The sequence below is a fragment of the Rhodanobacter sp. UC4437_H4 genome (genome assembly GCF_052978425.1).
The window spans coordinates 3,506,599-3,617,889 of the sequence record NZ_CM129673.1 but is presented as its reverse complement, the minus strand read 5'-3'; the positions used below and the strand labels follow the sequence as shown (position 1 = coordinate 3,617,889).

Annotated in this window: 116 protein-coding genes and 1 tRNA gene (2 of these 117 cut by a window edge); 80 read left to right on the top strand and 37 right to left on the bottom strand. The window is 67.5% G+C overall.

Translation table 11 applies throughout. The annotated features are described in order from the left end of the window. The 7 genes from panE to ACVCL3_RS16345 all read right to left on the bottom strand — a co-directional run. A protein-coding gene (gene panE / locus ACVCL3_RS16375) for a 2-dehydropantoate 2-reductase (protein ID WP_447099982.1) crosses the window boundary here: on the bottom strand, positions 1-881 show its 5' portion. It extends 55 nt beyond the left edge of the window; 881 of the gene's 936 nt are visible here — the first part of the coding sequence; its start codon is at positions 879-881; the stop codon falls past the left edge of the window. A 1-nt stretch (position 882) separates the two neighbouring features. Then, a complete protein-coding gene (locus ACVCL3_RS16370) occupies positions 883-1,797 on the bottom strand; it encodes an acyltransferase (RefSeq protein WP_447098405.1) in 915 nt (304 codons plus the stop codon). Positions 1,798-1,868: 71 nt separating this feature from the next. Continuing rightward, positions 1,869-3,113: an aminotransferase class V-fold PLP-dependent enzyme gene (locus tag ACVCL3_RS16365; RefSeq protein WP_447099981.1), complete on the bottom strand. Its 1,245-nt coding sequence runs from the start codon at positions 3,111-3,113 to the stop codon at positions 1,869-1,871. 131 nt (positions 3,114-3,244) lie between these two features. After that, on the bottom strand, positions 3,245-4,543 hold the full coding sequence (gene sufD, locus ACVCL3_RS16360) for a Fe-S cluster assembly protein SufD (protein ID WP_447099980.1): 1,299 nt from the start codon (positions 4,541-4,543) through the stop codon (positions 3,245-3,247). After that, entirely contained in the window at positions 4,540-5,319 is a 780-nt protein-coding gene (gene sufC / locus ACVCL3_RS16355; RefSeq protein ID WP_395119696.1) for a Fe-S cluster assembly ATPase SufC, read from the bottom strand. Before sufC ends, sufD begins: the two co-directional genes overlap by 4 nt. Before the next feature lie 139 nt (positions 5,320-5,458). Beyond that, positions 5,459-6,925, bottom strand: coding sequence for a Fe-S cluster assembly protein SufB (gene sufB / locus ACVCL3_RS16350; protein ID WP_447098403.1), 1,467 nt, complete (start codon positions 6,923-6,925; stop codon positions 5,459-5,461). Positions 6,926-6,930: 5 nt separating this feature from the next. Beyond that, the gene (locus ACVCL3_RS16345; protein ID WP_395119698.1) at positions 6,931-7,389 is read right to left on the bottom strand and encodes an SUF system Fe-S cluster assembly regulator; all 459 of its coding nucleotides are present in this window, start codon (positions 7,387-7,389) and stop codon (positions 6,931-6,933) included. A gap of 232 nt (positions 7,390-7,621) precedes the next feature. Here ACVCL3_RS16345 and ACVCL3_RS16340 point away from each other — a divergent pair, with 232 nt between their 5' ends. After that, complete coding sequence (locus ACVCL3_RS16340) at positions 7,622-8,629, top strand: aminoglycoside phosphotransferase family protein (protein WP_447099979.1); 1,008 nt, start codon at positions 7,622-7,624, stop codon at positions 8,627-8,629. Further along, positions 8,626-9,375, top strand: a complete 750-nt coding sequence (gene murU / locus ACVCL3_RS16335) for an N-acetylmuramate alpha-1-phosphate uridylyltransferase MurU (RefSeq protein WP_447101544.1) — start codon at positions 8,626-8,628, stop codon at positions 9,373-9,375. Before ACVCL3_RS16340 ends, murU begins: the two co-directional genes overlap by 4 nt. Here the strand turns inward: murU and motB are convergent. The 11 genes from motB to ACVCL3_RS16280 form a co-directional block, all read right to left on the bottom strand. Then, positions 9,345-10,412, bottom strand: coding sequence for a flagellar motor protein MotB (motB, locus tag ACVCL3_RS16330; protein ID WP_447107239.1), 1,068 nt, complete (start codon positions 10,410-10,412; stop codon positions 9,345-9,347). The genes murU and motB overlap by 31 nt on opposite strands. Then, on the bottom strand, positions 10,409-11,278 hold the full coding sequence (motA, locus tag ACVCL3_RS16325) for a flagellar motor stator protein MotA (protein WP_447099978.1): 870 nt from the start codon (positions 11,276-11,278) through the stop codon (positions 10,409-10,411). The genes motB and motA overlap by 4 nt, the downstream gene beginning before the upstream one ends. 163 nt (positions 11,279-11,441) lie before the next feature. Beyond that, positions 11,442-12,404 (bottom strand): protein translocase subunit SecF, encoded by a 963-nt coding sequence (gene secF / locus ACVCL3_RS16320; protein WP_395119703.1) that lies wholly within the window; start codon positions 12,402-12,404, stop codon positions 11,442-11,444. Positions 12,405-12,524: 120 nt separating this feature from the next. Then, entirely contained in the window at positions 12,525-14,408 is a 1,884-nt protein-coding gene (gene secD, locus ACVCL3_RS16315) for a protein translocase subunit SecD (protein WP_395119704.1), read from the bottom strand. A gap of 158 nt (positions 14,409-14,566) precedes the next feature. Beyond that, positions 14,567-14,893: a preprotein translocase subunit YajC gene (gene yajC / locus ACVCL3_RS16310; protein ID WP_395119705.1), complete on the bottom strand. Its 327-nt coding sequence runs from the start codon at positions 14,891-14,893 to the stop codon at positions 14,567-14,569. Positions 14,894-15,006: 113 nt separating this feature from the next. Next, the gene (gene tgt / locus ACVCL3_RS16305; RefSeq protein ID WP_447099977.1) at positions 15,007-16,170 is read right to left on the bottom strand and encodes a tRNA guanosine(34) transglycosylase Tgt; all 1,164 of its coding nucleotides are present in this window, start codon (positions 16,168-16,170) and stop codon (positions 15,007-15,009) included. A gap of 95 nt (positions 16,171-16,265) precedes the next feature. Then, positions 16,266-17,297, bottom strand: a complete 1,032-nt coding sequence (gene queA / locus ACVCL3_RS16300) for a tRNA preQ1(34) S-adenosylmethionine ribosyltransferase-isomerase QueA (RefSeq protein ID WP_395121219.1) — start codon at positions 17,295-17,297, stop codon at positions 16,266-16,268. A 69-nt stretch (positions 17,298-17,366) separates the two neighbouring features. Beyond that, a complete protein-coding gene (locus ACVCL3_RS16295) occupies positions 17,367-17,972 on the bottom strand; it encodes a response regulator transcription factor (RefSeq protein ID WP_395119709.1) in 606 nt (201 codons plus the stop codon). A 63-nt stretch (positions 17,973-18,035) separates the two neighbouring features. Continuing rightward, positions 18,036-19,268: a sensor histidine kinase gene (locus ACVCL3_RS16290; protein WP_447098395.1), complete on the bottom strand. Its 1,233-nt coding sequence runs from the start codon at positions 19,266-19,268 to the stop codon at positions 18,036-18,038. Between the two features lie 15 nt (positions 19,269-19,283). Beyond that, positions 19,284-20,063: an ABC transporter permease gene (locus ACVCL3_RS16285; protein ID WP_447099976.1), complete on the bottom strand. Its 780-nt coding sequence runs from the start codon at positions 20,061-20,063 to the stop codon at positions 19,284-19,286. A gap of 1 nt (position 20,064) precedes the next feature. Continuing rightward, positions 20,065-20,994 carry an ABC transporter ATP-binding protein gene (locus ACVCL3_RS16280; RefSeq protein ID WP_447099975.1) on the bottom strand — a complete coding sequence of 310 codons (930 nt, stop codon included), beginning with the start codon at positions 20,992-20,994 and terminating at the stop codon, positions 20,065-20,067. Between the two features lie 293 nt (positions 20,995-21,287). On the opposite strand from ACVCL3_RS16280, the gene ACVCL3_RS16275 reads away from it, so the two are divergent. The 4 genes from ACVCL3_RS16275 to ACVCL3_RS16260 all read left to right on the top strand — a co-directional run bounded on the left by ACVCL3_RS16275 (position 21,288) and on the right by ACVCL3_RS16260 (position 26,885). Continuing rightward, positions 21,288-22,784 carry an aminotransferase class III-fold pyridoxal phosphate-dependent enzyme gene (locus ACVCL3_RS16275; protein ID WP_447098392.1) on the top strand — a complete coding sequence of 499 codons (1,497 nt, stop codon included), beginning with the start codon at positions 21,288-21,290 and terminating at the stop codon, positions 22,782-22,784. Positions 22,785-22,938: 154 nt separating this feature from the next. After that, complete coding sequence (locus tag ACVCL3_RS16270; RefSeq protein ID WP_447099974.1) at positions 22,939-23,295, top strand: PsiF family protein; 357 nt, start codon at positions 22,939-22,941, stop codon at positions 23,293-23,295. 97 nt (positions 23,296-23,392) lie between these two features. Further along, a complete protein-coding gene (gene upp / locus ACVCL3_RS16265) occupies positions 23,393-24,034 on the top strand; it encodes a uracil phosphoribosyltransferase (protein ID WP_447098390.1) in 642 nt (213 codons plus the stop codon). Positions 24,035-24,140: 106 nt separating this feature from the next. Then, complete coding sequence (locus ACVCL3_RS16260) at positions 24,141-26,885, top strand: lamin tail domain-containing protein (protein ID WP_447099973.1); 2,745 nt, start codon at positions 24,141-24,143, stop codon at positions 26,883-26,885. A 49-nt stretch (positions 26,886-26,934) separates the two neighbouring features. On the opposite strand, the gene pip is transcribed toward ACVCL3_RS16260, so the two are convergent. Continuing rightward, on the bottom strand, positions 26,935-27,894 hold the full coding sequence (gene pip, locus ACVCL3_RS16255) for a prolyl aminopeptidase (protein ID WP_447099972.1): 960 nt from the start codon (positions 27,892-27,894) through the stop codon (positions 26,935-26,937). Positions 27,895-27,956: 62 nt separating this feature from the next. Next, entirely contained in the window at positions 27,957-29,348 is a 1,392-nt protein-coding gene (locus ACVCL3_RS16250; RefSeq protein ID WP_447099971.1) for an FAD-binding oxidoreductase, read from the bottom strand. Positions 29,349-29,467: 119 nt separating this feature from the next. On the opposite strand from ACVCL3_RS16250, the gene serA reads away from it, so the two are divergent. Next, positions 29,468-30,700 carry a phosphoglycerate dehydrogenase gene (serA, locus tag ACVCL3_RS16245; protein WP_447099970.1) on the top strand — a complete coding sequence of 411 codons (1,233 nt, stop codon included), beginning with the start codon at positions 29,468-29,470 and terminating at the stop codon, positions 30,698-30,700. A gap of 142 nt (positions 30,701-30,842) precedes the next feature. Here the strand turns inward: serA and ACVCL3_RS16240 are convergent. From ACVCL3_RS16240 to map, 12 genes are all read right to left on the bottom strand, one after another. Continuing rightward, positions 30,843-30,919 (bottom strand) — tRNA-Pro (locus tag ACVCL3_RS16240). 53 nt (positions 30,920-30,972) lie between these two features. Beyond that, positions 30,973-31,329 (bottom strand): MerR family transcriptional regulator, encoded by a 357-nt coding sequence (locus ACVCL3_RS16235; protein WP_077513841.1) that lies wholly within the window; start codon positions 31,327-31,329, stop codon positions 30,973-30,975. Next, positions 31,310-31,609 (bottom strand): integration host factor subunit alpha, encoded by a 300-nt coding sequence (ihfA, locus tag ACVCL3_RS16230; RefSeq protein ID WP_395119720.1) that lies wholly within the window; start codon positions 31,607-31,609, stop codon positions 31,310-31,312. The genes ACVCL3_RS16235 and ihfA overlap by 20 nt, the downstream gene beginning before the upstream one ends. A gap of 1 nt (position 31,610) precedes the next feature. Beyond that, positions 31,611-34,043 (bottom strand): phenylalanine--tRNA ligase subunit beta, encoded by a 2,433-nt coding sequence (pheT, locus tag ACVCL3_RS16225; protein WP_447099438.1) that lies wholly within the window; start codon positions 34,041-34,043, stop codon positions 31,611-31,613. A gap of 104 nt (positions 34,044-34,147) precedes the next feature. Next, entirely contained in the window at positions 34,148-35,143 is a 996-nt protein-coding gene (pheS, locus tag ACVCL3_RS16220) for a phenylalanine--tRNA ligase subunit alpha (protein WP_395119722.1), read from the bottom strand. A gap of 97 nt (positions 35,144-35,240) precedes the next feature. Beyond that, positions 35,241-35,600 (bottom strand): 50S ribosomal protein L20, encoded by a 360-nt coding sequence (rplT, locus tag ACVCL3_RS16215; RefSeq protein WP_447099969.1) that lies wholly within the window; start codon positions 35,598-35,600, stop codon positions 35,241-35,243. 11 nt (positions 35,601-35,611) lie between these two features. After that, complete coding sequence (gene rpmI / locus ACVCL3_RS16210) at positions 35,612-35,809, bottom strand: 50S ribosomal protein L35 (protein WP_395119723.1); 198 nt, start codon at positions 35,807-35,809, stop codon at positions 35,612-35,614. Between the two features lie 297 nt (positions 35,810-36,106). Next, positions 36,107-36,631, bottom strand: coding sequence for a translation initiation factor IF-3 (infC, locus tag ACVCL3_RS16205; protein ID WP_395121221.1), 525 nt, complete (start codon positions 36,629-36,631; stop codon positions 36,107-36,109). Positions 36,632-36,675: 44 nt separating this feature from the next. Beyond that, positions 36,676-38,577: a threonine--tRNA ligase gene (gene thrS / locus ACVCL3_RS16200; RefSeq protein WP_447099968.1), complete on the bottom strand. Its 1,902-nt coding sequence runs from the start codon at positions 38,575-38,577 to the stop codon at positions 36,676-36,678. Between the two features lie 194 nt (positions 38,578-38,771). Continuing rightward, entirely contained in the window at positions 38,772-39,221 is a 450-nt protein-coding gene (locus ACVCL3_RS16195; protein ID WP_395119725.1) for a CopD family protein, read from the bottom strand. Between the two features lie 61 nt (positions 39,222-39,282). After that, positions 39,283-41,916: a [protein-PII] uridylyltransferase gene (gene glnD / locus ACVCL3_RS16190; protein ID WP_447099967.1), complete on the bottom strand. Its 2,634-nt coding sequence runs from the start codon at positions 41,914-41,916 to the stop codon at positions 39,283-39,285. 126 nt (positions 41,917-42,042) lie between these two features. Further along, complete coding sequence (gene map, locus ACVCL3_RS16185) at positions 42,043-42,807, bottom strand: type I methionyl aminopeptidase (RefSeq protein WP_447098382.1); 765 nt, start codon at positions 42,805-42,807, stop codon at positions 42,043-42,045. 315 nt (positions 42,808-43,122) lie between these two features. Here map and rpsB point away from each other — a divergent pair, with 315 nt between their 5' ends. Together rpsB and tsf are read left to right on the top strand one after the other, a co-directional pair. Continuing rightward, complete coding sequence (gene rpsB / locus ACVCL3_RS16180) at positions 43,123-43,971, top strand: 30S ribosomal protein S2 (protein ID WP_447099966.1); 849 nt, start codon at positions 43,123-43,125, stop codon at positions 43,969-43,971. 99 nt (positions 43,972-44,070) lie between these two features. Continuing rightward, positions 44,071-44,952 carry a translation elongation factor Ts gene (gene tsf / locus ACVCL3_RS16175; RefSeq protein WP_395119729.1) on the top strand — a complete coding sequence of 294 codons (882 nt, stop codon included), beginning with the start codon at positions 44,071-44,073 and terminating at the stop codon, positions 44,950-44,952. 165 nt (positions 44,953-45,117) lie between these two features. Here tsf and ACVCL3_RS16170 read toward each other — a convergent pair whose 3' ends face one another. Beyond that, positions 45,118-45,711, bottom strand: coding sequence for a hypothetical protein (locus tag ACVCL3_RS16170; protein WP_447099965.1), 594 nt, complete (start codon positions 45,709-45,711; stop codon positions 45,118-45,120). A 116-nt stretch (positions 45,712-45,827) separates the two neighbouring features. On the opposite strand from ACVCL3_RS16170, the gene pyrH reads away from it, so the two are divergent. The 15 genes from pyrH (at position 45,828) to ACVCL3_RS16095 (ending at position 63,445) form a co-directional block, all read left to right on the top strand. Continuing rightward, a complete protein-coding gene (gene pyrH, locus ACVCL3_RS16165) occupies positions 45,828-46,544 on the top strand; it encodes a UMP kinase (RefSeq protein ID WP_395119731.1) in 717 nt (238 codons plus the stop codon). A gap of 69 nt (positions 46,545-46,613) precedes the next feature. Continuing rightward, a complete protein-coding gene (frr, locus tag ACVCL3_RS16160; protein WP_447098380.1) occupies positions 46,614-47,171 on the top strand; it encodes a ribosome recycling factor in 558 nt (185 codons plus the stop codon). A 17-nt stretch (positions 47,172-47,188) separates the two neighbouring features. After that, the gene (uppS, locus tag ACVCL3_RS16155) at positions 47,189-47,944 is read left to right on the top strand and encodes a polyprenyl diphosphate synthase (RefSeq protein ID WP_447098379.1); all 756 of its coding nucleotides are present in this window, start codon (positions 47,189-47,191) and stop codon (positions 47,942-47,944) included. A 156-nt stretch (positions 47,945-48,100) separates the two neighbouring features. After that, positions 48,101-48,916: a phosphatidate cytidylyltransferase gene (locus tag ACVCL3_RS16150; RefSeq protein WP_447099964.1), complete on the top strand. Its 816-nt coding sequence runs from the start codon at positions 48,101-48,103 to the stop codon at positions 48,914-48,916. Between the two features lie 2 nt (positions 48,917-48,918). Next, on the top strand, positions 48,919-50,094 hold the full coding sequence (locus ACVCL3_RS16145) for a 1-deoxy-D-xylulose-5-phosphate reductoisomerase (RefSeq protein WP_447099963.1): 1,176 nt from the start codon (positions 48,919-48,921) through the stop codon (positions 50,092-50,094). Between the two features lie 36 nt (positions 50,095-50,130). After that, on the top strand, positions 50,131-51,477 hold the full coding sequence (rseP, locus tag ACVCL3_RS16140; RefSeq protein WP_447099962.1) for an RIP metalloprotease RseP: 1,347 nt from the start codon (positions 50,131-50,133) through the stop codon (positions 51,475-51,477). 195 nt (positions 51,478-51,672) lie between these two features. Then, positions 51,673-54,093 (top strand): outer membrane protein assembly factor BamA, encoded by a 2,421-nt coding sequence (bamA, locus tag ACVCL3_RS16135; protein ID WP_395119737.1) that lies wholly within the window; start codon positions 51,673-51,675, stop codon positions 54,091-54,093. Positions 54,094-54,243: 150 nt separating this feature from the next. Beyond that, entirely contained in the window at positions 54,244-55,272 is a 1,029-nt protein-coding gene (gene lpxD, locus ACVCL3_RS16130; protein ID WP_447098374.1) for a UDP-3-O-(3-hydroxymyristoyl)glucosamine N-acyltransferase, read from the top strand. Next, a complete protein-coding gene (gene fabZ, locus ACVCL3_RS16125; RefSeq protein WP_395119739.1) occupies positions 55,265-55,732 on the top strand; it encodes a 3-hydroxyacyl-ACP dehydratase FabZ in 468 nt (155 codons plus the stop codon). The genes lpxD and fabZ overlap by 8 nt, the downstream gene beginning before the upstream one ends. 2 nt (positions 55,733-55,734) lie before the next feature. Next, on the top strand, positions 55,735-56,523 hold the full coding sequence (gene lpxA, locus ACVCL3_RS16120; protein ID WP_447098373.1) for an acyl-ACP--UDP-N-acetylglucosamine O-acyltransferase: 789 nt from the start codon (positions 55,735-55,737) through the stop codon (positions 56,521-56,523). 63 nt (positions 56,524-56,586) lie between these two features. After that, entirely contained in the window at positions 56,587-57,807 is a 1,221-nt protein-coding gene (gene lpxB / locus ACVCL3_RS16115) for a lipid-A-disaccharide synthase (protein WP_447098372.1), read from the top strand. Next, complete coding sequence (rnhB, locus tag ACVCL3_RS16110) at positions 57,800-58,453, top strand: ribonuclease HII (protein ID WP_447099961.1); 654 nt, start codon at positions 57,800-57,802, stop codon at positions 58,451-58,453. Before lpxB ends, rnhB begins: the two co-directional genes overlap by 8 nt. Before the next feature lie 98 nt (positions 58,454-58,551). Continuing rightward, entirely contained in the window at positions 58,552-59,079 is a 528-nt protein-coding gene (locus ACVCL3_RS16105; protein ID WP_395119743.1) for a TlpA family protein disulfide reductase, read from the top strand. A 105-nt stretch (positions 59,080-59,184) separates the two neighbouring features. Continuing rightward, positions 59,185-62,724 carry a DNA polymerase III subunit alpha gene (dnaE, locus tag ACVCL3_RS16100; RefSeq protein ID WP_447099960.1) on the top strand — a complete coding sequence of 1,180 codons (3,540 nt, stop codon included), beginning with the start codon at positions 59,185-59,187 and terminating at the stop codon, positions 62,722-62,724. Between the two features lie 52 nt (positions 62,725-62,776). Beyond that, on the top strand, positions 62,777-63,445 hold the full coding sequence (locus tag ACVCL3_RS16095; RefSeq protein ID WP_447099959.1) for a hypothetical protein: 669 nt from the start codon (positions 62,777-62,779) through the stop codon (positions 63,443-63,445). Between the two features lie 12 nt (positions 63,446-63,457). On the opposite strand, the gene ACVCL3_RS16090 is transcribed toward ACVCL3_RS16095, so the two are convergent. Further along, on the bottom strand, positions 63,458-63,832 hold the full coding sequence (locus tag ACVCL3_RS16090) for a YajD family HNH nuclease (RefSeq protein ID WP_447099958.1): 375 nt from the start codon (positions 63,830-63,832) through the stop codon (positions 63,458-63,460). Between the two features lie 160 nt (positions 63,833-63,992). On the opposite strand from ACVCL3_RS16090, the gene ACVCL3_RS16085 reads away from it, so the two are divergent. From ACVCL3_RS16085 to ACVCL3_RS16060, 6 genes are all read left to right on the top strand, one after another. Continuing rightward, positions 63,993-64,949 (top strand): acetyl-CoA carboxylase carboxyltransferase subunit alpha, encoded by a 957-nt coding sequence (locus ACVCL3_RS16085; protein ID WP_395119747.1) that lies wholly within the window; start codon positions 63,993-63,995, stop codon positions 64,947-64,949. Positions 64,950-65,024: 75 nt separating this feature from the next. Further along, the gene (locus tag ACVCL3_RS16080) at positions 65,025-66,239 is read left to right on the top strand and encodes a hypothetical protein (RefSeq protein WP_447099957.1); all 1,215 of its coding nucleotides are present in this window, start codon (positions 65,025-65,027) and stop codon (positions 66,237-66,239) included. A gap of 67 nt (positions 66,240-66,306) precedes the next feature. Further along, positions 66,307-67,041 (top strand): NYN domain-containing protein, encoded by a 735-nt coding sequence (locus tag ACVCL3_RS16075; RefSeq protein ID WP_395119749.1) that lies wholly within the window; start codon positions 66,307-66,309, stop codon positions 67,039-67,041. Continuing rightward, a complete protein-coding gene (tilS, locus tag ACVCL3_RS16070; RefSeq protein ID WP_447099956.1) occupies positions 67,038-68,339 on the top strand; it encodes a tRNA lysidine(34) synthetase TilS in 1,302 nt (433 codons plus the stop codon). Before ACVCL3_RS16075 ends, tilS begins: the two co-directional genes overlap by 4 nt. A gap of 76 nt (positions 68,340-68,415) precedes the next feature. After that, complete coding sequence (locus tag ACVCL3_RS16065) at positions 68,416-68,676, top strand: exodeoxyribonuclease VII small subunit (RefSeq protein ID WP_447099955.1); 261 nt, start codon at positions 68,416-68,418, stop codon at positions 68,674-68,676. Then, on the top strand, positions 68,660-69,568 hold the full coding sequence (locus ACVCL3_RS16060; protein WP_447099954.1) for a polyprenyl synthetase family protein: 909 nt from the start codon (positions 68,660-68,662) through the stop codon (positions 69,566-69,568). The genes ACVCL3_RS16065 and ACVCL3_RS16060 overlap by 17 nt, the downstream gene beginning before the upstream one ends. 54 nt (positions 69,569-69,622) lie before the next feature. On the opposite strand, the gene ACVCL3_RS16055 is transcribed toward ACVCL3_RS16060, so the two are convergent. Further along, complete coding sequence (locus ACVCL3_RS16055) at positions 69,623-70,057, bottom strand: DUF4870 domain-containing protein (RefSeq protein WP_395119753.1); 435 nt, start codon at positions 70,055-70,057, stop codon at positions 69,623-69,625. Between the two features lie 119 nt (positions 70,058-70,176). Then, on the bottom strand, positions 70,177-71,544 hold the full coding sequence (gene pmbA, locus ACVCL3_RS16050; protein WP_447098365.1) for a metalloprotease PmbA: 1,368 nt from the start codon (positions 71,542-71,544) through the stop codon (positions 70,177-70,179). A 93-nt stretch (positions 71,545-71,637) separates the two neighbouring features. Between pmbA and ACVCL3_RS16045 the strand changes: the two genes are divergently transcribed. The 3 genes from ACVCL3_RS16045 (at position 71,638) to ACVCL3_RS16035 (ending at position 73,203) form a co-directional block, all read left to right on the top strand. Then, positions 71,638-71,922, top strand: coding sequence for a DUF1653 domain-containing protein (locus ACVCL3_RS16045; RefSeq protein WP_395119755.1), 285 nt, complete (start codon positions 71,638-71,640; stop codon positions 71,920-71,922). Further along, positions 71,919-72,470: a ribosome biogenesis factor YjgA gene (gene yjgA / locus ACVCL3_RS16040; protein ID WP_395119756.1), complete on the top strand. Its 552-nt coding sequence runs from the start codon at positions 71,919-71,921 to the stop codon at positions 72,468-72,470. Before ACVCL3_RS16045 ends, yjgA begins: the two co-directional genes overlap by 4 nt. Before the next feature lie 160 nt (positions 72,471-72,630). Further along, on the top strand, positions 72,631-73,203 hold the full coding sequence (locus ACVCL3_RS16035) for a YkvA family protein (RefSeq protein WP_447098364.1): 573 nt from the start codon (positions 72,631-72,633) through the stop codon (positions 73,201-73,203). A 205-nt stretch (positions 73,204-73,408) separates the two neighbouring features. Here the strand turns inward: ACVCL3_RS16035 and ACVCL3_RS16030 are convergent, their stop codons facing one another. Further along, positions 73,409-74,224, bottom strand: coding sequence for a hypothetical protein (locus ACVCL3_RS16030; protein WP_447099953.1), 816 nt, complete (start codon positions 74,222-74,224; stop codon positions 73,409-73,411). Between the two features lie 43 nt (positions 74,225-74,267). Between ACVCL3_RS16030 and ACVCL3_RS16025 the strand changes: the two genes are divergently transcribed. From ACVCL3_RS16025 to ACVCL3_RS15795, 47 genes are all read left to right on the top strand, one after another. Continuing rightward, entirely contained in the window at positions 74,268-74,456 is a 189-nt protein-coding gene (locus ACVCL3_RS16025) for a hypothetical protein (RefSeq protein WP_447099952.1), read from the top strand. A gap of 300 nt (positions 74,457-74,756) precedes the next feature. Then, positions 74,757-75,239, top strand: a complete 483-nt coding sequence (locus ACVCL3_RS16020) for a phage regulatory CII family protein (protein WP_447099951.1) — start codon at positions 74,757-74,759, stop codon at positions 75,237-75,239. After that, a complete protein-coding gene (locus ACVCL3_RS16015; protein ID WP_447099950.1) occupies positions 75,226-75,435 on the top strand; it encodes a hypothetical protein in 210 nt (69 codons plus the stop codon). The genes ACVCL3_RS16020 and ACVCL3_RS16015 overlap by 14 nt, the downstream gene beginning before the upstream one ends. Continuing rightward, complete coding sequence (locus tag ACVCL3_RS16010; RefSeq protein WP_447099949.1) at positions 75,428-75,784, top strand: hypothetical protein; 357 nt, start codon at positions 75,428-75,430, stop codon at positions 75,782-75,784. Before ACVCL3_RS16015 ends, ACVCL3_RS16010 begins: the two co-directional genes overlap by 8 nt. Then, on the top strand, positions 75,781-76,068 hold the full coding sequence (locus tag ACVCL3_RS16005) for a hypothetical protein (protein WP_447099948.1): 288 nt from the start codon (positions 75,781-75,783) through the stop codon (positions 76,066-76,068). Before ACVCL3_RS16010 ends, ACVCL3_RS16005 begins: the two co-directional genes overlap by 4 nt. Next, positions 76,065-76,487: a hypothetical protein gene (locus ACVCL3_RS16000; RefSeq protein WP_447099947.1), complete on the top strand. Its 423-nt coding sequence runs from the start codon at positions 76,065-76,067 to the stop codon at positions 76,485-76,487. The genes ACVCL3_RS16005 and ACVCL3_RS16000 overlap by 4 nt, the downstream gene beginning before the upstream one ends. Next, positions 76,481-77,098 (top strand): tyrosine-type recombinase/integrase, encoded by a 618-nt coding sequence (locus ACVCL3_RS15995; protein ID WP_447099946.1) that lies wholly within the window; start codon positions 76,481-76,483, stop codon positions 77,096-77,098. The genes ACVCL3_RS16000 and ACVCL3_RS15995 overlap by 7 nt, the downstream gene beginning before the upstream one ends. Continuing rightward, the gene (locus ACVCL3_RS15990; RefSeq protein WP_447099945.1) at positions 77,095-77,487 is read left to right on the top strand and encodes a hypothetical protein; all 393 of its coding nucleotides are present in this window, start codon (positions 77,095-77,097) and stop codon (positions 77,485-77,487) included. Before ACVCL3_RS15995 ends, ACVCL3_RS15990 begins: the two co-directional genes overlap by 4 nt. Beyond that, entirely contained in the window at positions 77,484-77,669 is a 186-nt protein-coding gene (locus ACVCL3_RS15985; RefSeq protein ID WP_447099944.1) for a hypothetical protein, read from the top strand. The genes ACVCL3_RS15990 and ACVCL3_RS15985 overlap by 4 nt, the downstream gene beginning before the upstream one ends. After that, the gene (locus tag ACVCL3_RS15980; protein ID WP_447099943.1) at positions 77,666-77,941 is read left to right on the top strand and encodes a hypothetical protein; all 276 of its coding nucleotides are present in this window, start codon (positions 77,666-77,668) and stop codon (positions 77,939-77,941) included. Before ACVCL3_RS15985 ends, ACVCL3_RS15980 begins: the two co-directional genes overlap by 4 nt. Continuing rightward, positions 77,938-78,156: a hypothetical protein gene (locus ACVCL3_RS15975; RefSeq protein ID WP_447099942.1), complete on the top strand. Its 219-nt coding sequence runs from the start codon at positions 77,938-77,940 to the stop codon at positions 78,154-78,156. The genes ACVCL3_RS15980 and ACVCL3_RS15975 overlap by 4 nt, the downstream gene beginning before the upstream one ends. Continuing rightward, positions 78,153-78,617, top strand: a complete 465-nt coding sequence (locus ACVCL3_RS15970) for a hypothetical protein (protein WP_447099941.1) — start codon at positions 78,153-78,155, stop codon at positions 78,615-78,617. The genes ACVCL3_RS15975 and ACVCL3_RS15970 overlap by 4 nt, the downstream gene beginning before the upstream one ends. 4 nt (positions 78,618-78,621) lie before the next feature. Then, a complete protein-coding gene (locus ACVCL3_RS15965) occupies positions 78,622-79,251 on the top strand; it encodes a hypothetical protein (RefSeq protein ID WP_447099940.1) in 630 nt (209 codons plus the stop codon). A 4-nt stretch (positions 79,252-79,255) separates the two neighbouring features. Continuing rightward, positions 79,256-79,888, top strand: coding sequence for a hypothetical protein (locus ACVCL3_RS15960; RefSeq protein ID WP_447099939.1), 633 nt, complete (start codon positions 79,256-79,258; stop codon positions 79,886-79,888). A gap of 2 nt (positions 79,889-79,890) precedes the next feature. After that, positions 79,891-80,208 (top strand): hypothetical protein, encoded by a 318-nt coding sequence (locus ACVCL3_RS15955; protein ID WP_447099938.1) that lies wholly within the window; start codon positions 79,891-79,893, stop codon positions 80,206-80,208. A 247-nt stretch (positions 80,209-80,455) separates the two neighbouring features. Further along, a complete protein-coding gene (locus ACVCL3_RS15950) occupies positions 80,456-83,200 on the top strand; it encodes a toprim domain-containing protein (protein ID WP_447099937.1) in 2,745 nt (914 codons plus the stop codon). Positions 83,201-83,213: 13 nt separating this feature from the next. Beyond that, positions 83,214-83,522, top strand: a complete 309-nt coding sequence (locus tag ACVCL3_RS15945) for a hypothetical protein (RefSeq protein WP_447099936.1) — start codon at positions 83,214-83,216, stop codon at positions 83,520-83,522. Continuing rightward, positions 83,515-85,320: a DNA cytosine methyltransferase gene (locus tag ACVCL3_RS15940; protein ID WP_447099935.1), complete on the top strand. Its 1,806-nt coding sequence runs from the start codon at positions 83,515-83,517 to the stop codon at positions 85,318-85,320. Before ACVCL3_RS15945 ends, ACVCL3_RS15940 begins: the two co-directional genes overlap by 8 nt. After that, a complete protein-coding gene (locus ACVCL3_RS15935) occupies positions 85,317-85,634 on the top strand; it encodes a hypothetical protein (RefSeq protein WP_447099934.1) in 318 nt (105 codons plus the stop codon). The genes ACVCL3_RS15940 and ACVCL3_RS15935 overlap by 4 nt, the downstream gene beginning before the upstream one ends. A gap of 13 nt (positions 85,635-85,647) precedes the next feature. Beyond that, a complete protein-coding gene (locus tag ACVCL3_RS15930; protein ID WP_447099933.1) occupies positions 85,648-85,923 on the top strand; it encodes a hypothetical protein in 276 nt (91 codons plus the stop codon). Positions 85,924-85,932: 9 nt separating this feature from the next. Beyond that, a complete protein-coding gene (locus ACVCL3_RS15925; RefSeq protein WP_447099932.1) occupies positions 85,933-86,181 on the top strand; it encodes a hypothetical protein in 249 nt (82 codons plus the stop codon). Continuing rightward, positions 86,181-86,696, top strand: coding sequence for a hypothetical protein (locus ACVCL3_RS15920; protein ID WP_447099931.1), 516 nt, complete (start codon positions 86,181-86,183; stop codon positions 86,694-86,696). The genes ACVCL3_RS15925 and ACVCL3_RS15920 overlap by 1 nt, the downstream gene beginning before the upstream one ends. A 137-nt stretch (positions 86,697-86,833) precedes the next feature. Continuing rightward, on the top strand, positions 86,834-87,685 hold the full coding sequence (locus tag ACVCL3_RS15915; RefSeq protein ID WP_447099930.1) for a hypothetical protein: 852 nt from the start codon (positions 86,834-86,836) through the stop codon (positions 87,683-87,685). Then, complete coding sequence (locus ACVCL3_RS15910; RefSeq protein WP_447099929.1) at positions 87,678-89,252, top strand: hypothetical protein; 1,575 nt, start codon at positions 87,678-87,680, stop codon at positions 89,250-89,252. Before ACVCL3_RS15915 ends, ACVCL3_RS15910 begins: the two co-directional genes overlap by 8 nt. Positions 89,253-89,261: 9 nt before the next feature. Next, the gene (locus ACVCL3_RS15905) at positions 89,262-90,680 is read left to right on the top strand and encodes a hypothetical protein (RefSeq protein ID WP_447099928.1); all 1,419 of its coding nucleotides are present in this window, start codon (positions 89,262-89,264) and stop codon (positions 90,678-90,680) included. A 41-nt stretch (positions 90,681-90,721) separates the two neighbouring features. Continuing rightward, complete coding sequence (locus ACVCL3_RS15900) at positions 90,722-91,747, top strand: hypothetical protein (RefSeq protein ID WP_447099927.1); 1,026 nt, start codon at positions 90,722-90,724, stop codon at positions 91,745-91,747. Then, on the top strand, positions 91,744-91,920 hold the full coding sequence (locus ACVCL3_RS15895; RefSeq protein ID WP_447099926.1) for a hypothetical protein: 177 nt from the start codon (positions 91,744-91,746) through the stop codon (positions 91,918-91,920). Before ACVCL3_RS15900 ends, ACVCL3_RS15895 begins: the two co-directional genes overlap by 4 nt. 94 nt (positions 91,921-92,014) lie before the next feature. After that, on the top strand, positions 92,015-94,633 hold the full coding sequence (locus ACVCL3_RS15890; protein WP_447107238.1) for a phage protease: 2,619 nt from the start codon (positions 92,015-92,017) through the stop codon (positions 94,631-94,633). A gap of 66 nt (positions 94,634-94,699) precedes the next feature. After that, complete coding sequence (locus tag ACVCL3_RS15885; protein ID WP_447099924.1) at positions 94,700-95,122, top strand: hypothetical protein; 423 nt, start codon at positions 94,700-94,702, stop codon at positions 95,120-95,122. A gap of 3 nt (positions 95,123-95,125) precedes the next feature. Next, positions 95,126-95,773, top strand: coding sequence for a hypothetical protein (locus ACVCL3_RS15880; protein WP_447099923.1), 648 nt, complete (start codon positions 95,126-95,128; stop codon positions 95,771-95,773). Then, positions 95,773-96,276 carry a hypothetical protein gene (locus tag ACVCL3_RS15875; RefSeq protein ID WP_447099922.1) on the top strand — a complete coding sequence of 168 codons (504 nt, stop codon included), beginning with the start codon at positions 95,773-95,775 and terminating at the stop codon, positions 96,274-96,276. The genes ACVCL3_RS15880 and ACVCL3_RS15875 overlap by 1 nt, the downstream gene beginning before the upstream one ends. Next, positions 96,273-96,728, top strand: a complete 456-nt coding sequence (locus ACVCL3_RS15870; RefSeq protein ID WP_447099921.1) for a hypothetical protein — start codon at positions 96,273-96,275, stop codon at positions 96,726-96,728. The genes ACVCL3_RS15875 and ACVCL3_RS15870 overlap by 4 nt, the downstream gene beginning before the upstream one ends. Before the next feature lies 1 nt (position 96,729). Then, the gene (locus tag ACVCL3_RS15865) at positions 96,730-96,960 is read left to right on the top strand and encodes a hypothetical protein (RefSeq protein WP_447099920.1); all 231 of its coding nucleotides are present in this window, start codon (positions 96,730-96,732) and stop codon (positions 96,958-96,960) included. Between the two features lie 55 nt (positions 96,961-97,015). Then, on the top strand, positions 97,016-97,969 hold the full coding sequence (locus tag ACVCL3_RS15860; RefSeq protein ID WP_447099919.1) for a hypothetical protein: 954 nt from the start codon (positions 97,016-97,018) through the stop codon (positions 97,967-97,969). A gap of 98 nt (positions 97,970-98,067) precedes the next feature. Continuing rightward, on the top strand, positions 98,068-98,436 hold the full coding sequence (locus tag ACVCL3_RS15855) for a hypothetical protein (RefSeq protein ID WP_447099918.1): 369 nt from the start codon (positions 98,068-98,070) through the stop codon (positions 98,434-98,436). Then, positions 98,352-98,810 carry a hypothetical protein gene (locus ACVCL3_RS15850; RefSeq protein ID WP_447099917.1) on the top strand — a complete coding sequence of 153 codons (459 nt, stop codon included), beginning with the start codon at positions 98,352-98,354 and terminating at the stop codon, positions 98,808-98,810. Before ACVCL3_RS15855 ends, ACVCL3_RS15850 begins: the two co-directional genes overlap by 85 nt. Before the next feature lie 63 nt (positions 98,811-98,873). After that, a complete protein-coding gene (locus ACVCL3_RS15845) occupies positions 98,874-99,629 on the top strand; it encodes a hypothetical protein (RefSeq protein ID WP_447099916.1) in 756 nt (251 codons plus the stop codon). Between the two features lie 249 nt (positions 99,630-99,878). Next, positions 99,879-100,139, top strand: a complete 261-nt coding sequence (locus tag ACVCL3_RS15840; protein WP_447099915.1) for a hypothetical protein — start codon at positions 99,879-99,881, stop codon at positions 100,137-100,139. Positions 100,140-100,216: 77 nt separating this feature from the next. Further along, positions 100,217-104,629: a hypothetical protein gene (locus ACVCL3_RS15835; RefSeq protein ID WP_447099914.1), complete on the top strand. Its 4,413-nt coding sequence runs from the start codon at positions 100,217-100,219 to the stop codon at positions 104,627-104,629. Further along, a complete protein-coding gene (locus tag ACVCL3_RS15830; protein ID WP_447099913.1) occupies positions 104,626-106,077 on the top strand; it encodes a putative Ig domain-containing protein in 1,452 nt (483 codons plus the stop codon). The genes ACVCL3_RS15835 and ACVCL3_RS15830 overlap by 4 nt, the downstream gene beginning before the upstream one ends. Further along, positions 106,077-109,070 carry an SPRY domain-containing protein gene (locus tag ACVCL3_RS15825; RefSeq protein WP_447099912.1) on the top strand — a complete coding sequence of 998 codons (2,994 nt, stop codon included), beginning with the start codon at positions 106,077-106,079 and terminating at the stop codon, positions 109,068-109,070. The genes ACVCL3_RS15830 and ACVCL3_RS15825 overlap by 1 nt, the downstream gene beginning before the upstream one ends. A 4-nt stretch (positions 109,071-109,074) precedes the next feature. Continuing rightward, complete coding sequence (locus ACVCL3_RS15820; protein WP_447099911.1) at positions 109,075-109,920, top strand: hypothetical protein; 846 nt, start codon at positions 109,075-109,077, stop codon at positions 109,918-109,920. Positions 109,921-109,990: 70 nt separating this feature from the next. Continuing rightward, complete coding sequence (locus tag ACVCL3_RS15815) at positions 109,991-110,353, top strand: hypothetical protein (RefSeq protein ID WP_447099910.1); 363 nt, start codon at positions 109,991-109,993, stop codon at positions 110,351-110,353. Continuing rightward, complete coding sequence (locus tag ACVCL3_RS15810) at positions 110,350-110,568, top strand: DUF7940 domain-containing protein (RefSeq protein WP_447099909.1); 219 nt, start codon at positions 110,350-110,352, stop codon at positions 110,566-110,568. The genes ACVCL3_RS15815 and ACVCL3_RS15810 overlap by 4 nt, the downstream gene beginning before the upstream one ends. Beyond that, complete coding sequence (locus tag ACVCL3_RS15805; RefSeq protein WP_447099908.1) at positions 110,565-111,065, top strand: lysozyme; 501 nt, start codon at positions 110,565-110,567, stop codon at positions 111,063-111,065. Before ACVCL3_RS15810 ends, ACVCL3_RS15805 begins: the two co-directional genes overlap by 4 nt. Then, entirely contained in the window at positions 111,062-111,250 is a 189-nt protein-coding gene (locus tag ACVCL3_RS15800) for a hypothetical protein (protein ID WP_447099907.1), read from the top strand. The genes ACVCL3_RS15805 and ACVCL3_RS15800 overlap by 4 nt, the downstream gene beginning before the upstream one ends. Beyond that, positions 111,247-111,291, top strand: the start of a protein-coding gene (locus ACVCL3_RS15795; protein ID WP_447099906.1) for a hypothetical protein. It continues 255 nt past the right edge of the window; only the first 45 of its 300 coding nucleotides appear in the window; it begins with the start codon at positions 111,247-111,249; the stop codon falls past the right edge of the window. Before ACVCL3_RS15800 ends, ACVCL3_RS15795 begins: the two co-directional genes overlap by 4 nt.

Here is a 111,291-nt window from a genome sequence, read left to right as displayed (position 1 = left end):
ACGAGTTCCAGCATCGTGGCCGGCAACTGCGCCTGTCGCGCGCGCGCAAGCATGTCGCCCACCACGTGGTCGGCCTCGATCGGATGGCCCTGGCGCAGGTCGCGCAGCATGGAAGCTTCGAGGCGCGACCCCGGTTCCGTCAGCATGCCGCGCGCCCGTTCCAGCACGCGCTCGTGGGGAGCATGGCCGGCCGCTGCCGCCGTCGCGCGGCATTCCTCCAGCAGCGCGAGCGCCGCCGCGCGACCGCCGGGTGCGGCCTCGATCTCGCCGATCGCCCCGCGCATCAGGCAGGTGATGCCGGCCAGCGAGGTCAGGAAAAACCATTTGTCCCACATCTCCTGCACGATCGCGTCGCTGGGTCGCGCGTCGAAACCGGCCTGACCCAGCATTCCGGTGATCGCCTGCATGCGCGCGGACGCGCTGCCGTCGCGCTCGCCGAAGGTGAGGCTGTGAAGCCGGTTGAGATGCTGCACGGCTCCTTGCGCGTCGAGCGTGGCGGAAATGGCGCATTGGCCGCCGAAGATGCGCTCGGCACCGAAGCGGTGATCCAGCAGGTCGAGATGGCGCATGCCGTTGAGCAATGGCAGCACGGTGGTGCGCTCGCCCACGGCCGGAGCGATGTCGGCCATCGCCTGCTCCAGGCCGTAGGCCTTGCAGCTGAGCAGAATCAGGTCGAACGGCTCGCACAGTGCACTTGCCAGCACGGTCGGCGGTGCGGGCAGGTCGACGTCGCCGGCCGCGCTGCGGATGACCAGGCCGTGCTGCGCCAGCTGCCGCGCGCGGCCCTCACGCACCAGGAAGGTCACATCGCGCCCGTACTGCAGCAGGCGGCCGCCAAAATAGCCGCCGGTAGCCCCGGCGCCCACGACCAGCACACGCATTTCAGTCTCCTCTCGATCCGGCATCGGGCGACAGCTGCATGCGCGCCGCCTGGGCGTCCTTCTCGTGCCACAAGTCGTTCATCCATGCCTTGACCCGGCCGCGGAATGCCGCGTCCTCGTCGTAGCTGCCGATCAGCTCGCGACCGATCGGGCGCTCACGCACATGCACGCGAATTTCGCGCACGCGACCGGCGATCAGGTCGGCAATGGTGCATGGGCCATGCGGATAGACGATGGTGACGTCGAGGATCGCGTGCAGCGCCTCGCCCATCGCATCGAGCACGAAGGCCACGCCGCCGGCTTTCGGCCGCAGCAGGTAGCGAAACGGCGAATGCTGCGCGTCGTGCTTGGCCGGCGTGAAGCGCGTGCCTTCGGCGAAGTTCATCACCGACACCGGCATGTGGCGGAACTTCTCGCAGGCGCGGCGGGTCGCCTCGCGGTCCTTGCCCTGCAGCTCGGGGTGGCGCAGCAGGGCCTGCCGCGAATAGCGCTTCATGAAGGGGAAATCCAGCGCCCACCATGCCAGGCCGAGCAAGGGCACCCAGATCAGTTCCTGCTTGAGGAAAAAGCGCAGGAACGGGATGCGCCGGTTGAACACCTTCTGCAGCACCGGGATATCCACCCAGCTCTGGTGGTTGCACAGCACCAGGTAGTTGCCGTCGCGACGCAGCCCGGCCAGCCCCTCGACCTGCCAGCGCACGCGGGCGAACACGCCGAACAGGACATTGTTGACGCCGATCCAGCTTTCCGCGATGGCGACCAGGGCGCGTGAGCAGGCCTGCCGAATCGCGTGTACCGGCAGCAGCAGCTTGAGCAGGGTGAACGCGAAAATGAAAGCCACGTGCAACAGGATGTTGAGTGCAAGCGCAAGCAGCGCCAGCGGCACGCGGATGAACGATGGCAACGAGGCAAGCATGGGGATGATCGATGGGGACTCCGCCGCACATGATGCCCGACCGTGGCGGCGGCAGGAAAGCCGCCGCCGTTTCAGCGCAGCAGGCGGCGCACCTTGAGCAGGGCGACGACGAAACTGTCGATCTCCTCGCGCGTGTTGTAGAACGCCAGCGACGCACGCAGCGTGGCGGGCACGCCGAAGAACTGCATCAACGGATGCGCGCAGTGGTGGCCGGAGCGCACGGCGACGCCTTCGAGGTCGAGCAGGGTCGCCAGATCGGTGGCCTGCGCACCTTCCAGCAGGAACGAGACCACCGGCTCCTTCTCGGCCGCCTCGCCGATGATGCGCAGGCCGGGAATCTCGCGCAGGCGTTCCGTGGCGTAATGCAGCAGTTGCTGCTCCCATGCCTCGATCGCCGCGAAGCCGACCGACTCGTAGTAGTCGATCGCCGCCGCCAGGCCGACGAAGCCGGCGATGTTCGGCGTGCCGGCCTCGAACTTGTGCGGAGGCGCAGCGAAGGTGGTGCCGGAGAACTTCACCTCGCGGATCATCTCGCCGCCGCCAAAAAACGGCGGCATCGCCTCCAGGTGTTCGCGCCTCGCCCACAGCGCGCCGGTGCCGGTGGGGCCAAGCATCTTGTGCCCGGTCAGCGCGTAGAAATCGCAGCCCAGCGCCTGCACGTCCACCCGCCGGTGCGGCACCGCCTGCGAGCCGTCGACCAGCAGCGGGATGCCGCGCTTGCGGCATTCGCGCGCGATCTCGCGCACCGGGTTGACCGTGCCCAGCACATTGGAAACGTGGGTGACGCAGGCCAGCTTCACCTCCGGCGTCAGCATCTCGACGTACTTCTCCACGATCAGCTCGCCGCGCTCGTCGATCGGCGCGGCCTTCACCGTGGCGCCGCGGCGCGCGGCAACCAGCTGCCACGGCACGATGTTGGCGTGGTGCTCCATCGCCGTGGTGAGGATGCTGTCGCCCGCCTTCAGTTGCGGCAGCACATGGCTGTAGGCGACCAGGTTGGTGGCCTGGGTGGTGCCGGAGGTGAGGATGACCTCATCGCGCGAACCGGCATGGATGAACCGCGCGAGCTTGTCGCGCGCGCCTTCATACGCCGCCGTGGCCTCCTCGCCCAGCTGATGCACCGCGCGCGACACGTTGGCGTTGTGTTCGCGATAGTGGGTGTTCACCGCCTCGATCACCGACACCGGCTTCTGGCTGGTGTTGGCGCTGTCGAAGTACACCAGCGGCTTGCCGTGCACCGTGCGCGACAGCAACGGGAAGTCCGCGCGGATGCGCTGGACGTCGAAGACGGTCGGTGTGCTGGCTTGTGCGTTCATTCGGAGAATCCGGTTGGGGCTCCCTCCCCCGCTCGCAGGGGAGGGTTGGGCTGGGGTGCGCTCTTGATCTTCAGGCCAGGAGCCTCGCCCCTCCCGGCCTGCCCCTGCGGGCAGGCCCAGGAGCTGGAGCGTCAAGCGGGAAGCTGTGCGACCAGCAAGGTGGATAGATGCTCGCGCAGGGCCACGTTCGGCAGGTCGTCCAGCACCGCGCGGCAGAATGCGGCAGTCAGCAGTGCGCGTGCCTCGGCGAGCGGAATGCCGCGCGAGCGCAGGTAGAACAGCGAACGCTCGTCGAGCTGGCCTACCGTGGCGCCGTGCGCGGCCTGCACTTCGTCGGCATAGATTTCCAGCTCCGGTTTGGTGTCGATCTCGGCGCTCGGCGACAGCAGCAGGTTCTTGTTGGTGAGGTTGGCGTCGCTGCCGTCGGCACCGGGCGCCACCACGATCGCGCCGCGGAACACGCCGCGTGCGCGGTCGTTGGCGACGCCGCGCCAGTGCGAGGTGGAGGTGGTGTCCAGCGCCTGGTGGCGGATCGCCAGCTGGGTGTCGATGTGCTGGCGACCATGCGGCATGAACACGCCGCGGGTGTGCACCTGTGCGCCGTCGCCGATCAGCTCGGCACGCAGGTCGTGGCGTACCAACGCGCCACCCAGTTCCAGCACGTGCAGGGCAGCCTGCGCGCGCGCATGCAGGCGCAGGCTGCTGCGTCGAATCAGATTGGTGCCGGCCGCCGCATCCTGCAGCATGACGTGATGCAGCTGCGCACCGTCGCGCAGTTCGATGTCGCTGACCACGGTGGCCAACTGCGCGGCGTCGCCACGGTTTGCATGCTGTTCGACCAGGCTCAGCTCGGCGCCCTCGCCCAGTTCGATCACATTGCGCACATGCCAGGCCAGTTCGGCCTCGGCGCCTACGAACACCAGCTGCACCGGCTGGTCGATCCTGGCGTGGGCGGCTACGCGCAGTACCACGCCATCACCGGCACTGGCGGCATTGATCTGTGCGAACGCGTCGCCGATGTCGCGGTAGTGGCGCGACAGCGCGAAACGCAGCGGTTCGACGTCGCCCCGCAAGGCCTGCGACAGCGGTTGCAGCGAAAGTCCGGCGGGCAGCGAATCCACCGCCGACAGATCGGCGCGGAACGCCCCGTTGACGAAGACCAGGCGAACGCCCGAGACACCGGGCAATGCCAGAGTCGATGCCTCCACCGCGCGCGTCTGCGCCGCGGCGTCGCCCTGGGTAAAGCGGCGCTGGCCGAGCCCGCGCAGTGCGGTGTACTTCCATGCCTCCACCCGCGTGTCGGGCAGACCGCCGATGGCGAACGCCGCGCGGTTTTCCTGCCGCGCCGCATCCAGCCAGGCGATGCCGCTGGGCGGCAGCGGGGCATCCAGCAGCGAGGCGACCAACGGCAGCGATGCCGGCTGGTTCATGCCTGCGCTCCCGCCTGGTGCGGGACTGCCGGATGGCTGGCGCCGATCCCGGCGTAGCCATGCGCTTCCAGCTTCAAAGCCAGCGACCTGTCGCCGCTCTCGACGATGCGGCCACCGGCGAGCACGTGCACGAAGTCCGGCACCACGTAGTCGAGCAGGCGCTGGTAGTGGGTGATCATCAGGAACGCGCGCTCGGGCGAACGCAGCGTGTTGACGCCCTGCGCCACCTGCTTCAGCGCGTCGATGTCGAGGCCCGAGTCGGTCTCGTCGAGGATCGCCAGCTGCGGCTCCAGCACCGCCATCTGGAAGATCTCGTTGCGCTTCTTCTCGCCGCCGGAAAAGCCCTCGTTGACGGCGCGGTGCAGCAGCTCGTCGGAGATCTGCATCACCTTGAGTTTCTCGCGCACCAGCTTGAGGAACTGCATCGAGTCGAGCTCCTTCTCGCCACGCACCTTGCGCTGTGCATTCAGCGCCGCGCGCAGGAAATAGGTGTTGTTGACGCCGGGGATCTCCACCGGGTACTGGAACGCCAGGAACACCCCGGCCGCCGCGCGCGCCTCCGGCGCCAGCGCCAGCAGATCGATGCCGTTGTAGGTCACGCTGCCGGCGGTCACCTCGTAGCCGTCACGGCCGGACAACACGTTGCCCAGCGTCGACTTGCCGGCGCCGTTCGGCCCCATGATCGCGTGCACCTCGCCCGCGTTCACTTCGAGGCTGAGCCCCTTGAGGATTTCCTTGCCCTCGACGCGGGCATGCAGGTTTTCGATTTTGAGCATGAGGATTCCTGATCTTGAGCCCCTCTCCCACCGGGAGAGGGGTTGGGGTGAGGGTTCGGGGCTTGCGGAAAAATCCGTGCGGGCCCGTACCCTCATCCGCCCTTCGGGCACCTTCTCCCGGAAGGAGAAGGAAAAAGCATCAACCCACCGCACCTTCGAGGCTCACCTCAAGCAGCTTCTTCGCCTCCACCGCGAACTCCATCGGCAGTTCGCGGAACACCTGCTTGCAGAAGCCGTCGACGATCATCGACACGGCATCCTCTTCCGGGATGCCGCGCGCGCGGCAGTAGAACATCTGGTCGTCGGAGATCTTGGACGTGGTCGCCTCGTGCTCGACGATCGCGGTGGGGTTCTTCACTTCCATGTACGGGAAGGTGTGCGCGCCGCACTGCTTGCCGATCAGCAGGCTGTCGCACTGGGTGTAGTTGCGCGCGCCCTCGGCGCCCTTCTCCATCTTCACCAGGCCGCGGTAGCTGTTGGAGCTGCGCCCGGCGCTGATGCCCTTGGAGACGATCTTCGACTTGGTGTGCTTGCCGATGTGGATCATCTTGGTGCCGGTGTCGGCCTGCTGGAAATGGTGGGTCAGCGCCACCGAGTAGAACTCGCCCACCGAGCGGTCGCCGCGCAGCACCACGGACGGATACTTCCAGGTGATCGCCGAGCCGGTCTCGACCTGGGTCCAGCAGATCTTCGAGTCGTCGCCGCGGCAGTCGCCGCGCTTGGTCACGAAGTTGTAGATGCCGCCCACGCCGTTCTCGTCGCCGGGATACCAGTTCTGCACGGTGGAGTACTTGATCTGCGCGCCTTCCAGCGCCACCAGCTCGACCACCGCCGCATGCAGCTGGTTCTCGTCGCGCTTCGGCGCGGTGCAACCTTCGAGGTAGGAGACGTGGGCGCGCTCCTCGGCCACGATCAGGGTGCGCTCGAACTGGCCGGTGTTCTGCGCGTTGATGCGGAAGTACGTGCTCAGCTCCATCGGGCAGCGCACACCTTTCGGGATGAACACGAAGCTGCCGTCGGAGAACACCGCCGAGTTCAGCGCGGCGAAGAAATTGTCGCCAGTCGGCACCACGCTGCCCAGGTATTTCTGCACGATCTCGGGGTATTCGCGGATCGCCTCGCTCATCGAGCAGAACAGCACGCCGGCGTCGGCCAGCTGCTTGCGGAAGGTGGTGCCGACCGAGACCGAGTCGAATACCGCATCCACCGCCACGCCGGCCAGCGCAGCGCGCTCGTGCAGCGGTACACCGAGCTTCTCGTAGGTTTCCAGCAGGGCCGGATCGACTTCGTCCAGCGACTTGGGCTGCTTCTTCGGCGCGGCGTAATAGCTGATCGCCTGGTAGTCGATCGGGTCGATGTTGAGCTTGGCCCAGTCCGGTTTGGGCATGGTCAACCAGTGGCGATAGGCCTGCAGCCGCCACTCGGTCATCCATTCCGGCTCGTGCTTGACGGCGGAGATGGCGCGGATGGTGCCCTCGTCCAGGCCCGGCGGCAGGCCGGTCATCTCGATCTCGGTGATGAAACCGGCCGAGTAGCTGCGACCGAGCGCCTCGGCGACGTCGGCGTTGTCGCGCAGTGCGGTGGCGCTGCTGCTGTCGTTGATCATGCTGTTCATTCGGTGATGGCCTCGCCGGTTTTCACGGTGACGGCGATTTTTCGTTTCGCGGGCGGCGGCTTGAGCATGTCGGCCAGGCTGACCGCGCGCAGGGTCTGGTCCAGCACGCTGTTGATGCGTTGCCAGCTGCCGCGCACGCCGCACTGCGCCTCGCGTTCGCACTGGCCTTCGCCCACGCCGCACTCGGTCATGCCGATCGGCCCTTCCAGCGCCTCGACGATTTCCGCCAGCGATATCTCGCTGGCCGGGCGGGCCAGCCGGTAGCCGCCGTTGACGCCGCGGAAGGACTCGACCAGTTCGGCGTGGCCCAGCGCCTTGAGCAGCTTGCTGACCGTGGGCAGCTCGAGCCGCGTCTCGTCGGCGATCTGCGCGGTGCTCAGCACGTCAGCCGGGTGCGCGGCGATGCAGGTCATCACCACGGTGGCGTAATCGGTGAGGCGGCTGACGCGAAGCATGGCAGGCGGAATCGGCCGGGCTTGAATCGGGACCAAAATGGTACTGATTAAGCCGGCCGCGGTCAACGTGACCGCCGCCACCGGCGCAGGGTAGCCAGGCCCGCCTCTTTCACCTCGTCGTGTGCGCAGACCAGCCTGTGTCTGCCGCGCCCACGCACGCACGGGGTCCGGGCTGAAGCGATCCAGCGAGGCCGTGTCGCCATGCCGTGGCGGCCTCGCTAAGCTGGCGGCCATGACTTCGCACGATCGCGCCGCTGCCCGTCTCGCCTGGGCCCGCAAAGCCCTGAACGCCCCCACGCTGACGCTGGACAGCGCCTCGGCCGATGCCAGCTTTCGCAGCTACTGGCGCACCACGCAAGGCGGGCAAAGCTGGATCGTGATGGATTCGCCGCCCGATCGCGAAGATCCGCGCCCGTGGCTGGCCATTGGCGAGCGCCTGGCCGCCGCCGGCCTGCACGTGCCGCAAGTGCATGCACGCGACCTCGACCAGGGCTTCCTGCTGATCGAGGACCTGGGCTCGCGGCTGTACCTCGATGCATTGAACGACACCAGCGCCGACCGCCTGTACGGCGATGCGATGGACGCCCTGCTGAAGATACAGACGCGGGTGGCCGCCGCCGACCTGCCGCCGTTCGGCCATCAGGTGCTGGTGAGCGGACTGGAGGTGATGCCCGAATGGTTCCTGCAGCGCCACCTCGGCCACACGCCGGCCTGCGGGGAATGGGACGTGCTGGAGGCGGCGTTTGACCTGATCGTCCACAACGCGCTGGAGCAACCGCGCTGTTTCGTGCACCGCGACTTCCACAGCCGCAACCTGCTGCTGACGGAGGCGAACAACCCGGGCATCGTCGATTTCCAGGGCGCGCTGCACGGGCCGGTCACCTATGACCTCGCCTCGCTGCTGCGCGATGCCTACATCGCCTGGCCGGGCGATCGCGTGGAGGCGTGGGTGGAGTCGTACCGGCAGCGACTGCTGCGCGCAGGCGTGATCGACGCGGCAGTGGACGCCGCGCGTTTCCTGCGCTGGTTCGATCTCACCGGCCTGCATCGCCACGTGCGCGTGCTGGGCCAGTTCTATCGGCTGTGGTATCGCGACGGCAAGAGCGGCTATCTCAAGGACGTGCCGCAGGTGTACCGCTACGTGATCGAGGTGGCGCGCCGCTATCCCGAGCTGGCCGATTTCGCCGACCTGCTGGAGCGCCACGCGCAGGGCCGCGACCTGACCCGGGCGGCGGCATGAGGCACGCACTGATCTTCGCCGCCGGCCGCGGCGAGCGCATGCGCCCGCTGACCGACCGCACGCCCAAGCCACTGCTTTGCGTCGGCGGCAAGCCGCTGATCGTCTGGCACCTCGAACGTCTCGCCGCCGCCGGCGTGCACTACGTGGTGATCAACACCTCGCACCTGGCCGAGCAGTTTCCGGCGGTGCTGGGCGACGGTTCCCGCTGGGGCCTGCGCATCCGCTACGCCTACGAAGGCCCCGTGCCGCTGGAAACCGGCGGTGGCATGCTGAACGCGCTGCCGTTGCTGGGCACCGGGCCGTTCCTCGCCATCAGCGGGGATGTCTGGTGCGATGCCGATTTCGGCACGCTGCCCGCCGAGCCGGCGGGGCTGGCGCACCTGCTGCTGGTCGACAACCCGCCGCACCACCCCGAAGGCGATTTCGCGCTGGACGGGCAAGGCCTGGTGCAGGCGAGCGGCGAACCGCGGCTCACCTTCAGCGGCATTGGCGTGTTCCGCCGGGAGCTGCTGGACGGCTGGCGGGAACTTGCCGGCACGGCCACCGACGAAGCCGCGGCGCCCACCTTCAAGCTGCGCCAGTTGCTGCTGGGCGCGATGGCTCGGCAAGCCGTCAGCGGCACCCATCACCACGGCGTGTGGACGGACGTGGGCACGCCCGAGCGCCTCGCACAGCTCGACGCCGAACGCGGCGACGCAGCGATGTCGCACGGCGATCAGCGCGACGCAGGTTTCGCCGAGAACTGAGTCGCGCCCGTTCCCGGCGTCGCCGCGCTCTCGGGGTGGACGATCACCGGCGGCACCGGCAGACGCGCCAGCGCGGGCGTCGTGGCGACAATCGAAGCGGCCAGTGGTGCCGGTTTTGGCGTCGGCATCGGCGAAGGCTGCGTCGCACCGCCATCGGCCACTTCCATCGAACGCGCCGCCTTGGCGGCCTGGTCGGTCATCACGATGATGCTGATGCGGCGATTGACCGGATCGGCGGGGTTCTGCTTGTCGAACGGCACGGATGCGGCCAGGCCCACCACGCGCGAGATCTTGTCCGCCTCCAGCCCGCCGGCGATCAGCGCGCGACGGGCGGCGTTGCCGCGATCGGCCGACAACTCCCAGTTGCTGTAGTCGTGCCCGCTGTTGTACGGCGCATCGTCGGTGTGGCCGGAGATGCTGATCTGGTTCGGCACGTCGTCGATCGAGCGGCCCAGTTCGCGCAGGATCTGCACCGTGTACGGCTTGAGCCGCGCGCTGCCGGTGTCGAACATCGGCCGGTTGAGCTTGTCGACGATCTGGATGCGCAGGCCTTCGGAGGTGATGTCCAGCAGCAGCTGATCCTTGAATGGCGCCAGCGCCTGGCTGCTCTGGATCGAGGCATTCAGCCGCTTCATCAGCTCCTCCAGACGCGACTTGTCGGCCTGGCGCGCCAGTTTGATCGCGTCCTCGACGTTGTGCTTGACCTGCGGCGCACCGCGCTTTTCCGCGCCCGGGCCGCGCGGCAGGTCCATCGTCCCGCCAAGCTTGATCATGCTGTCGCTGGCGCCGCCGGGGCCGGCCTGGCCAGGCGGCGCGATCGTGGCGGCGCCCGGAGTCATGCTCGGGTTCTTGAAGTACTCGGAGATCGCGGCCTTCTGCTCGCGGGTGCCCACGCCGATCAGCCACATCACCAGGAAGAACGCCATCATCGCGGTGACGAAATCCGCATAGGCCACCTTCCACGCACCGCCGTGATGGCCGTGCTTCCGGCGCTGCACGCGCCGGATGATGATCGGCTGGTCGAACTCCTCGCTCACGCCCCGGCTCCGGCGCGCGCGCCCTTGAGATGCCCCTCCAGCTCCATGAAGCTGGGCCGCACCTGCGCGACCAGCGATTTGCGCGCGAACTCCACCGACACCATCGGGTTGTAGCCGCGCAGGTTGGCCATCAGCGCGACTTTCACGCATTCAAACGCCTTGCCGTCCTCCTGCGCGCGGTTCTCCATCGCCGAGGCCAGCGGCCCGGCGAAGCCATAGCACAGCAGGATGCCGAGAAAGGTGCCGACCAGCGCGCCGGCGATGTGCTCGCCGATGCGCGAGGTATCTCCGCTCAGCTGCGACATCGTGGTGACGATGCCGAGCACCGCCGCCACGATGCCGAAACCGGGCAGCGCGTCGGCGGATTTCATCAGGGCCATCGCCGGCGCCTCGGCTTCCTGGTGGTGGACTTCCAGCTCCATCTCCAGGAGCTGTTCCAGCTCGTGCGGGTTCATGCTGCCGCCCACGATCAGGCGCAGGCAGTCGGTGATGAACTCGATCAGGTGGTGCTCGGCGAGCAGGCGCGGATAGGCCGAGAACACGCTGCTGGTGGCCGGCTCCTCGATGTGCGATTCGAGGCTGAGCAGGCCGTTCTTGCGCATCAGGCTGAAGATGTCGTAGAGCAGCGAAAGCAGGTCGAGATAATCCTGCGTCCGGTACTTCGGGCCTTTCAGCAGCCCCATGATGTCGCGGAAGGTGGCCTTGACGATCTTGGTCGGATTGGCGGTCAGGTAGGCCCCCGCAGCGCCGCCGCCGATGATCAGCAGTTCGTAGGGCTGCCACAACGCCAGCAGCTGCCCGTGGGACAGCAGGTAGCCGCCCACGACGCTGACGAGCACAACCAGGGTTCCGACCAGGACAAGCATGCAGGTTCCAGCGCGCGGTTCGACAACGAGTTATCGGCCCGCCGCGGGAAAGATGTAGCCCGGATTTGCCGCAAGGCCGCCGGCGTCGCGAACGGCGGGTATCCCGAAAAGGAAAGGCCCGGGCATGGCCGGGCCTCTCGTCTGGCTCGTGCCGCGCGGTCGGTCAGGGGCGGCGCGCCAGCTCCGGGTTGTCGCGGGTGACCGGCATCAGGTCCTTCTTCGAGACGCCCAGCCACAGCAGGATCGGGCTGGCCACGAAGATCGAGGACAGCGTGCCGACCACGATGCCGATCAGCATGGTGATGGCGAAGCCGTGCACGGCCGGGCCGCCCAGCAGCCACATCGCGCCCATGGTGATGCCGGTGAACAGCGAGGTGATGATGGTTCGCGACAGGGTGTTGTTGATCGAGCGGTTGAGGATCTCCTCCGGCTCGGCCTTGCGCGCGAGGCGGAACAGCTCGCGGATGCGGTCGAACACCACGACCTTGTCGTTGATCGAGTAGCCGATCACCGCCAGCACTGAGGCCAGCACGGTCATGTCGAATTCGCGCTGCACCAGCGCGATGACGCCGAGCGTGACCAGCGTGTCGTGGATTTCGGTCGCCACCGCGGCGATCGCGAAGCGGCGCTCGAAGCGGATCCACAGGTAGGCCATGATGCCCAGGATCACCAGCAAGGCCGCCCAGGTACCGTCCGATTTCAGCTCCGCGCCGACCTGCGCGCTGACGAAGTCGCGGCTCTTCAGCTTGGCGTCCGGTCGCGCCGCGTGGAGCTTCGCCATCACGTCGGCGGAGACACGGTCGAGGTTGACCGTGCCGTTGGCCAGGATCGCCTCCGGATCATCCTTGGCCTGGAACCGGATCGACACCTCGCGGGTGCCGCCCAGGCTCTGCACCACAGCGTCCTCGAAGCCGCCCTTGGCCAGCGCGCCGCGCACGTCGGCGATCTCCACCGGCTGGTCGTAGTTGACCAGCATCGACACGCCGCCGGTGAAATCCAGCCCGTAGTTGAGCCCGCGGGTGGCGATCAGCACGATCGAGCCGATCATCAGCAGGATCGCCAGGCCGACCGTGTACTTGCGCATCCCCAGGAAGTGGATGTTGCTGTCGTGATTGAAGATTTCCATGGCAATTCTCTGTGTGGACGTTCCGTTCCGGTCAAGCGGCCCTCATGGCCGCACGATCAATTCAGGGAGTCCCTTTCCGGCGAAAGCGGCCGTCCGGGGCCGCACTGTTCGACGCGACGCCTAGACCGACAGGGTCTTGAGCTTGCGGTGGCCGTGGATCGCCGCAGTGAACGCATGGGTCAGCGTCACCGAGGTGAACAGCGAGGTCAGGATGCCGATCATCAGCGTGACGCCGAAGCCCTTGATCGCGCCGGTGCCCATCGTGGTCAGCGCCAGCGCCGCGATCAGGTGGGTGACGTTGGCGTCCAGAATGGTCGACCAGGCCTTCTCGTAGCCGGCGTAGATCGCCGCGTGCGGCGTGGAGCCGTTGCGCAGCTCCTCGCGCACGCGTTCGCAGATCAGCACGTTGGCGTCGATCGCCATGCCCAGGGTGAGCACGATGCCGGCGATGCCGGGCATGGTCAGGGTCACCCCGATCAGCGACATCACCGCCACCAGGATCACCAGGTTGAAGAACAGCGCGATGTCCGCGACCAGGCCGAACAGCTTGTAGTAGACCGCGGCGGCCAGCAGCACCAGGGCCAGGCCCAGCATCACCGACTTGAAGCCCTTGTCGATGTTGTCCGCACCCATGCTGGAACCGATCACGCCTTCCTCGATGATGTCCACCGGAGCAGCGAACGCGCCACCCTTGAGCAGCAGCGCCAGGTCGGATGCTTCCTTCGGGCTGCCCAGGCCGGTGGTCTGGAATTGCCGGCCGAACGGGCTGGCGATGTTGGCGTCGTTGATCACCGACTCGGTGACCTTCGGAACGCGCACTTCCTTGCCGTCGATCATCTTGGTCTCGGTCACGCGCTCGACGTAGACCACCGCCATCGGCTTGCCGACGTTCGCGTTGGTGAAATCGCTCATCTTGCGCGCGCCGGCGGCATTGAGCGTGACGTCGACCTTGGGCGTGCCGCTCTGCTGGTCGATGCCCGAGGAGGCGTCGACCAGCTCCTTGCCGGTCACGATCACCTTCTTGCTGACCAGCACCGGCAGGCCGGTGCCGCGCATGTGGTAGAGGTTGGCGTCCGGCGGGATGTTGCCGGTCTTCTCCGCCTCGCGGGCCTGCGGATCGCCGGGGTGGCCGATGCCGGGGCGGTATTCCAGGGTGGCCACGGTGCCGATCAGCTTCTTCGCCTCGGCCGGGTCCTGCACGCCGGCGAGGTCGACCACGATGTGGTTCTCGCCCTGCTGCTGGATCAGCGGCTCGGACACGCCCAGCGCGTTGATGCGGTTGCGCAGCGTCTGCAGGTTCTGGGTGATCGCGCCGCGGCCGATGTCGCGCAGCTTGTCGGGCTTGATCACCGCATTGAGCACGAAACGGTCGCCGGTGCTGGGACCGTTGGACACCAGCAAGTCGGTGTACTCGTTGGCGATCGCGTCTGCGGCCTTGGCGCGGTCGTCCTCCGAGCGCAACACCACGGCGACGCCCTTGCCGCGCACGGAATTGCGCGCCACCGATTCATAGCGGATCTTCTTGTCGCGCAGCAGGCTGCGGATGTCGTCGGCGTAGCTGCTCTCCTGCTTGTCGATGACGTCGTTCTGGTCGACCTGCATCAGGAAGTGCACGCCGCCCTGCAGGTCCAGGCCCAGCGGCATGGAACGGGCACCGATCATGCCCAGCCACTCCGGCACGGTGGACTGCAGCTTGAACGCCACCGTGTACTTGTCGCCGAGCAGCGCCTTGATCGCGTCCGAGCCGCTCTTCTGCACGTCGGTGTCGGCGAAGGTGGCAAGCAGGCTGTCGCCTTCCACCACGACCTCGCCGAAGGCGATGCGCTTCTGGGTCAGCGTGTCGATGACCTTCTGGCGTACGGCCTGGTCGATTGCCGGCGCACCGCGATTGGCGCTCACCTGAACGGCGGGCACGGGAACAAAGGCGTTCGGCAGCGCGTAGATCACGCCGAACACCATCACCAGCGCGACCAGCGCGTATTTCCAGCGGGGAAAATCAGTCATGATCCGGTCCTTTGCGATCATCCATGATCGCGAACGTCAAGAAGCGGCCATCCATGGCCGAAGCATGTTTTTGCGATCGTCCCTGATCGCGAACGTCAAGAAGCGGCCATCCATGGCCGCGCTATTCGAAAAGGCCCCGCCCCTGGACATCCCGTGGCTCAAGCTGACTTCAGCGAGCCCTTGGGCAGCACCTGCTGCACGGCACCCTTCTGCAGCTTCACCTTCACGTTCGGCGCGATCTCGACCGTGACGAAGGTGTCGCCCACTTCTTCCACGCGCCCGGCCAGGCCGCCGTTGGTGACCACTTCGTCGCCCTTGGCCAGCGCGGCGATCAGGGCGCGGTGCTCCTTCTGCCGCTTCATCTGCGGCCGGATCATCATGAAATACATCAGGCCGAACAGCACCACCATCATGATGATCATGGACATGCCGCCGCCCTGCTGCGGCGTGGCTTGGGCAATCACGGGGGAAAGCGGAAAACTCATCTTCGCGTCTCGCAAGTTGTGGCGCCAGCAGCGATTTCCGCCGAACGCCCGATAAAAGATTCTCGATTATGCCTTGCAGGAGGGGTCAGCGTCACCCTTGGAGGGGGTCAGGGTCACCTTTCGCTTGCCAAAGGTGACCCTGACCCCGGTTCCGGCCCCGGCTCCGCGCCGCGCCGGGCATGAAATTCGGCGACGAAGGCGTCCAGGCGGCGCGCGGCGATCGCCTCGCGCAAGCCTGCCATCAGCCGCTGGTAGTAGCGCAGGTTGTGCATGGTGGCCAGCTGGCTGCCGAGGATCTCGTTGCAGCGGTCGAGGTGGCGCAGGTAGGCGCGGCTGAACCCGTGGCTGCAGGCATAGCAGTCGCAGCCTTCCTCGATCACCGCGGTGTCGCTGGCGTACTTCGCATTGCGGATGCGCAGCGTGCCCGCGGCGGTGAACAGGAAGCCGTTGCGCGCGTTGCGGGTAGGCATCACGCAGTCGAACATGTCGATGCCGCGGCGCACTGCTTCCACGATGTCCTCCGGCCGGCCCACGCCCATCAGGTAGCGCGGCTTGTCCGCCGGCAGCAGGGGTACGGTGAAGTCCAGCGCGTGGTTGCGCTCGGCCTCCGGTTCGCCCACCGCCAGGCCGCCGATCGCGTAGCCGTCGAAGCCGAGCTTCACCAGGCCTTCCGCGGAGCGTCGGCGCAGGGTTTCGTAGACGCTGCCCTGCACGATGCCGAACAGCGAGTTCGGATTCTGCAAATCGTCGAACGCGCGGCGCGAGCGCTCGGCCCAGCGCAGGCTGAGCTCCATCGAATCGGCCGCCACCTTCTCCGTCGCCGGGTACGGCGTGCACTCGTCGAAGATCATCGCGATGTCCGAATCCAGCGTCTTCTGGATCCGCATCGACACTTCCGGCGACAGGAACACCTTCGAGCCGTCCACCGGCGAGGCGAAGGTCACGCCTTCCTCCGTGATCTTGCGCTTGTGCGCCAGCGAGAACACCTGGAAGCCGCCCGAATCGGTGAGGATGGGCTTGTCCCAGCCGATGAAGCGGTGCAGCCCGCCGAACTTCTCCACGATCTCCAGCCCGGGTCGCAGGAACAGGTGGAACGTGTTGCCCAGGATGATCTCGGCACCGGTATCGGCAACGTCGCGCGGCGTCATCGCCTTGACCGAGCCATAGGTGCCCACCGGCATGAACGCCGGCGTCTCCACCGTGCCACGGGCAAACGTGAGGCGGCCGCGGCGGGCGGCGCCGTCGGTGGCGTGAAGGTCGAACTGGAGGGAGGTCATCCGGCCATTATCGCGGGTTTGCCCCGTTCCGCCCATCGCCACACCGTGTGTGCAGGAGCCCGCTGGCGGGCTCCTGCAACCATGCAACGTATCGCTCAGGCGCCGTGCGGCAGGATCAGCATGGCGTCGCCGTAGGAGAAGAAGCGGTAGCGCTGCTCGACCGCGTGGCGATACGCGTCCAGCATGAACTCGCGCCCGGCCAGTGCCGACACCAGCATCAGCAGGGTCGACTGCGGCAGGTGGAAGTTGGTGAGCAGGCCGTCGATGCTGCTGAAGCGGTAGCCGGGGAAGATGAAGATCTGCGTCTCGCCGGCGAACGGATGCACCTGGCCATCCTTGCTGGCGCTTTCCAGCGCGCGCACCACTGTGGTGCCGACCGCGATCACCCGCCCTCCGCTGGCGCGCGTGCGTCGGATTTGCTCGACCAGGTGCGCGCCGACATTGAGCCACTCGGTGTGCATGTGGTGATCTTCGAGATTGACCGCGCGCACGGGCTGGAAGGTGCCGGCGCCCACATGCAGGGTGATGTAGCCGAACTCGACGCCGCGCTCGCGCAGCTGGTCCAGGATCGCCTCGTCGAAATGCAGGCCGGCGGTGGGCGCAGCGACCGCGCCGGGCTCGCGCGCGAACACGGTCTGGTAGCGCTCCATGTCGCTGGCGTCGGCGTGCCGCTCGATGTACGGCGGCAACGGCATCTCGCCCAGCTTCAGCAGCAGCTTCTCCAGCGGCTCCGGCGCCTCGAAGCGCAGCCGGAAGAAACCTTCGTCGCGGCCCAACACCACGGCATGGCTGCCGTCGGCCAGTTCGATCCGTGCGCCCTCCTTGGGCTTCTTGCTGACGCCCAATTGCACGGTGGCCTCATGCGCGCCGGTAACCCGCTCGATCAGGATCTCCACCGCACCGCCGGTGTCCTTGCGCCCGTACAGCCGCGCCGGCAGCACGCGGGTGTCGTTGAACACCAGCAGGTCGCCCGGACGCAGGAAGTCGGGCAGCTCGCGAAACATGCGGTCCTGCCGCGACTGCGCGGCCACGTCGAGCAGCAACAGGCGACTGGCCGAACGCTCGGGCAACGGGGCCTGCGCGATCAGCTCATGCGGCAGGTCAAAATCGAAATCGGACTTCTTCAAGGCTGCGGCCGGCATCGGAAAACGGGACATTATCCCGCAGCAGGCCGGTCTCCGTCGCCTGCGCGACCTTTACAACCAGCCTTTTTGCCGCGCCAGCCGATACGCCTCGATGCGGTTGCCGACGCCGAGTTTGCCGATCGCTTCGGACAGATAATTGCGCACGGTGCCGTGCGAGAGGTTGAGTTTTGCGGCGATGTCGCCGGCGGATTGGCCCTCGCCGGCGAGGCGCAGCACCTGGCGTTCGCGATCGTTCAGCGGGTCGGCTTCGGACCAGGCTTCCAGCGCCAGCTGCGGGTCGATCGCGCGACCACCGCGGTGTACGGTGCGCAACGCCTCGGCGAGGTTCTCGGCGGGAGCGTCCTTCAGCAGGTAGCCCGACACGCCGGCATCCAGCGCGCGACGAAGGAAGCCCGGGCGGGCGAAGGTGGTGACGATGATGACCTTCACCGGCAGCTCGTCGTGACGCTGGATGCGCTGGGCCAGTTCCAGCCCGGTGAGGCCGGGCATCTCGATATCGGTGACCAGCACATCGGGCTTCAGGCGCTGCATCTCCCGCCACGCCGCCTCGCCGTCGGGTGCGGAGCCGAGCACCTCCATGTCCGGCTCCAGGCTCAGCAGCGCCGACAGTGCGCCGCGCACCATCGCCTGGTCCTCGGCCAGCAGCACGCGGATCATGCGGCGCCTCGTGGCGATTGCTTCAGCGGCATTGGAAAAGCTCCATCGTGATGGCTTCGATCGTCAGGCGGCCGAATGCCCACCCTGCGCCGCGGGCGCCACGCCGCCGGCAGCGGTCGCTGGCATGGCGACCAGTCGCAGCACCGGCAGCGGCGCGCTGACCAGCATGGTCGTGCCGCCGCGCAACGGCGAGCTGATCTCCAGCGTGCCGCCCAGCGAGCGCACGCGCTCGCGCATGCCGCGCAGGCCGTTGCCGGCGCCGTCGATGCCGCCGCGGCCGTTGTCACGGATACTCATGCGCACGCTGGCAGGCTCGCGCACGAAATCGACGTTCGCGCAACTTGCCGCCGCGTGGCGCGCGATATTGGTCGCCGCCTCGCGCAGGATCAGCGAGAGGCTGCGTTCGGTGTCTTGCGGCAAGTCGGTCGGCGGTGCCGCGTATTCCATGCACACCCCGGAGGATTCCAGCAGCAGCCGCGCCGAGGCCAGCTCGGCCGCCAGGTCGGTGGCGTGGATGCCGCTGACCGCACTGCGCACTTCGGCAAGGGCGTGACGCGCCACCTTCTCCGCCTCTTCCACTTCGCGCCTGGCCGCCGCGTGATCCCGGTCGAACAGCTTGCGTGACAACTCCAGCTTCAGCGTGATCAGCGACAGGGTATGGCCCAGCAGATCGTGCAGGTCGCGGCCGATGCGCTCGCGCTCGGCAGTGGCCGCCAGCCGACGCACTTCTTCGTGCGAGAGCCGCAGCTGCGCGTCCTTCTCCTCGCTGCCATGCTCGGCCTTGATGATGATGCCGATGATGAACGAGGTCAGCGGGATGGAGAACACAGCCTGCCATGGGTAACCGAGCAGCGAGGTCTCGGCCAGCAACACCACGTTGAGCCCGGCCAGCCAGCCGAGATAGGCGCGGAAACGACCCACGCTGGTGCAGAGCATCACGCAGCCATAGATGAAATAGGTCAGCCCGCTGGGATACCAGGGCAGCAACGACATGCTCAGCAGCACCAACGCGAGGGCGCCGGCGCGGACCTGCGCACGCGGCCCCGCGATGCACCGGTAATACAGCAGCAGGAACAGCGGATAGCTAACCAGAGTGGTGACGACCCAGCGCGTGCTCCAGCCGTCGTTGTTCCACACCGGCACGACGAAGATCCACGCCGACCACAACAGGTGCACAGCATCTACCCACGGCGATTTGCCGCGATGCATGCTGCGCGCCGCCGCGGAGTCCGGCGCCGGGGTCAGAAACTGGACGATGCGCTGGTGCATGACGCCAGGCTCCCGCAGATTGGCCATGAGGGTGATCCTACTTCAACCGTTCCGGTGCAAACGCCGCGCCGCCAGCCACAGGAAAACCGCAGCGAAACCGGCCAGCGCCAGCACGTGGCCCAGCACAGGGCCATGGTTCAGACCCACCGCCGCCTGGGTCAGCTGGTTGAGGTGATAGCTGGGCCAGACGGGCGCGATCTGTTGCAGCATCCGCGGCAACATCGACAGCGGCAGCCACAGGCCGGACAGGAACGCCATCGGCAGATAGACCAGGTTGAGCAGCCCCGGCGCGCCCTGCCCCTTGAGCAAGGTGCCGACGAACATGCCCAGCGCGCAGAACGGCAGTACGCCGAAAGCACCGGTGGCGACCAGCGCCAGCATCTGGCCCCACGACAGACTGACGTGCGCCAGGAAGATGCCGATCAGCAGCAGCAGCGCGATCACCACGGTGGCCGCGATCATGGCCATCACCATCTTGCCCAGCAGGTAGGCGCCAGGCGGCATCGGCAAGGCACGCTTGAGCGTGAGCAGGCCGCCATCGCGCTCGATCGCCAGCGAGACGCCGAAGCCGAACAGGCCCGGTCCGATGATGCCGAACGCACCATAGCTGGCCAGCAGGTAGCGCGACGCCTCGCCGTGGTTCAGCAACACGCCGAACATCACGTAGAACACCGTCGAGAACAGCGTCATCGGCAGAATGAAACCCGGCGCGCGCAGGTAGCGCAGGCATTCGCTGCGCATCTCGGCCAGGTAGGCGCCCAGCACGCGCCGGCGCGACATCGGCATCGCGGTGGCAAGCGGAATCGACATGGCTTGATCCATCTCAGGCAACCTCGCGGCGTGTTTCGGGCAAGCCCTGTTCGGCCTCGCGGGTGAGTTCGGTGAATGCCTCGGCCAGGCCGGCGCGCTGCACTTCCAGCTCGCTCAGTTGCGGGTCGGCGTCGAGCAGGCGGCGTACCACCGCTTCGGCCGCGTCGGTGGTCACGTGCAGGCGGTCCTGGCGCCGTTCCGCCGCGGTGACCGCAGGCCAGCCGCCGACCACGCCGGCATCCACCGTGCTGACGCAGCGGATGCGCCGGGTCGCGATCCGTGCGCGCAGCGCCTCGACCGTCCCTTCGTGGATCACCCGCCCGCGCGCCATCACGCAGACCCGGTCGGCCAGCGCCTCGGCTTCCTCCAGGTAATGCGTGGTCAGCAGCACCGCGCAGCCCTCGGCCCGCAATTGGCTGATCGCCGCCCACAGCCTCTGCCGCGCCTCGATGTCCATGCCCACGGTCGGCTCGTCCAGGAACAGCAGCTCGGGCCGGCCGCACAGCGCCAGCGCGAACTGCACGCGCCGCTGCTGGCCGCCGGACAGCTTCGCGTAGGGGCGAGCCAGCAGGTCGTCGACACCGGCCATGCGGGCGCTCTCCGCCATGCTGCGGGGGGCCGGGTAATAGCTCGCAATCAGACGCAACAGTTCGCCCACCCGCAGCGTGCCGGGCAGTTCGGCGTGCTGCAGCATCACGCCGATGCGCCGGCGTGCGCGGACATCCCGGGGATCGCGCCCGAACAGCTCGACCGTGCCGGCATCGGCGCGCAGCAAGCCCAGCAGCAGGCTGATCGCGGTGGTCTTGCCGGCGCCGTTGGGGCCCAGCAGGGCCAGCAACTCGCCGCGGCGCAGTTGCAAACCGGCATTGTCCAGCGCGACCAGGCGGCCGTAGCGCTTCTCCACGCCCGCCAGCCGGGCCACCACCTGCTCGGAAACAGTCATCGACATGATCCTCCTCGATGCCCGCAGCTTGGGCATTTCGCGGCCGATTGCCCATGCGCCGGCGTCAGTCATCGGGGGTGACAGCCGTCATGCCGGGGGTACCGGAGACCTGCCCGGGCGCGTTATGCTGGGCCAATGATCTTGCGCGACCGGCACGTCCGGGCGCCCCGACGCGGGCTCGCCACGCTGGAATTTGCGCTACGCAAGGATTTCCGGCCCACGACGCCCACGCGCGGATCGAGCGGCCTGCTTCGCGCTGGGTGCGAGGCGCCGACGTCTACGAGGAGAATGTCATGGGTGTGATCAACCAGCTGCGCGAACTGCGCGAATTCGGCGGCAAGCCCCGCACCACCGGCCTGGACGACGCCAGCATCGAGCGCATGGCGGCGAACGATCCGCTGCTGGGCCAGGCAGTCGCCGAGGCCGTCGCGCGCCACCGCGAGCTGCGCGACGAGCTGGGGGATTTCCTCAAGCTCGACGAAGCCGAGCAACTGGCCAAGGCACAGGCGGGTTTCGTCAATTTCTACCCGGACGACGCGATCAACCCGTACCTGCCGGCCGCCGCGCGCGGGCCGTGGATCGTCACGCTGAAGGGCGCCGTGGTGCACGACAACGGCGGCTACGGCATGCTGGGTTTCGGCCACAACGATGCGGCCATCCTGGCGGCGCTGTCGCGCCCGCAGGTGATGGCCAACGTGATGTCGCCCAGCGTGGCGCAGATGCGTTTCACCGCCGCACTGAACAAGGAGCTCGGCCGCAACCGCGGCAAGAATCCGTACGAACATTACCTGTGCCTCAACTCCGGCTCCGAGTCGGTGTCGCTGGCCTGCCGCATCGCGGACGTCAACGCCAAGGCGATGACCGATGCCGGCGCGCGCCATGCGGGCCGCACGATCAAGCGGCTGGCGGTGAAGGGCGCCTTCCACGGCCGCACCGAGGCGCCGGCGCTGTATTCGGACTCCTCGCGCAAGACCTACCAGCAGAACCTGGCCAGCTATCGCCACGAGGAGAGCGTGATCACGGTGGCGCCGTATGACGTGGCGCAACTGAAGGCCGTGTTCGCCGATGCCGACAGGCACGGCTGGTTCATCGAGGCCATGTTCCTGGAACCGGTGATGGGCGAAGGCGACCCGGGCCGGGCGGTGACGCCGGAGTTCTACAGTGCCGCCCGCGAGCTGACCGAAGCGCACGGCACCCTGCTGCTGGTCGATTCCATCCAGGCCGGGCTGCGCGCACACGGCGTGTTGTCGATCACCGACTACCCCGGTTTCGAGAAACTGCCGGCGCCGGACATGGAAACCTTCTCCAAGGCGCTCAACGCCGGCCAGTACCCGCTGTCGGTGCTGGCGGTGGGCAACCGCGCCGCCGGGTTGTACCGCAAGGGCATCTACGGCAACACCATGACTGCCAACCCGCGCGCACTCGACGTGGCGCTGGCCACGCTCGGCGAATTGACCGATGAGGTGCGGCAGAACATCCGCGAGCGCGGCAAGGAGTTCGTCGACAAGCTTGGCGCGCTCAAGCACGAGCTGGGAGGCCTGATCACCAAGGTGCAGGGCACCGGGCTGTTGTTCTCCTGCGAACTGGCCCCGGAGTACAAATGCTTCGGCGCCGATTCGACCGAGGAATTCATGCGCGAGCACGGCATCGGCGTGATCCATGGCGGCGTCAACTCGCTGCGCTTCACCCCGCATTTCAAGGTCACCAGCGCCGAGGTCGACCTGATCGTCGCCCACGTGCGCAAGGCCTTGCTGGAAGGCCCGCGCAAGGCCAAGGCCGAAGCGGCCTGAGCCGCGCGGCCACCCACACCGGCTGCGGCGAAACACGACGTTTCGCCGCAGCTGAATACTTCATGCACGTAAGAACTTGCCGACTGCCCTGACGGTGTCCCCCTGCCTAGACTGATCCGGCCGGCAGCTGCCGGTCACCCAGGGAGGATTCACCATGTCCATGTCACTGCGCCTGCTTGCCGTCAGCGCCGCCTTCGCCTTTGCCGGCACCGCCTTCGCAGCCAGCCCGGCGACCCCGGCGGCATCCACCAAGCCGCACACTGCCCAGCAGCAGCGGATGATCGACTGCAACCACCAGGCCACCGGCAAGAAGGGCGCCGAGCGCAAGGCGTTCATGAGCTCGTGCCTGAAAGGCCATGCCTCGGCGCCCGCGGCGGCGTCGACCGACACGGCCCAGCACGCGAAGATGAAGAGCTGCAACGCGGACGCCAAGGCCAAGGCGCTCAAGGGTGCCGAACGCAAGGCGTTCATGAGCTCCTGCCTGAAGGGCGGAGCGGCCGCCGCGCCCTGACGCATCGCGGTGCTGTCCATGCCGGCGTGCGTGGACAGCACCGCTTCGCTAAGCTCCCGGACTGTCGCGCCCGGCGCCGCCACCAGACAGTCCACCGATGAAGATCGTCGAAGTCCGCCACCCGCTGATCCGGCACAAACTGGGCCTGATGCGCCGCGCCGGCATCAGCACCAAGGAGTTTCGCGAACTGGCTTCCGAAGTCGCCGCCCTGCTCACCTACGAGGCCACCAAGGATCTGGAGACGGTCGAGGAGGAGATCGAGGGTTGGGCCGGTCCGCTGCGCGTGCATCGGATCAAGGGCCGCAAGATCACCATCGTGCCGATCCTGCGCGCCGGCCTGGGCATGCTGCCCGGCGTGCTCGACATGATTCCGGCGGCCAAGGTCAGCGTGGTCGGCCTGCAACGCGACGAGCACACGCTCAAGCCCGTCACCTACTACGAGAAACTCACCGGCCGCATGGACGAGCGCATCGCGCTGATCGTCGACCCCATGCTGGCCACCGCCGGCACCCTGGTCGCCACCGTGGACATGCTCAAGGCGGCCGGCTGCAAGCGCATCAAGGGACTGTTCCTGGTCGCCGCGCCGGAAGGGCTCGAACGCATCACCGCGACCCATCCCGATATCGAGATCTACACCGCCTCCATCGACCAGCGGCTCAACGAGAACGGCTACATCCTGCCCGGCCTGGGCGACGCCGGCGACAAGATCTTCGGCACCAAGCAGCTGCCCGCCGGCTGAGCGCCAGATCGCCGCGGAGGCGGCGTGCGCGGTTTCACGGCACGGTCACAAGGCGCCACTAAACTCGGCGCGTTCCGGCTGACCGGACGTCATCGGGGGAGAAACCATGTTCGCAAAGCTCGCGCAACGCGGCCTGTGGCTGCTGCTGGCCGGCATCGCCTCGACGTTCGCCGCACAGGCTGCCGACGTCAGCATCGACCAGTTCCGGGTTCGCGGCCCCGCCGGCGGCAACGACGAGTTCGTCGAACTGTTCAACGCCGGCCCTGCGGCGATTGACTTGTCCGCGTACAAGTTCAACGCCTCCAACGCCAGCGGCACGATCGGCACGCGGCTTACCTTCCCCGCCGGCACGCAACTGGCGTCGGGCTGCCACCTGCTGCTGACCAACAGCGCCAGCGGCGGCTACTCCGGCAGCGTGCCGGGCGATCTCACCTACGCCACCGGTGTCACCGACACCGGCGGCCTGGCCCTGCTCGACGCCGACGGCAACATCGTCGACCAGGTGGGCCTCAGCACCGGTTCGGCCTACAAGGCGGGCACGCCGCTGGCCTCGCTGGGCAGCAGCAACATCGACCAAGGCTACCAGCGGCGGCAGACCGCGGCCGGCCTGCCGCAGAACACCGGCGACAACAGCGCCGATTTCGCCACCGTGAGTCCGACCCAGCCGCACAACAGCGCCAGCACCTGCGTGGCCATGGGCCCGTCGCTGTCGATTGCCGACGCCAGCATCAGCGTGCACGGCGCCAGCGACGTGGCGATGCCGTTCACCATCACCATGAATGAACCGGCGCCGAGCGGCGGCATCAGCGTGCACGTGGCCACCGCCAACGGCAGCGCCACCGCGGGCGTGGAGTACGAAGCGCTCGACACTACCCTCACCATCGCCGCGGGCGAGACCCAGGCCAGCTTCAACGTGGTCGTGCATGGGCGCTCCACGCCGGCCGACGACAAGGACTTCAGCGTCACGCTGAGCGATCCCGGCGACGGCGTGGCGCTGGGCGACGCCACCGCCATCGGCACCATCCACTACGACATCCCGGTGCAGGCGGAGATCTGGCAGATCAACGGCAGCGGGCAGCGGGCGGCCCTGCTCGGCAAGTCGGTGCTGACCTACGGCAACGTGGTCACCGCAGTGGGCCCGCTGGGCTTCACCATGCAGACGCCCGACGCGCGCGCCGACGCCAGCCCGCTGACGTCCAATGGCGTGTACGTGTTCACCAACGCCGCACCGACAGTAAGCGTGGGCGAGGCGGTGGACGTCGCGGCGGTGGTGGACGACTACTACGGCCTCACCGAGTTGAAGAACCCGACGATAAGCGTGGTCGGCCGCCACGTGCGCCTGCCGCGCGCCGTCGTGTTCGACCGGCGCACGCCTTCGCCCGATCCGGACCAGCTCTCCTGCGGCACCACCAATTTCCAGTGCTTCATGAGCATGCGTGTGCGCATCGATCACGGCATGATCAACACCGGCAACAAGCGTTTCAGCAGCGAACCGTATGCGGAGGTCAGCATCACCGCCAATGGCCGGCGCTCGCTGCGCCAGCCCGGCGTGGTGTTCGGCGTGCCGGTGCCTGCGGGCGTGGACCTGCCCAACTGGAGCGGCAACCCGGAAGTGTTCAAGATGAACACTGCCGACTTCGGTGCGGTGCCGCTGAACACGCCGTTCAACGCCGGCAGCACGTTCCGGGCCGAGGGCGTGATCTCCTACGACTTCGGCGCCTACACCTTCATCCCGACGCAGTTCCGGCTGGCGTACGCCGCGCCGATACCACGGCCGGTCTCGCCCACCCCGCTGCTGGCGCTGCGCATCGGCGCGTTCAACATGGAGCGCTTCTGCGACAGCGTGTTCGACACCACCTACAGCTGCAGCGGCGGGAGCAAGGAGCCCACGCCGGACGCCGTCGCGCTGAAGACCCGCCGCCTGTCCAGCTATGTCGGCAGCGTGCTGCAGCTGCCCGACGTGCTGTCGGTGGAGGAAGTGGAAACCCGGCCGCTGCTGCAGGGTCTGGCTACGCAGATCCTTGCCGACTATGGCGTGGCGTACGACGCCTACCTGCTGCCCGGCCACGATCCCAGCGGCATCAACGTCGGATTCCTGGTGCGCCGCGACCACGTGCAGGTGCTCTCGGTGCAGCAACTCGCCGCCGGCGAAACCTGGGACGACGACGGCCACACCGCCTTCATCCACGACCACCCGCCGCTGCTGCTCACCGCGCAGGCAGGCCGCACGCGCTTCCACGTGATTGCCGTGCACATGAAGGCGCGCTCGAACGTCGACGACAATACCGCCGCCGCCGAGCGTGATCGGGAAAAGCGTTTCCTGCAGGCAAAATCGCTGGCCAGCCAGGTGCAGGCGCTGCAGCAGGCCGATCCGCGCGTGCCGCTGCTGGTGGTGGGCGACTTCAATGCCTACCAGTTCACCGATGGCTGGACCGACGTGGTGAACCTGGTGGCCGGCCGCTACGACGACAACCAGAACCTGCTCAAGCTCGGCCACAATATCGTGCAGCCGGCGCTGTGGAACGCGGTGAACACGGTGCCGCCCGACGATCGCTACTCGTTCCTTTACACGCAGAACTTCGGCGAGATCCAGGGTTACACCAGGGCCGGCAGCGGCAACCCCGGGCGCACCGTGCCGACCTTCCAGGTGCTGGACCACGCCCTGCTCAACGTGCCGGCGCGGCTGCGCTTCCTGCGCATGCAGTTCGGCCGTGCCGACCTCGACGCGCCGGCGCAGACCGTCGACGACGCCGCCAATGCCAGCGACTGGACGCGGGCGATCGGCGTCTCGGACCATGACGGCTTCGTGGTGGACCTGTTCGTGCCGCTGATCCACCGGCGGCTGCACTGAACACACTGGCGAAGGCCGCCGACCGGCGGCCTTCGCACGTTGACCGGGCTCAGCGACCGAAGCGGTCGGTGGCTTCCAGCAACTGGTGCAGGATGCCCGGCTCGAACGCCGAATGGCCGGCGTCCTGCACGATGTGCAGGTCGGCTTCGGGCCAGGCACGGTGCAGATCCCATGCGCTGCGCAATGGGCACACCACGTCGTAGCGGCCCTGCACGATCACCGCCGGAATATGGCGGATGCGATCCACGTTGCGCAGCAACTGGTCGTCGTGTTCGAAGAAGCCGCCGTTGACGAAGTAATGGCATTCGATGCGGGCAAAAGCCAGCGCGAAGTCGTCCGCGGCACTCGATTCGATGTGCGACTTGTCCTGCCACAGGAAGCTGGTGGCGCCTTCCCATACCGACCAGGCGCGCGCGGCCGCGCTGCGCACCGCCGCGTCGTCGCTGGTCAGGCGGCGGTGGTAGGCGCTCATCAGGTCACCGCGTTCCACCTCGGGGATTGCAGCCAGATAGGTTTCCCATGCGTCCGGATACAGCGCGTCGCAACCCTTCTGGTAGAACCACTCCAGCTCTTCCCGGCGCAGCATGAAGATGCCGCGCAGCACCAGCTCGGTCACCTTGTCCGGATGGGTCTGCGCGTATGCCAGCGCCAGGGTCGAACCCCACGAACCGCCAAACACCTGCCAGCGGTCGATGCCCAGGTGCTCGCGCACGCGCTCGATGTCGGCGACCAGGTCCCAGGTGGTGTTGTCGGCGAGTTCGGCATGCGGGGTCGACTGGCCGCAGCCACGCTGGTCGAACAACACGATGCGATAGACCGCCGGATCGAAGAAGCGCCGGCATTTCGGATTCGTGCCGCCGCCCGGGCCACCGTGCAGGAACACCACCGGCTTGCCGTGCGGATTGCCGCTCTGCTCGTAGTACAACGTGTGCAGCGGCGACACCGGCAACATGCCGCGGTCGAACGGCTCGATCTCGGGATACAGCGAACGCAGCGGCGACGACGGCATGACGGCTCCTTCGAATCCACAGACAAGCCGCCAAGGCTAGCACGGGCATGGTTTGCAGGCCCTCAATCGCCAGCAAACAGCTTGCCGGGATTGAGGATGCCGCGTGGGTCGAACACCTTGCGCACGCCGCGCATCAGGTCGATCTCCGCCGCGCTGCGGGTGCTGTCCAGATAGGCCCGCTTGACCAGGCCGATGCCGTGTTCCGCCGAGATGCTGCCGCCATGGCGCTGCAGGGTATCCGCCAGCAGATGGGTGACGTGTTCGCACTGCTCAATGAACGCGGCCTCGGCCAGGTCATCCGGCCGCAGCACGTTGATGTGCAGGTTGCCGTCGCCGATGTGACCGAACCAGACCACCTCGGCTTGCGGATACTCGCGCGCCAGCAACGCCTGCATGTCGTGCAGAAAGGCGGGAACCGCGCCGACCCGAACCGAGATGTCGTTCTTGTACGGCCGCCGCGGCGCCAGACTCTCGGTGATGCCTTCGCGCAGGCGCCACAGCGTGGCTGCCTGCGCTTCGCTCTGCGCGATCACGCCGTCGCTGACCCAGCCCTGTTCCAGTGCCAGCTCGAATGCAGCCAACGCTGCTTCCTGCTGCCGCTCGTCCGCAGCATCGAACTCGGTGACCACGTAGTACGGATAATCGCCGTCGATGGCGCGCTGCGCGCCGTGTGCCAGCACGTGGCGCAAGGCGTGATCGGTGAAGAACTCGAACGCCTGCAGCACCAGCCGCGCGCGGAACAGCGCGAACACCTGCATCAGCGCGTCCATGTCCGGCAACGCCAGCAGCATCACCTGCGAGGGTAGCGGCGGATCGGTGAGCTTCAGCGTCGCCTCCACCACGATGCCCAGCGTGCCTTCCGAGCCGACCAGCAACTGGCGAAAATCGTAGCCGCTGGAGTTCTTCACCAGGCCGCGGTTGAGATCGAGCAGCTCCCCGTTGCCGGCCACCACCTTCAACCCGGCGATCCACTCGCGCGTGTTGCCGTAACGGATCACCCGGATGCCGCCGGCGTTGGTGGCTATGTTGCCGCCGATCGAACACGAGCCGCGCGCCGCGAAATCGACCGGATAGATCAGGCCATGCTGGCGTGCCGCGTCATGGACGTGCTGCAGGATCATCCCCGCCTGCACGGTGAGGGTGCGATCGACTGCATCGAAGCCGAGCACGCGCTGCATCCGCTCCAGGCTGAGCACCAGCTCGCCGTTCGCCGCCACCGCGCCGCCGGACAGGCCCGTACGCCCGCCCGATGGCACGATCGCCACCGCCTGCTCGTTGGCCCAGCGCACGATCGCCTGCACTTCTTCCACCGACGTCGGCAAGGCGATTGCCAGCGGCGCCGGCGTCCAGCGGCGGGTCCAGTCGCGACCGTAGTGTTCGAGGTCGGCCGCGGCCGTCAGCAGGCGCAGTTCGGGCAGTCGGCGGGACAGGTCGGCGAGGCGGTCATCGGACATGCGGCGGCTCCGGGGGCATCCACACAGACTGCCAGTCGCGCCGGAGCGCGTCCAGTGTTGCAGTGCGGCAATTCCTCGCCTACTCTGGACCGACCGCCGCCACCGGACACGCCACGAAGATGCAGACCTCCTATCCGCGCCAGGACATCAAGGTATTGCTGCTGGAGGGGGTCAGCGCCAGCGCGGTGGAGGTATTCCATCGGGCCGGCTACAGCCAGGTCGAGTTGCACGCCAAGTCGCTGCCCGAGGACGAACTCAAGGCGCGCATCGGCGAAGCCCACATCATCGGCATCCGTTCGCGCACGCAGCTCACCGCCGAAGTGCTGGCGCAGGCCAAGCGGCTGATCGCGGTGGGCTGCTTCTGCATCGGCACCAACCAGGTAAACCTGAGCGCCGCCCGCCTGGCCGGCGTGCCGGTGTTCAACGCGCCCTATTCCAACACCCGCAGCGTGGCCGAACTGGTGATTGCCGAGGCGATCATGCTGCTGCGCGGCATTCCGCAGAAGAACGCGCAATGCCACCGCGGCGGCTGGGCCAAGTCGGCCAACGGCAGCTACGAGACGCGCGACAAGGTGCTCGGCATCGTCGGCTACGGCCACATCGGCACCCAGGTCGGCGTACTGGCCGAGAGCCTGGGCATGCGGGTGATCTTCCACGACATCGAGACCAAGCTGGCGCTGGGCAATGCCCGTGCGGTGTCCAGCCTGGACGAACTGCTGGAACGCGCCGACGTGGTCACCCTGCACGTGCCCGAGACCCCGGCCACGCAGCTGATGATCCGCGCCGAACAACTGGCGAAGATGCACGCCGGCGCCATGCTGATCAACGCCTCGCGCGGCAGCGTGGTCGACATCGAGGCGCTGGCCGTGGCACTGCGCGAGAAGCGGTTGGCCGGTGCGGCGATCGACGTGTTCCCGCTCGAGCCCAAAGGCAACGACGACGCCTTCGTCTCGCCGCTGGCGGGCATGGACAACGTGATCCTGACTCCGCACATCGGCGGCAGCACGCTGGAGGCGCAGGACAACATCGGCATCGAGGTGGCCAGCAAGCTGGTGCGCTACAGCGACAACGGCTCCACCCTGTCGGCGGTGAACTTCCCCGAGGTCACCCTGCCCGAACACCCGCACAGCCGCCGCCTGCTGCACATCCACCGCAACGTGCCCGGCACGCTGTCGCGCATCAACGAACTGTTCTCCGCCGGCAACCTCAACATCGACGCGCAGTTCCTGCAGACCGACAGCGAAGTCGGCTACGTGGTGATCGACGTCAGCGCCGACGAGGCCCAGGCGAATGCGTTGAAGGCGCAGATGGCGACGATTCCGGGGACGTTGCGCGCCCGGGTGTTGTATTGAGGCTGGGAATAGGGAATGGGGAATAGGGAATCGGAAAAGCAGTTGCCGGACCGCGGCTCTGGCTCCTCCATTCCCTATTCCCCATTCCCTATTCCCGACATGAAAAAGGCGCCCAGTGGGCGCCTTTTTCATGTCAAACCATTGGTCGGGGCGGCCGGATTCGAACCGACGACCCTCTGCCCCCCAGGCAGATGCGCTACCAGGCTGCGCTACGCCCCGACGAAACGGCGATTCTAGCAGCTTGTGGTGCGCTGCCGGAAGCGTGATGTCGCTCAGCGGCGCAGCAACGTCAGCACTTCCTCCAGCTCCATTCGCACCTGGCGCACGATCTGGTGCGACATGCTCGATTCCAGCCGTGCCTGCGGGCCTTCAAGGCGCGCGCGCGCACCGGTGATGGTGAAACCCTCGTCGTACAGCAGCGAACGGATCTGACGGATCATCAGCACGTCGTGGCGCTGGTAGTAGCGGCGGTTGCCGCGGCGCTTGACCGGGTTGAGGGCCGGAAACTCCTGCTCCCAGTAACGCAGCACGTGGGGCTTCACACCGCACAGCTCGCCCACTTCACCGATGGTGAAGTAGCGCTTGGCCGGGATGGCCGGCAGTTCGGTGTTATTCCCTTGATCCAGCATAGCTTTCGACTCTCACCTTGAGTTTCTGCCCCGGTCGGAAGGTCACCACCCGCCGCGCGGAGATCGGGATCTCCTCGCCGGTCTTGGGGTTGCGCCCCGGCCGCTGGTTTTTCATGCGCAGGTCGAAATTGCCGAACCCGGACAGCTTCACCTGCTCGCCGTTCTCCAGCGCACCACGCACCACCTCGAAGTAGGCATCCACGAATTCCTTGGCCTCACGCTTGTTGAGGCCCACGTCGAGGAAAAGCCGCTCGGCCATTTCCGCCTTGGTCAGCGCCATCTCATCCTCGCAGTTTCCCCTGGCATGTCTGCTCCAACGCGTTCACCGCTTCGCGTACCCAGTGATCCGCGTCGTCGTCTGTAAGGGTGCGTGAAGCGTCCTGCAAAATCAAGCCCATAGCGAGACTCTTTCGGCCTGCTTCGACGCCTTTGCCGCTGTAGCGGTCGAACAGCCGCAGCTCCCGCAACCGCGCGCCCAGCGTGCCGCGAACGGTGTGCTCGATCCGTGACCAGCTGACGCTTTCCGGCAAATCCATCGCGATATCGCGGCGCACCGCAGGAAATCGCGGGATCGCGGTCGCCCGGGGCAGGCGGCGGGCCAGCAGCGGCTCCAGCGCCACCTCCAGCACATGCACGTCGGGGCCCAGATCGAGCTCCCGCGCCAGCCGGGGGTGCAGGGCGCCGAGATAGCCGACCGTCTCGCCGTCGCGCGCGACCCGGGCGCCGCGGCCCGGATGCAGCCAGGACGGCAGCTCATCGGCATGGATCGACCAGCGCTCCGGCTCGCCGCCCCAGGCGATCAGCGTATCCAGGTCGCCCCTGAGATCGTGGAAATCGAGCAGGCGCGACGGCTCGCCCCATTGCTCGGCGCGCGCGTTGCCGCTGGCCACGACGGCCAGGCTGGGGGTTTCCACCGGTGGTTCGCCGGCCTGCGGATGCGTCAGGCCGTGGATGCCCGGCTCCTCGCACCCGGCCGCGCCTTGCCGGAACACCCGCGCCACTTCGAACAGGCGCACGCGACCCTGCTGGCGTGCGCGGTTGTGCCGCAACGCCTCGACCAGGCCCGGCAGCAACGAGGGGCGCATCACCGCCAGGTCGGCCGACAGCGGATTGGCCAGCGGCACCAGTTGTTCGTTGAAGCCCCAGCGGGAGAGCAACTCGGCCGCCACGAACGACAGGTTGACGGCTTCGTGGTAACCCCGTGCCGCCAATTGCTCGCGCAGCGCCAGCTCGTTGATGCGCGCTTCGGGCTCGATCGCCAGCACCAGCGCGCCGGACGGCGAATGGGTGGGAATCTTGTCGTAGCCGAAGATGCGCGCGACCTCCTCGATCAGGTCTTCTTCGCGCTCGATGTCGAAGCGGCTGCTCGGCGCGGTGACCCGCCAGCCATCGCCGATCGTTTCCACCCGCATGCCCAGCGCGGTGAAGATGCGTGCCACCTCGGCGTCGGCCACGTCCACCCCGAGCACGCGTTTCAGGCGTGCTCGGCGCAAGGTCACCGGCACCGGCTGCGGCAGGTCGGCGGCGTTCTCGGCCACCAGCACCGGGCCGGCCTGCCCGCCGGCGATCGCCAGCAGCAGTTCGCTGGCGCGCTCCAGCGCGCGACGCGGCAAGCCCGGATCGACGCCGCGTTCGAAGCGGTGCGAGGCGTCGGTGTGCAAGCCCAGCTTGCGCGCGCGGCCCATGATCGCGGCCGGGGCGAAGTGCGCGGACTCCAGGAACACGTTGCGCGTGGCGTCGGTGACGCGCGAGTCGTGACCGCCCATCACGCCGGCCACCGCCAGCGCTTTCTTCTCATCGGCGATCAGCACGAAGCCGTCATCCAGCTTTGCTTCGCTGCCATCGAGCAGCTTCAGTGTCTCGCCGGCGCGCGCATGGCGCACCACGATGTCGCCGTCCAGCGTGTCGTTGTCGAACGCGTGCAGCGGCTGGCCCAGTTCCAGCATCACGTAATTGGTGACGTCGACCACCGCGTTGATCGGGCGCAGGCCGGCTCGGCGCAGGCGCTCGGCCAGCCACAACGGCGTTTTTGCCGCCAGGTCGATGCCTTCGATGATGCGCCCGAGATAGCGCGGCGCATCCTTGCCCGCCTCCAGGCGGATGCCGCGGCGCGCTTCGCTGCTCACGGGCACCTCTGCCTGCGCGACGGTCTTCACGTGACTGCCGAACAGCGCAGCCACGTCATGCGCCAGGCCGACCAGGCCGAGGCAATCGGGGCGATTCGGGGTGAGCTTCAGTTCGAAGCTGGCATCGGGCAGGCCGAGGTAGGCAGCCAGCGGCTGGCCCACCGGCGCATCCAGCGGCAGTTCCAGCAGGCCGGAGGCATCGGCATCGATGCCCAATTCCTTCGCCGAGCAAAGCATGCCGAACGACTCGACGCCGCGCAGCTTGGCCGCCTTGATCGAAACATCGCCGGGCAACTGCGCACCAACGCTGGCCAGCGGCACCTTGATGCCCACCCGCGCGTTCGGCGCACCGCAGACGATCTGCAGCGGCTCGCCCTGCCCTGCATCGACCTTGCACACCTGCAGCCGGTCGGCCTGCGGATGCTTTTCGGCTGCGACGATTTCGGCCACCACCACGCCGGCCAGGCCCTCGCCCAGTGGCGTGAGCTCTTCCACCTCCAGCCCGGCCATGGTCAGCGCATGCGCCAATGCCGCACGGTCAGCCTTGACCTCGACCAGTTCACGCAGCCAATTTTCGGAGAATTTCATGGATTGAAGTCCGGGAATAGGGAGTAGGGAATAGGGAATAGAGAATGGGAAAAGCACGAGCACGCGGCTCCAACTATTCCCCATTCCCTATTCCCGATTCACTCTCAGGCAAACTGCCTGAGAAACCGCAGATCGTTCTCGAAGAACGCACGCAGGTCGGAGACGCCGTAGCGCAGCATGGCGAAGCGCTCCACGCCGAGGCCGAAGGCGAAGCCGGTGTAGCGCTCCGGATCGATGCCGCAGTTCTTCAGCACGTTCGGATGCACCATGCCGCAGCCGAGCACCTCCAGCCAGCGGCTCTGGCCATCCTCGGTCTCCCAGCGGATGTCGACCTCGGCCGAAGGCTCGGTAAAGGGGAAATAGCTGGGGCGGAAACGCATCTCGAAATCGCGTTCGAAGAACGCGCGGATGAACTCGGCCAGGGTGCCCTTGAGGTCGGCGAAACTGGAAGTCTCGTCAACCAGCAGGCCTTCGATCTGATGGAACATCGGCGAGTGAGTCTGGTCCGAATCGCTGCGGTAGACCTTGCCCGGCGCGATGATGCGGATCGGCGGCTGGCGACCGGCCATCGTGCGGATCTGCACCGGCGAGGTATGCGTGCGCAGCAGACGGCCGTCGCCGAAGTAGAAGGTGTCGTGCATCGCGCGCGCCGGATGGTGCGGCGGGAAGTTCAACGCCTCGAAGTTGTGCCAGTCGTCCTCGATCTCGGGGCCGTCGGCGCGCTGATAGCCGAGCCGCGCGAAAATCGACGCGATGCGTTCCAGCGCGCGGGTGATCGGGTGAATGCCGCCGCGCTCGCCATCGCGGCCGGGCAGCGAAATGTCGATCGCCTCGGAGGCAAGCCGATGGTCGAGCTCGGCCTGTTCCAGCACGGCCTTGCGTGTCGCCAGTGCGTCGACGAGGCGCTCCTTGACACGGTTCACTTCGGCACCGCGCGCCTTGCGCTGCTCGGGCGCCAGGGTGCCCAGGGTCTTCAGCGCGGCGGTCACGATGCCGCTCTTGCCCAGCAGGCCCACGCGCAGGGACTCCAGCGTATCCAGCGTCTCGGCCTGTTCGATGCCAGCCAGCGCCTGCGCGGCCTGGCGTTCCAGATCATCCATCGGTGCGGTCCCGGTTCGGACGTGCAAAAACGAAAACGGGGAGGAGGCGTGTGGCCTCCTCCCCGCTTGATTCACATTCTATCGTCGCAAGCGACGATCAAGCAGCCAGGGCGGCCTTCGCCTTGTCAGCGATGGCCCCAAACGCCTTGATGTCATGCACGGCGATATCAGCCAGGACCTTGCGGTCGATGGTGATGCCGGCCTTGCTCAGCCCATTGATCAGGCGGCTGTAGGACAGCCCGAACATGCGCGCGGCAGCGTTGATGCGCACGATCCACAGTGCACGGAACTGGCGCTTGCGCTGCTTGCGGCCGATATAGGCGTACTGACCAGCCTTGATGACGGCCTGGTTGGCGACGCGGAAGACCTTGCGGCGGGCGTTGTAGTAGCCCTTGGCGCGGCCGATGATGGTCTTGTGACGACGACGAGCGGTGACGCCACGCTTTACACGAGCCATGGTCTATCTCCTCACAAGTACGGCAGCATGCGAGCCACGCCCGGCGCGTCACACGCCTTGAGGTGGTTCGGGGCACGGAGACCACGCTTCAGCTTGGTCGACTTCTTGGTCAGGATGTGCGACTTGTATGCGTGGCCGCACTTGATCTTGCCGGATGCGGTCTTGCGAAAACGCTTCGCAGCCGCCCGGTTGGTCTTGATCTTGGGCATGGAATGCTCCTTGAGTGGGAATGATCCCGTTTCTGACTGATCTGGCGGCAACCGCGGGTTGCTCTTTCCGTCCTGCCATGACCGGTGCACGACCCTTCCGGCGGGTCGAACCCGTAATCATACGGGTTCAAAAGGTCAAACGCCAGCCCGAAGTGCCGACGCGTGCCTCCTCTCCCCTCCGGAGAGGATTGGGGAGAGGGCACGGGGCTTGCCCGCTACCCAATTGAGGGCGGCCGCTCCGGGAGACACGGCAAAAGGAGCATTGCCCGCGAGCGAACTCCCGCAAAGGCGAACAGCCTATTTCTTCTTGGGCCCGATCATCATGACCATCTGGCGCCCTTCGAGCCGGGGGTACGACTCGACCTGGCCGTTGTCGCCGACGTCTTCCTGGATCTTGCGGGCCAGGTTCTGGCCGAGATCCTGGTGCGACATCTCGCGGCCGCGGAAGCGGATGGTGACCTTGACCTTGTCGCCCTCTTCCAGGAAGCGAAGCATGTTGCGCAGCTTGATCTGGTAGTCGCCCACGTCCGTGACCGGACGGAACTTCACTTCCTTGATCTCGACCTGCTTCTGCTTCTTCTTGGCGGCCTGGGCTTTCTTCTGGGCTTCGAACTTGAACTTGCCGTAATCCATGATGCGGCATACGGGCGGATCGCCATTGGGCTGGATCTCGACCAGATCCATGCCGGCTTCCTGCGCCAGCGCCAGCGCTTCGTCACGGGTCAGGATGCCGAGTTGCTCGGAATCTGCGCCAATGACACGCACCCGCGGCACGCGGATTTCCAGGTTGCGACGATTGCCCTTGTTGTCGGTGGTTGCGATACCACGATCCTCCAGAAGAAGTGATGAAACAGACCGTTCGGCGTTCAACGCCGGGTTTCGGTCTCCAGTCGCCCGATGAAATCGGCCAGCGGCATGCTGCCCAGATCCTCGCCGGAACGGGTACGGACAGAAACCGCCCCCGTCTCTTTCTCGCGGTCGCCGACCACGAGCAGATAAGGCACTTTCTGCATCGTATGTTCGCGGATTTTATAGCCGACTTTCTCGTTGCGCAAATCCGATTGTACCCGGAAACCTTTGTCGACAAGGGCTTGCGTGACCTCGCGAACGTAACCGGCCTGCGCATCGGTAATGCTGAACACCATCGCCTGGACCGGCGCCAGCCAGGTCGGCAGCAGGCCGGCATGGTGCTCGATCAGGATGCCGATGAAACGCTCCATGGACCCCACGATGGCCCGGTGCAGCATCACCGGATGCTGCTTCTGGGAGTGCTCGTCCACGTATTCGGCGCCCAGCCGCTCGGGCATCATGAAATCCACCTGCATGGTGCCGACCTGCCAGTCGCGGCCGATCGAATCGCGCATGTGGTACTCGATCTTGGGGCCGTAGAAGGCGCCCTCGCCCGGCAGCTCGGTCCAGGTTACCCCGGCAGCCGCCAAGGCACCCCGCAGCGCGGCCTCGGCCCGATCCCATACCTCGTCGTCGCCGATGCGCTGGTCCGGACGCAGCGCCAGAGCCACCTCGATCTTGTCGAAACCGAAATCGGCGTAGACCTGCATCGCCTGCCGGTGGAAGGCGGTGACCTCCGGCTCGATCTGCCCGGGCGTGCAGAAGATGTGGCCGTCGTCCTGGGTGAACGCGCGCACGCGCATGATGCCGTGCAGCGCGCCGGACGGCTCGTTGCGATGGCAGCCGCCGAACTCGCCATAGCGCAGCGGCAGGTCGCGGTAGCTGCGCAGGCCCTCATTGAAGATCTGCACGTGGCCAGGGCAGTTCATCGGGCGCAGCGCGAAGGTGTGCTTCTCCGACTCGGTGAAGAACATGTTCTCCTTGTAATTGTCCCAGTGCCCCGACTTTTTCCACAACGACACGTCCAGCACCATCGGGCAACGCACCTCCTGGTAACCGCTGCTGCGGTACACGCCGCGCATGTACTGCTCGACCTGCTGCCAGATCGCCCAGCCGTTCGGGTGCCAGAACACCATGCCGGGGCTCTCTTCCTGCTGGTGGAACAGGTCCAGCTGCTTGCCGATCTTGCGATGGTCGCGCTTCTCGGCCTCTTCCAGCTGGAACAGGTAGGCCTTCAGGTCCTTGTCGTTGAGCCAGGCGGTACCGTAGATGCGGCTGAGCATCGCGTTGTTCGAGTCGCCGCGCCAGTAAGCGCCAGCCACCTTCATCAGCTTGAACGAATGCAGCTTGCCGGTGTTCGGCACGTGCGGCCCCCGGCACAGGTCGGTGAATTCGCCCTGCGAATACAGCGACAGATCCTGGTCGGCCGGGATGCCCTCGATGATCTCGGCCTTGTAGTTCTCGCCCAGGCCGCGGAAGAACGCCACCGCCTCGTCGCGTGATTTCACGCTGCGCGTGACCGGCAATTGCTCGGCCACGATCTTGTGCATCTCCGCCTCGATCTTCGGCAGATCCTCGGGCGTGAACGGGCGCTCGTAGGCGAAGTCGTAGTAGAAGCCGTTGTCGATCACCGGGCCGATGGTGACCTGCGCGCCGGGAAACAGCCGCTGCACGGCCTGGCCCATCAGGTGCGCGGTGGAGTGGCGCAGGATCTCCAGCGCCTCCGGGCTCTTCTCGGTGACGATCTGCAGGCTGGCATCGTGTTCGATCGGGAAGCTGGCGTCGACCAGCTTGCCGTCGACCTTGCCGGCCAGCGTGGCCTTGGCCAGGCCGGCGCCGATCGAAGCGGCCACGTCCTGCACGGTGACGGGGTGTTCGAACGGCTTCTTGCTGCCGTCGGGGAGCGTAATCTCGATCATCGCGAAAGCTTCTCTTGAAAAGCAAAAAAGGGCTTGACGCCCTTTCTTTGACAAACGAAGGCGTGGTGGCGGTCAGTCGTGGCAGCACGTAGTCGTCATGTCGCACACTCGGCCGGCGCAAGCGCGGGCCACCTTGGTCTCGTGGATGGTGCCGAAACCTAGTCTAGCCCAGATCGTGCGCGTCGCGGAGAGCCTCAGAACGGCTTGGCCAGCACCAGCCAGATCACGCCCAGCAGCAACAGCACCGGCAGCTCGTTGAGCCAGCGCAACGTGCGCGCCGAGGGCAACGCAAGGCCCTTTGCGCTGCGCTTGAGCAATCGCCCGGCCCAGGTGAAGTAGACCAGCAACAACGCGACGAGGGTCAGTTTGGCGTCGATCCAGTGCGTGCCGGAGGCCACGTTCGGCAGGCTCTGCGGGAATACCCGCCAACCCTGCCACAGCACCAGGCCGAACAGGAACGCGATGCCGAACATGTTGTGGCCGAACTTGTACAGTCGACGCCCCATCAGCTGCAGCCGCGCCTGCACCGCCGGCTCGTTCGCCGCTTCGGCCATGTTCACCAGGATGCGCGGCAGGTAGAACACCGTGGCCATCCAGGCGATCACGAACAGCAGGTGCAACGATTTGATCAACAGATAGGTCATGACGAATGGGCGTGGCCGCTGCCTCGCGCAGCGGCGGGCATGATAGCGCGAGCCGCCCGCTTCACTCGCGCGCGGGACCGATCCGCGCCAGCAACGCCTGCAGCAAGCGCTGCTGGTGCTGCGCATCGAGCGGCGCGTTGGCGCGATCGGTCAGCAGGAAGAAGTCCTCCACCCGCTCGCCGAAGGTGGCGATGCGTGCGTCGTGCACGCGTACGTCCTCGCTCAGCATCACCTGCGCCACCGCCGCCAGCAGACCGGGCCGGTCGGTCCCCGCCAACGCCAACTGGGTGCGACCGCCGGCGGCATGGAAGCTGATCTTCGGCGTCACCTGGAAATGCTTCTGATGACGCGACATGCTGCGCTTGCTCGGCTGCACGCCCACCGCTTGCGCGAGTGCGCGCTGCAGGCGCTGCTGCAACTCTTCGGCACGCGCGGGACTGGCCGGTTGCTGGCTGTCGGCTTCGAGCAACAGGAAGGTATCCAGCGCCATGCCGGTGGGCGAGCTGAGGATGCGCGACTCCATCACCGAAAAGCGCAGCCGATCCAGCATCGCCGTCACGGTGGCGAACAGGCCGTCCCGATCGGGCGTGTAGACGAACAGCTCGGTGCTGCCGCGTACCGACAACGGTTCCACCGCGACCAGCGGCACCGCACCCTGCGCGCGCAGGATCGCCGCGGTCTGCCACGCGATCTGCTCGGGCCGATGGCGCAGGAAGCTGAGTTGCGGAAAATCCCCCCAGACCTGCCGCACCCGGGCTTCGTCGAAGCCATCCTCCTGCAGCCGCGCCAGCGCCTGCGCGCTGCATTCGCGCACGCGCACGCCAGCGTCGCGCGGCAACTCGACGTCGCTGCGCAGGGCATGGCGGGTGCTGGTGCAGAGATCGGCCAGCAGGCGATCCTTCCAGCTGTTCCACAGGCGCGGGCTGGTGCCGATGATGTCGGCAATGGTCAGCAAGTAGAGCTGGCCGAGCTGCTCCCGCTCGCCCACCGTCTCGGCGAAACGGTGCACCACCTCGGGATCGGTGATGTCCTGGCGTTGCGCCGTGGTGCTCATCAGCAGGTGATGGCGCACCAGCCAGGCGACCCGTTCGACGTCGCCGGAGGGGAGGCCCAGCCGCGTGCAGAAATCCCGCGCATCCTGTTCGCCCAGCACCGAATGGTCGCCGCCGCGACCCTTGGCGATGTCGTGGAACAACGCCGCCAGCAGCAGCACCTCGGGCTTGGGCAGCATGGCCCAGATCTCGCAGCCAAGCGGGAACTCGCCCCGTGCCGCCGGCTCGGCGAAGCGCGCCATGTTGCGCAACACGCGCAAGGTGTGTTCGTCGACCGTGTAGACATGGAACAGGTCGTACTGCATGCGCCCGAACACCTTGCCGAACGCCGGCAGGATCGCCGCCAGCAGGCCGTGCCGGTTCATCCGCCACAACGCCTCCACCGCCGGCGCACCGCGCCGCAACAGGCGCAGGAACGCGGCCAGCACCTCCTCGTCCCGGGCCAGCGCCGCGCCATGGGCGTCGGTCGCCTGATGGATGCGGCGCATGGTGTCGGCACTGAAGCCCAGCACGCCGGACTGCTCCAGCCGGGCGATGAAAATCTCCACCAGCGCCGCGGGCCGGCGCATGAACAATTCCGGATCGCGCGCGGCCAGGCGCGCGCCGTAGCGCACGAAATCGTCGCCCACCGGCTGCTCCGCCGCGGGAGGCTCCAGCATCTCCTCGAAGCGCTCGGCCACCTGCACGCCGAGCCGCTCGACCTGGCTGGCTGCGCGGTAGTAGCCCTGCATGAACTGTTCGACGCCGAGGTTCTTCTCGTGCTCGTCCTGGAATCCCAGGCGTGCGGCCAGCGCCTGCTGATAGTCGAACAGCAGCCGCTCCTCGGCCCGTCCCGCTTCCAGATGCAGGGCATAGCGGTAACGGCGCAGCGTCGATTCGGCTTGTTCCAGCTGGGCTTGCTCGGCCGGATCGAGCAGCCCCTCGGCGACCATCCCCGACAACCCGTCCGCGTGCGCCAGGCGTCGCCCCATCCAGCGCAGCGAGTCGAGCGTACGCAGGCCGCCGGGCCCGTCCTTGAGGTTCGGTTCGAGGTTGTAGGCAGTGTCGTCGTAACGGGCGTGCCGCGCGTTGCGCTCGGCCAGCCGGGCGGCGAGGTATTCGCGCGGCGGCCACAACGCCGGGTCGTCAACGATGCCCCGCAGTTGCGCATCGAAGGCCGGATCGCCGGCCAGCCGTCGCGCGTCGAGCAGGCTGGTGAATACGCTGGCGTCCTGCGCGGCCAGCGCCCGGCATTGCGCTGGTTCGCGCACGGCGTGGCCCACTTTCAGGCCGATGTCCCACAAGGTAGCGAAGAACTGCTCCAGTGCCCGCAGGCGCGCAGGCTCGGGTGCCGCCGCCAGCGCCAGCAGGTCCACATCCGAGTACGGAAACAGCAGGCCGCGGCCAAAGCCGCCAATCGCGAACAGCGCCGCGCCGGCTACCTCACCGAGGCAGGCTGCCCACACATGCGCAACCACCCGCGCCACCGACTCGCCGCGCCGCCGCGCCAACGCACTGGCATCCATGCCGTCGCGAAACGCCGTAGCCAACCCGCGATCCACATCCTCCAGCAACTGCCGCAACGCCCGCCGCGCCTCGGCCGAAACGCCGGAGCGCGGCACTGCCACGGGCAGGCGCGGCAAGGGAGGGAGCGCTGAATTCATTGGAGCGAGAAGTGAGTGGAGAGGAGTGCGGAATGAGAGAAGGCAGTCTGCCATGTCTGCATGGCATCCGGCGCCGACGCCGCGCGTCCGGCTCTCTTTTCTCACTCCTCCCCACTCACTCCTGCTTCACGCATCCGGCCAGGGCGTGAGGATCTCGAAGCCGTCGTCGGTCACCGCCAGGGTGTGTTCCCACTGGGCGGACAGCGAATGGTCCTTGGTCACCACGGTCCAGCCGTCGGGCATCTGGCGCGTCTGCGGCTTGCCGGCGTTGATCATCGGCTCGATGGTGAAGGTCATGCCCTTCTTCAACTCGACGCCGGTGCCGGGCTTGCCGTAATGCAGCACCTGCGGCTCGTCGTGATAGACCTTGCCGATGCCGTGGCCGCAGTACTCCTTGACCACGCTGAAACCGGCCGCCTCGGCATGCTGCTGGATGGCGTGGCCGATATCCCCAAGCGTGGCGCCGGGACGCACCGCCTCGATGCCGCGCATCATCGCCTCGAAAGTCGTATCCACCAGCCGTTTGGCCAGCACCGACGGGGTGCCGGCGACGTACATGCGACTGGTGTCGCCGTGCCAGCCGTCCTTGATCACGGTGACGTCGAGGTTGACGATGTCGCCGTCCTTGAGCACCTTGCCCTCGCTCGGGATGCCGTGGCAGATCACGTGGTTGACCGAGGTGCACAGGGTCTTGGGGAAGCCGTGATAGCCGACGTTGGCGGGAATCGCCTTCTGCACGTTGACGATGTGCTCGTAGGCGCGGCGGTCCAACTCCTCGGTGGTGACGCCGGGCTTGACGTACTCCTTGAGCATGGCCAGCACTTCGGCAGCCAGCTTGCCGGCGACGCGCATGCCTTCAAGGTCTTCGGGAGATTTCAGGGTAATGGCCATGGATTCCACTCATGTGGCGACAGAACTCCTTGAAATCCAGAGACTTGCCGCACCGCCGGCGTACCGGCTACAATTTCGGAGTTTTGCAGGGCTGATGCCTCCCGAGCGGGAGTCGATCCACGCAAAGCGAGCCGGGATTGTAACGCCCAGCGGTACAACACCCAAACCAACGCCACACACGCATCGGCACCGCCTTCGGGGTGCCGCGCCTCGCCCACCGTCAAAATCGGGCCAGTCGCGGTCGAAGCCGGGGATGCGTGGAGGTCCCAACCCCCAGGTTCCTTCTCGAGGGAACCGACAATCGGAGCGACACCCATGGCACAAGTCACCATGCGTCAGATGCTGGAAGCCGGCGTCCATTTCGGTCATCAGACCCGTTACTGGAATCCCAAGATGGCCCCGTACATCTTCGGCGCCCGCGGCAAGATCCACATCATCAATCTCGAAAAGACCCTGCCGCTGTTCACCGACGCGATGAATTTCCTGTCGGGCCTGGCGCAGAAGCGCGGCACCATCCTGTTCGTCGGCACCAAGCGTTCGGCCCGCGAGCCGTTGGCCGAAGAGGCCGCACGCGCCGGCATGCCGTTCGTCACCTCGCGCTGGCTCGGCGGCATGCTGACCAACTTCCGCACCGTGAAGCAGTCCGTTTCGCGCCTGAAGGAGCTGGAAGCGGCCGAGACCGACGGCAGCTTCGACAAGCTGGTCAAGCACGAAGTGCTGGCCCGTCGTCGCGAGCGCGACAAGCTGCAGGCTTCGCTGGGCGGCATCAAGGACATGAACCGCCTGCCTGATGCCTTGTTCGTGATCGACATCGGCCACGAAGACATCGCCGTGCAGGAAGCCAAGAAGCTCGGCATTCCGGTGATCGCCGTGGTCGATACCAACTACAACCCGGAACTGGTCGACTACGCCATCCCGGGCAACGACGACGCGATCCGCGCGATCCAGCTGTATGCCCGCGCCGCCGCCGACTCGATCCTCGAAGGCAAGGCCGCCGCGCCGGCCGCCGCCCAGGGCGACGGCAACGACTTCGTCGAGCTGGACGAGGAAGGCAACCCGGTGGCCAAGGTCGATCGCCCGCGCCGCGAGGCTGCCCCGCGCAAGTCCGCGCCGCGCCGCGACGGCGGCCGTGGCCCGCGCAACGAAGGCGCGCCCGCCAAGTAAGCGCCGAGGCGGCGGTCGCCGACCGCCGCCAGGCTGCCGAGATCAACGCGTGACGGCGTTTGCTTGCCGTCGCGCCATCCAAGCATTGGAGAACTACCGATGAGCAATATTTCCGCCCAGATGGTGAAGGAGCTGCGCGAGCGGTCCGGCGCCGGCATGATGGAATGCAAGAAGGCGCTGGTGGAGAACAACGGCGACCTCGACGCCGCCATGGAGTGGCTGCGCAAGTCCGGCCTCGCCAAGGCCGACAAGAAAGCCAGCCGCATCGCCGCCGAAGGCCGCATCGTCACCGACCAGGCCAGCGGCAAGGCCGTACTGGTCGAGATCAACTGCGAAACCGACTTCGTGGGCAAGGACGCGAGCTTCCTGAAGTTCAGCGACGCCGTCGCCGAAGTCGCGCTGAAGTCCGGCGCCGCCGATATCGACGCGCTCAAGGCAGCCGCCTATCCCGGCGGCGGTACCGTCGAGGACGCGGCCAAGGCGCTGATCGCCACCATCGGCGAGAAGATCGACGTACGCCGCATGGCCCGCATCGAGAACGACGGCGTGATCGGCAACTACATCCATGGCGGTCGCATCGGCGTGCTGGTGTCGCTCAAGGGCGGCTCCGAGGAGCTGGCCAAAGGCATCGCCATGCACGTGGCGGCGATGAACCCGGCGCACGTCCGCGCCGAGGACGTGCCGGCCGAGTTCGTCGCCAAGGAGAAGGAAATCGCGCTGAGCCTGATGTCCGAGAAGGACAAGGCCAAGCCGGCCGAGATCCTGGAGAAGATCATCAGCGGCAAGATCCACAAGATCGTTTCCGAAGTCACCCTGCTGGGCCAGCCCTACGTGCTGGACACCAACGTCACGGTCGCCGAGGCGCTGAAGAAGGAAGGCGCCGACGTCATCTCGGTCGTCCGCCTGGCCGTCGGCGAAGGCATCGAGAAGGTGGAAGAGGATTTCGCCGCCGAAGTCATGAAGCAGGCAGGCTTGAGGTAATCCGAAGTACCCGTCATCCCTGACGGCAAAGACCGGCCATCGGGCAACCGCTCCTGCGTTGCCTCACCTCGGGCATCCATGCCCTCGCCATGGCCGGACTTTCAGAAAGAGCGGGTGCTTCGAACCAGGGGCCGCGGGAAACCGCGGCCCTTTTCGTTGTCGCGGTCAATCCCGGTAGGCGCCCAGGTCGCGACGATGGCCGAACTGCGTGACGTAGAACCCCAGCCGCCCGCGAAAGCCTCCCAGCGCCACCTCCACGCGATGGCGCGGATGGGCCTCGTAATAGGCCGAACTGGTGCAAAGGTGGTCGAACAGGAAGCCGGTCATGGGGCCGCCCCTCAACTGGTAGTCGCATTCCCGGCGCCGCCGGCGGTGAACGGTGTGCATCTGCACCGGCGGCAGGAATGCGGCATCGCCCAGCATTCGCGTGACCCCGCCCGCCACCCCATGCGCCAGCGCGCACCAGATGAAGCCTGCAGCCAAGGCAGCGCAGAACGGTGCCGCCAGGAGCATTTCGGCGGTACCGCCCTGATAGGCTTCGTTGCGTCCGGTGAGATTGACCCACGCGAGCCACACCGTGACCGCCACGCCAAGCACCAGCGCCACGTAGAAGCTGGATCGTTCCACCCACGGCTCGGGCAGGAAGTCGATCCAGCCACCGTAGAACGCCAGGGCCATCACGATCAGCGTGCCGTGGATGGCGATGCGTCGCCCGCGCGACGGCGCCGGAACCCCGTAATAAAGCGTGTTCCACCCCACCCGTTCGCTCCTTGAACCGAATCCGTCGCGGCGACTTCAATCGACCGAGGCAAGCTTACCCGAGAGCGGCTCTGCCGCTACAATGTGGCGGTTTGCCCCCATAATCCGGAGAACCCATGAGCACCCAGCCCAAGTACCACCGCATCCTGCTCAAGCTCTCCGGTGAAGCGCTGATGGGCGAGGCCGACTACGGCATTGATCCGAACGTGATCGGCCGTCTCGCCGAGGAGATCATCGAGGTGCGCCGCGCCGGCGTGGAAGTGGGCGTGGTGATCGGCGGCGGCAACATCTTCCGCGGCGCCGGCCTGGCCGCGGCCGGCATGGATCGCGTCACCGGCGACCACATGGGCATGCTCGCCACCGTGATGAACGCGCTGGCGATGGCCGATGCGATCGAGAAGCGTGGCGGCTATGCGCGGGTGATGAGCGCGATCCAGATCCACGACGTGGCCGAGGACTACATCCGCCGCCGCGCGATCCGCCACATCGAGAAGGGCCGCATCGTGCTGTTCGCTGCCGGCACCGGCAATCCGTTCTTCACCACCGACTCGGCCGCGGCGCTGCGCGCCGTGGAAGTCGGCGCCGACCTGCTGCTCAAGGCCACCAAGGTCGACGGCGTCTACAGCGCCGACCCCGCCCGTGACGCGCACGCCATCCGCTACGAGCGGCTGAGCTACGAGGAAGTGATCCAGCGCAACCTGCAAGTGATGGACACCGCCGCGATCGCGCTGTGCCGCGACCACGGCATGCCGCTGCGCATCTACGACATGAGCGTGCCCGGCAGCCTGATGCGCATCATGGGCGGCGAGTCGATCGGCACGCTGGTCGGCTGAGTCGGCCCGCGGGGGCGACGCCCGCCACTGCTATAATCACGCGTTGCCAGATTCACCGGGGTACGACACATGCTCAACGACATCAAGAACGATGCCCAGGCCCGCATGGGCAAGAGCATCGATTCGCTCAAGCACGACCTCACGCGTATCCGCACCGGCCGCGCCAGCACCACGTTGGTCGACCACATCAAGGTCAGCTACTACGGCGCGGAAACGCCGCTGTCGCAGGTCGCGTCCGTGACGCTGGCCGATGCGCGCACCATCCTCATCACGCCGTGGGAAAAAAACATGGTGGCGCCGATCGAGAAGGCCCTGATGGCATCGGACATCGGCATTACGCCGACCACCGCCGGCACCGTGATCCGGCTCAACATGCCCGCGCTCACCGAGGAGCGTCGCAAGGAGCTGGCCAAGCACGTGGGCCATGAGGGCGAGAACGCCAAGATCGCCATCCGCAACGTGCGCCGCGATGCCCTGCAGCAGGTCAAGGACCTGCTCAGGGACAAGCAGATCACGGAGGACGAGGATCGCCGTTTCGACGACGAGATCCAGAAGCTCACCGATCGCGCGGTCAAGGACGTCGATACCGTGGTCAAGGCCAAGGAAGAGGAGCTGATGGCGCTCTGAGCGCCATCGCACCCCGCATGCCGGCCGCCACGGCTGCCCGGGTTCCCCGCCATGTCGCCATCGTGATGGACGGCAACGGGCGCTGGGCCCGCGCCCGGCACCGTCCGCGCAGCTTCGGCCACAACGCCGGGCGCCGCGCGGTGCGCGAGGTGATCGAAGCCTGCCTGCGCGAAGGCGTGCCGGTGCTGACCCTGTTCGCCTTCTCCAGCGAAAACTGGCAGCGCCCGCAGGACGAGGTCAGCGCGCTGATGAACCTGTTCGTGCGCGCGCTGGACAAAGAGGTGGAGGAACTGCACGGCCACGGCGTGCGCCTGCGCTTCATCGGCGACCTGGACAGCTTCGACGAGCCGCTGCGCCAGCGCATGCGCGCGGCGACGGACCGCACCGCCGGCAACGCGGCGCTGCAACTGAATATCGCGGTGAGTTACGGCGGCCGCTGGGACATCGTGCAGGCCTGTCGCCACGCTGCCGCGGCAGTCGCGCATGGCGAGTTGCGCGCCGACGAGATCGACGAATCACGGCTGGGCCAGTGGATGAGCCTGGCCGAGCTGCCGCCGCTGGACCTGTTCATCCGCACCGGCGGCGAACGCCGCATCAGCAACTTCCTGTTGTGGCAGGTCGCCTACGCCGAGCTGTACTTTACCGACACGTTGTGGCCCGATTTCGACCAGGCTTGCCTGCGCGAGGCCATCGCCGACTACGCTTCGCGCGAGCGCCGCTACGGCCGCACCAGCGCGCAGCTGGCCCCTGCCCCCCAGGAGCGTGGGCGATAGAAACCAAGGGGCTATGGCTTCGCGCTTTTGGCCAGCTTTTCCGCTCCTTCTCGTCAGATAGCTACGGCTATCTTCCTCAAACGATCGAAAAACCTGACTCAAAATCGCTTTGCTCGCTCCCTTGGTTTCTACCGCCCACGCTCCTAGAGGATTTCCATGCTGCTTCAGCGCATTCTCACCGCCCTGGTGCTCGCGCCGCTGGCGATCCTGATCGTCCTGCTGCCGCCGACCGGCGTCTTCGGCGCGATCGTGGCCGTGGCTTTCCTGGCGGCATGGGGGGAGTGGGCCCAGCTGAGCGGTCTGCATGGCCGTGCCCGGGTGGCCTTGCTGATCGTGGCCGCCGGCGTGTTCGTGCTGCTCTGGCTGGCGCGCGACAGCGCGTGGCTCGACTGGCTGCTGGTCGCTGGCGTGGCATGGTGGCTGGTGGCCTGCCTGTGGCTGCGCCACTTCGCGTTCGCCGCCGCGCCCACGCGCGACAACACCGCGCTGAAACTGCTGGCCGGCGCATTCGTGATCTTTCCGGCCTGGGTCGCCCTGGTCGGCATCCATGGCCACTCGCCGCACGGCCCGTGGTGGACCTTGCTGGCGCTGATGATCGTGTGGGCCTCGGACATCGGCGCCTACGCCGCCGGCCGCGCCTTCGGCAAGCGCAAGCTGGCGCCGCATATCAGCCCGGGCAAGACCTGGGCCGGCGCCTACGGCGCGCTGGTCGCCGGCGTGCTGCTGGCGCTGGTCGGCGCCTGGCTGCTCGACGTGCGTGATGTGCGGTTGCTGGCGCTGGCGCTGCTGGCGGCGGCCACCGTGTCCATTTCTATCGTCGGCGACCTGTTCGAGAGCCTGCTCAAGCGGCATGCCCAGGTGAAGGATTCGGGCAGCATCTTTCCCGGCCATGGCGGCCTGATGGATCGACTGGACAGCGTGTTCGCGGCACTGCCCATTTTCGCCGCCGGCTTGTGGGTGCTGCAGTTGTGACGATGCGCACGGTCGCTGTCCTTGGTGCCACCGGCTCGATCGGCGGCAGCACGCTGGACGTGATCGCGCGCCATCCGGAGCGGTTCCGCGCCAGCGTGCTCACCGCGAACCACCGCGTCGAGGCGCTGGTCGAACTGTGCGTTCGACACCGGCCGGACCTGGCCATCGTCGCCGATCCCGCGCACGAGCGCGAACTGGCCCGGCGCCTGGCCGACGCCGGGGTGCGCTGCGATGTCGCCAGCGGCCCGGACGCGCTGGTCGCCGCGGCGGCCAGCAACCTGTGCGACACCGTGGTGGCGGCCATTGTCGGCGCCGCCGGGCTGGAGTCGACCCTGGCCGCCGCGCAGGCCGGCAAGCGGCTGCTGCTGGCCAACAAGGAGTCCATCGTGATGGCCGGCCCACTGCTGCTGCAGGCGGTCGAGCGCGGTGGCGGGGTGCTGGTGCCGGTCGACTCCGAGCACAACGCGTTGTTCCAGTGTCTGCCGGGCGGTCGCCCCGCACTGGCCCGCAGTGGCGTGCGCCGATTGATCCTGACCGCGTCCGGCGGCCCGTTCCGCGGCCGCAGCCGCGCCGAGCTGGCTCATGTCACGCCCGACCAGGCCTGCAAGCATCCCAATTGGGTCATGGGCCGCAAGATCTCGGTCGACTCGGCCACCCTGATGAACAAGGGGCTGGAGGTGATCGAGGCGCATCACCTGTTCGCCGCGCCGGTCGAGGCCATCGAGGTGGTGGTGCATCCGCAGAGCCTGATCCACTCGATGGTCGACTACGTCGACGGCTCCGTGCTGGCGCAACTGGGCAACCCGGACATGCGCACCGCGATCGCCCACGCGCTGGCCTGGCCGGAGCGGGTCGAGTCCGGGGTCACCCCGCTCGACCTCGCCGCCTGCGCGCCGCTGCAGTTCGAGGCGCCGGATCTGGCCACCTTCCGCTGCCTGGCGCTGGCCTTCCAGGCGCTGCGCGCCGGTGGCGACGCCCCGACCGTGCTGAGCGCGGCCAACGAGGTGGCGGTGGAGGCCTTCCTCGCCGGCACGCTGGCGTTCCTGTCGATCGCCGACGTGGTCGAGGCGGTGCTTGCGGAACTGCCGGCGCAGCCGGTGGTCGATATCCCGACCCTGCTCGAGCGCGACCGGGCGGCCCGCGAGGCGGCCCGGCGCGTACTGCGCAGGGCTTGCTGATATTCTTGTCCCGATGACTTTCCGCTGCGGTACTTGATGACTTCCTTTTTCGGCTCGGTGTTCTGGTTGCTGGTCACGCTCGGCGTGCTGGTGACCTTCCATGAGTTCGGCCACTACTGGGTCGCGCGGCGCTGTGGGGTCAAGGTGCTGCGGTTCTCGATCGGCTTCGGCAAGGCGATCTGGAAGCGCATCGGCCGCGACGGCACCGAATACTGGATCGCGGCGATCCCGCTGGGCGGCTACGTGAAGATGCTGGACGCGCGCGAGGGCGAGGTCGACCCGGCCCTGCGCGACCAGGAGTTCACCGGCAAATCGGTGTGGAAACGCATCGCCATCGTGGCGGCCGGGCCGGGCTTCAACGTGATCTTCACCATCGCCGCGCTGTGGCTGATGTTCATGCTCGGCCGGAGCGACTACGCGCCGATCGTCACCGCCACGCCGGACAGCATCGCCGCCGAGGCAGGCATCCAGCCGGGCGACCGCATCCTCAGCGTCAACGGGCGCCAGGTCTCCACCTGGAGCGATTCGATGGACGCGGTGGGCAACGCGCTGCTGGCGCTGACCCCGCTGCCGCTGACGGTGCGCCACGCCGACGGCCAGACCCGCGAACTCGTGCTGCCGCTGGACCGCCTGCCGGCCGGCCAGCCGATCGACCAGTACTTCGGCAAGCTCGGCCTGCGCCTGGCGCCGCCGCCGGCGATCGCCGGCACGGTCAAGCCCGGGCAACCGGCGGCCCTGGGCGGCATCCAGGGCGGCGATCGCATCGTCAGCATCAACGGCCAGCCGGTGGGCGATTTCGACAGCCTCGGCAAGCTGGTGCAATCGGCGGCGGCCACATCGCCGCGACTGTCGATCGGCGTGCTGCGCGACGGCCGGCCGCTGACCCTCGCGGTCACCGCGACATGGGAGTCGCTCGGCGACCAGCCGGCGAAGTGGATGCTGGGCGTCGCCCCGCCGCCGCCGGAGCCGGCCACCGTGCAGTACTCGCCGGCGCGCGCACTGGGCGCCGCGTTCACCACCACCTGGCGCAATACCCGGCAGACCTTCGGCATGATCGGGGAGATGCTCAGCGGGCACGCCTCGACCAAGAACATCTCCAGCGTGATCGGCATCGCCCAGTACGCCAATGCGTCGGCGCAGATGGGGCTGGCGTGGTTCCTGCAGTTCCTGGCGATGGTGTCGCTGAGCCTGGCGATCCTGAACCTGCTGCCGATCCCGGTCCTCGATGGCGGGCACCTGCTGTATTATCTGATCGAACTGGTCAAGGGCAGCCCGGTCAGCGAACAGGCCATGATCATCGGCCAGTACATCGGTCTGGTCCTGCTGTTCAGCCTGGTCGGATGGACGCTATTCAACGACATCCAGCGAACCCTGCTGTCGTGATGCGCATTGCCATCGCCCTCGACCACCTGGCGATCCGCCAGACTGCGCCGGTCGTGCTTGCCCGGGCCGACGCGGTCCACGACAAATCCCGCTGGAATGCAGCGCCCCTTTTCGCGACGGGCTCATCCCCCGCCGCATGCGTTGACGGAGCGGCCGCGCTGGCCGCCCCGTCAAACTAACCCAACGGAACCGACGATGAAGCGTATCGCCGCGCTGATCCTGCTTGCCTCCCTTGCCGCCAACGCGTACGCGTTCGAGCCCTTCGTGATCTCGGACATCCGCATCGACGGCCTCAGCCGCATCGCGGCCGGCACGGTGTACAACTACCTGCCGGTGAACAAGGGCGACCGGCTCACCAACGCCGAGGCGGCACGCGCCATCCGCGCGCTGTACCAGACCAAGTTCTTCAGCGACGTGGAGCTCGACCGCGACGGCAACATCCTGGTGATCAAGGTGGTCGAGCGGCCGTCCATCGCCAAGCTCAACATCCGCGGCAACCACGACATCAAGACCGACGACCTGAAGAAGGGCCTCAAGCAGACCGGCATCTCCGAAGGCGAGACCTTCGACCGGCTGGCCATCGACGGCGTGCAGCAGGAGCTGATCCGGCAGTACTACAACCGCGGCAAGTACAACGTGTCGGTCGAGCCGCACGTGACCCGGCTCGACCGCAACCGTGTCGCCATCGACATCGAGATCCGCGAGGGCAAGGCCGCCAAGATCCGCGAGATCAACATCCTCGGCAACCACGCCTATACCGACAAGCAGATCCGCGACGATTTCGAGTCCGGCACGCCGAACCTGATGTCGTGGTACTCCAAGAACGACCAGTACTCGCGCGAGAAGCTTTCCGGCGACCTGGAGAAGCTGCAGTCCTACTACATGAACCGCGGTTACGCGGATTTCGGCGTGGATTCGACCCAGGTCAGCATCTCGCCGGACAAGCGCAACATGTACATCGACGCCAGCATCAAGGAAGGCGACATCTACAAGGTCACCGACGTCAAGCTGCTCGGCGACCTGATCCTGCCGGAAAAGACGATGCGCCAGCTGGTGTTCGTCAAGGAAGGCGACATCTTCAACCGCGGCGCGATCGAGAACTCCAGCAAGGCGATCAAGGCGGTGCTGTCCAACATCGGCTATGCCTACGCCAAGGTCACCCCGATCCCGAAGCTGGACAAGGACAAGCACACGGTCGACCTGACCATGTACGTCGAGCCGGGCCAGCGCGTGTACGTGCGCCGCGTGATCTTCTCCGGCAACACCAAGACCGAGGACAACGTGCTGCGTCGCGAGATGCGCCAGCTCGAAGGCTCCATGTACTCGCAGGCCGCGATCGACCGCTCGAAGATCCGCCTGCAGCGGCTGGGCTACTTCAAGAAGGTCGACATCGACAAGAAACTGGTGCCCGGCTCGCAGGACCAGGTCGACGTCAGCGTCAAGGTCGAGGAGCAGGCCGCCGGCAGCATGCAGTTCGGCATCGGCTACTCGCAGTACGCCGGCATCATCCTCAACGCCTCGTTGAGCCAGAACAACCTGTTCGGCAGTGGCGACAGCTTCTCGGTGAGCGGCTCGCGCAGCACCTACCAGACCAGTTTCGGCGCCAACTACTACAACCCGTACCTGACCGACAACGGCATCGGCATCGGCTACAGCGTCAACTATTCCAAGACCGACTACGGCAACACCGACTACGCCAACTACAGCACCAGCGCCAAGGGCTTCTCCACCTACCTGGGCATCCCGATCAGCGAAACCGACGGCGTGCGCGTGGGCCTGGGCATCAGCAGCAACAAGGTCAACCTGTTCCCCGGCTACAGCCCGCGGGACCTGATCGACTACCAGAACCAGCTCGGCAACAAGACGATCCATTCGTGGACCGGCACGCTGGGCTGGAACCACGACACCCGCAACGGCTTCTGGGCGCCCACCCGCGGCGGCCTGCTGCAGGCCCAGGCGGATGTCGCCCTGCCCGGCTCCACCGTGCAGTACTGGAAGCTCACCGCCGAGGCCAACCATTACTGGCCGATCGGCAAGGGCTTCGTGCTCTACCTGGACGGCCAGGTGGGCTACGGCAAGACCTATGGCAAGAACGGCATCAGCGACGACCAGTTCGCCGTGCTCAAGGCCGCCACCGAAGCGCAGCGCGGCGCAGGCTACGTGATGCCCGACCTGCGCCAGGATTTCCCGTTCTTCGCCAACTTCTCCGCCGGCGGCGTGCGCGACGTGCGCGGCTTCCAGGACAACACCCTGGGCCCACGCGTGTGCATCGACGGCAGCTCGCCGGACGCGCGCGGCAACTGCCTGGGCGCCTACTGGGCGCAACCGATCGGCGGCTCGTTCAAGGTGCTGGGCACCGCCGAGCTGTACCTGCCGCTGCCGTTCCTGAAGGACATCAACACCGCGCGCGTGTCGCTGTTCACCGACGTCGGCAACGTCTACCGGGATTACCAGAGCTTCGACGCCAGCACGCTGCGCGCCTCGGCCGGCGTATCGCTGCACTGGCAGGCGCCGATCGGCCCGCTGATCATCAGCCTGGCCGTGCCGTTCCGCTCGCAGCCGTCGGACGGTCATTACGAGGAGCGCATCCAGTTCACCTTCGGCAGCCAGTTCTGACCATCGGCCGGTGCGGGCGCCGCCACGTGCGGAGCTGCCGGCGTATCGAAGGAAAACGCGGCGATGCCGCGTTTTCTTTTTCGTCGTCCGGGCACACCTGCGTCGTGCGGCGCCACGCCCTACAATGACGCGCACCGTCCGGAGCCACGCATGAACGCCATCCACTACTCGGCAGCCGAACTGGCCGCGCGCTTCGGCCTCGACGTCCGCGGCGACGGCACGCGGATGGTGAGCGGCGTGGGCACGCTCGGTGGCGCCGGCGCCAGCGAGTTGAGCTTTCTTTCCAACAGCAAATACACCGCGCAGCTGCTGTCCACCCGCGCGGGCGTGGTGGTGCTGCGCGAGGAGAACCTCGCCGATTGCCCGGCCACCGCGCTGATCGCCAGGGACCCCTACGTCGCCTACGCGCGCATCGCCGCGCTGTTCGAGCGCCTGCCCGCCGCACCGGCTGGCGTGCATCCCAGTGCCGTGGTCGCCGCTTCCGCGCGCGTCAGCGCCGGCGCCAGCATCGGCCCGTGCTGCGTGATCGAGGCCGATGCAGTGGTCGAGGACGGCGCCGTGCTGGGGCCACACTGCATCATCGGCGAGGGCTGCACGGTGGGTGCGCAATCGCGGCTGGTGGCCCGGGTCACCCTGGTCACGCGCGTCATCCTGGGTCGCCGCGTGCTGGTGCATCCCGGCGCGGTGATCGGTTCGGACGGCTTCGGCCTGGCCTTCGACACCGACCACTGGATCAAGCTGCCCCAGTTGGGTGGGGTACGCATCGGCGATGACTGCGAGATCGGCGCCAACACCACGATCGACCGCGGCACGCTGGACGACACCGTGCTGGAAGAAGACGTGCGGCTGGACAACCAGATCCAGATCGCCCACAACGTGCACGTGGGCGCGCACACCGCAATGGCCGGATGCGCCGCCGTGGCCGGCAGTGCCAGGATCGGCCGCTACTGCCAGATCGGCGGCAATGCGGGCGTGCTCGGCCATCTCGAGCTGGCCGACCGGGTTACCATTACCGCCAAGAGCCTGGTCACCCATTCGATACGCGAACCGGGCGAGTACTCCTCCGGCGTGCCGCTGCAGGAAAATCGCCTGTGGCGCAGGAATGCGGCGCGATTCAAGCATCTGGACGAATACGCGCGCCGTCTGGCGGCACTGGAAAAGGACAAGAGCGATGACTGAGGAAAATTTCGAGATCACCCTGCCGGTGCAGGTGGAGCAGATCCAGCGCCTGCTGCCGCACCGCTACCCGTTCCTGCTGGTCGACCGGGTGATCGAGGTCGTGCCGGACGTCAGCGCAGTCGCGCTGAAGAACGTCACCATCAACGAACCGTTCTTCGATGGCCATTTCCCGGGCCATCCGGTGATGCCGGGCGTGCTGATCATCGAGGCGATGGCGCAGGCCGCCGGCCTGCTGACGCAGATCAGCCGCCGCATGAAGGGCGACGCGGGCAGCCCGTTGTTCTATCTGGTCAAGGTCGACAATGCGCGCTTCAGCGCTCCGGTGGTGCCGGGCGACCAGTTGCGCCTGGAAGTGAACCTGAAACGCCTGGTCCGCGGCATGGGCCTGTTCGCCGCGCGCACCACGGTCGACGGCAAGGAAGTGGCAAGCTGCGAACTGATGTGCGCCGCGAGGTCATGAACATGAGTGACAGCACCGCGATCCACCCCACTGCGCAGGTCGACCCGGCTGCCGTGATCGGCGCCGGCGTGCGCATCGGCGCCTATAGCGTCATCGGCGCGCAGGTGGAGATCGGCGACCGCACGGTGATCGGCCCGCACGTGGTGATCGAAGGCCCCACCCGGCTCGGGTGCGACAACCGCGTCGCCCAGTTCGCCTCGCTGGGCGGCGATCCGCAGGACAAGAAATTCGCCGGCGAGCGCACCGAACTGGTCATCGGCGACCGCAACCTGATCCGCGAATTCACCACCATCAACCGCGGCACCGGCGACGGCGGCGGCGTCACGCGCCTCGGCGACGACAACTGGGTGCTTGCCTACGTGCACATCGCGCACGACTGCCAGGTCGGCAATCACGTGGTGTTCTCCAACTATTCCGCCCTGGCCGGGCACGTGGTGATCGGTGACTGGACGATCCTCTCCGGCTATTCGGGCGTGCACCAGTTCTGCAAGGTCGGCGCGCACGCCTTCATCGGCATGGGCTGCCTGGTCGGCCACGACGTGCCGCCGTTCGTGATGATGGCCAACGAGCAGCAGGGCCGCCCGCGCGGCATCAACAGCGAAGGCCTCAAACGCCGGGGCTTCGATGCCACCCGCATCGCCGCGATCAAGCGCGCCTACCGCACCCTCTACATGGCCGGCCTCTCGCTGCCCGAAGCCCGCGAGAAACTCGCCGAGCAGGCGCGCGAAAGCGCCGACGTCATGGCAATGCTGGAGTTCCTCGACCACAGCGAGCGGTCGTTGGCGCGATAGGCGCGTCGCGCTTATCGCAAAATCAAGCACGCGCTCTGGCTCTCGCTTCACGACGGAGACGAAATGCAAAACACCGGCGTCTCCGCAACTGCCCCGCTGATCGCCATCCTCGCCGGTGAGGATTCCGGCGACCAGCTCGGTGCCGACCTGATCGTCGCCTTGCGCCAGCGCTACCCGCAGGCGCGCTTCGTCGGCATCGGCGGGGCGCGGATGCAGCGCGAGGGGTTCGAGTCCTGGTACGACATCCGCGAGCTGTCGCTGTTCGGTTTCAGCGAGGTGATCAGCCACCTGCCGCGCCTGCTGCGTCTGCGCCGTTCCCTGGTCGCGCGCCTAAGGCAGGCCAGGCCGGCGGTGGTGATCGGCATCGACGCCCCGGATTTCAACCTCGGCGTGGAACGGCGCCTGAAGGAGGCCGGCTTGCGCACGGTTCACTACGTCAGCCCCTCGGTGTGGGCATGGCGCGAGAATCGTGTGGAGAAGATCGGTCGCAGCGCGGACCGCGTGCTGTGCCTGTTCCCGATGGAACCGGCGATCTACGCGCGCCATGGCATCGACGCGCGCTTCGTCGGCCACCCGCTGGCCGACCGCTTCGCGCTGGTCGCCGACCGCGTCGGCGCGCGCGAGGCGCTGCACCTGCCGCAGCAGGCGCCGGTGTTGGCAGTACTGCCGGGCAGCCGGATGTCCGAGGTGGATCGGCTGGGCCGGATTTTCCTGGATGCCGCGCAGCACGTTGCCGCAGTCGTGCCCGGCCTGCGCATCGTGGTCCCCGCCGCCAATGCACGGGTGCACGCGCGGTTGCAGGAACTGCTCGCCCGATTGCCGGCCAGCGAACCCGCGCCGCTGCTGCTGGACGGCCAGGCCCACGAGGCGATGCTGGCCGCCGACGTGGTGCTGCTGGCCTCCGGCACCGCCACGCTGGAGGCCATGCTGGCCAAGCGGCCGATGGTGGTCGGCTACCGCGTGGCGCCGCTGAGCTATCGCATCGCGCGCGCCCTGAACATGATCAAGACGGACGTCTATTCGCTGCCCAACATCCTGGCCCGCGCCAGCGGGCTGGGCCCGGGGCCGTGGGTGCCCGAGCTGATGCAGGACGACTGCACCGCCGACAAGCTGGCCGCCGCCACGCTGGCCCTGTTCGGCGACAGCGAGCGCCGCAGCGCGATCGTGGCCGCCTTCGAATACCTGCACCAGGAACTGCGCGGCGACATGGCCGGCCACGCCGGCGAACGGGCCGCGACCGCGGTGGCGGAGCTGGTCGACGATCACGGCCGCGCCGATGGCTGAGCTTGTTCTCGACAACCATCGCCCACCGCCGCGCTCGCAGGCGGCCGAGGACGGATCGGCGACCAGCCTGCTGGTCGCCGGCGTCGACGAAGCCGGTCGCGGCCCGCTCGCCGGTCCGCTGGCGGTGGCGGCGGTGATCCTCGATCCGGTCCGGCCGATCCGCGGCCTCGACGATTCGAAGAGGCTCAGCGAGGCACGCCGCGAGGCGCTGTTCCCGCTGATTCTCGAACGCGCGCTGGCGTACTGCATCGTGCTGGTCGAGCCGGAGGAAATCGATTCGCTGAACATCTTCCACGCCACCATGACCGGCATGCGCCGCGCCCTCGCCGGCCTGGCGCCCGCCGCGCAGCACGCGCTGATCGACGGCAACAAGCTGCCGCCGAACCTGCCCTGCCCGGCGCGCGCGATCGTCGGCGGCGACGCGCTGGAACCGGCCATCAGCGCGGCCTCGATCCTGGCCAAGGTCAGCCGCGACCGCTTGATGGTGCAACTGGACGCGCTCCACCCCGGCTACGGCTTCGCCCTGCACAAGGGCTACCCCACGCCGGCCCACCTCTCCTCGCTGCAGCGGCTGGGGCCATGCCCACTGCACCGCCGCAGCTTTGCCCCGGTGCGCCTGCTGCTGGATCAGGCCAGCTTGTTCTGAGGCAAACATCGCGGCCGCGATTGCCGCACCCGGCCATCGCTTACACTGGCCTCTCGTGACCGCTGGTCCATGGATATGAAGGGGACGCCATGCGACGGATGAGCCTGCTCCTGGTCGCCTTGATGAGCTGCTTCGCCGCCACCGCGGGCGTGCGGCCCGGCGACGTGCCGCCGGATTCACTGGGGCCAACGATGGATGGACACACGGTGAGCCTGGCCTCGCTGCGCGGCAAGGTCGTGGTGATCAGTTTCTGGGCGACCTGGTGCGGCTACTGCATGAAGGAGATGCCGGTGCTGGCGAAGATGCAATCGCTGGCGACCGAGCGCGGCATGTCGCTGCAGGTGGTGGCGGTCAACTACAAGGAGGATCGCCGCGTCTTCCTGCGTGCCGCGCGCGCACTGGGCAAGAGCCTCCCCGAACTGCTGCTCACCTGGGATCGTCACGGCGCCATCGGCAAGCCGTATGACGTCACGGGAATCCCGGTGATGGTGATGCTGCATCGTGACGGCACCGTGGCCCATGTCCACGTCGGATATGGCGAAGACATGCTCGGTACGCTCGTCGAAGAGATCAACGCGTTGCTGCGCGAACCGCCGATCGCGGCACCGGTGCTCGCGCCGCGATGACCCCCGGTCGGCGCCCGCCCGCGCTTCGCGCAAACCCCGCGCAAGTCAATCTTGCCGCTGCCTGCGGCGGCGGGTAGCCTGCACGGACAACGCGCGCAGATTTGCATGACCGCCAGCTTCGCCCACCTTCACCTGCACAGCGAGTACTCGCTGGTCGACTCGACCATCCGCATCAAGGCGCTGGTCGCCGCCTGCGTGCGCGACGGCATCCCGGCGGTGGCGTTGACCGACGAATGCAACATGTTCGCGCTGGTCAAGTTCTACAAAGCCTGCAGCGCGGCCGGAATCAAGGCCATCGGCGGTTGCGACCTGCTGGTCTCGGCGCCGGACGATCCGCGCCCGTGGCGGCTGACCCTGCTGTGCCAGGACCATGACGGCTACCTCAACCTGTCGCGGCTGGTGTCGCGTGCCTGGCAGGAGGGCCAGCACGGCGGACGCGCGCTGATCGACGCCGGCTGGTTGCATGGCGAGGCCTGCAGCGGGTTGATCGCCCTGCTCGGCCGCGACAGCGAAGTAGCCCGCATCGCGGTGCACCAGGGCAGCGATGCCGCGCTGGCGAAACTGCGCGCGCTGGCACGACTGTTTCCGGACCGGCTGTACCTGGAACTGACCCGCTGCGGCCGCGACGGCGAGGAACTCTGGAACAGCGCCGCCCTGGGCCTGGCCGCCACGCTCGACTTGCCGGTGCTGGCCAGCAACGACGTGCGCTTCCTCAAGCAGGCCGACTTCGACGCGCACGAGGCGCGCGTGTGCATCAACCAGGGCCGCGTGCTGGCCGACCCCAAGCGCCCGCGGGAATACACCGACCAGCAGTACCTGAAGACGCCCGGAGACATGGCGACGCTGTTCGCGGACCTGCCCGAGGCGCTGGCAAATACCGTCGAGCTGGCCAAGCGCTGCACGCTGGAACTCAAGTTCGGCAAGTACTACCTGCCCGACTTCCCCGTGCCGGAGGGCCACGACCTCGACAGCCACATCCGCGAACTGTCGCGGCAGGGCCTGGAACAGCGCCTTGCACTCGCGCCGCTGGCTGCCGGCCACTCGCGCGCGGACTACGACGCGCGGCTCGAACGCGAGCTGGACGTCATCGTCAAGATGGGCTTCCCCGGCTACTTCCTGATCGTCGCGGACTTCATCAACTGGGGCAAGCAACACGGCATTCCGGTGGGCCCCGGGCGTGGTTCCGGCGCCGGCTCGCTGGTGGCGTGGGCGCTGAAGATCACCGACCTCGACCCGCTGCAGTTCGACCTGCTGTTCGAGCGCTTCCTGAATCCCGAACGCGTGTCGATGCCAGACTTCGACATCGACTTCTGCATGGACCGCCGCGACGAGGTGATCGACTACGTCGCGCGCAAGTACGGGCGCGACAAGGTCAGCCAGATCATCACCTACGGCTCGATGGCGGCCAAGGCGGTGCTGCGCGATTCGGGCCGCGTGCTCGGCATGGGTTACGGCCAGGTCGACAAGCTGGCCAAGATGATCCCGCCGCGACCGCTTGACCTGACCCTGTCCGACGCGCTGGGCCTGTCGGAGAAATCGAAGAAGGAAACCGACCGCGTGGTGCGCGAGTTCTGCGACGCCTACGCGCAGGACGAGGACGCCCATGCGCTGATCGACCTGGCGCTGAGCCTGGAAAACCTCACCCGCAACGCCGGCAAGCATGCCGGCGGCGTGGTGATCGCACCGACTCCGCTCACCGATTTCTCCCCGCTGTACTGCGAAGCCGGCGGCGGCGGCGTGGTCACCCAGTACGACAAGGACGACGTCGAGGCGGTCGGCCTGGTGAAGTTCGACTTCCTCGGCCTGCGCACGCTGACCATCATCGACTGGGCGGTGAAGGCGATCAATGCGCGCCGCGCGAAAACCGGCGAGGCGGCGCTGGACATCTCCGCGCTGCCGCTGGACGACCCCGCGCCGTACGAACTGCTGAAGAAGGCGCAGACGGTCGCCGTGTTCCAGCTCGAATCCTCCGGCATGCAGCGCATGCTGAAGGATGCGAAACCCGATCGCTTCGAGGACATCATCGCGCTGGTGGCGCTGTACCGCCCCGGCCCGATGGATCTGATTCCCAGCTTCATCGCGCGCAAGCACGGCCGCGAGGAAGTCGAATATCCCGACCCGCGCGTCGAGCCGATCCTGAAAGAGACCTACGGCATCATGGTCTACCAGGAGCAGGTGATGCAGATGGCGCAGATCGTGGGCGGCTACACGCTCGGCGGCGCCGACCTGCTGCGCCGCGCGATGGGCAAGAAGAAAGTCGAGGAGATGGTCAAGCACCGCGCGATCTTCCGCGAGGGTGCGGCCAAGGACGGGCTCAGCGGCGAAAAGGCCGACGCCATCTTCGACCTGATGGAGAAGTTCGCCGGCTACGGCTTCAACAAGTCGCACGCGGCTGCCTACGCGCTGGTGTCGTACCAGACCGCCTGGCTGAAGGCGCATTACCCCGCCGAGTTCATGGCCGCGACGATCTCCGCGGACATGGACAACACCGACAAGGCGGTCACCTTCCTCAACGAAGCGCGCGCACTGGGCATCGTGGTGCAGCCGCCGGACGTCAATGCGTCCGAGTACATGTTCGTGGCGGTGGAACCCAAGGTCATCCAGTACGGCCTGGGCGCGATCAAGGGCGTCGGCCACGGCGTGTGCGAGGCGATCGTCGCCGAGCGCGCGCACGGGCGCTACACCGACCTGGCCGATTTCTGCCGCCGGATCGATCCGGGCAAGCTCAATCGGCGTGTGCTGGAGGCGCTGATCCTGTCCGGCGCGCTGGACGCGCTGGCGGCCAACCGCGCCAGCCTGATGCTCCAGCTTCCCGACGCGGTCAAGGCCGCCGAACAGCACCAGCGCGACCGGCAATCGGGCCAGAACGACATGTTCGGCGCGGCGATGGGCTCGGCCACGCCGGTACTCGAGATCGACTTGCCGACCGCGCCGGAGTGGCCGCTGGAACAACGCCTGCAAGGTGAACGCGACACCCTCGGCCATTACCTCTCCGGCCACCCCACCGACCCGTGGAAAGACGAGCTGGCGCAGCTGTCCACCTGTCCGCTGGGCGAGATCGTCGACCGCTATCAGCCGCCGAAGCCGCGCCGCAACGACGACGGCAGCGAGAACCGCTTCCGCCGCGGCCCGGACACGCCCTGGACCATCGCCGGCATGGTCGCCGCCGTGCGCAAGCGCGGCGACAGCGACGCGTTCGTGCGCATCGAGGACGGCGGCGGCGCCATCGAGGTGAGTTTCTTCGGCGAGATCTACCACCAGGCCGCGCCGCTGCTCACGCGCGGACAGTTGTTGGTCGTCGACGGCGGCCTGCGCATCGACGAATTCTCCGGCGGCGGTTTCCAGTTGCGCGCGCGCAGCGCCTGCTCGCTCGACGACGCCTGCCGCAGGCACGCGCGCCTGCTGCAACTGAAATTGAACGGCATCCACGCCGACTTCGCCGAACAACTGCAACGCACCCTGGCCGGCTACCGCGGCGGCCAGGCCAGCGTCACCCTGCACGGCTACCGCAACCGCAGCGCCCAGGCCGACCTGGAACTGGGCGAGGAATGGCGCGTGGACGCCATCCCCGCCCTGCTGCGCGCCGTGCGCGCGCTGCCCGGAGTGCAGGCCGCACGCCTGCGCATCGTCAAGCAGCAGGATTGAGGCACCGCCGGGCGCATGTATCCACTGTCTGCGGGCACGCATGGAGAGACCGATGACCGTTGCCCATAAATGGACTTTCGCGCTGTTCGCGTTGGTTTTCTTCGGCGGCGTTCATGCGCAGCAGACACATCCCGACGCGCCGTTTCTGTGCGAGGGAGGCGATGGCAGCAGCGACCAGACGACACTCGCCGAAGTCGTCGGCGACGGACGCGCCCACTTCGTCGCGGGCACCGACGACTGCCCTTCCACGGCGGATCGCTGCCGGGAAAAGGCCTACCTGATCCCGGGTGACCAGGTACTGGCGGGCGACGTCCGCGGCGACTACGCCTGCGTCATGTTTCCCGACAACCAGGAGGGACACACCGGCTGGCTGCCGCGCAACCGCCTGCGGCCGGTGCTGGCGCAGCCATCACCGTCGGCATGGGAAGGCGACTGGGTGCAGGGGGACAACCGCATCACGATCCGCCATGACAACGGCATGTTGCGTGCCGACGGCGAAGCCTATTACCCGATGGCCGACCCGCCGCCGGACCAGTTCCCCGGCGGCCCCAACCTGGGCGCCATGGGCGGGGAGGCACGGCCCAGCGGCCATCACGCAACCTTTGTCGACGATGCGTGCGAGGTGAGCGCCTTCCTGGTCGGGAAGTTTCTGGTGGTCAGCGACAATCACCAGTGCGGCGGACTCAACGTCCGCTTCGACGGCATCTATCGACGCAGGTAGGCCTTCGCGGGATTACTTGCCGCCCCGCTCCATCATCGCCTTCAGGTCGGCAAACGGATTGCCCGTCGCCGGCGGCGCTTCCTCCACTGCCATCACCCCGCCGCGCACGTGGTCGATATGCCGCGCGTGCTCATTGTCGTGGCAGTACACGCACAGCAGTTCCCAATTGCTGCCGTCGGCCGGGTTGAAGTCGTGATCGTGGTTGCGGTGGTGCACGGTCAGCTCGGACACGTTCGTGCGGGTGAACTCGCGCGCACAGCGACCGCACACCCACGGATACATCTTCAGCGCCCGCTCGCGATAGCCCAGCTCGCGCTGCTCGGCAGCGCGTCGTGCCTCGGCCACGATGCGGTCGAGTTTCGCGTTGTCGATGGGTTTGCTGGGCATGGCGGCGATCCGGCGGCGGGCGCTCGATGGGGCGGACGATAACGCAATCACCGCGCCCGCGGCAGGCATCTGTCGACCCGATCACGGCCATACGGCGCCGTTCTCGCCTTTTCTTGCGGAACGGTATACTTGAGCGCTTCCGTGCAATGAACAGCAACGAATGAACCCCAACTTCCTCGATTTCGAACAACCCATCGCCGAACTGGATGCGAAGATCGAGGAGCTTCGCCACGCCAGCGATGGCCAGGCGTTCAACATCGACGAGGAAGTGGCGCGCCTGCGGCAGAAGGTGAAGGTAAAAACGGCGGACATCTTCCGCAACCTCAATTCCTGGCAGACCACCCAGCTTTCCCGCCACCCGGCGCGGCCCTACACACTCGACTACATCGGCGTGATCTGCGAGGAGTTCCACGAACTGGCCGGCGACCGCATGTACGCCGAGGACGCTGCCATCGTGGGCGGCCTGGGCCGCATCAACGGCCGGCCGGTGATGATCATCGGCCACCAGAAAGGCCGCGACACCAAGACCAAGGTGCGCCGCAACTTCGGCATGCCGCGCCCCGAGGGCTACCGCAAGGCGCTGCGCCTGATGCAGATGGCCGAGCGTTTCGGCTTGCCCCTGCTGACCCTGATCGACACCCCGGGCGCCTACCCCGGCGTCGGCGCCGAAGAGCGCGGGCAAAGCGAGGCGATCGCGCGCAACCTGCTGGAAATGGCCGAACTCAAGGTGCCGATCATCTGCACCGTGATCGGCGAGGGCGGCTCCGGCGGCGCGCTGGCGATCGGCGTCGGCGACCGCACCAACATGCTGCAGTACTCCACCTATTCGGTGATCTCGCCCGAAGGCTGCGCCTCAATCCTGTGGAAGAGCGCCGACAAGGTAAAAGACGCCGCGGAGGCCCTGGGCATGACCGCCCCGCGCCTGCTCGAACTGGGCCTGATCGACAAGCTCATCCGCGAGCCGCTCGGCGGCGCCCACCGCAACCCGCGCTCGATGGCGATCCGCCTGAAAGCCGTGTTGCTGAACCAGCTCGACGAGCTGCAGGCGATGCCGGTCCCCGACCTGCTCGAACAGCGCTACAAGCGCCTGCGCAGCTACGGGGCTTATCAGGAATAACTTCGCCAGCGACCGATCGCCGGTGCACCAGCCACCCGATGCCGGGCCCTGACTGGCTGCACCACGAGGCCCGCCATGAATCGCGTGCAACTTGCCGTCCTGGTTCTCTGCCTTTCCCCAGCGTGCATCGTGGTTGCCTCGTCGACCGCACCCGCGCCGATCACCTCAAGAGCGGCACTGGCGCGCTATCTGCATGACACGCAGCCAGGCACTTCGCCGCTGGACGACTTGTCGCCTGGCGGGCGCAAACGGTTTCTTGCCCAGCTCGACTTCGGCCCACACGGCCTGCGCGGCATGTCGCTGGAGGACCCGGCCAACGAGCTGACGCGCCCACAGATCGTGCAGCTGCTTGCCCTGTTCGGCGCGCAAAGCCATGCCGTCGACGGACTGACACCCGCCGAGCAGTCCCGCCGAAACCATGAACGCACGCAGGACGCCGCCAGCCGGGGATGCGCCGTCGACACATGCGGCGAGAGCATGCTGGAGCGACGCTATGACGAGTTCGTTCTGCAGGAAACCGTCCCCTCACCGTCCCCTGCCGAGCGCTCCACCTGGGTCGAACGACGTTACGACCGACTGTTCGGCGATGCACAAACGCCTGAGAGCCTGCGCCTGGCCAGCCACACTGACCTCAGGCTGCTCAAGCGCGCAGCGGAAGCCGTGGTGTTCCACGCGCCAAGCCCGACCCACATCGCCCAGCTGCGGATGGATCTGGCTGAAATGCACCGACGAGGCATGGCATCGGACAAGGACTATGCGCGCCTCCACCAGGCGCTGATCACCGGCCGCGATTTCGATGCCGCGAACACCCTGGCGCGACATCACCCGGAGATGGGCATCCCCGTCATTCCGACGTTCCGCCGTGCCGCATCGCCGCCGCCGGGACAACCGACCGCACTGACCGTGGATGCACGCACCGGCACCATGGCACGCCAATCCTTCGATCTGTCCGCGCCATTGCGCATCGTGGTAGTGGCGTCCTGCCACTTCTCGCGGGATGCCGCGCGCGCGATCCGTGCAGACGCCCAGTTGCGCTCCCTTTTTGCCGGCAACGCCATCTGGCTGGCCAGCCAGAACGAGCAGCTCGACGCGGTCAGCGACTGGAACCGCGAGTTTCCGGATCAACCGATCCACATCGCCTGGCACGACAGCGAGTGGTCCATGCTCGACAGCTGGGCCATGCCCACCTTCTACCTATTCCGTCATGGTCAACTGGTGACGAAGTTCAGCGGTTGGAAAGACGTGGACACCTTGAAGCAATCCTTGCGCGAGGGCGGCGTACTCCAGTGAGGCCCGTCAGGCACCCGCGCGCCGGCGCGCGCTACCATCGACCCACCTTCCGCTGCCGGACACCGCCATGGCCCACGACAAGCTTGCCGTCCTGATCGATGCCGACAATGCCCGCCCGGCGATCGTCGAGGGCCTGCTGGCCGAGATCGCCAAATACGGCACCGCCCACGTCAAGCGCATCTACGGCGACTGGACCAAGCCGGACTTGAACGGCTGGAAGGAAGCGCTGCTGCGCTACTCGATCCAGCCGATCCAGCAGTTCCGCTACACGGTCGGCAAGAACGCCACCGACTCGGCGATGATCATCGACGCGATGGACCTGCTCTACGCCGAGCGCTTCGACGGCTTCTGCATCGTCTCCAGCGACAGCGATTTCACCCGCCTCGCCTCGCGCATCCGCGAATCGGGGCGCATCGTCTACGGTTTCGGCGAGAAGAAGACGCCGGAGCCGTTCCGCACCGCCTGCGACAAATTCATCTATACCGAGGTGCTGGCTGGCACCAGCGAGACCGAAACCGAGACGGCACCGAAACAGCGCTCGGCGAAGGAACTGCGCGGCGACAGCAAATTGATGAACATGCTGCGCAATGCGATCGAGGCCGCGTCCGACGAGACCGGCTGGGCCAGCCTCGGGCCGGTCGGCAGCATCATCAACAAGCAGTCGCCCGACTTCGACTCGCGCAACTATGGCTACGCAAAACTGAGCGGCCTGATCAAGGGCATCGGCCTGTTCGACACCGAGGAGCGCCAGATCGGCAACGGCAAGCACATTTACGTGCGGTCCCGCGCCGACAAGAAATGAGCGACCCGCTGCAAGCCCATCTACTCGCGGCGCTGACCGCGACAGCACCCGCGCCGATCTGTGTCGCCTTCAGCGGCGGCCCCGATTCCAGCGCCCTGCTGCACGCGCTGGCCCGCGAACCGCTGGCCCGGGAACGCGGGTTGCGCGCGGCGCACGTCGATCATGGCTTGCATGCCGACAGCGCGCGTTGGGCGGCACACTGCGCTCGCTTCTGCCAGGACCTCGACGTGCCTTGCGCGCTGGTGCGCGTGGACGTGCCGCGCGATGGCGGCAAGGGCCTGGAGGCCGCTGCGCGGCACGTCCGCAATGCTGCGCTGGCCGACCTGCTGCACGATGGCGAGTGGCTGCTGTTCGGCCACCATCGCGACGACCAGGTCGAGACCGTACTGCTGAAATTGCTGCGCGGCGCAGGGCCGGAGGGCCTGGGCGGGATGCGCGTACGACGACCGTTCGGCGCCGGCCAACTCTGGCGCCCCCTGCTGGAGCTGCCGCGGGCCACGCTGCTCGACTACGTCGCCGCCCACCAACTCGACTGCATCGACGACCCCTCCAACGCCGACATCCGCCTCGCGCGCAATCGCCTGCGCCATGAAATCCTGCCGGGGCTGCTGCGTTACTGGCCGCAGGCCTGCGACTCGATCCTGCACAGCGCCGCGCTGAGCCGCGATGCCGCCGACGCACTGCGCAGCCAATGGCTCCCCGCGTTCGATGCCCTGCACGACCACGCCAGCGGCAGCCTCGACCTGCCCGGCTGGCGCGCGCTGCTGCCCGCATTGCGCGAACCGCTGCTCGACCACTGGCTGCACCTGCGCGGACTGGCCGCTCCCGGTGCGGCGCAGCGCCGGCAGATCGAGCGCCAGTGCGATGCACGTGCCGGCCAGTTGCCGTGCGTGCGCTGGGCCGGCACCGAGTTGCACATCTGGAAGCAGCGATTGTGGGCCCTGCCGACACAGGCACCGATCGACCCCGACTGGCAACAGCGCTGGAGCGGCGAACCGCTGGCGCTGCCGGACGGTGGCGAACTGGCGCTGACGGCGCCGGCCACCCGCCTGGCGCAACCGCTGCAAGTGCGCATGCGCCGCGGCGGCGAGCGCATCCGCCCGGCGGGCAACCCGCACACGCGCGAGTTGCGCAACCTGTTCCAGCAGGCGCAGATGCCGCCGTGGCGACGCGACGCGTGTCCGCTGCTGTATGCCGATGGCGAGCTGATCGCCGTGGCCGGCCGCTGGATCAACGCCCGCGGTGCCGAGCTGTTCGACCGCTGCGGCGCGCAGCCCCGCTGGCGCCCCGGACGCTGATCCAGATCACGCCCGCGGCTTGCGGCGACGCCGCGCCGATTGATTCGCCCGCCGCGCTGCGCTAGCGTTGCGGGCCATGGCCAAGACCGCTCCCAAGACCGCTGCCGACCCCGCTCCCGCCGTCGATTTCGAACACTCGCTCGACGAGCTGGAGCAACTGGTCACCCGGATGGAAGGCGGCGAGTTGAGCCTCGACGAATCGCTTGCCTCGTTCGAGCGCGGCATCGGCCTGTTCCGTCATTGCCAGCAGTCGCTGCAACAAGCGGAACTGCGCGTGCGCCTGCTGCTGGACCCCGATGCCCCCGACCGCGCCGAACCGTTTGAACCCGAACTCTGAGTCCGCCGAACTCGGCCCTGCCCTGCAGTCGCTGGTTGCCCGCGCCGAGCGCGCGCTGCAACGCTGCCTGCCCCCGGCCGCCCACGCCACCGACCATCTGCGTCGCGCCATGCACTATGCCGTGATGGGCGGCGGCAAGCGGCTGCGCCCGATGCTGGTCTACGCCACCGCGCACGCGCTGGACGAAGACGGTCCGGCACTGGACGCCGCCGCCTGCGCGGTGGAACTGATCCACGCCTACTCGCTGGTGCACGACGACCTGCCCGCCATGGACGACGACGCGCTGCGCCGCGGCCGGCCGACCTGCCACGTGGTGTTCGGCGAGGCGATGGCGATCCTCGCCGGCGACGCGCTGCAGGCGCTGGCGTTCGAGGTGCTCGCCGCCGAAGAGGCCGGTGCCATCGACGCCCGCGTGCGCATCGCGATGCTGCAAACGCTGGGTCGCGCCTGCGGCGCCGACGGCATGGCCGGCGGGCAGGCGCTCGACCTGGCCGCGGTCGGGCGTCCGCTGGAACTGGCCGAACTGGAATACATGCATGGCTGCAAGACCGGCGCGCTGATCCGCGCCTCGGTGCGCCTCGGCGCGCTGGTCGCTGCGGCGGACGACGACGCGCTGCAGGCGCTGGACCGCTACGCCAGCGCCGTCGGGCTGGCTTTCCAGGTGCGCGACGACATCCTGGACGTGGAAGGCGACCCTGAAGTGATCGGCAAGACTGCCGGCAAGGACGCCGCCGCGGTCAAGCCCACCTTCCCCTCGATCATCGGCCTCGACGCCTCGCGCGCACGGCTGGGCGAACTGACCGATGCCGCGCTGGCGGCGATCACGCCGTGGGGCGCGCGCGCCGTGCTGCTGCAAGAGCTGGCCCGCTACGCGGCGCATCGCACGCGTTGATTCGCGGCAACGAAAAGGCGGCCCGCAGGCCGCCTTTTCAATCCACTCGCCAAACTACTTGATCAGGCGCAGCGTGAACGGGTAGCGATACGTCACGCCCTCGTTGGCCTTGATCGCGGCGATGATGGTGAACACCAGCCAGGCGATGCCGATGATGAACCACAGCGGGATCGCGATGACCAGGCCGATGCCGAACGTCATCACCGAGAGCAGGAACAGCACCACGAACGCGATGGCCACCGTGATGTTGAAGTTCAGCGCCTCCTTGCCCTGGTCGTTGACGAACGGCATGGTGTCCTTCTTGATGAGCCAGATCACCAGCGGGCCGATGAAGCAGCCCCAGCCGCCGCCCAGCGCACCGGTGAGGATCGCACCGAGCAGCGCGGACAGATGCGCAAACATCGCCCACTGTCTTTCCTCGGCAGGCGGAACGCCCGGCGCCGGATCGGTCGGCGCGGGCGGGATGACGGATTCGGGTGGAACGCTCATGCGCATCTCCTTCGACGTCGAAGCTCACCGGCCGCTTGCCGGTCGTGCCGATGCTAGCAAGGCTTGCGCCGCTTTGCCGCAAGAACCTGCCAACACGCCCAACCCCGCCGGAGGCGCGGCTACTCGCCGGCGACGGTCATGCGATCGAGCAGGATCGAGCCGGTGAGGACCGGCGAGCGCGGATCGACATCGTCGCCCACCGCCACGATGCCGGCGAACATGTCGCGCAGGTTGGCGGCGATGGTGATGCCTTCCACCGGATGCACGATGCGGCCGTGCTCCACCCAGAAACCGGCGGCCCCACGCGAATAATCGCCAGTGACGATCGACACGCCCTGGCCCATCACCTCGGTGACCAGCAGACCGGTACCCAGGCGCCGCAGCATGCCGGCGAAATCGGACGCCTCGCCATCGGCCGCGCCCGCGGCCACCACCAGATTGTGCACGCCGCCGGCGTTGCCGGTGGATTCCATGCCGAGCTTGCGCGCCGAATAGCTGCCCAGCATGTAGCGCGCCAGCACGCCGCCTTCGATCAGGGCGCTGTCGCGCGTGGCCACGCCCTCGGCATCGAAATTGGCCGAGCCCTGGCCGCGCTGAAGATGCGGCCGCTCGTCGATATTCAACCATGCAGGCATCACCGCCTGGCCCACATGGTCGAGCAGGAAGCTGGCCCGCCGATACAGCGAGCCACCGCTGACCGCCCCGAGCAGATGCCCGATCACGCCGCGCGCAAGCTCCGGCGCGAACAGCACCGGGCATTGCCGGGTGGACAGGCCGCGCGCCCCAAGCCGCGCCAGCGTGCGCTCGGCGGCCTTGTCGCCGAGCGCCTTCGCGCTGATGAAATCGCCCGCCGCGCGCACGCTGTCGTACCAGTAATCGCGCTGCATGCCGTCCTCGTCACCGGCGATCAGCGCCAGCGACAACGCGTGGCGGGTGCCGCGCTCGCGGCCCACGAAACCGTGCGAGTTCGCGTACACGGACAGACCCTGCCCGGCCTGCACGGAGGCGCCATCGGAGTTGCTGATGCCGGCATGTGCGCGCCCGGCATCCTCGATCGCGATGCCCAGCTCGATCGCCTGCGTGGTGTCGATGTCCCAGGGGTGCCACAGGTCCAGTTCCGGGAACGCGCTGGCCATGCGCGAGGCATCGGCCAGCCCGGCGGCGGGATCGGCCTCGGTGTAACGGGCAATCGCACAGGCCTGGTCCAGCGTCGCCTGGATCGAATCCGGATGCAGGTCCGCCGTGCTGGCCGAGCCCTTGCGCTGGCCGAAATACACCGTGAGCCCGAAGCCGCGATCGCGGGTGTGCTCGACCGTTTCCACCTCGCCGAGGCGCACATTCACGCTGAGCCCGGTGTCGATGGTGGCGGCCACTTCGGCCTGGCTGGCGCCGGCGATCCGCGCGCGGCGGATCACGTCCTCGGCCAACTCGGCGAGTCGATCCAGTTCGGATGTACTGCTATCGCGGCTGACGACGGCTTCACTCACGTTGGTCTTTCCTGGGCAAGGGGCGGGTAGAATAGGCGGCTCGCAATCGCCAGAGCGTTCACATGGGGGCGCGGCGGGAGAATGAAAGGAGCCATGAGCCTTCCCTCGCCACCTGCCCCGGGCATCTATCGCCACTACAAGGGCCGGCGTTATCGCGTGCTGGGTACCGCGCGGCACAGCGAGACGCTGGAGTCGATGGTGGTCTATCAGGCACTCTACGGCGAACATGGCCTGTGGGTGCGGCCGGCCGCCATGTTCACCGAAACCATTGATCTGCACGGCACGCCGACGGCACGCTTTGCGCTGGAGCAGGCCGAAGCCGACCCCGCCGGCAACGCCGCCGACGATCCACCCGCCCCTGCCGGAATGAACCCGTGAGCCCCAGCCGCAGCCGCAACCAGACCGAACTCGACGAACAGGACTACGGCCCCAGCCGCACCCAGCAGCGACGCGAGGCGCTCGCCGTGCTGACGCTCGCCGGCCAACTGGTCGAGCTGCCCGCCAGCCGGCTGGCCAAGCTCGACCTCCCCGACGACGTGCGCCGCGAGATCGAGATCACCCGTCGCATCACCGCACACGGCGCCAGGAAGCGCCAGATGGCGTTCCTGGCCAAGGTCATGCGCCGCTTCGGCGAGGAGGATTTCGCCGCCGTGCGCGCCGAGCTCGGCGAGAACCGCGAGAAGCAGCGCCAGGACACCGCTGCGATGCACCGTCTGGAAGCGATCCGCGACCGGCTGGTCGACGGTGACGACGCGGCACTGGCCGAAGTGATCGCCGAACACCCGCAGGTCGATCGCCAGCACCTGCGCTCACTGGTGCGCCAGGCGCGGCTGGAGCGGGAGACGCCGAACAAGCCGCCCCGCGCCTTTCGCGAAATCTTCCAGCTGCTGAAGGAACTGACCGCCGGCAATTCCGACGCTTCCTGAGCGCGCCGACGCACGTCCGCGTCGTCCGCTGCAGCAGCTCGCGAACTGCCCTGCATCGCCCGTCGCAAGGACGCGCGGAGTCGGCCCCTGCCAATTGACGGCCATGCGCCGGCTGGCATAGGCTGGCAATCTTTTCCCACCGCCTCGCGAGTCGCCAACCATGAGCCTGGAACTGCACATCACCCTCAGCGACGCTGACCTGAAGCTGTTCGTCGACAGCATCACCGAGGCGCGAAAGCAGGTGGACACCGTGGATGCCATCAGCATCGTCGGCGCCGCGCGCAAGCTGCTCGAGGAAACCAATCGCGCGGAACTGCCCGACTTCGTCGCCAACCGCCTGAAGCACCTGGACACCATGATCAGCATGATCGAGGACGCCGGTTTCGCGCTGCCCGAGGAGGATCGCGACAACGTGCTGGCCGCGCTTGCGTACTTCTCCAGCCAGGATGACGTCCTCCCCGACAATGTTCCTGTGCTGGGCTTCCTCGACGACGCCATCATGATCGAGCTGTGCATGCGCGAGCTGCAGTACGAAATCGAGGCCTACGACGACTTCCGCATCTGGCGCGACAATGAGGCGACCCGCCGCGGCGAAAGCAGGGCCGGCCTGATGCTGAACCGCGTGGAATGGGCCGAGGCTCGCCGCCAGGAGGCCATCGAGCGCATGCACCGCCGCCGCCGCGAAGCCTATGCCGGCGGCAGCTGGACGCCGGTACTGTTCAAGGTGCGCTGAGCCGGCATCGGCCTCACTCGCGAAGGGCGCTGCGGCGCCCTTCGTCGTTTCCGCCAACGACAAAGGCCGGCAGTTTCCTGCCGGCCTTTGTCTTGCATCTGGCGCCCCGTGCTTGGCTTACTGCGCACCATTTCGTTCCGCGTGCCGGTACCCGAATCGCTGGCGCTGGTGCGGGGGTGTCCGCGGGGAGTGCGAGTCAACTGAGTTACGGGTCACGTAGTTTTTGCAGGCCGCGGAGCATGCGGGTAGCTGCATCGCGGTCGGCATCGCTGAGTTCGCGGAGGATGGCCAGGTCTTCGCGTTCGCGGGACGTGGTCCAGACGGTGGACTCGCTGCCGCCGTCGCGCACGGTATGGTGGCCGAAGTCGGCGGTGATGTATGGCATGTGGCCGTGGCTGGCGGCGCCGAAGATGCCGCCGTTGCCGTAGTCGCCGAAGATCTCGAAGTTGCCCATGTGGCCGCTGGCCAGGCGCGACCAGGCGGGGCGCTCCATCTGCACGGCGAGATGGTGCTTGTGGAAGCGCTTTTGCCGAGTGATGTCATTCAGCCAGGCAGCCAGCCGTGCGCCGGCCACGCAGCCGCCGACGATGGTCGTGGCCTTGTACTCGTAGGGCTTGCCGGTGGATGTCTGCGCGTAGACCGGCGCATGCACGATCACGGTGTAGCCATCGTCGCAGTAGCCGATCAAGACATCCGCTTCGGGATCGTCATGCAGCGCCGCCTGCACCACTTCGGTGGCTTGCGCATCGCTCGCCGGGCAAGCAACGCAGAAGGGCGTGCCCCTGCCCTCGATCAGCCAGGTCAACGAGAGGTTCTCGACGCGGCATGCCGGCACCAGCTTTTCCGGATCGGGAAAGCTGCCTTTGAGCATGCGCGAGAGCGCGCCGCTGCTGAGGTGCACGGATTCCGCCCACTTCCATGCCGAGCGCCCGCGCAACACCAGGTCCAGGCGCTCGGTGACATTCGAGGGGCGCGCATCATGACCCACTTGCAGCCCCTCCAAATCTGGAGTAATGTTCACGCCAACGCTTCAAATATGAAGCACGCATAACAACGACGCCCCGATGAACAAACGAGACAGGGTAGCAGCGAAGAAGAAACCCGCCAGTGAACGGGAGCGCGTCTCGCTGGTCCTGCCGACCAGCATGAAGACGGCCCTGGTGACGGTAGCCGGGCGCGAGGTGCGCACGCTGAACCAGCAGTGCGAGGTTTTGCTGCGGCGCGGCCTGGAGGAGATGGGCGTCGCGGTGTGACGAATGCGGAGCCGAGTACAGCGGTGGCATCGCCGAGTCGCTGGAAAACCCGAGCATGGCGAGAACCGAAGCTTCTGCGGTGACAGCCGGGAAAGACCGGCATTGGATTCGACAGCGGTAGCAGCCGCTGGAAACAAAGTGGCCCCGGGCGGTAGCAGCCGCCCGGGGCCGGGTGAGGAGCTCGGCAATTGGCATGCGGGAGACCCTCGGCGCGCAGTGTAGCGGCACCCCCTGCGCGACGAAACATAGCCGGGTTCCTCGATCGCTCCAAGTGAGGTCGGATCGGGGGTTCACACAGTGATGCAGCAGGAGCTTTACGGGGCAGTCGAGACCGCGATCTACGAGACCGTGAACGGTTACGTAGATTCCAACACGCGCCAGCGCGGTGCCACCGCACTGGCGCCCAAGGTCGGCATGCTGCCGGCCACGCTGAGCAACAAGGCCAACCCGCTGCAAGACCACAAGCTCGGCTTGTGCGAGTCGGTTCCGCTGCAGCTGGTCGCCAACGATTTCCGCATCCTGTACGCGTACAACGAGGCGTTGCAACACGTCGCCTACAAGCTGCCAGCCACCAACCATGTCGGTGACGTCGAGCTGCTCGACCAGTACGCCGACATGCACGCCCGCCTCGGCGAGCTCGCGAAGTACATCCGCGATGCGCTGGCCGATGGCGACATCACCACCGAGGAAGTCCAGCGCATGCGCGAGGCGTTCGACGCCAGCGCGCGTGCCGGCCTGGGCTTGCTCGCCCGTCTAGAGGCGCTGGTCGATGACCGTCGATAAGCGCAAGCCCGCCCGCGCGGCAACCCCCCGGCCATCTGGCGTGGTGCGCGTCGTCGAGTCCCCCCGCTCGATCGACGCGACCGCGCACGTCGCCGGCGCCGGCCAGTGCCTCTTCCTTCTTTTTCGCGCCGAGCTGCAGGTCTTTCGCCAGCAGCGGCGCGCCACCCCTGCCAGGGAGGTCGTCACCCATGTGTGAGCTGCTGATCCAGTTGATCAACCGCACGGTGGCGATCCCGCCGCCTGCCGCCCGCCGCCGGCGCTGGGTGCGCGTCGGCCAGTGCATGCGTTTCCCCAGTGGCCTGCAGGTGGACGTGCAGTGCGCCACGGCCATCAATGGCCACCCGGATCTGCACCTGCGCTGGCACTTCGGCACCGCCACCATGGCCGCGGTCACCTGCTACGAGCCGGTCAGCCTGGTCAGCGACTGCGGCCTGCGCGTGGTGATCCGCGCGGTGGCGCAACGCGCCGGCGTGCCGGTGGCCGTGCTGATGGAACTGGAAGCCGTGAAGGCGGCGCCGGTGGCGTCGATCGGGTGGTCGGCATGACGATGCCCGAATTCCACGCCCACTACCTCCCCTCGCTCGGCATGCCGGCCCTGTGCTCCGACGGACGCAGCCACGGCCTGACCATCGTCGAGACCGAGGCGCTGATCCTGGAGTTGCAGATGGCGGTGCTGCAGGCGCGCATCGCCGCCAAGCGCCTCTCCGCCGAGCGCCGCCAGCGCACACCTGAGATGGAACTGGCCGAGCTTTCGCGATCGTTCGACGCGCAGTTCGCCGCCGTGTTCACCCCTTCCGCTTCATCGCCTGCCAGCGAGGTCACCCCGTGAGTATCGAAGAACTGTTCCTGCGCCAGATCGACAGCGTCGACGGCAACATCGAGGTGATCGTTCACCCCGGCCAGCCGATGACGTGCGTGAGCACCGGCCCGTTCGTGTGGCAGGTGGAGAACATCGACCGCGACCAGTTGATCCAGGAGATCGCGCAGGTGATGGCCGCGCCCATGCGCATCGAACTGCGCGCGCCTGTGCGACTGGACAGTGGTGAGGACCTGCAGATCGGCCTGCAGGAAGTCCGCGACATGCACAACCTGGTGACCGACACGCTGCTGTGGATCGTCAGCGGCGCCGCGCACCTGCGCCTGCACATCGGCACCGCCTCCCTGCTGGTCGCCGCGCTCAGCGAGGCCCGCCAGTGGCAGCGCAACCAGCTGCTCGCCGCCAGCGGCGCGGAGGTGGCGTCATGCTGAACACCATCACCCAGCGCGCCGTATTCGAGCGCTACCTCACCGAGGCCGAAGAAAAGCAGTTGATGAAGCACGTGCGGCAGTTCGCCGACGTGCTGGCACGGCGCGACGCGCAGTGGATCGAGCTGATGCGCCAGACCGGCATCCGCGTGGGCAGCATGGCCGGCGTCACCCTGGGCGACGCGCAGGCCGCGCTGCGCAGCAAGCGCCTGCACCTGCGTGACGAACACGCCAAGGGCCACCGCGGATACGAAGTGCCGCTGAACACCCGCGCCATGGCTTGCCTGAAAGCGCTGGTGAAGATCCGCGCCGACATGGGCTACGGCGCACACCCCGACGAACCGCTGGTGATGAGCCGCAACCACCGCGGCATGTCCGTGCGCAGCTACCAGGCGCGCATGGCCATGTGGGTGGCCGAAGCCGGCCTGCCGGTTTCCGCCAGCCCGCACTGGCTGCGCCACACCCTGGCCAAGCGCGTGATGGCGCGCAGCGAGGCGCGCGACCCGCAGGGCATCGTGCAGGTGGTGCTGGGCCAGCGCAGCCGCGAAAGCACCGTCATCTACACCCTGCCCGACCGCGAGGCGGTCGAGGATGCACTGGAGTTGGCGCGATGAGCGGGCGGGTGAAGTTGATCGAAGAGCTGCCCGCCGACTTCTCTTTTCATGTCCCGGGCATGGGCTGTGGCCTTCGCCTGGAAGGCGCTACGGCGGTTCGGTCGATTTCGGTGAACGGCCACATTTTCGTTCGCAGCGCGTCGGGAGTGATCTATTGCGCCACCCGCCGATCGGGCATGAATCTTTCTGGCCGTTTTAACCTCAACGACCATGATCGCCGCGCGTGGTGTCGGTTGGCAGGCGTCCGTTTCAGTGCACTGAAAAAGGCAATTGCCCGCGAGCGGGATAGAGAAAAAAAGGAATCGAAAAGGCACGAGATCGAAGGTTTTCGAAAGAAAGCCGAACGCCTCGGCTTTCGCCTGGTCAAACCACGGGTGGCGAAAGCATGAACGCCGTAGCCCGCGAAGCCATCCCCGTGCCGATCCACCGCACCAAACGCAGCTGCTACAAGTGCGGCCGGCGCGTGCCGATCGACGAGCTGAACGTGCGGCGCACCACCAGCGGGGGCGCGATCTACACCTGCGCCCACTGCGCCAAGCCGCGCGTCGCGCGCAAGGCAGGTGCACGGTGAAGCGCGAGGAAGAGACCCGTGGCTATTTCAGCTACCTCAAGCCCGGCGAAACCGTCGAGCGCCTGCCGCCGGTGCCCGCCACCGTGGCCCTGGCCGAACTGACGCCGGCGCGCAAGCGTGCGCTGTGGCAGTGGATGCAGGCCAACGACCCCGCCACCGCCGACTACCTGGCCAACCTGAAAACCAACCCCGACGTGGCCGAGCTGGAAGCGTCCTTCGGCCCGGTGCGGCCGGTGGTGACCCTCGACTACATCCGGAGGGCGATCGGATGAGCCAGCGCACCGACGCCGAGAAGGCCGACCGCATCCGCGCCGAGGTGCACCTGCTGAGCCGTCTCAGCCGCAGCGGCGCCGACGAGCTGAAGTGCGTCTGCCCGCTGTGCCACGGCACCGTGTCCATGCGCGTGATCCGCCGCGATGCCGGTGGCCGCGTGGAACAGAGCCGCGGCGAGTGCACCACCACCGACTGCCTGGAATGGAACCAATGACCCGCTACGCCACCAACACCGACGTGAGCAGCGAGCGCAGCCGCGGCGAGATCGAACGCACGCTGCAGCGCTACGGCGCCGACCGCTTCGCCTATTCCAGCAGCCGCACCGAAGCGATGGTGGGCTTCACCTGCAGCGGCCTGATGGTGCGCTTCGTGCTGCCGATGCCGGACCCCGCATCACGCAAGTTCACCCATACCGAAGCCCGTGGCATGAAGCGCTCGCCAGCGCAGGCCCATGAAGCCTGGGAGCAGGCCTGCCGCCAGAAATGGCGCGCGCTGGCGCTGGTGGTGAAGGCCAAGCTGGAGGCAGTCGAATCCGGCATCACCACGTTCGAGAACGAGTTCCTCGCGCACATCGTGCTGCCCGATGGCCAGACGGTTGGCCAGCAGGCGCTGCCCCGGGTGCGCGAGGCCTACGCCAGCGGCCGCACGCCGCCCCTGCTGACCTTCGGGAGCTGAACCCATGCGCATCCTGTTCTGCGTGTTGATGATCGCCTGCGGCATCTACGTCGTGGGCCAGTTCCAGGCGGCGGGCGATCGCCTGGCCGCGGCCGTCATGGCCTGCGCGGTGATGGCATGGGTGTTCCTGCTGGCCCATCACATCGACCGGCTGCTGACCCAGTTGCCGGAGCGGATCATCCGCCGCGCCATGCGCACGCCGTACGTGCACCTGCCTGGCTACATGGAGCGGTTCTGGCTGTTGCGCCTGGGCCAGCGCGGCGGCGGTCAGAGCGGCCCGTATCCGCTGGTCGGCGCGCGCGTGCACCACATCCTGCGCAGCGACGACGACCGCCACTTCCACGACCACCCCTGGTGGTACCTCACCATCATCCTGCGCGGGGGCTACTGGGAAATCCGCCCGGTGCGGGTCGACGGCGTGGTGACGTGCGTGCGGCGCACCTGGCGCGGGCCGGGCAGCATCCTGCTGCGCCGCGCGGCGAGCTGGCACCGGCTGGAACTGCCCGCCGGCCAGACCGCTTGGACGCTGTTCTGCACCGGCCCGAAGGTGCAGGGCTGGGGCTTCCTGGTGCGCGGCGCCAAGGTGGGCTGGCGCGAATACCTGGGCGTGCCCGCCGGCGTCGGCGAGGACTGAGCCGATGGACCTGCAAGCCGCGATCGTGCAGCACCTGCGCCACATCACCGAGCCGTGCAACGTGGTGGAGCTGGCCCATGCGCTGGGCATCCTGGAACCCGGCGACGTGGTGCCGGATCGCCTGCGCGCGACGCTCACCGGCCTGGTGCGTCACCAGCGGATCAAGCGCCTGCACCATGGCGACGGCGTGCTGCGCTACGCACTGGTGACGGATAACCCTGCGCCGGCCGTGGCCGTCGCTCGCGCGCCAGCGACGCCAGCGGCACAGGCGCCCGCCGCGTCGCCGGGACTCGCGCTGCGCAAGCCGCATCCGGCCAACCACCGCTACGAGACCGGCGTCTCCGCCCGCGTGCTCGCCGTGCTGCAGGATGCCGCCGCGCCGATCCGGCGCACCGTGATCGAATCGCGCATCACCCCGCCGCTGAGCTCGCGGCAGGTGACCATGGCGCTTCAGGCCCTGCGCAAGAAGGGGCTGGTGCAGCGCCATGGCACCACCTCTTCGGCGACCTGGTCGCTGGCTGGTGCCGCCGATGCGCCAGCGGCGCCGAGCGCTCCGCCCAAGCTGGACACCGTGCGCCACGCGCTGCGGCAAGCCCGCCTTGCCGTCGACGCCGCGCTGCAGGCACTGGAGGCATGAGCATGGCCACGCAACAGTTCGGCCTGTTCAGCGGCAAGCCGGAGCGCCCGCGCATCGAGCGGCGCTCCCGCGGCGGTGCCGCCGCCGGCTACGCGGCCAAACCCGGCACCGGCCCCAAGGGCGAAACCTGCAACACCTGCGCGCACTGCCGCCTACGCGTGAGCCGCGGCGACCGCCGCTACTACAAATGCGCCCTGCTGCAGGGTCAGTGGACCCACGGCCGCGCCACCGACGTGGTGCTGCGCTCGCCGGCGTGCGCGAAGTGGCAGCGGGGGATTCCGCAGGTGACAACGATCAAGGGGAACCAGGATGTCGACTAGCTACGACCCTACCGACCCCGACAGGATGCGTTTGCCCGTCGGAACCACCTGCGGCGACTGCGTCCACATCTACCGTTGCAAGGCGATGTTCGGGCACGTCGAAACGGACACGTCGTGCGATTGGTCGCCCAGCCGGTTCCATCGCGCGCCGCCGCCGGCCAGAGACCACCCCAAGTAACCCCGCCCCGAACACGCCACCGGCTGCGCCCCGCGCGGCCTCCACCCCTTCACCTCCGCAGCAGGCTCCATGGCATCCATCCGCGAACTCAAGCAGCGCATCGACCTGCACGACCTGGCCGAGAAGCTCGGCCTGGAACGGCCGGGCGGGCGTGGCAACTACAAGAGCCCGCACCACGCGGACAGGAACCCCAGCATCTCGATCTTCGACGGCGGCAAGGCGTGGAAGGATTTCAGCGGCCCGGACGGCGGCGACTGCATCAGCCTGGTGCGGTTCGTGGAGAACATCGACAGCGTGCCCGACGCCATGCGCCGGCTGCACGAGATCTACGGCATCCCGTTCGACAAGCCCGACAACCCGCAGCCGCGCGCCGAGCGAACCCGCGAGGAATACCTGGCCGACCAGTGCAAGGCGCAGGCGCCGCTGGCGGTGCCGTACCTGGTGAAGCGCGGGGTGAAGGCGGAAACCGCGGAGTGGGCGATCAAGCGCGGCGCGGTGGGCTTCAACACCTGGACCAGCGACCGCGTGCCGGAGGGCACCATCGGCCACGGTGGCCCGGCGGTGGCGTTCGTGTGCCGCGACTTCGCCAACATGCAGGTGCAAGCGGTGGACTTCCGCTACCTGGAGCCGGAACTGAACGGCGGGGTGAAGACCAAGAGCCTGGGCGTGAAGGATGGCCAGCCATGGTTCGTCGACCGCCAGCACGTGCAGCGGGCCAAGCGCGTGTACATCTTCGAGAGCGCGATCAACGCGCTCTGCGCCGAGGCCTGCGGGCTGAAGATGGCCGCGGCGATCGCGCTGCGCGGCACCGGCAACGCCAGCAACATCGACTGGCGGTTCCTGGCTGGCAAGCAGGTGGTGATCTGCATGGATGCCGACGATCCCGATGACAAGGGCGTGCGCCCGGGCGCGAAGGCGTCGTGGGCGCTGTACGACGCGCTGACCGCGTTGGACATCGGCGCGATCATGGTGGACCAGAAGGAATGGTACGAGCTGGGCTACAACGACGCGGCCGACATCGCCGAGCGCGGCGGGCTGGATCTGCTGCGCACCATGCTGGAGGCCTACGAGCCGTGGGTGATCCCCGGCCTGGTCGGCAAGGATGGCCCCGCCGGCCAGCAGCGCGTGTACCTGCCCGGCCACGACTTCGCCGTGTACTGGAAATTCCGCGCGCTGCCCGACTTCACCCGCTTCGTGGGCAAGGTGGAGAACAACGTGGAGGGCGGCAAGGACACCTTGGTGATCGACGACCTGGCCGGCTTCCGCGTGGCGTCGGTGAGCCGCGTGACGATTCAGGGCGCCACCGCCACGATGAGCGGCGAGGAAGACGCCCAGCCCAACACCGTATTCGCGGTGAGCGTGCAGACCGCGCGCCACGGCGCCAACCTGATCCGCCGCGTGTTCAGCGACGAGCGCCTGCACAACATCGAGCACTGGAAAAAGCTGGGCCCGGTGTTCAACCCCAACCGCTTCGCCCGCATGATCACCGTGCTCGAGCGCAGCGCCGAGTGCGGCGCGCGCGACGCGCTGAATTTCGTGGGGCTGGCGTGGCGGCAGGGCCGCCCGGTGGTGAACGAAGGGCCGGACTGCTACTTCACCGAGCCGGAAAAACAGTGCCCGTATTCCACGCTGAGCTTCCCCAGCGGGCAGGCCAGCGATGCGCGCCGGGTGATCGAGGCGTACCAGGCCACCTTCCGCGAGAACGCCGCCACCCAGCTGATCACCTGGTCACTGGGCGGGCACCTGAAAGCCTTCCTCGGCTTCTGGCCGCACATGATCGTGCAGGCCGACAAGGGCAGCGGCAAAAGCACGCTGATCAAGCGGCTGGAACGCACCATCGGCATGACCATGTTCGGCGGCCAGAGCCTGCAGACCGAGTTCCGCCTGCTCACCAGCGTGTGCCACACCAGCCACCCGGTGGGCTGGGAAGAGATCAGCGCGCGCCGGCAGGACGTGATCAACGTGGCCGTGGCCATGCTGCAGGAAAGCTACCAGTTCACGCTGACCCGCCGCGGCAGCGACCTCACCGAGTTCCTGATCAGCGCACCGGTGCTGCTGGCCGGTGAAGACGTGCCGGTGCGCAGCCTCACCGGCAAGGTGATCCGCGCCGACCTCACCGGCCGCAAGGGCCCGCTGATGCCGGAGACCATCCCGCGCTTCCCTATGCGGCAGTGGTTGCAGTACCTGGCCACCATGACCCGCGAGCAGGTGCAGTCGCGCCTGGCCGAGTGGGAGCAGTGGTGCTGGGACGGCTGCCGCGCCCGCAACGGCGACACCGGCGCCAGCCGCATGGTGCGCAACTACGCCGCCATCGCGCTCACCTGGGCGCTGCTGTGCGAGTTCGCCGGCATGGCCCGCGAGACCGGCGAGTTCCTGCGCGACCTGCGCGCCGAGATGAACAAGCACATCGCCGAAACCAGCGGCGACCGCGAGCCGTGGGTGTGGATCCTCGAAACCGCGTTCAGCGAGATCGAAAGCCACCAGTTCCTGCACCCGTACGCCTTCGACCTGATCGGCGAGGAGGAAGTGATCATCCTGCGCCCGCAGTTCGTGATGGATCACCTGAGCACCACCAACCGCCTGCGGGACATGTGGAACGGCCTGCCGGTGAAATCCGGCCGCATCTTCAAGCGCCAGCTGCAGCACGCCGGCGTGATCGTGGAAGACGAGCTGGACCGCCGCATCAACAACCGCCGCTTCGCCCACATGACCGCGCTCAGCCTGAAAAAGCTGGCCGAGTACGGGCTTTACATCAGCCAACCCGACGACACCAACCTCGCACCGCCCGCCTGGGCGCATGCGGCCAATGAGTAACAGGAGCACTGCCATGCAACTGAAGATCAATTCGTATGTGACGATCGACAACAAGCACGTGATCAGAGCGCTTGCCGATGCGGACGAATACACGCTGCAGCAGCTTGGCCTGGCCAAGGTTCACGAGACCGAGATGGTGGTGCGCCGGCCGCCACCTGATGAAGCTCGCCAGACCCCGACGATCGAGCACGTAATCACCGCAGCCAGTCGCGGCGATCTTCCCGAGTTCATCGAGCGCGCCCGTCAGTTTCTGGACGAACAAGGCGTGTTCGTGCGCACCGATCGCCTGCTGGCCAAGCTGCGGGAGGTGGCCCATGCTTGAGACCCGCGAAATCCGCTTCTTCTGCGTCTGCGGCGCCATCGGCGGCGGCGCCCTCGGCTTCCAGCGTGGCAGCGCCCGCGTGGGCAACCTGCAGGCGAAGTTCCGCTGCATCGGCAGCGTCGACGTCAACCCGGCCGCGTGCCGCGACTTCGAGCGCCTGGTGGGCAGCAAGGCCACGGTCATGGATCTCTTCAGCCGCGACCAGTACATCGCCTGGCACGGCAAGGAGCCGCCGGCCGGCTGGCGCGAAGCCACGCCGGCGGATCTGCGCCGTGCGGCTGGCAACGAGCGGCCCCACATCATCTTTACCAGCTCGCCGTGCAAGGGTTACAGCGGCCTGCTCAACGAGGCGAAGTCCAAGACGCGCAAATACCAGGCGCTCAACGAGCTGGCCCTGCGCAGCGTGTGGCTGTCCATGGAAGCCTTCGCGGATGACCCGCCGGAGTTCTTCATGTTGGAAAACGTCCCGCGCATCGCCACCCGCGGCCGCCACCTGCTGGACCAGTTGCGCAGCATGCTGGAGCACTACGGCTACGCGGTGGCCGAGACCACCCACGACTGCGGCGAGCTTGGCGGCCTGGCGCAGAGCCGCAAGCGCTTCCTGCTGGTGGCGCGCCACCAGGCCAAGGTGCCGCCGTTTCTGTACGAGCCGCCGTGCCGGCCGCTGCGCGCGGTCGGTACCGTGCTCGATCGCTGCCCGCTACCGGGCGACGTCGAGCGCGCCGGCCCGATGCACCGCGTGCCGAGCCTGCAGTGGAAAACGTGGGTGCGCCTGGCCTTCGTCAAGGCGGGCAGCGACTGGCGATCGCTGCAGCAGTTGCGCGTGGTCGACGGCATGCTGGCGGACTTCGGCATCGCGCCGGAGGCGACATGGAACAACGGCGTGCTCGGCGTGCAGCGCTGGGACGAGACCAGCGGCACCGTGGCGGGCGCATCGCGGCCGGGCAACGGCAATTTCAGCGTGGCCGATCCGCGGTTCGCCAGCAGCGGCAACAGCTACGGCCAGTACGGCGTGCGGCGGTGGGGTGACAGCTCCGGCGCGATCATCGCGGTGAAATCGCCAGGGCAAGGCACGTTCGCGGTGGCTGATCCGCGCTGCCCGTCGACGAAGCACAACAACTGCTTTCGCGTGGTCGCCTTCGATCACGCCGCCGGTACCGTCACCGGCGGCGGTCACCCTTCCGCCGGCGGGCAGGCCGTCGCCGACCCGCGCCAGCCGGGCCAGCCATTCGCCAAGTACGCCGTCACGCCCTACGACAGCCACAGCGGCACAGTCATCGGCGGCAGCACCACTGGGCAGGGCGCGTTCGCCGTCGCCGACCCACGGCCGCGCATGGACCGCTCCGCAGGCCATTACCTCACCGGCGGCCACTACGGCGTGTTGCCCTACGACGCCACCAGCTACGCGGTCACCGGATCGGCCTGCCACGACAACGGCCACTGGTCCGTCGCCGACCCGCGCATGCCGGCGGCCACCGACAAGCTGCAGGCGATGATCCGCGCACTGGACGGCACCTGGCACCGCCCGTTCACCACCTTCGAGCTGGCCGCGCTGCAATCGCTGGTGGATCCGGAAACCCAGCTCGAACTGGACGGCCTCAGCGACCAGGCATGGCGCGAACGCATCGGCGACGCCGTACCGCCCGACGCCGCCGAAGCCATGGCCTGCACCTTCGGCCGCACCCTTCTTGCCGCCTGGAGCGGCCAGACGTTCTTCCTCGACAGTTGCCCGATCTGGGTGCGACCGGTGGCGGTGGCGATCGCGTTGCCGGGATATGCCACAGCGGAGGCCGCATGACCCGCCACAAAAGCTGGCCCAAGAAAGACCTGCCCAAGCCCTGGACGCCGAAGAAGTACCGCCCGCCCCTGCCGGCGCTGGTCACCGACCACGCCCTGGTGCGCTACATGGAGCGGGTGATGCAGATCGACGTGGAGCGGCTGCGCAGCGAGCTGCTCGGCGACGGCCGCGCCGAACTGATCCGCACCATCGGCACCGGCCACCTGCACACGCCCGAAGGCGCCACCCTGGTGGTGCTGGACGGCAAGATGGTCAGCGTGCTGCGCACCGATGAACTGAAGCAAGGCGCGCGGGTTCGGCGGTCGACGCCATAGCGCCGGAGACGACATGACAACCACGACCGTCGAACGAAACAACGAAACGCGCAGCGCCACGGCACCCCCGAAGTTCTACGTGGTGTGGATTGATACCGACCTTGGTTACGGGGAGCCGGACTGGGAGATGAACTCCGCCCCCAAGCCCTACGAGCTCGCTGAGCAGGAGGCCGCCGAATGCCTGGCGCACGGCTTCTTGTCGCTGATCCTCCCGGAAGGCGAAACGCCGCGCGCAGATGGCCACTTCTCCAACCCGGAAACCGATCCCGAACTGCCCTTCACCCCCTAGGAGAAACCCATGCAACTGGTCGAATTCCCCGAACAGACCGTGATCTATGCCAAGGATCAGCCGGAGTACAACCCGCTGCCGGCGCACCGCGTTCCGGACAGCGACACCGGCGAGATCATCTGCTGCTGGAAGCTGAGCTGGCGCGAACGCCTGCGCGTGCTGTGGCGCGGCGTGGTGTGGCACCACATCCTCACCTTCCACCAGCCGTTGCAGCCGCAGCGGCTGGCGGCGGAGAAGCCGGCGATGGACGTGCAGTGATGGCCAAGCCCAACAACGACAAGACGCTGGCGAAGTCAGTAGGTGAAGGCTGGGATGCGTGGGGTGCCGCTTGCGGCTTCACCAGCTGGGCGAAAGCGGCTGAAGCCATCGGGATCACCGTTGCGCAGATGGTGACGATCCGCAAGAAGGAACCGCGCAAAACGATCCGCCTCGCGATGGATGCCGTGCTGTCGCAGCGGTGGCATGGTCGGGTAGACACCACCACGATCTGCGAATGGTACGAAACGTACTGGCGGGAGCGGCAGGTGCGAATCAGTCCCTGCCCCATGTTCGATACTCGGCACGAATTGACCGTGGCCGACTGTTTCGATGACGGCCTGTCACACGTCTATTGCACTTGTGGCTGGGTTGGGCCTGGCGCGCTGGGCGATGAAGGGGCTGTGGAGCTTCACAATCGCCCACGCGGTTTCGGCATTGATCCGGCTACGCCGTGGGTGGTGCACGAGAACCCACCCGCTGGCATCGACGTCGATCCGGACGAGCTGCCATTCTGAGCCGCACGCTTTCCCGTTGACCTTGCCGCCCGACCCGCACACGGTCATGCAGCATGGGAAAGCTGCGGCCACGCCTCACTGAAGTCCGGTTTCACTGCCTCGATTGCGATTACCGCTTCGAGGCGGAGCCCGTGCGGGTGGAGGACGCGCCCGAAGACGAGTGGCACCCCTGGCGCTACATCGGCACCTGTCCGGCCTGCGGCGACGAGTGCGAGCAGGAGCGCCAGCAGCGCGGCCTGCTGAAAGCCTGGGCGCACGCCACCGGGCCGAAGACCGCCGAGGGGTTGGCCAACACCGCGAAGAACCTGGACGGCCACCCCACGCCGGAAGAGGCGGCGCGCACGCGCTTCAACGGCTTGAAGCACGGGCTGACCGCGCGGGCGGCCACCTACTGGCCGAGCAAGCCGGGCGGTTACCCCAGCTGCAAGGATTGCCAGTGCGTCAGCACCCGCGGCGCCTGCCCGCAACGGATGGAGCTGTATTTCCGCCACCACCTGGCGTTCACCGCCGGCGACCCGTCGCTGCTGACCGAACTGAATGCCGACCTGCACGCCAACCTGCGCAGCATCATCAACTTGATGATCCTGGACGTGCTGGCGGACGGCAGCACGATCCGTGCGCCATCCTGGTACTACGACAAGGATGGCCACTTCCACCTGGCGCAGTACGAGGACAAGGAAACCGGCCAGATGGTGGCGCTCACCGAGCTGCGCGAGCACCCGATGCTGAAGCGCATCGGTGAGTGGGTGGCCAAGATCGGCTTGTCGCTGAGCGACATGGGCATGACGCCGAAGGCGAAGGAAGCCAGCGAGGATGCGGTGGGCTACCTGGCCGGCCAGGCGCAGCGGCAGGAGAGCCAACTGGAGTACCAGAAGCGCAGCACGCTGGCGCTGGAGGATCTGAGCAACCTGATCGCCCGCAGCCGCGAGAACACCGCGCGCGACCCGGTGCTTATCGAACACCAGCAGCAGGCCGGCGAAAATGGCTGAGCGCGTATCCCGCGCCGAGCGCTACCGGCTGCAGCACGTGGCCGAGCGCGAGGTGATGCGCTTCGCCGGCGACCACGCGCTGTGGCACAAGCACGTGCACAACGTGACGCTGGACCCGATGCAGGTGCTCAAGTGCATCGAGATGGACCGCCACCGCAACACCATCGACTTCAGCAGTCGCCGCACCGGCAAAACGGCGGTGAAGGAGATGTACCTGCTGAAGCAACTGGCCACCGCGCCGGACCAGGAACTGGGCATCGTCGCCCCGCGCGAAGCGCAGTCGCTGGTGAACCTGAACTATCACCTGGACGCGATCCGCCGCAGCCCGATCCTGACCGCCCACCTGAACTATCGCAGCGGACGCCAGCAGTTCGCCGACACGTACTACCAGTTCGCCAATCGCTCGATGGCCCGGGCCTACGGCATCATGGCCAACGTCGACGGCGGCGATCTCACCGCGGCATCACTGGAAGAGGTGGACGACATGCCGCGCGACCGGCTCTATGGCCGTTTCCTGCTGATGATGGGCAGCACGCGCCGTCTTGGCGCCAGTGAGGACAGCAAGAACGATCCGCAGATCCGCATCACCGGCGTATTCAAGGGCGCCGACACGCTGAGCGAGATGATCGCCGGCGGGCAGTACCACGTGCTGCCCACGGTGGACGTGCACCTGGGCATCGAGCTGGGCATCTTGAACGCCAGCTTCATGGAGCAGATGCGCGCCGAGCTGGACCCCGACGAGTACATCCGCCAGCTGCTGTGCAAGAACATCTCCAGCCGCAACCTGATCTGGGAAAACAAGGTGCGCGCGGCGATGCAGTTGGGCCTGAAAAGCGGGCTGGAGCTGGCCGAGCCGATGCCCGGCGGCGCGCGCTACCCGCGCCGCGGCATCGTGAGCTTCGGCTACGACGCCGCCGGCCACGGCGAGAACCCAGCCAGCTCCAAGCATGCGCTGGTGGTGACCGAGCAGATCGGCAACTTCATCTTTTTCCCGTTCGTGAAGTTCTGGCCGGCCGGTACCGGCGAGCCGGAGGTGCAGAAAGACATCGTGGCGTTCTGGCGCTACTTCCGCCCGGACTACGCCATCGGCGACGCGTTCGGCGTGGGCATGCTCACGGCCTTGAACGATGAGCTTTTCCGCGAGGGTCTGACCGACATCGACCGCCGCGCGATCGGCGATGGCGAGAGCACGGCCAGCACCTGGCCGGAGTGGGCGTTCAGCCCGATGCGCTTCGAGGGCATGACGAAACACCAGATGGCGCACGCGATGCGCACCGTGTTCCACAACGACGCCGCGGTGCTGCCGTACTTCGACGACCAGGACATGGCCAACCGCGAGACGGCCAGCCTGCGCCAGTTCGCGCGGCAGCTGCCGAACATCGTGGCCAAGCCGACCAAGACCAGTTACTCCAGCTACAAGATGGCCAACCCGAAACTCGGCGATGACGGCTTCGACGCCGCCATGGCGGCGGTGTGGGCGCTGGCCACGCGCGGCACGTCGCACGCGCCCACCATCATCCTGTCCACCAGCCACAGCCGCGCGCGCCTGCTCGAGCGCGCGGCATAGGAGTACGCCATGGGTATCCTCGACCGCCTGTTCGGCAACAAGCCCACGGCAAGCATTGCCAGCGCCGGCAACGCCGCGGCGGAGCAGGCACTGCCCGGCGAAGTAGCCCGCGGCAGCAGCGAGCAGGGCTCGCGCAGCACGGCGGAGGACCAGCTGAAGCGGCTGTACCGCCAGTTCTACGTGGACGTGGAGCTGCGCCAGACCATCATGGACATCCGCACCATGGACCGGCTCGACGGCCGGGTGAAATCCATCCACCGCCGCACCAGCCGCGCCGCCGCCAAGGGCGGCATCAAGCTGGTGGCGCCAGGCCAGCCGAAGTGGCTGCAAGCGGAGTTCGACAGCTTTTGCCGGCGCCTGCACCTGGACCGCCGCGACAAGCTGGAGAGCGACATCCGCGGACTGATGATGGAGGGCAACCTGTGCATGCAGTGGGTGCTGGACGCCAACCAGGCGCAGGTGCTGGGATGCGCCCGCATGCCCTCGGAATCCATCGTGCCGATGGTGAGCCCGTCCGGCGTGTTCGATCACCCCGAGAAGGCGTTCGTGCAGCGGGACATCTACGCCAACCGCGACATCGCCAGCTTCGGCCTGTGGCAGATGAGCCACGCCCGACTCACCCCGGACAACTACGACGACTTCGGCTCCATGGGCCGGCCCTACCTCGACGCCACCCGCGCCGTGTGGAAAAAGCTGACCAGCACCGAGGAGGATCTGGTGATCCGCCGGCGCATGCGTGCGCCGCTGCGCATGTCGCACGTGCTGGAAGGCGCCGGCAAGGAAGACATGGATGAATACCGCGCCGGCGTGGAGCGCGACCAGGCCGCCGGCAACTTCCGCGATTACTTTCTCAACCGCAAGGGCGCGGTAACCGCGCTGCAGGGCGACGCCAACCTGGATCAGATCGGCGACGTGAACCTGCTGATCGACACGTTCTTCAGTGGCGCCCCCGCGCCCAAGGGCCTGTTCGGGTATATCGGCGAGATGGCCCGCGACGTGCTGGACGACCTCAAGGCCGACTTCTTCGACGAGCTGGACGCGCTGCAGGACAACGCGGCGTGGACCTACCAGCAGGGCTTTCGCCTGCACCTGCTGCTGCGCGGGCGCAACCCGGACGCCTACGAGTTCAGCGTGGAGTTTGCCGAGCGCCGCACCGACACGCCGAACCAGCGCGCCGACCACGCCCTGAAGCTGCAGGCGCTGGGCCTGCCCCGGCAAGTGGTGTGGGGGGCCGCCGGCATCGACATCGCCGCCGCCGAGCGCGCCAGCGAGCAGGAGAAGGCGGACGGCGACCCGTACCCGAACGGCGACGGCGCACCGCCCGGCACCACCCAACTGCCGCCCTCGAAAGCGCCACGCGTCAGCGTGACGCCCGGCAACGCGCGCAAGGGTGAGAGCGCCACCAACATCAGCACCACCACGCACTGATGGCCAGCGGAGCCGCCCAAAAAGCCGCCATCGACAAGGCCGTGAAAGCGGCCCGGGCGCAAATGGTGGCGTACGGCAACGAGCAGGCCGAGGCCGTGCGGCGGCTGCTGGAGCTGGTCGCCAACGCCATCCGGATGGAGCTGCTCAGCCTGCAGGACGGCGGGCGCGACGTGTTGCCCGGACAGATCCCCAGCCTGCGCGCCTTCCTCGGTGGCCAGACCGACCAGCTGCTGCAGCGGTACCGCGAGATCGTGTATGCGGCCCTGCCGGAGAGCGCGCGGCTCGGCGCCGCCGGCATCCTGCCGCTGACCGGCAGCGGGCTGAGCGTGGACGCGGTGGTCACCCAGACCATGGCCTGGCTCACCAGCTTCCGCGCGGCCGATGGCCTGCAGCTCAGCGACCGGCTATGGCGCGTGGCCAGCACCGCGCAGGCCGAGCTGCGCACGGTGATCGAGAACGGCATCATGCGCGGCCAATCCAGCTACCAGGCCGCGCTGGAATACATCCAGCAGGGCAAGCCGGTGCCGAGCGCGCTGGGCCTGGGCATGCAGGCGCGCCAGGCCGCCACGCTGGCGGCCAAAGCGGAAGCGCTGTTGGTGAACCCGCAAGGCGACGTGCTCTACGCCGCGCACCGCGTGGTGCGCACCGAGATGAACCGGGCCTACGTGGAAAGCAACGTGGCCAGCCTGGCGCAGCACCCGGACGTGATCGGCATCCGCTACCTGCTCAGCCCGCTGCACCCGAAGACCGACATCTGCGACCTATACGCCCGGGCCAACCTGTTCGGTCTCGGCCCGGGCGTGTACCCGCCCAGCGAACTGCCCTACCCGGCGCACCCGAACACCCTGTGCACGATCGAGGCAGTGTTCATCGACGAGGTGACCGACGCCGACCGCGCCGGCAAGCAGACCGCGTTCGAGTGGCTGGCCACCCAGCCGGCCGCCGTGCACGAGGGCGTGCTGGGTGGCAAGCAGAAAGCCGCCGCGTTCGCCGCTGGCCAACTGCACGAGACCGAGCTGCTGGCGCCGTGGCGCCAGATCAGCGCTCGCCTGGGGGGCACCGCATGAAAACCGATGGCCTGTGCTGCCCCGGCTGCGGCAAGAAGCTGCTGGTGGACAACGTGCTCACCGCCCGCGTGGTGCGCCTGGGCGAGAAAGAGAGCCACGCCCGCTGCAACCGCTGCAAGCGATGGATCACCGTGCCGGTGGTGCTGGCGCCGGCGCGCACGCTTTCCCGTTGACAAGCCGAAACCCGCCGCACACGGTCATTCATGGCAGCGGGAGTCCCGCCGCGACCATGGCAGTGGCGCGGCGGGACGATTTTCGGAGACGGCGATGATGCGCAAACGGTTACTGGCGATTGCACTGGCATGGCTGGCCACGCCGCTGGCTGCCCCGCGTATCTTCCGGCTCGACAACAACGACCCGCCGCCCGGCGCCAAGCGCTTCATGTGCGGCCTGGACGGGGTGAAGCTGGCGGAAGGCTCGCCGCGCACCACGGTCACCATCATCCGCACCGGCACGTTCAGCGACCCGCGCTACGGCACCTTCGAGATCACCCGCGACATGCTGCTTGGCATGGTGCGCAACTTCGACGCCCGCACCTACGGCCAGGACATCTTCATCGACGTGGCGCATGAGCCGGCCAACGGCGCCGCCGCGAAGATCCTCAGCCTGAAGGTGGACAGCAACCGCCTGCGCGCCGACGTGGAGTTCACCCCGTACGGCGTGGCCGCGGTGAAGGACCGCGGCTTCGTGTACCTCAGCGCCGAGTTCGTCGACAACTTCGTCGACAACGAGGCCAACCAGTCTCACGGCCCGACGCTTCTTGGCGCCGGGCTCACCACGCGCCCGGTCATCAAGCGCATGGACCCCGTCACCCTCGCCGAGGGCGACAGCGAACACCCGGTGTTCTTGCACCCGGAGCTGATCCGTCAACTTTCCGAATCCCTGGAGCAGACCACCATGAACTGGCTCGAAACCCTGCGCGCCAACCTGCGCGCGCTGAAGCTCAGCGAAGAAACCATCACCTCCATCTGCGCCGCCTACGAGGCGGCCGCGAAGAACCTGGGCGAGGACGCCACGGCTCACAAGGGCCTGGTCGACAGCCTCACCGCCACCGGCAAGACCCTGGCCGAAGCCGGCCACAGCGGCCCGATCACGCTGACCGTGCAGGCCCCCGCCGGCAAGATGCTGAGCGAGGCCGACATCACCAAGCTGCTGGACGATCGCGAAGCGGCGCGCGTCAATGCCGCCACCAAGCTGGCCACCGACAAGGCCGCCCGCGTCAAGCAGTTCAGTGATGCGATCGCCGCCGCGCAGGGCCTGTCCGACGACACCCGCAAGCAGCTCGGCGAGAACGTGGAGGGCCTGATCACCGGCGACATGACCGAGGCGCAGGTGAAGGCGCTGGCGGAGAACCAGATCGCGCTGGGCAACAAGATCGAGTCGGCCACCAAGCTGGCGGAACTGGGCTACCCGATCCGCTCGGGCGTCACCCATATCACCGTGGACGACAGCAACCAGATCAAGGCGCTGAGCGAGAAGGTGCGCAAGGGCCTGCAGCAGACGCAGGAAGCGTTCAACGGCAAGCTGGCGTTCGTGGAGGAGGCCAAGCAGAGCCCCTTCATCAAGACCATGCTGGCCGAGTTCGACCGCGACCACGCCTACCAGTTGCACCAGGAAGCCAAGATGCTGGCCGGCGGCCCGGTCAACACCGGCGACCTGACCATCCCGGCCACCGTGCAGCGCGCGGTGATCGAGCAGGTGTACCAGCGCCTGGACATCCTGAGCCTGGTGAACGCCAGCGTGGACCCGACGACCGGCGCCACGCACACCATTCCGTACCAGACCCGCGACACCAGCGCGGTGATGAACGGCGGCATCGTGTACGAGGGCCAGCCGATCCACCGCGCCGGCATCGCGCAGGCGCTGGACTACGCCTACATCGAGCCGCGCAAGCTGGCGATGGAACTGAGCAACGAGGCGGCGTTCTTCAGCCGCAACAGCACGGTCATCAACTTCGACGCCTGGGCCCGCAACATCGTCAGCAACGCGCAGGTGATGCGCGAGCTGGTGGCCGCCGCCATCGCCAACCGCATGTTGCGCGACAGCGACGCGTTCAGCGTGGTGGACGTGGCCGTCGGCACCGCCACCACCGCGTACACCGGCGCGGCCAATGGCTACAAGACGGCCAGCTTCCCGGTGGTGCGGCCGTACCAGGCGCGCGACCTGCAGGGCAATGCCGTGGGTGCCGCCGAGCAGCCGATCGTGGTGAAGGACGGTGCCACCGTGCTGGCCGAGTTCGACGGCAGCGGCACCCAGGCCGCGGGCAAGTACTACCGCGTGCTGAGCTACAACCTGGGCCTGTTCCAGATCTGCGACCAGACCGGCGCCGCCAGCGCCCCGGCCGGCGCGGTGACCATCGGCTACAGCTACACCACCAACGTGCTGAAGGTGGACACCGACGTCGCCGCGGGCAGCACCTATGAAAAGCAGATGAACAAGATTCTGCAGGCCGTGGGTGCGCGCAAGGCCACGCTGAGCCAGCAGCGCTACGTGAAGCCGGACTTCTTCCTGGCCAGCGACGTGCTCACCAACATGATCACGGACGCGGAGCAGTTCAGCGAGGCCAGCAGCCGCGCGGATGCCGGCATCGACGGCCAGGGCAACCTGCAGCCGGTGAAGGGCATTCCGGGCTGGGCGACCGATGCCCCCGGCATCGACCTGGGCGACGAACGGATGCTGATCGGCCAGCGCGCGAACTTCTGGTACACGATCGCCAAGACGTTCCAGACCGGCGTGCCGTACGAGATTTTCGACAGCAACGGCAAGGCCCTGGGCAAGCGCGGAGCGTACGGCGAGGAGTACAGCTCGCTGCACATCCCGAAGCCGCTGCGCAGCCGCTTCACGTCGATCCTGGCGTACAGCGTCACCAACGCCCGCGGCGCCTGATAGCCAACCCCGGAGCCGGGAGGGCGCGCCAGCGCCCTCCCTTTCCGCCATACAAGGGCCCGACCCATGAACCAGATCCCCGTCACCAACACCACGGAACACAACCTGCACGTCGGCGGCCACGTGCTGCGCCCCGGCGAGACCATGCACGTGGACGCGCACCTGGTGCCGCCAGGCAAGGGCGAAACCAGCGCGCCGGCGGACACCGCGCCCCCGCTGAACCACGTGCAGGAACTGCAGAAGGCCAAGAGCGATATCGTGATCGCCGAGCTCACCGCGCTGAGCCTGGACGATCTGCACGCGCTGGAAGCGCTGGAAGCATCCTCCAGCAAGCCGCGCAAGGGCGTGCTGGAAGCGATCACCGCCGAGCACCTGCGCCGCGCCAGCGAGGAAGGCGACAACGGCGACAACAACAGTGGCGACAACGGGGCCAGCGAGGAAGGCGACAACGGTGACAACAACGGTGGCGACAACGGGGCCAGCGAGTAACCGATGCTCACCCTGGCCAGCCTGCTGCCCGACTACAAGGCCTCGCTGCGCGATGCAGCGAGCGTCTTCACGGGCACGCCGGCCGGCGCCGATCCGATCGCCAACCCGGCCGACCCTGACGCCGATTTCAAGCGCCACCTGCTGACCGCGGTGCGCGCCATCGGCATCGACGGCAAGCGCAGCTGCACCAAGCTCGGCCAGCTCGCCCTGCAGGCGGGCGTGGCGGTGTACAGCGACGTGCCGGCCGACATCCTGGAGCCGAAGGCCAGCGACTGGGGCGTCGGCACCCTGCCGGCGTGGCAACAGCCGGCCGGCGCCTTGCCGGTGGCACGGCTCACCGTGGACGCCACCGACACGCCGCTGCTGGTGCTGTCGCCGCCGCCCAGCGCGGAGCAGATCGCTGCGTTCGGAGCCACCTGGCGCTACTACTACCTGGCCACGCCGGTGCTGACCGACGCCGGCAGCACGCTGAAGGAAGGCGACCGCGACCTGATCATCCTTCGCGCGATGGTGGAAGCCACCCGCGAGCTGGTGAACCGCAACCTGCACAAGCCGGTGCAGCTGAGCCCCGGCAGCGGCAGCTACCCCAGCAACCAGACGCCGGCGAGCTGGCACCAGGCGCTGCTGGCCGAATACAAGGCGGCGGCGTGATGGCCGGCCCCGTGTTCAACCTCACCCATGACGCCGACAAGATCGGCCGCGCGCTGACGCAGGCCACCGACGTGGCCGTGACCGAGATCGACAAGGCGCTGGGGCGCGGCAGCATCGAAGTGGCGCGCGAGATGGCACGGCAGGCGCCGAAGTACCGCAGCGAGCTGGCCAACAGCATCGCCGCCGAGCGCGTGGGCCTGCTGCTGCACATGGTGCGCGCCCGCGGCAAGACGTACGGCCCCTACGTCAACGACGGCACCGGCCCCGGCGGCGTGATGCCGATGGCCGAGGCGCTGAACTGGGTGCAGCGCAAAGGCATCACCCCGCGCACGCCCGGCATGAGCCTGCGCAGCCTGGCCGCGCTGATCCGCCACAGCATCGCCAGGAAAGGCATCAAGGCCAACCCGTTCGCCGACCGCACGCTGCAGGCCATGCTGCCGCGGCTGGATGCGCTGCTCGATGCCGCCGCCGACAAGGCGCTGGCCACGGTGGCCAAGTCGTGAGCACCAAGGGCGACCGCATCAAGTACCTGGCCACCGCGCTGGCTGCGCAGTTCCCCGCGCGCGGCGTGACGCGCAGCTTTCGCATGCACGCCGAGCGTAACGACAGCGAGCTGGCGCCTGGCCTGTTCACCGTGATCGGCAACGGCGTGGCCGACTACCCGTACGAGCACAGCGACTACAGCCCCGGCCTCGATGCGCCGGCGCAGACCGAGCTGGGCGCGCTGCAACTGATCATCACCGGCCAGATCAAGCTGGCCGAGGGCAGCGACGGCGAAGCGGTGGAAGGCGCCGAGCTGGACATGCTGGCCGACCTGGAAGCGTTCGCCAACGCGGCGATCGCCGACGACAAGCTGGTCACCCTGCGCCTGCTCAGTGCGCGGCAGAGCGCCCAGCTCGACACCCCTTACGGCTGGATCCACACCGAGTGGCTGCTGCCACTGCTGGAGGCATGAGATGGCACGCGAGAAAACCACGCCGATCGACCAGCCCGCCGATGGCACGCTGTCGCCGGCGATCACGGGCGACGATGCCGGCGCTGCAGCCAGCGAAGCCGACACCCTGGTCGGATTGCTTCAGCAGGCCGCCGCCAAGCCCATCGCACCCACCCGCACCCGCGACCGCGACCCCGCCGACCGCGAAGCCTGGAAGCGCGAGCGCGCCCGGCAACTCGGCCACCACCGCTGATATCTGACCCACCACACCGCCCCACGGCCAAGCGCCAGGCCATCGGAGAAGCACCATGAGCAAGATCCTGTTCCGCAAGAAAACCCTGCTGGCGGCCAAGGAAGTCACCTATGGCGTGGCTGCCGCGCTCGACGCCGCCACCAACGCCATCCAGACCAGCCAGCTCGCCATCAGCCCGCTCGAGGGCGACGCGCTGAACCTCAACCTGGACAAACCCAACTTCGGCGCGGATCTCGGCACCATGGTGGGCAAGCACGTGATGGTGACCTTCCGTGTGCCGGTGGCCGGCAGTGGTGTCGCCGGCACGGCGCCCGCCTGGGGCGTGCTGCTGGCCGGCTGCGGCCACACCGAGACCTTGCTGGCCGACGACGCCGGCCCGCCCGTGACGGTGGCCAGCGCGGTGTACACCCCGGGCGATGACAGCGACTCGCTGACCATGAAGTTCGTGCAGGACAAGACCCTGCACCAGATCACCGGTGCGCGCGGCAGCGTGAAGCTGGTGACCGCCAAGCGCGAATATGCTTGGTTCGAGTTCAGCTTCATGGGCCTGTTCAACGCGCCGACCAACCTGGGCGCCGCGCTGAACGCGGTGTACTCGAGCTGGAAAAAGCCGGTGCCGTTCCGCGCCAGCACGGTGGACTGCACCCTGTTCGGCCAGATCGTGGGCCTGCACAACCTCAACATCGACTTCGGCCAGAAGGTGGAGTTCTACGAGCACTCCGAGGAGGAGTCGGTGCAGATCACCGACCGCCAGGCCAACTTCGACGCGACCTTCGAAGAGGCCGACATCCCCACCCACGACTACTTCGCCGACGTCAATGGCGAGGCGGCCGGCGCCCTGCTGTACAAGCACGGCACCGCCGCCGGCAACATCGTGGAGATCAACGCGGCCAACAGCCAGGCGCAGACCATCAAGCGCAGCGACGAGCAGGGCGTGAGCGCTCTGCAGGTCACCGGCCCGCTGGCCGCCATCGCCCCGGACCCGGACTACACCATCGTCGCCCGGTGATCCGGGTTGATCCGGATCAACCCGGATCACCCTGCCCGCGCCGCACTGGCGCGGGCTCTTTTAACCCCACGCCTGCATCGAGGCCAGAGGAACGCACCATGATCGAGATCGGCACCCCCGACGACACCTTCACCCGCACCGTCAAGGTACGCTTCGCCACCGCCAGCGGAGCCTTCCGCGAGGGCGATTTCAAGGCCACGTTCAAGCGCATCGACAAGGCGCGCCTGGACGAGTTCCTGGACCCGGACGCCAGCTACACCCAGACCGAAGTGCTGGATGAGGTGCTGGTGGGCGCCAGCGGCATCGGCAAGCGCGACACCGACGGCAAGCTGGTGGAGCTGCCGCCGGACGAGTCGCTGGCACAGGTGCGCAACTCCATCGAGTGCTGCAACGCGGCGTTCCGCGATTTTTTCGCGGCTATGCAACAGGACGATGGCGCCGGGAAAACCTCGAAGAAGCGGCGCTGACCTGGCTGGCCGACGCCCGCGGGCGCGGCACGCAGGACCACGACGACGAGCTGGACGACATGGCCGAGGAACTCTCGGCCATGGGCGTGTCCAACGCCGACGACTGGGCCGACGCCCAGCGCGAGGACGACGACGACCCCGAGGAGACCTGCGTGGTGTGGCCGGAGAACGCGGCCGCCTTCCAGGTGTTCATCCATTGCACCTGGGAGCGCGCCGCCCTGCCCGATGGCCGCCTGGTGCCCACCGGCATCGCCGCCGCCGAGATCCGCGCCACCGCCCAGTTGCTGGACGTGCCCCGCACCGACTGGCCCGTGCTGCTGGACGACGTGCGTTTCATGGCCAGCGCGGTGTTGCCGGGGTTGCAGCGGTTGTAGGATGGGGCGCACGTCAACAGGGAGGGACAGGGGATGCTTCTATCAACCTACCGAGCCACCATCATGGTGGCATTTCTGACATTAGCCGGCTGCTCCGCCTTGAAGCCTCGCCCAACGATCATTCCACCGATCGCTGCACAGTCAGAACCGGTGCATACCATCGACAAGAATTACCAGATTGGCCAGCCGATGAAGGCGTTTGTCGGCTCTCCAATGATTCGCGTGAAAGATTATTACGTAACTCACCGCGATACAGGCACTTACCTGCTGCCAAAGACTGTGACATTCCATCAATTGTTCTTCCGCGCCAAGACCTTTGCAGCCGGCACGCCGGTGATTCTGATCGGCTATTACATGCTTGACGGCCAACGCTTGAAGATGCTGGTCTTGCCTGACCGTGACGCCAGCATCTTTGCATTGCTGGTCGATGAATCAGGGCACTTCACCAACAAGTTGTTCAATCGCGTGCAGGGCAAGTGGTTCGAGCAAACCGGTGGCAAGATTGCCTCGGTCACAGGCTTCGACCCACCCTTGAACTTCGCCACGCATACAGTGGACGAAGTCTCAACCGAAGGTGGTTACACCAACTTCGAACTGGTGTACTCCGGCGCGAGTGCCAACCAGTTGAACCTGATCTACCGCGAATACACGCCGACCGACCTTGCCCGCGCCGCCTTCACCCAGAGCCTGACTTACGACAGGAACTCACCCACCGTCAGGTTTCGGAACATCCGGATCACCGTGCTGAGTGCCGACAATGAAGGTATCCGCTATATCGTTGACGATGACGGCCTAGACGACAAAAACACGCATAAATAAAACGCAGTTGACGGCAAGCCTGCGCCCGGCGTAGGCTCCGTCTCAAGGTGCTGAACACACCGACTACTAGCGGAACCCGCGCCCGTCAGCGTGGTTTTTTTGCGACCATGCTTCATGGTCGGGTAGCGCGCAGCCATACAACACCCCGGTGACGGGGGAAAACTGCGGGCCGTCTAGTAGCGGTGTTCAAGTACCCGGCCGCCCCTCAGAACAGGGGGCGAAATTGAACGCACTACTAGGAATCACGCCATGGCCAACGCCACGCAAACCGCCGAGAAGGCGCCCAAGAACGCAGGCTTCACCCAGCCCATCACCGACCCGAAGGCGATGCTGCTGCAGACCGTGCAGGACTTCGAGCTGGACGTTGCCAGCACGGCATCCTTCGTCGAATTCATGGACGAACACGGCGACCGCACTGCCACCGCCGTGGCCGATTTTCTGCGCCCGCTGCTGGTGCGCCATCAGCTGGTGGGGTCACTGATGAACAAGCTGGTGCGCAGCCTGCCGTGACGCGCACGCCTTCCCGTTGACCTCCGCCGTGCGGCGGCACACGGTCGGGACAAGCTCCCCACCGCGTGCCGTCGCCCATGGCCAGCAACAACCGCCGCGAACTCACGATCGTCCTGACAGGCGACGCGAAGGGCCTGACCGGCACCGTCAAGGTGATCGAAGCCGAGATGAAGAAGCTCGGCGGCAGCTTCGACGTGGTGGGCGACAAGGCGCGCGGCGCGGGCAAGGATGCCGAGGACGCCGCCAAACGCATCGAAGCGTCCAACAAGCGCACGGCCGCAGCCATCGGCCTGGTGGTCGCTGGCGCCGTCGCCGGGTTCAGCGCCCTGGTGAAACACCAGCTGGACGTGGCGGACGCCACCGGCAAGATGGCCCAGCGCCTGGGCGTGAGCACCGAGTTTCTCAGCAGCATGGGCTACGCGGCCAAGTCCACGGGCGCCGATTCGCAGGTGCTGGCCAGCAGCCTTCAATCGCTGGCCGAGAATCAACTGAAGGCCGCGGGCGGCAACAAGCAATACACCGCGGCGTTCAAGGCCATGGGCATCAGCTTCAGGGATGCCCGCGGCCAGCTCGTGCCGCTGGCGGACTTGCTGCCGGCCATCGCCGAACGGTTCCGCACCATGCCGGACGGGGCCAACAAGGCGGCGCTGGCTGCCAAGCTGTTCGGCACGGAAGGCACCAAGTTGATCCCCATGCTGAACCAGGGTGCTCAGGGTCTGGCGGACATGGCTGAGCAGGCCGCTGGGCTGGGTTTGGTGCTGAGCCAGGAGGCCGTCGACGGGGCGACCGCATTGAAGGACCAGGTCGACCTGCTGAAAAGCAAGATGGAAGGCGCGGCCAACGTGTTCCTGCGCGAGATGCTGCCTTCCGTGCTGGCCATGAGCGGCGGCATGGGCGATGCCGCCGGCAAGACCAATGATCTTGCCGACGCCGCGGACATCGTGGCTCGCGCGCTGAAATACGTGATTCTGGCGGCGTCGATCGCCAAGAACATCGTGGAGGCGCTGGCGCAGACCATCGCAGCCATGGCGCGGGGCGTCAGCATCGCGTTTCGCGGCGTGAGCGAGCAGCTGACCCTGATGGGGCAGACTCACGACAAGGTGCAGAGCCTGATCCTGCATGGCCATATCGGCGAGGCCATCGACACCTGGAAACAAGGCATTGCCCAGATGGGCGCGGCCGGCGACGCCACCTTCCAGAGCCTGCAAACCAACGGCGCCAACTGGGTGGATGCGATCAAGTCGCAGATCAAGGATGTCAAAGAGACCTGGGCCAAGCTGTTCCCCTCGGACGATGCGAAGGCCAAGGCGTTCCTGGACGCTTCCACTGCGGCGATCTGGCGCGACATCGACCGGGCCAAGGAACTGGCCGCGGCGAGAAAGGCCGCCACCGATTGGGCCGGTCGCGGCGGCGACACCGCCGCCAACGCGGAAGCCAAGCGCATCGCGGCCGTGGCCAAGGCCTACGCCGGGCTGGCCGACATCCAGGACCGGCTGCAGGGCCAAGCCGACCCGCTGGCCAAGGCTTGGGCCGACAGCGCCAAAGCGATGCGCGACATCGCCGCGCGCGGCGCCGAGCTGATCAAGAACGGCACCGACGAAAGCACTGTGCAGGCCGCGGTGGCCAAAGCCGTCGACGACGCCACCGCCGCCCGCAATCGCGCCATCGAAGCGGCTCGCCGGCAGATGGATGTCAGCGGCCGCATGATCGAGCAGATGCAGCGCGAGGCGCAGCTGGCCAGCATGAGCCCGCGCGACCAGGCGATGGCGCGCGCCGGCTGGGAGTATGAGCAGCAGGCGCGCCAACAGAATCTGGACCTGACCAAAGACCAGATCGCCGCCGAGCGCCAGCGCGTGGAGGAGGCGGCCGGCGCCAGCTTCGACATGCAGCGCTATGCCGAGATGCAGAAGCAGATCGCGCAGGAGTACGTGGGGTTCTGGGAGAACGCCGCCGGCAGCACCGCCAAGCTGTTCGCCGATGGCCTGACCGGCCAGGTGCATGACCTGAAGGACTTCGCCCGCTCCGGCAAGTCGATCCTGCAGCAGTGGGTGAGCGACATCATCAGCCAGTTCCTGCGCCTGCGCGTGCTGGGCCCGCTGCTCAACGGGGCCATGGGTGCGGTGGCCGGCTGGCTGGGCATCGGCGGCACCGGTGGCGCCGGCTCCTGGCTGCAGATGGCCTCGCAGTACTACGGCGGCGGCAGCACCATCGGCAGTGCGGCCGGTGCGCTGGGTGGTGGCGGTGGCGGCGGATCGGGCGGCAGCTACGGCGGCATGGTCAGCAACATCAGCACCGCGCGCAACGCCTACAACTGGGCCTTCGGCAGCGGCGGCACCGGCGCGCCGTTCGGCGGCTCGATCGTCGGCGGCAGCTACATCACCGGCCCCGGGCTTGGCACCGGTGCGGCCGGCACGGCAGGCTCGGCGGGCTACGCGGTCAACATGCCCAATGGCGCGGTGATGTACACCGGCAACGGCACGATGGTATCGCCGGCGACGCCGTACGGTGGCTACATCGGCAACACGGGCGTGAGCTATGCCGGCGTCGCCGGCGGCCTGGCGGGTGCGTACTGGGGCAGCCAGCGCGGCTCCGGCGGAGTCAGCACCGCCGCATCGACCGTGACCGGCGCGGTGGGCGGCTATTACGCTGGCGCGGCGGTGGCCACGGCCATGTCCAGCGGCGTGGCGGCGGGCTTGGCCGCTATTCCGGTGGTCGGCTGGATCGCGCTGGCCGCGATGCTGGTGGACCAGATCAGTGGCGGCAAGCTGTTCGGCACGAAGTACAAGACCGCGGCGATCAATTCCAGCATGAGCATCGGCGAGGGCGGCGCCGACGCCTCGCTGTCGCTGTACCAGACGAAACAGCGCGCGCTGTTCGGCGGGCGCAAGACGCGCGCGGTCGACCAGGCGGTTCCGCCGGAGCTGCAGCAGGCGGCCGATTCGCTCTATGAGGGCGTGCGGCAGACGATGGTGCATGGCGCGCAGAAGCTGGCGATCGACGTGCCGACGATGATCAACGCCAGCCTGAAGACGCACGTGGCGCTCAACGACAAGGGCCAGGTGCGCAGCACCGACTACGTCGTGGAGTACCTGGGGCGCACGTGGAAAGAAGCCACTGCCGAGGCCGCGAGCAAGCGCATCGGCGCTGAAGCGCTGGTCGCGACCGTAGCGGCCAGCGCGGGCGCGGTGGCGCAGCAGATCGCCGAGCAGTGGCGATCGAGCGCGGACACGCTGCTGGATGGCGCCACGGCGATGCTGGCGGCGCAGGCTGACATCAACAAGGGCAACTCGCTGGTCGCGCTGGGTGCCGGCGCCACGCTGGCGCAGGTGATCAAGTTCACGCAGGGCCTGCAGGCGCAGGGCGAGGCGCTGGCCGATACCTACGCGCGGCTGGCACAGGCCAGTGCGCAGTACACCCAGTTCGTGAAGCAGTTCGAGCCGACCAGCGCCGGTTTCGGCTCCAGCTTGCAAGCCATCGCGAACCAGATGCAGGCCAATATCGACCAGGCCAACGCGCTGGCGCAAGCCGCTGGCCTGCAGCATGCCCGCGAAGGGGACCTGGCCAACATCCACCGGGTTGCCGCGGAGCAGGCCGCCGCGGCGATCGCGCAACTCAGCGCCGCCGCACAAGACCTCGTCGGCAAACTCTACGGTGTCACCGGCGACACGCTCGCCAGCGTCAACGCGCAGATCGACAAACTGCAAGGCAAGCTGCAGACGGCTACGCAACTCGCGATCGGCGACAACTCGCCGCTGAGCGAAAAGGAGAAGCTCGACGTTGCATTGAAGGGCTTGCGCAGCGGCATCACGAGTGCAGACGACGTGCTGTCGCTCGGCCGCAAGCTGTACGCCAGCAGCGCGGACTACGCCGGCCTCTACGCCAAAGTGCAAGACATCCTGCAGCTCCCCGGTGCTGGCCAAGCCGGCGCCGCCGGCATCGGCAGCGCACTCGACGAATACAACGGGCTGATCGGCAAGCGCGACCAGCTGCAGTCGCAAGCCGCCGCGATGGCCCGCTTCAACGATGCCAAGACGCTCGCGCAGTACGTCGCGGACATCAGCACTACGCACGGCATCGGCTACGGCGAGGCCGCCAGCGGGTTGGGCTTCTCGCTGCAGGACCTGGCGAAAGACCTCGGCGTGACCAACCTCGTCGGCTACCTCGACAACCTCAAGCTCGCCGACATCCCAGGCACCACGATGGACGCCAGCGCCAGCATCGTCACCGCGATCCAGCAGCTCGGCCGCGATCTGATCCAGACCCTCACCGGCGGTCCGATCACGTCCGCCAGCGTCACCGCGCCCACGACGGTCGGCAGCAATGACCCGCAGGTGCTGGCCCTGCTCGCGCAGATCAACGCGCGGCTGGCCAGCATCGACAGCAGCAGTGGCGACACGGCAGCGACGAACAAACAGATGGTCAAGCAAGGCGCCAACGCCGACCTGCGCGACATCACCCGCAGCAACCGCAACCTGTCGAGCAACGCATGAGCCGACGCATCATCCTCGTCGACATCGGCGCCGGCCTGACGCTGGCCGGCGTGCTGCCGAGCGTGGCGCTGCTCGCCGATTACAGCGCGCAGCTCAAGGCGCGCGGTGGCCAAGCCCCCTACACGTACACCGTCACCACCGGCGCCGCCGAACTCACCGCCGCCGGGCTGCAGCTTGACCCCGCCACCGGCATCCTCAGCGGCACCGCCAGCGTGCCCGGCACGATCGCGATCACGGTGCGAGCGACGGATTTGAGCGGTGCGTATGTCGAGCGCGGATTCACCGTGCCGGTGATCGCTGAGCCGCTGTCGCTGAGCGGCGCCGCGCCGATGTGGACCGTGGGCACGCCCTACAGCTACGCGTACACCGCCGCCCACGGCGTGCCGCCCTACACCTGGTCCATCGCATCCGGCAGCTTGCCCGCCGGCCTCACGCTGAGCGCCACCGGCGAAATCAGCGGCACGCCGACTGCTGGCAACGCACCGGCGTGGACCGTGCGCGTCACCGACAGCGCCGGCACCAGCATCGACCTGCGCGACAACGCCACCCTGCAACTGCTCGGCGACTTCGCCGATGCTGCAGCTGGAACGGCCTACAGCAGCGATCTGTTGATCAACGGCGGCGACGAGCCCTACAGCAACCCGCGCGTGACCGTCGGCGCATTGCCCGCAGGGCTGGCGCTGAGCATCGTGGGCGACAAGCTGCGGCTGAGTGGCACGGCGACAACGGCAGACACCACTAGCTTTACGGTGGCGGTGGATTCGGGGGACGGGCAGACGGCGGTGAGTGCTCAAATCATAAAAACAAACGATGGTGCAGGCGACGAGCATTGGTCCAACGTCGTTGCATTGCTCCATTTCGATACAGACTTCACCGATCAGACCGGCAAAGTATGGACGGCAGGTGGCCCTTCGTCGCAAATCACGGCCACGGAAAGCAAATTCGGAGGAAAATCCTGCAACTTCAACGGCACCCCTAATTGGTCAGCAATTACAGATAACACTGTGGATTTTGCTTTTCCGGGAGACTTCACCATCGAAATGTGGGTCTGGCAAGACTCGGCGTCAACGGATCAATATCGAAACCTCTTTTTGGGCGAAACCGTTGGTTGCATATCGGTGTATCTGAAGTCGGGAAAGCTCGGGATGGGTGCGCAAAGCATTGCCGATGACCTTGTCTCAACGAACGCAATCCCGACAAACGAGTGGGTGCACCTTGCGGTTACGCGCAGCGGGAATTTGGTGCGTGTTTTTGTCAACGGCGTACTTGATGGAATGTCGACGGTGGGCCGGAATTACATTCAAGGAACAAATAAATTTCGCCTAGGCTCGGGTCCATCCGGGTCAGCATTTGCCGGATATTTGGATGACTTTCGGATCACAAAAGGCATCGCGCGGTATACGTCAAATTTCACGCCGCCGGCCGCCGCGTTTCCGGATCACGGCTAATGCGCTCTTACACCATCCTCGCCCCCACCCACCTCGGCCCCTTGCTGGAGCTGGAACAATCCGGCACCCAGCTCGCGGTGAACGCCGTCACCGACATCAACCGCACCGCGCTGGCGATCCAGCCGCAGTCGGTGGGCCGCTGGTATGCCGAGCTGCTGGTCTATGGCCCTGGCACGCTGCTGGCCAGCATCGGCATTGCCACCGCGGCGGCATCGCTGACCACTTACGCCGGCGGCGACGCGAACGGCTACGGCTACCGGCTCGACCTGGGCGAGGTGCACCACAACGGCGCGGCGATCGATGGCAGCCCCGGCGCGCCGGTGGCGGCGAAGGGCGACATCATCGGCGTGCTGCTGGATCTGACCACCACGCAGCCCACGGTGACCTGGTTTCGCAACCGTGTGCCGGTCTACACCGCCGCGCTGGCCAGTACCGGCCCGTGGGCCATCGCGGTGAGCCTGGGTGGCAGTGAAGCCTACGGCTTGCGCTGCTTCCTCAACGCCGGCCAGCGTGCGCTGGATCAGATGCCATCGGGTGCGGATGGATGGTACGAGCCTCCGCAAGTGGTGCGCGGCCTGCGGCTGGCCAGCGAGGACTGGCTCACTGACCCGGCCGACGCCGTGCCCAACGCGCGCTATAGCGGCCTGCTGGCCGGCGACAACAGCGAGCTGCGCGCGGTGCGCTCGCTGGACTTCTGGCCGTGGCAGCGCGGCGTGCAATCCGGCGCGATGGTGTTGAGCGCCTACGACGACGCAGGGACGTTTGCGGAGATCCTCGCCGGCGACGCGCGCGACTTGCCGGTGCGCATCGGCCGCATTGATGCGGGCCAGACCTACGCCGACCGCGTGAGCCTGTTTGCGGCGGTGATCGACAGCGTGAGCGCGGTGGATGACCTCACCGTCAAGCTGACCTGCCGCGACCCGCTGGGCCTGCTCGGCGTGCCGCTGCAGCGCGACCTGATCCGCCCCGATGCCGCACCGGACGCGGCCAACACGCCACGCCCGATCGTGCTGGGTGCGTGCCGCAATGTACCTGTGGTGCTGACCGATGCGGCTGCGCTGAGCTACGCGGTGTGCGATGCCACCATCCTCGGCATCGGCTACGTGCGCGACAGCGGCTATCCGTTGAACCCGGCAGCGACGCCGGCCGATTTCGCGCTTGATGCGCCAAAGACCTCGCTGGTGTTGCATGCCGAGCCAACGGGCAAGGTTACGGCCGACATCAGCAGCGTGGGCGGCGATCAGTTGCCGCAACCGAGCGCAGACATCCTCGGCGGTGCGGGCGCGCCATTGACCGGCGCCGACGGCAGCTCGCCGACAGGCATGCCGGCATCGGGCGGCGATGAGGTTGGCACGCACCCCGTGATGCAGGGTGGTGTGCTGACGTTTCCCGTCGTGGCAACGAGCGCGACCATTCGCGTGTCCGCGAGCATCGAGACAGCGGGTTACGGCGGCATCTCCGGCAACCGCGCGTGCGTGCGCATCAGCTGGCGCAATGAGGCCGGCGGCGAGATCGGGTACAGCGAGAGCACGGCGCTCACCGGCACGCATGCGGCAGCGACCTACACCGCTGAGGCTACGGCGCCCGATGGTGCGAGCTTCGGTGTGCTCGAATTTGCCGCATACGGTCACACCGCTGGCACCGCGACATTCCGCACGCCGCAAGCGTGGTACGTGATGCCCGGTGGCACGCTGATCGCGATCCCGATCAACAACCCCGGACTGACCAGCGCGGACGGGTGGAACCCCGAGCGCAGCGCGATGGGGCAGCTCTGGACGATCTCCGGCGGCGCCGCAGTGAAGGCACCGGATACGTCGGGATCAACGGACCCGGCGGCTACGGCACGGGCGTGCCGAAACACGTACCTCGCATCCGACGTCCCCAGCTCGACCGCGCTCGGCTGGCTGCCGCTGACCAGCGTGACGAAGTTCGGTGCTGGCAAGTCGTACCAGGTGCGTGTGACGATCCCGACGCTGCCCGAGGGTGTCGCCGCGATCGCGCTGGCCACCGGCACCACGATCGACACCATCCTCGTCAAGTGGACGAAGGCCGGCACGTACACCGCGACGGTGACCAACAGCGATGGCGTCGATCACGACCTCTACCTGATCGGCATCCCGCTTGTGCCGGGCGCGATCCCGACCCCGCCGGCGGTGTCGTCGGTGCAGATCATCGCGTACGACGACACGTACAACCCCGACCCGATCAGCCTTGAGCCGGCGACGCTGCAGGCGATCCCGCTCGCGGACTACATGCACCAGGTGCTGGACGTGCGCGCCAGCGCGGCCGGCGTGGCATGGGCGCAGGCCGACGCGGCGGCGATCGACACGGCCACCGGATATGCCGGCCTGGGCGTCTACCTGCGCGGCGGCGAGACGATCGCGCAGGCGCTGGACGTGGCGCTGGCGAGCTACACCGCCTGCAAGTGGTGCGACGGCGATGGCGTGATCCGCGTCACCCGCTTGATCGCGCCGGAATCCGTCGTCGTGGGCGACCGCGCCGGAACGATCGACATCAACGCGCTGGACGGCGACCTCGTGCCCGTCATGGACACTGCGCCGGGCCTGACCACGCAAATGGGTGTGCGCAGGAACTGGGCCGGACTGAGTGACGGCGATCTCGTTGCGCCCTCGGTGAACTTCCCGCTGCAGGTCCGCCAGTCGATGCTGCGCGCGTACCAGCAGACCGCGAGCTCGGCGCAGCCACTGGCCGGTGCCTACGGCCATGCGCAGTACGCGCCGCCGGTGGCGTCGTGTTTCGACCAGCTCGCCGATGGCCAGCGCGAGATCGACCGCGTGTGTGGGATCTACGGCACGCCGAGGTGGTTCTACGCGGTGAGCGTGTTTCTCGACGCGCTGCCCTCGATCGACCTCGGCCAAGTGTGGACGCTGGTCTACCCGAAATACGGACTGGCCGGCGGCAAGCCCGTGATGGTCATCGACTACCAGCCGGACCTGCTCGCCGGCACCGCAAACATCATCTTGTGGGGCTGACGCCATGCTGATCTCATACTCCCGCCCGGACATCACCTGGAGCCTCATCGGCACCGGCGCGACGTGGCTCAGCGACGACGCCGGTGCCGCGCTGACCAACGGCCGCCCCGCGTCGGTCTCGCGCCTGCAATGGCTCAGCGGCGCGCAGACCACCGCTAGCATCCTCACCATGCGAGGTGTATGGGGCACCGCCTTCGCCCCGCGCGTGCTGGCCCTGCTGGGCCTCACGCTGCCGGCAGGCACGCTGATCACGCTCGCGTTCCGCCGCCCTGCCGACGCCGGCTACACGTACCAGGCCGACGTGGCCAGCCAGCGCGTGGTGCAACTTCCTGACGGCTCGCGCTGCGCGTGGTTCGTGCTGGCCGATGGGCTGGATCCGGTGATCGGCGTGGAGTACCGACTGCACAACGACGTGTCCGGCTCGGCCTCGATCGCCGCGGGCAGCGCGATTGACGTAGGCGAGGCGTGGGTGGGGCCGACCGTGGAGGTGCCGCACGGCTCGGACTGGCGCGACATGGACAACGACCCGAGCGTGGTCAAGCGCAGCAAGGGCAGCCAGCCGTACGCGGTGGAGGTGCGTGGATACCGCACGCTGCAGGTCCCGTTCGCCATCGCCAAACTGGCCGCAGTGCGTGGCGGAGGCCTCGCCGGCGGCGCCGATCAGCAGGTGCTGCGCGCGGCGGTACGCGCCGGTGGGCGCGTCGCCGCGGTACCGCGCTTCGACACGCCGGCGGAGATCCAGCGCACGGCGATTTTCGGCGTGGCGCGCTTCGATCCGATCGCCCACCTCGCCGGGCCCAACTATCAGAGCGGCATCGTCGTCGACGAGGCGCCAGCCACTGCGGCGTAGCACGCTTTCCCGTTGACCTGCCCGGGCACACGGCACACGGTGGAGCCATCCACCCTGGCGGCCGCCACGCATGACCGAGTACGAGCGCTTCCATCCACATCGCGATGAGGGCCACGTCCACCTGCCTTCGGTCGAGCGCAGTTGGACCATCGGCACGGTGCTTGCCGCCGTCGGCTCGCTGATGACCATCGTGGTGGTGGTGGTGGGCATGATCTGGGGCTACGCGGGGGTCAGCTACGCCACGCAGAACATCCCGCAGATCCGGGACACGCAGGACTCGCTCAAGCAACGCGTGGCGGTGATCGAGGCCAACGCCAAGAACGGCGACGCGAAGCAGAGCGAGATCCTCCAGCAGCTCTACCGCCTCAACGACAAGGTCGACCGGCTCAGCGAGCAGAAGGCGGACAAGCGCATGAAGGAGTGGACGCGATGAAGCTCATTGAGGAGTGGCGCCAGGCGTGGCGTCTGCGCAGCGTGCAAGTGGCTGGCGGCGGCGCGATCGCCGGTGCCCTGGCTGCAGGATTGGCGGCCAGCGGTGCGATCGTGCCCTGGCTTGGGCTGCTCCCGGTGTGGGCGGTGTTCGCCGGCGGCGCCCTGATCTGCGCGCTGACCGTCTGGGCGCGCATCACACAGCAGAAAAAGCCATGAAGCGCTGGCAGAAGCTCGCCGCCTCGGGCGCCGGCGCCGCGCTGATCGCCGCGGCCTTGACCGCGGGCTGGGAAGGCAAGGTCAACCGCGCGCACTACGATCCCTACGCGAAGATCTGGGACATCTGCTACGGCCACACGCAAGGCGTGAAGGCCGGCGATGTGGCCACGGACGAGCAGTGCGAGGCGTGGTTGATCGAAGACCAAGCTGCTGCGAAGGCGGCCGTGGACCGCTGCATCCACGTGCCGCTGAATGCGCTGCAGGAAGCCGCATTCACCAGCGCCGCGCACAACCTTGGTCCGGCCATCGTCTGTGGCTCCACGCTGCAGGCGAAGGCGAACGCCGGCGACCTGGTCGGCGCCTGCTTGCAACTCACCGATGCACTCGACAAGCGCGGCAACGCCGTAGGCTGGGTGAAGGCGGGCGGTCAGGTGGTCGACGGCTTGCGCAATCGCCGCGTCGACGAGCGCAATGCGTGCCTGGGGTATCTCCGATGAGCACCTGGTTCCTGCACAGCAAGTTCAAGCTGACGTGCGCGGCGTTCCTGACCTCGCTGGGCCTTCTTCTGGCCGGCAAGATCGACGCGGCCCAGTGGGTGAGCTTCACCACCTGGGTGATTGGCCTGTACTTCGCCGCGAACGTAGGCGATAGCGTGGTGGCCAAGCAGAGCGCAGACCAATGAGCTGGCTGATCCGGCTCAAGGCGTACGCGATCGCCGCATTG

What these genes read in the sequence shown, in the direction of transcription:
- ACVCL3_RS15910 (WP_447099929.1), top strand. Translation starts at nt 87,678, where the DNA reads ATGGCTGAGCGCGTATCCCGCGCCGAGCGCTACCGGCTGCAGCACGTG.
- ACVCL3_RS15855 (WP_447099918.1), top strand. Translation starts at nt 98,068, where the DNA reads ATGATCGAGATCGGCACCCCCGACGACACCTTCACCCGCACCGTCAAG.
- lpxA (WP_447098373.1), top strand. Translation starts at nt 55,735, where the DNA reads ATGAGTGACAGCACCGCGATCCACCCCACTGCGCAGGTCGACCCGGCT.
- ACVCL3_RS16005 (WP_447099948.1), top strand. Translation starts at nt 75,781, where the DNA reads ATGACGATGCCCGAATTCCACGCCCACTACCTCCCCTCGCTCGGCATG.
- rseP (WP_447099962.1), top strand. Translation starts at nt 50,131, where the DNA reads ATGACTTCCTTTTTCGGCTCGGTGTTCTGGTTGCTGGTCACGCTCGGC.
- ACVCL3_RS16250 (WP_447099971.1), bottom strand. Translation starts at nt 29,348, where the DNA reads ATGTCCGATGACCGCCTCGCCGACCTGTCCCGCCGACTGCCCGAACTG.
- ACVCL3_RS16095 (WP_447099959.1), top strand. Translation starts at nt 62,777, where the DNA reads ATGACCGTTGCCCATAAATGGACTTTCGCGCTGTTCGCGTTGGTTTTC.
- rnhB (WP_447099961.1), top strand. Translation starts at nt 57,800, where the DNA reads ATGGCTGAGCTTGTTCTCGACAACCATCGCCCACCGCCGCGCTCGCAG.
- ACVCL3_RS15860 (WP_447099919.1), top strand. Translation starts at nt 97,016, where the DNA reads ATGAGCAAGATCCTGTTCCGCAAGAAAACCCTGCTGGCGGCCAAGGAA.
- ACVCL3_RS15805 (WP_447099908.1), top strand. Translation starts at nt 110,565, where the DNA reads ATGAAGCGCTGGCAGAAGCTCGCCGCCTCGGGCGCCGGCGCCGCGCTG.
- ACVCL3_RS15940 (WP_447099935.1), top strand. Translation starts at nt 83,515, where the DNA reads ATGCTTGAGACCCGCGAAATCCGCTTCTTCTGCGTCTGCGGCGCCATC.
- fabZ (WP_395119739.1), top strand. Translation starts at nt 55,265, where the DNA reads ATGACTGAGGAAAATTTCGAGATCACCCTGCCGGTGCAGGTGGAGCAG.
- ACVCL3_RS15825 (WP_447099912.1), top strand. Translation starts at nt 106,077, where the DNA reads ATGCGCTCTTACACCATCCTCGCCCCCACCCACCTCGGCCCCTTGCTG.
- dnaE (WP_447099960.1), top strand. Translation starts at nt 59,185, where the DNA reads ATGACCGCCAGCTTCGCCCACCTTCACCTGCACAGCGAGTACTCGCTG.
- ACVCL3_RS15950 (WP_447099937.1), top strand. Translation starts at nt 80,456, where the DNA reads ATGGCATCCATCCGCGAACTCAAGCAGCGCATCGACCTGCACGACCTG.
- tsf (WP_395119729.1), top strand. Translation starts at nt 44,071, where the DNA reads ATGAGCAATATTTCCGCCCAGATGGTGAAGGAGCTGCGCGAGCGGTCC.
- ACVCL3_RS15930 (WP_447099933.1), top strand. Translation starts at nt 85,648, where the DNA reads ATGACAACCACGACCGTCGAACGAAACAACGAAACGCGCAGCGCCACG.
- uppS (WP_447098379.1), top strand. Translation starts at nt 47,189, where the DNA reads ATGCCGGCCGCCACGGCTGCCCGGGTTCCCCGCCATGTCGCCATCGTG.
- sufC (WP_395119696.1), bottom strand. Translation starts at nt 5,319, where the DNA reads ATGCTCAAAATCGAAAACCTGCATGCCCGCGTCGAGGGCAAGGAAATC.
- ACVCL3_RS16275 (WP_447098392.1), top strand. Translation starts at nt 21,288, where the DNA reads ATGGGTGTGATCAACCAGCTGCGCGAACTGCGCGAATTCGGCGGCAAG.
- sufD (WP_447099980.1), bottom strand. Translation starts at nt 4,543, where the DNA reads ATGAACCAGCCGGCATCGCTGCCGTTGGTCGCCTCGCTGCTGGATGCC.
- ACVCL3_RS15960 (WP_447099939.1), top strand. Translation starts at nt 79,256, where the DNA reads ATGGACCTGCAAGCCGCGATCGTGCAGCACCTGCGCCACATCACCGAG.
- tilS (WP_447099956.1), top strand. Translation starts at nt 67,038, where the DNA reads ATGAGCGACCCGCTGCAAGCCCATCTACTCGCGGCGCTGACCGCGACA.
- upp (WP_447098390.1), top strand. Translation starts at nt 23,393, where the DNA reads ATGAAGATCGTCGAAGTCCGCCACCCGCTGATCCGGCACAAACTGGGC.
- ACVCL3_RS15865 (WP_447099920.1), top strand. Translation starts at nt 96,730, where the DNA reads ATGGCACGCGAGAAAACCACGCCGATCGACCAGCCCGCCGATGGCACG.
- ACVCL3_RS15990 (WP_447099945.1), top strand. Translation starts at nt 77,095, where the DNA reads ATGAGCGGGCGGGTGAAGTTGATCGAAGAGCTGCCCGCCGACTTCTCT.
- ACVCL3_RS16105 (WP_395119743.1), top strand. Translation starts at nt 58,552, where the DNA reads ATGAGCCTGCTCCTGGTCGCCTTGATGAGCTGCTTCGCCGCCACCGCG.
- ACVCL3_RS15880 (WP_447099923.1), top strand. Translation starts at nt 95,126, where the DNA reads ATGCTCACCCTGGCCAGCCTGCTGCCCGACTACAAGGCCTCGCTGCGC.
- ACVCL3_RS15810 (WP_447099909.1), top strand. Translation starts at nt 110,350, where the DNA reads ATGAAGCTCATTGAGGAGTGGCGCCAGGCGTGGCGTCTGCGCAGCGTG.
- ACVCL3_RS16090 (WP_447099958.1), bottom strand. Translation starts at nt 63,832, where the DNA reads ATGCCCAGCAAACCCATCGACAACGCGAAACTCGACCGCATCGTGGCC.
- ACVCL3_RS15925 (WP_447099932.1), top strand. Translation starts at nt 85,933, where the DNA reads ATGCAACTGGTCGAATTCCCCGAACAGACCGTGATCTATGCCAAGGAT.
- ACVCL3_RS15815 (WP_447099910.1), top strand. Translation starts at nt 109,991, where the DNA reads ATGACCGAGTACGAGCGCTTCCATCCACATCGCGATGAGGGCCACGTC.
- serA (WP_447099970.1), top strand. Translation starts at nt 29,468, where the DNA reads ATGCAGACCTCCTATCCGCGCCAGGACATCAAGGTATTGCTGCTGGAG.
- lpxB (WP_447098372.1), top strand. Translation starts at nt 56,587, where the DNA reads ATGCAAAACACCGGCGTCTCCGCAACTGCCCCGCTGATCGCCATCCTC.
- ACVCL3_RS15955 (WP_447099938.1), top strand. Translation starts at nt 79,891, where the DNA reads ATGGCCACGCAACAGTTCGGCCTGTTCAGCGGCAAGCCGGAGCGCCCG.
- ACVCL3_RS16365 (WP_447099981.1), bottom strand. Translation starts at nt 3,113, where the DNA reads ATGAACGCACAAGCCAGCACACCGACCGTCTTCGACGTCCAGCGCATC.
- ACVCL3_RS15985 (WP_447099944.1), top strand. Translation starts at nt 77,484, where the DNA reads ATGAACGCCGTAGCCCGCGAAGCCATCCCCGTGCCGATCCACCGCACC.
- ACVCL3_RS16290 (WP_447098395.1), bottom strand. Translation starts at nt 19,268, where the DNA reads ATGGCCAATCTGCGGGAGCCTGGCGTCATGCACCAGCGCATCGTCCAG.
- ACVCL3_RS16055 (WP_395119753.1), bottom strand. Translation starts at nt 70,057, where the DNA reads ATGAGCGTTCCACCCGAATCCGTCATCCCGCCCGCGCCGACCGATCCG.
- ACVCL3_RS15905 (WP_447099928.1), top strand. Translation starts at nt 89,262, where the DNA reads ATGGGTATCCTCGACCGCCTGTTCGGCAACAAGCCCACGGCAAGCATT.
- ACVCL3_RS15845 (WP_447099916.1), top strand. Translation starts at nt 98,874, where the DNA reads ATGGTGGCATTTCTGACATTAGCCGGCTGCTCCGCCTTGAAGCCTCGC.
- tgt (WP_447099977.1), bottom strand. Translation starts at nt 16,170, where the DNA reads ATGACCTCCCTCCAGTTCGACCTTCACGCCACCGACGGCGCCGCCCGC.
- ACVCL3_RS16345 (WP_395119698.1), bottom strand. Translation starts at nt 7,389, where the DNA reads ATGCTTCGCGTCAGCCGCCTCACCGATTACGCCACCGTGGTGATGACC.
- pip (WP_447099972.1), bottom strand. Translation starts at nt 27,894, where the DNA reads ATGCCGTCGTCGCCGCTGCGTTCGCTGTATCCCGAGATCGAGCCGTTC.
- ACVCL3_RS16235 (WP_077513841.1), bottom strand. Translation starts at nt 31,329, where the DNA reads ATGCTGGATCAAGGGAATAACACCGAACTGCCGGCCATCCCGGCCAAG.
- ACVCL3_RS16035 (WP_447098364.1), top strand. Translation starts at nt 72,631, where the DNA reads ATGAGCCTGGAACTGCACATCACCCTCAGCGACGCTGACCTGAAGCTG.
- ACVCL3_RS15800 (WP_447099907.1), top strand. Translation starts at nt 111,062, where the DNA reads ATGAGCACCTGGTTCCTGCACAGCAAGTTCAAGCTGACGTGCGCGGCG.
- ACVCL3_RS16370 (WP_447098405.1), bottom strand. Translation starts at nt 1,797, where the DNA reads ATGCTTGCCTCGTTGCCATCGTTCATCCGCGTGCCGCTGGCGCTGCTT.
- ACVCL3_RS16075 (WP_395119749.1), top strand. Translation starts at nt 66,307, where the DNA reads ATGGCCCACGACAAGCTTGCCGTCCTGATCGATGCCGACAATGCCCGC.
- ACVCL3_RS16020 (WP_447099951.1), top strand. Translation starts at nt 74,757, where the DNA reads ATGCAGCAGGAGCTTTACGGGGCAGTCGAGACCGCGATCTACGAGACC.
- ACVCL3_RS15840 (WP_447099915.1), top strand. Translation starts at nt 99,879, where the DNA reads ATGGCCAACGCCACGCAAACCGCCGAGAAGGCGCCCAAGAACGCAGGC.
- secF (WP_395119703.1), bottom strand. Translation starts at nt 12,404, where the DNA reads ATGGAAATCTTCAATCACGACAGCAACATCCACTTCCTGGGGATGCGC.
- ACVCL3_RS15820 (WP_447099911.1), top strand. Translation starts at nt 109,075, where the DNA reads ATGCTGATCTCATACTCCCGCCCGGACATCACCTGGAGCCTCATCGGC.
- ihfA (WP_395119720.1), bottom strand. Translation starts at nt 31,609, where the DNA reads ATGGCGCTGACCAAGGCGGAAATGGCCGAGCGGCTTTTCCTCGACGTG.
- yajC (WP_395119705.1), bottom strand. Translation starts at nt 14,893, where the DNA reads ATGAGTTTTCCGCTTTCCCCCGTGATTGCCCAAGCCACGCCGCAGCAG.
- ACVCL3_RS16260 (WP_447099973.1), top strand. Translation starts at nt 24,141, where the DNA reads ATGTTCGCAAAGCTCGCGCAACGCGGCCTGTGGCTGCTGCTGGCCGGC.
- secD (WP_395119704.1), bottom strand. Translation starts at nt 14,408, where the DNA reads ATGACTGATTTTCCCCGCTGGAAATACGCGCTGGTCGCGCTGGTGATG.
- ACVCL3_RS15830 (WP_447099913.1), top strand. Translation starts at nt 104,626, where the DNA reads ATGAGCCGACGCATCATCCTCGTCGACATCGGCGCCGGCCTGACGCTG.
- ACVCL3_RS15875 (WP_447099922.1), top strand. Translation starts at nt 95,773, where the DNA reads ATGGCCGGCCCCGTGTTCAACCTCACCCATGACGCCGACAAGATCGGC.
- pyrH (WP_395119731.1), top strand. Translation starts at nt 45,828, where the DNA reads ATGAGCACCCAGCCCAAGTACCACCGCATCCTGCTCAAGCTCTCCGGT.
- frr (WP_447098380.1), top strand. Translation starts at nt 46,614, where the DNA reads ATGCTCAACGACATCAAGAACGATGCCCAGGCCCGCATGGGCAAGAGC.
- ACVCL3_RS15835 (WP_447099914.1), top strand. Translation starts at nt 100,217, where the DNA reads ATGGCCAGCAACAACCGCCGCGAACTCACGATCGTCCTGACAGGCGAC.
- ACVCL3_RS16195 (WP_395119725.1), bottom strand. Translation starts at nt 39,221, where the DNA reads ATGACCTATCTGTTGATCAAATCGTTGCACCTGCTGTTCGTGATCGCC.
- ACVCL3_RS16045 (WP_395119755.1), top strand. Translation starts at nt 71,638, where the DNA reads ATGAGCCTTCCCTCGCCACCTGCCCCGGGCATCTATCGCCACTACAAG.
- ACVCL3_RS15965 (WP_447099940.1), top strand. Translation starts at nt 78,622, where the DNA reads ATGCGCATCCTGTTCTGCGTGTTGATGATCGCCTGCGGCATCTACGTC.
- murU (WP_447101544.1), top strand. Translation starts at nt 8,626, where the DNA reads ATGAGGCACGCACTGATCTTCGCCGCCGGCCGCGGCGAGCGCATGCGC.
- sufB (WP_447098403.1), bottom strand. Translation starts at nt 6,925, where the DNA reads ATGATCAACGACAGCAGCAGCGCCACCGCACTGCGCGACAACGCCGAC.
- ACVCL3_RS15895 (WP_447099926.1), top strand. Translation starts at nt 91,744, where the DNA reads ATGAAAACCGATGGCCTGTGCTGCCCCGGCTGCGGCAAGAAGCTGCTG.
- ACVCL3_RS15890 (WP_447107238.1), top strand. Translation starts at nt 92,015, where the DNA reads ATGATGCGCAAACGGTTACTGGCGATTGCACTGGCATGGCTGGCCACG.
- ACVCL3_RS16340 (WP_447099979.1), top strand. Translation starts at nt 7,622, where the DNA reads ATGACTTCGCACGATCGCGCCGCTGCCCGTCTCGCCTGGGCCCGCAAA.
- ACVCL3_RS16015 (WP_447099950.1), top strand. Translation starts at nt 75,226, where the DNA reads ATGACCGTCGATAAGCGCAAGCCCGCCCGCGCGGCAACCCCCCGGCCA.
- ACVCL3_RS16270 (WP_447099974.1), top strand. Translation starts at nt 22,939, where the DNA reads ATGTCCATGTCACTGCGCCTGCTTGCCGTCAGCGCCGCCTTCGCCTTT.
- bamA (WP_395119737.1), top strand. Translation starts at nt 51,673, where the DNA reads ATGAAGCGTATCGCCGCGCTGATCCTGCTTGCCTCCCTTGCCGCCAAC.
- ACVCL3_RS15995 (WP_447099946.1), top strand. Translation starts at nt 76,481, where the DNA reads ATGCTGAACACCATCACCCAGCGCGCCGTATTCGAGCGCTACCTCACC.
- thrS (WP_447099968.1), bottom strand. Translation starts at nt 38,577, where the DNA reads ATGATCGAGATTACGCTCCCCGACGGCAGCAAGAAGCCGTTCGAACAC.
- ACVCL3_RS16080 (WP_447099957.1), top strand. Translation starts at nt 65,025, where the DNA reads ATGAATCGCGTGCAACTTGCCGTCCTGGTTCTCTGCCTTTCCCCAGCG.
- ACVCL3_RS15970 (WP_447099941.1), top strand. Translation starts at nt 78,153, where the DNA reads ATGACCCGCTACGCCACCAACACCGACGTGAGCAGCGAGCGCAGCCGC.
- ACVCL3_RS15945 (WP_447099936.1), top strand. Translation starts at nt 83,214, where the DNA reads ATGCAACTGAAGATCAATTCGTATGTGACGATCGACAACAAGCACGTG.
- ACVCL3_RS15920 (WP_447099931.1), top strand. Translation starts at nt 86,181, where the DNA reads ATGGCCAAGCCCAACAACGACAAGACGCTGGCGAAGTCAGTAGGTGAA.
- rplT (WP_447099969.1), bottom strand. Translation starts at nt 35,600, where the DNA reads ATGGCTCGTGTAAAGCGTGGCGTCACCGCTCGTCGTCGTCACAAGACC.
- ACVCL3_RS16085 (WP_395119747.1), top strand. Translation starts at nt 63,993, where the DNA reads ATGAACCCCAACTTCCTCGATTTCGAACAACCCATCGCCGAACTGGAT.
- ACVCL3_RS16065 (WP_447099955.1), top strand. Translation starts at nt 68,416, where the DNA reads ATGGCCAAGACCGCTCCCAAGACCGCTGCCGACCCCGCTCCCGCCGTC.
- ACVCL3_RS16295 (WP_395119709.1), bottom strand. Translation starts at nt 17,972, where the DNA reads ATGATCCGCGTGCTGCTGGCCGAGGACCAGGCGATGGTGCGCGGCGCA.
- ACVCL3_RS15975 (WP_447099942.1), top strand. Translation starts at nt 77,938, where the DNA reads ATGAGCCAGCGCACCGACGCCGAGAAGGCCGACCGCATCCGCGCCGAG.
- pheT (WP_447099438.1), bottom strand. Translation starts at nt 34,043, where the DNA reads ATGAAATTCTCCGAAAATTGGCTGCGTGAACTGGTCGAGGTCAAGGCT.
- lpxD (WP_447098374.1), top strand. Translation starts at nt 54,244, where the DNA reads ATGAACGCCATCCACTACTCGGCAGCCGAACTGGCCGCGCGCTTCGGC.
- ACVCL3_RS16010 (WP_447099949.1), top strand. Translation starts at nt 75,428, where the DNA reads ATGTGTGAGCTGCTGATCCAGTTGATCAACCGCACGGTGGCGATCCCG.
- ACVCL3_RS16025 (WP_447099952.1), top strand. Translation starts at nt 74,268, where the DNA reads ATGAACAAACGAGACAGGGTAGCAGCGAAGAAGAAACCCGCCAGTGAA.
- ACVCL3_RS16145 (WP_447099963.1), top strand. Translation starts at nt 48,919, where the DNA reads ATGCGCACGGTCGCTGTCCTTGGTGCCACCGGCTCGATCGGCGGCAGC.
- ACVCL3_RS16150 (WP_447099964.1), top strand. Translation starts at nt 48,101, where the DNA reads ATGCTGCTTCAGCGCATTCTCACCGCCCTGGTGCTCGCGCCGCTGGCG.
- ACVCL3_RS15935 (WP_447099934.1), top strand. Translation starts at nt 85,317, where the DNA reads ATGACCCGCCACAAAAGCTGGCCCAAGAAAGACCTGCCCAAGCCCTGG.
- ACVCL3_RS16280 (WP_447099975.1), bottom strand. Translation starts at nt 20,994, where the DNA reads ATGACTGTTTCCGAGCAGGTGGTGGCCCGGCTGGCGGGCGTGGAGAAG.
- motA (WP_447099978.1), bottom strand. Translation starts at nt 11,278, where the DNA reads ATGCTTGTCCTGGTCGGAACCCTGGTTGTGCTCGTCAGCGTCGTGGGC.
- rpmI (WP_395119723.1), bottom strand. Translation starts at nt 35,809, where the DNA reads ATGCCCAAGATCAAGACCAACCGGGCGGCTGCGAAGCGTTTTCGCAAG.
- rpsB (WP_447099966.1), top strand. Translation starts at nt 43,123, where the DNA reads ATGGCACAAGTCACCATGCGTCAGATGCTGGAAGCCGGCGTCCATTTC.
- map (WP_447098382.1), bottom strand. Translation starts at nt 42,807, where the DNA reads ATGGCCATTACCCTGAAATCTCCCGAAGACCTTGAAGGCATGCGCGTC.
- glnD (WP_447099967.1), bottom strand. Translation starts at nt 41,916, where the DNA reads ATGAATTCAGCGCTCCCTCCCTTGCCGCGCCTGCCCGTGGCAGTGCCG.
- ACVCL3_RS16285 (WP_447099976.1), bottom strand. Translation starts at nt 20,063, where the DNA reads ATGGATCAAGCCATGTCGATTCCGCTTGCCACCGCGATGCCGATGTCG.
- ACVCL3_RS15885 (WP_447099924.1), top strand. Translation starts at nt 94,700, where the DNA reads ATGAACCAGATCCCCGTCACCAACACCACGGAACACAACCTGCACGTC.
- pheS (WP_395119722.1), bottom strand. Translation starts at nt 35,143, where the DNA reads ATGGATGATCTGGAACGCCAGGCCGCGCAGGCGCTGGCTGGCATCGAA.